This window comes from Microterricola viridarii (genome assembly GCF_900104895.1).
Taxonomy (GTDB): domain Bacteria; phylum Actinomycetota; class Actinomycetes; order Actinomycetales; family Microbacteriaceae; genus Microterricola; species Microterricola viridarii.
Genome location: NZ_LT629742.1, coordinates 3,398,361 through 3,512,615 on the forward strand (window position 1 = coordinate 3,398,361; position 114,255 = coordinate 3,512,615).

Below are 114,255 nucleotides of genomic sequence, written 5' to 3' on the forward strand. Positions count from 1 at the left end.
GAGCTGAGCTGGCTGGCCTTCAACCAGCGGGTGCTCGAACTGGCCGAGGACCCGGCGACGCCGGTGCTGGAGCGCACCAACTTCCTGGCCATCTTCGCCAGCAACCTCGACGAGTTCTTCATGGTGCGGGTGGCCGGCCTGAAGCGCCGCATCCTCACCGGGCTCGCCCTGCCGAGCAACATCGGCCGCGCCCCGCACGACGTGCTCGACGACATCTCGCGGCGCGCCCACGAGCTGCAGGAACGCCACGCCGCCGTCTACCAGAGCCTGGTCAGCCCGGCGCTGGCGGATGCCGGCATCGACATCGTGCGTTGGGAGGCGCTGGACGCCGCCGAGCAGGAGCGCCTGGACGACTACTTCTCGCGGCAAATCTTCCCCGTGCTGATGCCGCTGGCCGTCGACCCGGCCCACCCGTTCCCCTACATCTCCGGGCTCTCGCTCAACCTCTCGGTGCGCGTGCGCAACACCCGCACCGGCCGGCAGGAGTTCGCCCGCCTCAAGGTGCCGCAGATGCTGCCCCGCTTCCTCGAGATCACCTCGGAGGATCCGACCCGTCAGCGTTTCATCACGCTCGAGGACCTGATCGCCAACCACCTCGGCGACCTGTTCCCCGGCATGGAGATCGTCGCCCACCACGTCTTCCGCGTCACCCGCAACGAAGACGTCGTCGTCGACGAGGACGAGACAGAGAACCTGATCCAGGCGCTCGAGAAGGAGCTGCTGCGGCGTCGCTTCGGCCCGCCCATCCGACTCGAGGTCACCGACGACATGGATGACGTCACGCTCGGCCTGCTCGTGCGCGAGCTGGATGTCAGCGAGCAGGAGGTGTACCGGCTGCCCTCCCCGCTCGACCTCGGCGGGCTGTTCGACCTCGGCCGCATCGACCGCCCCGACCTGCGCTTCCCCAAGCACGTGCCGACGACGAGCGTGCAGCTGCAGCCGATCGAGCCGAATGCGAAACCGGATGTCTTCGCCTCCATCTCCCGCGACGACATCCTCGTGCACCACCCCTACGAGTCCTTCGCCACCAGCGTGCAGGCGTTCATCGAGCAAGCCGCCGCCGACCCGGACGTGCTCGCCATCAAGCAGACGCTCTACCGCACCTCGGGCGACAGCCCGATCGTGGAGGCGCTCATCGATGCCGCCGAGTCCGGCAAGCAGGTGCTGGCCCTGGTCGAGATCATGGCCCGCTTCGACGAGCAGGCCAACATCAGCTGGGCGCGCAAGCTCGAGAAGGCCGGCGTGCACGTCGTCTACGGCCTGGTCGGGCTGAAGACGCACTGCAAGCTGGCCCTCGTCATTCGCCAGGAGAAGGGCGAGCTGCGCCACTACAGCCACATCGGCACCGGCAACTACAACCCGAAGACGAGCCGCATCTACGAGGACCTCGGCCTGTTCACCGCCGACGACCAGGTCGGCAAGGACCTGACCCGGCTGTTCAACGAGTTGAGCGGCTACGCGATCGAGAAGAAGTTCAAGCGCCTGCTCGTCGCGCCGCTGCACCTGCGCAAGGGGCTGCTCAAGCGCATCGACGACGAGACCGCGAACGCCCTGGCCGGGCGGGCAGCCGGCATCCGGATCAAGGTCAACTCGATGGTCGACGAGGCCATCATCGACGCGCTCTACCGGGCCAGCAATGCCGGCGTGCCCGTGGACATCTGGGTGCGCGGCATCTGCAGCCTCAAGCCGGGCGTCGAGGGGATGAGCGCGAACATCCGCGTGCGCTCGATCCTCGGCCGCTACCTCGAGCACTCCCGCATCTTCAGCTTCCTGAACGACGGCGACCCGCAGGTGTACATCGGCAGCGCCGACATGATGCACCGCAACCTCGACCGCCGCGTCGAGGCGCTGGTGCGCCTGGTCGCGCCCGAGCACCTGGCCCAGATCGACGCCCTGTTCGAGCGCGCGTTCAACCCGCGCACCAGCGCGTGGGAGCTCGGCGCCGACGGCGTCTGGATCCGGCACCACCTGGACGATGCGGGGCATCCGCTCGATGACCTGCAGAATAGGTTGATGCAGCAAATCGCCCAGAGGAAGCGCCCAGGGGGCCGCCGGTGACAACCGCCATCTACGCGGCAGGTGCCGTCTGCTGGCGGATCGTCGACGGCAAGGTCATGGTTCTCGTCATTCACCGCACGGTGCATGGCGACGTCACCATCCCCAAGGGCAAGGTCGACCCCGGTGAGACGCTGCCGCAGACCGCCGTGCGCGAGATCCTCGAGGAGACCGGCCTGGCCATCGCGCTCGGCGTCCCCGTCGGCATCGCCAACTACCCGCTCGGCAACGGCCGCGAGAAGATCGTGCACTACTGGGCGGCCGAGGTCAGCGACGAGGCCATCCAGCGCTCCACCTTCGTGCCCAACGGCGAGGTCGCCGCGCTGGAGTGGGTCACCATCAAGCGCGCCCGCGGCTACCTGAGCTACCCGACCGACGTCGAGATCCTCGAGCACTTCGCCGCGCTGGTGGATGCGGGCGTCACCTCGACGTTCGCCATCATCGCGCTCCGCCACGGCAAGGCCGTCGCGCCGTCGGCGTGGGACGGCCCGGATGCCACCCGGCCGCTGACCGAGCGCGGCGTGCAGCAGGCGGCCGGCAACGTGCCGACGCTCGCCGCCTGGCACCCGCGCAAGATCGTCTCGAGCACGGCCACCCGCTGCGTGACCACCGTGACGCCGCTGGCCGTCGCACTCGGCCAGGAGATCCGCCGCACCGAGCTGATCAGCCAGGACGCCTGGGAGGACGGCACCAGCGACGTGCGCGCCGTCGTCGGCAAGCGCGTGCGCGCCCGCAAGACGGCCGTGCTGTGCAGCCACGGCCCGGTGCTGCCCGACATCCTGCGCGAGATCGCGCTGGCCACCGGCACCACGCAGGGCTCCTACCTCTCGGACGCCGCGGCGCTGGAGACCGGCGCCTTCTCGATCGTGCACCTCTCCCGCAGCAACCCCAGCTCCGGCATCATCGCGATCGAGACGCACTCCCCCCGGGTGTAGCCGGCCTCGCCCCCGCTCGCATCAGTCGCTGGCGCCCTCCCCGCTGGTGGCTTCGGTCGCACGCTCCCTCGACCAGCGGGTTTTGCGGCGCTCCCCTCCCGCTGGTCGAGTAGGCCCGCCAGGGCCGTATCGAGACCCTGACTCGGCGTGAAGCTGTGTCTGGTGCGAGGTCTCGATACGCTCGTTCCTCGCTACTCGACCAGCGGGTTCTGCGGAGCCCCTCCCCGCTGGTCGAGTAGGCCCGCCAGCGCCGTATCGAGACCCTGACAGCGCGGGACCGCTCCGCGTGCGAGGTCCCGATACGCTCGTTCCTCGCTACTCGACCAGCGGGTTCTGCGGCTCCCCTCCCGCTGGTCGAGTAGGCCCGCCAGGGCCGTATCGAGACCCTGACCGCGCGGGACCGCTCCGCGTGCGAGGTCTCGATACGCTCGTTCCTCGCTACTCGACCAGCGGGTTTTGCGGCTCCCCTCCCGCTGGTCGAGGAGGCCCGCCAGCGCCGCATCGAGACCCTGACAGCGCGGGACCGTTCCACGTGCGAGGTCTCGATACGCTCGTTCCTCGCTACTCGACCAGCGGGTTGTCGACAGGCGGGGATCGGGCGGGCTTCGGGCGTGCCTGCGAGAACGCCGGGAATCGGCATCCGAATGCGCACATGTCGCCCCGCGTTAACCTCGCGTTCACCGACCGGGGGGATGCTCGTTAACCGAGGAGCTTAGCTTCGACACCAGGCCAGCACCGGCCTGTGTCAAGCATCCGAACCCCCTGAAAGGGACTCACGTGAACATCAAGCGTCTCGGCCGCCCCGCGGTCGTAGCTGTTGCCGCTGCTCTTGTACTTTCCTCGTGCGCCGCGAACGAGGGCACCGCCCCCGCCGGCGACGCCCCCACCGAGACGGCGACCGCCCTCTCCGGCACCCTCAACGCCGCCGGCGCCTCCTCGCAGGGCTCCGCACAGGAGACGTGGACCGCGTCGTTCCAGACCGCGAACCCCGATGTCACCATCAACTACGACCCGACCGGTTCCGGCGCGGGCCGCGAGAGCTTCTTCGCCGGCGGCGCCGCTTTCGCCGGCTCCGACTCCTACCTCAAGGACGAGGAGCTCGCCGGCGAGTTCGCCATGTGCGCCCCCGGCACCACCGCCGTCGACCTCCCGGTGTACATCTCCCCGATCGCCGTGATCTTCAACATTGAGGGCGTCACCGAGCTGAACCTCGACGCGACGACCCTCGCCCAGATCTTCAAGGGCGACATCACCGTCTGGAACGACCCGGCCATCGTCGCCCTGAACCCCGACGCCACGCTGCCGGCCACCAACATCACCGCCGTGCACCGCTCCGACGACTCGGGCACCACCAAGAACTTCGCCGACTACCTCAACCAGGTCGCACCGGACGTCTGGACCGAGAAGCCGGCCGACACTTTCCCGTTCCAGACCGGCGAGGGCGCCCAGGGCACCTCGGGCGTCGTCTCCGCCGTCACCACCGGCGTCGGCACCATCGGCTACGCGGACGCCTCGCGCGCCGGTGACCTCGGCGTCGCCAAGATCAAGGTCGGCGACGAGTTCGTCCAGTACACGGCAGAGGCCGCGGCCGCCGTCGTCGCCGAGTCGCCGATGGTCGAGGGCCGCGCGGCCAACGACCTCGCGATCTCGCTGAACCGCAAGACCACCGACCCGACCCACTACCCGCTGGTTCTGGTGAGCTACGCGATCGTCTGCACCGACTACGCAGACGCCAAGGTGGGCGAGCTCGTCAAGAGCTACGTCGGCTTCATGGCCAGCGATGAGGGCCAGAAGGAGGCCGCAGCCTCCGCCGGTGCCGCCCCGCTCTCCGCGGAGCTGCAGACCAAGGTTGCCGATGTGATCGCCTCGATCAAGTAACACGGGATGCCGCTCGCCCGGCCGTCTCGGCAGTCATGCCGAAGCGGCCGGGCACACGGCTTCCCTCCCCCGCAGCACAGTCACACCGAACTCCGAAGAAGAGGGATCCAGTCCGCATGACGACAGCCGTCGCCCCGCCGATCAAGGCCAAACAGCGCCCAGGCGACCGCATCTTCTCCACCGCCACCGTGGTGGCTGGAAGCCTGATCCTTGTCGTGCTCGCCGCTGTGGCGATCTTCCTCGTCGCCCAGTCGCTCCCGGCCTTCACCGCCGACGAGTCCGCGTTCAAGGGCGGCATCACCAACTTCTGGGACTACGTCTGGCCGCTGGCATTCGGCACCGTCTGGGCCGCCGCCCTCGCCCTGATCATGGCCGTGCCCGTCGCGATCGGCATCGCGCTGTTCATCTCGCACTACGCTCCGCGGAAGCTCGCGCAGTCGCTCGGCTACGTCGTCGACCTGCTGGCCGCCGTGCCCTCCGTCGTCTTCGGCCTCTGGGGCATCACCGTGCTCGCCCCGGCCCTGCAGCCGCTCTACTCCCAGCTGGTCGAGTGGTTCGGCTGGTTCCCCCTCTTCGCCGGCCCGGTCTCCGGCACCGGCCGCACCATCCTCACCGTCGCCGTGGTGCTCGCGGTCATGATCCTGCCGATCATGACCGCGCTCTGCCGCGAGGTGTTCCTGCAGACGCCGCGCCTGCACGAGGAGGCTGCCCTGGCCCTCGGCGCGACCCGCTGGGAAATGATCACCATGGCCGTGCTGCCCTTCGGCCGCCCCGGCATCATCTCGGCCGCGATGCTCGGCCTCGGCCGCGCGCTCGGCGAGACGATGGCCGTCGCCATGGTGCTCTCGCCGGCATCCGTGATCAGCTTCGCCCTGCTGCAGTCGCAGAACCCCTCCACGATCGCCGCCAACATCGCCCTGAACTTCCCTGAGGCGCACGGCGTGGGCGTGAACGTCCTGATCGCGACCGGCCTGATCCTGTTCCTCATCACGCTGGCCGTCAACATGGTGGCCCGCTTCGTGATCAACCGCCGCAAGGCCTTCTCGGGAGCGAACTGATGAGCACCACCCTCACCGCGGCCCCCATCACGAACTCGCTCACCGCGGGCATGCTGCCCCGGCGCGCCAGCCTCTGGCTGTTGCTGACCAGCTTCGCCGTGACCGGCGCCTTCTTCGGCGTGCTCTTCGCCGCCGGCATCACCAACGACTTCAACATCGTCGGCACCGTCTTCTTCGGCGTGCTGCTGTTCTGCCTGCTGATCTGGAGCGTCTCGCGCGCCGTCGAGGGCTCCCGCAAGGCGAAGGACCGCCTCGTCACGGCGCTCGTCGCGCTCGCTTTCACGATCGCCCTGCTGCCGCTGATCTCGGTGACGTTCACCACCATCGTCAACGGCCTCCCCCGCTTCGACATCGACTTCTTCACCCAATCGATGCGCAACGTGGTCGGCCCGGGCGGCGGCGCGCTGCACGCCATCGTCGGCACCCTGCTCATCACCGGGGCGGCCGCCCTCATCTCGGTGCCGATCGGCCTGCTCACCGCGATCTACCTCGTCGAGTACGGCCGCGGCAGCCTGGCCCGCGGCATCACCTTCTTCGTCGACGTGATGACCGGCATCCCCTCGATCGTCGCCGGCCTGTTCGCGTTCGCGCTGTTCGCGCTGATCACCAACGACCCCGGCATCCGCTTCGGCATCGGCGGCGCCGTCGCCCTCAGCGTGCTCATGATCCCGGTGGTGGTGCGCTCGAGCGAGGAGATGCTCAAGCTGGTGCCGAACGAGCTGCGCGAGGCGGCCTTCGCCCTCGGCGTGCCGAAGTGGCTCACCGTTCTGAAGGTCGTGCTGCCGACATCCATCGCCGGAATCATCACCGGCATCATGCTCTCCATCGCCCGCGTGATCGGCGAGACGGCCCCGCTGCTCATCATCGCCGGCTTCACCTCGAGCATGAACTACGACCTGTTCAGCGAGCGCATGATGACCCTGCCCGTGTTCGTGTACACGCAGTACATGAACCAGGGCTCCGACATGCAGGCCTACATCGACAGGGCCTGGGCCGGCGCTCTCACGCTGATCCTCATCGTCGCCCTGCTCAACATCATCGCCAGACTCATCGCCAAGTTCTTCACGCCGAAGATCGCGCGCTAGCCCCTCGAAGGAATCAATGTCCAAGCGCATCGAAGTCAACGACCTCAACGTCTACTACAGCAAGTTCCTCGCCGTCGAAGACGTCACCCTCACCATCGAGCCGCGCACCGTGACGGCGTTCATCGGGCCCTCCGGATGCGGCAAGTCCACCTTCCTGCGCACGCTGAACCGCATGCATGAGGTCATCCCCGGCGCCCGCGTCGAGGGCGAGGTGCTCATCGACGGCAACAACCTCTACGGCCCCGGCGTCGACCCCGTGCTGGTGCGCCGCCAGGTCGGCATGGTGTTCCAGCGTCCCAACCCGTTCCCGACGATGTCGATCGGCGACAACGTTCTGGCCGGCGTCAAGCTCAACAACACCCGGATGAGCAAGAGCGACTCCGACGACCTGATCGAGCGCTCGCTGCGCGGCGCCAACCTGTGGAACGAGGTCAAGGACCGTCTGAACCAGCCCGGATCCGGCCTCTCCGGCGGCCAGCAGCAGCGCCTCTGCATCGCCCGCGCCATCGCCGTCCAGCCCGACGTGCTGCTGATGGACGAGCCCTGCTCCGCCCTCGACCCGATCTCGACGCTCGCCATCGAGGACCTGATCGAAGAGCTCAAGAACGAGTACACGATCGTGATCGTGACCCACAACATGCAGCAGGCCTCGCGCGTCTCCGACCGCACCGCCTTCTTCAACATCGCCGGCACCGGCAAGCCGGGCAAGCTCATCGAGTACAACGACACGACGACGATCTTCTCGAACCCGAGCGTGCAGGCGACCGAGGACTACGTCTCCGGCCGCTTCGGTTGATCGTCCCCGCCTGATCCGCCGCGCTAGTCCCGCGGAGAGAGCAGGTACTCGGTGAAGAGCTCCGTGAGCGGGGCGTCCACCGGCATCTGCACGCCGTCGAGCTCGATGACGGCCACGGCCAGGCGCACGCTGGAGACCAGCCAGACGGCATCCGCCGTGCGCAGCTCCTCGATGCTGATGTCGCGGTAGCTCACGGCGTGCCCGTGGCGCTCCAGGTAGTTGAACAGGCTGCGCTGGGTCGTGCCGTGCAGGATCGCGCCGCTCGGGGCGGGCGTCGAGAACACGTCGCCGTGCCGGATGATGACGGATGACGTCGGGCCCTCCATCACGTATCCGTCGCTGGTGACGAAGATGGTGTCGTCGGCTCCGCGCCGGTGCGCCTCGCGCAGGGCGGCCATGTTCACGGCGTAACTGAGTGTCTTGGCGCCGAGCAACAGCCAGGGGGCGCGCTCCGCGACGCCGCGGTCGTAGCCGCGGTCCAGGGTGATGGCGCGCACGCCGCTCTGCCGCACCGGGCTGAAGTCGCTCGCCGCGCTGGCGTGGAGCCAGGCGGTCGGGCTCGGGCCGTGCTCGACGCCGCGGCTGAGCACCAGCTTGATCGCCAGCTCGCCCTGGCTGGGGATGCGGGCGACCGCCTGCGAGATGGCGGCGGACCACTGCGCCAGGTTCGGCGCGGGCAGGTCGCAGATCTCGGCCGAGCGGGCGAGCCTGGCCAGGTGCGGCTGCACCTCCTGCGCGTGGCCGTTGACCACCGACAGCGTCTCGAAGACGCCGTCGCCACGTTGCGTGCTGAGCTCGCTGACCCGCAGGGCGGGCTCGGAGGCTTCCACCTCCGTGAAGGTCTCGGTGAACCAGCTCCCGTCATCCGGGGCGTCGGCGGGCAGCGGCGTAATCAGGAGCGTGTAGGGCAACGACATGCTCCGATGCTACGCCGCCCGATCGCCCCGCGGCAGTCGCACTCTGCGGATTGGGGCCTAGCTCGCGATCTGCACGATGGGGGCGCTGGTCGGCTCGGTCGACCCGCCGGCCGGTTCGACCGTCACGCCGACGACGTCGCCAGCGCTCATCTGCCCCTCGAGCACGTGCCAGGTGGTGCCGCTGCTGCTCGCCTCGAAGGTGCCGGCCGAGACCGGGCCCTCCGCCCCGATGTACCAGAGCTGGTAGGTCTGGTCCTGCGGCAGCGGGGCCAGCCCGTCGGCCAGGAGCGCGGACCGGCCGAGCTCCCCGGACCAGACCAGGGTCGCCGTTCCCCCGCCCGCGACCTCCGCGGCCGCGCGCTGGGCGTCTGGGGCGGCGGCGATGTCGGCCAGCTGCTCGGCCTGGGTCTGCCCGGTCGAGGGCGTGGAGTCCTGGAGCTGCCCGATGGCCAGACCGCCGAAGAAGAATGCAGCGGCTGCGGTCACGGCCACGAGCACGCCGACGGGGCGCCGCCAGCGTGCGGCCGCCCGGCGCTCGGCTGGGCCGGCGTGGCTCGGCTGGCTCGGTTCGCTCGGTTCGCTCGGTTCGCTCGGTTCGCTCGGCTTCTCTGCCGTGGGGGCGGCGGGCGCCGCCGGCACGGCGAGTGTCGGGGTGGCCGCCGTTGCGGCATCCGCGCCCTCCTCGAGCCGGGGCAGCTGCGGGGTCAGCGCGATGCGCGCCATCAGATCCGCGCGCAGCGACGCGGGCGGCTGCACCGGCGTTGCGGCGAGGCCGAGCTCGGTCGCCGTCTCGGCGAACTCCGCGGGTGCGGGCGCCGCGGCATCCGGCTGCGGCTCGTCGAAGGCGTGCAGGGCCTCGGATGCCGCCCGGCTCAGTTCGTCGTCTCGATCGCTCATGACGCCACCCCCAGTTCTTCTCTCAGGCGGATCATGCCGTCGCGCAGCCGCGTCTTCACCGTTCCGATCGGCACCTCGAGGTAGCTCGCGAGCTCGCTGTGGGAGAGCCCGCCGTAGTAGGCCAGGCTCAGCGCCTCACGCTGCAGCTCGGTCAATCGGGTCATCGCCCTCGCCACCCTCTCATGCTCGATCGTGATCTCTACTCTCTCTGCAACGTCGTCGTAGTCCACGGTGATGTCACGGCGGCCGATGCGCTGGTCGCGGTCGCGGCCCGCCTGCGACGCCCGGATGCGGTCGACCGCGCGGCGGTGTGCCATCGTCATCATCCACGACATGGCCCCGCCGCGGCTGGCGTCGAAGCGCGGCGCCGTCTGCCAGATCTCCAGGTACACCTCTTGGGTGACCTCCTCCGACTGCGCGTGGTCGACGAGCAGCCTGCGCACCAGGCCGAAGATGCGCGCGGCGGTGAGGTCGTAGAGCTCACCGAAGGCGAGCTGGTCGCCGTCGGCGACCCGCTCCAGGACTGCGGTCAGTTCAGCGTTCGCGGGAGAACTCTGTGACACGGGGATTTCGCTCACGACACCTAGCATGTCAGCAGCCCTCCCTTGTCACACTCAGGGTTCGGCGCGGCGGGCAGATCGGATTGCCGCGCAGGCTGGGAGAATGCGGGGCGCCGCCGTAGGGCGCAGGATCGCGCGTGTCGGTGGGAGGCGCCGGGGACGAATATGGCCGGGCCGCAGAACGCCTCTCGGCGCGAGGCCGCTCGTGGCGGCTAATTTTGGAGCCCGGGGTTACTGCGGCCCGACCGACATCTATTGTAATCGAGATCGCTGGGCGCGGTTTCCGCCGCGTTCGCGTCAGTCCAGCGAGTCGGAGCGCCAGAGCCGCGCGCAGGCGGTGAGCTCCGCCGCCATCTCCGTGAAGCGCAGCCCCCGGCGGGTCAGCTCGCTGGCCCGGTCGGGCTCTGCGGCATCCGCGTCGTCGGCCAGGCTGGTCGCCCCGGCCGACATGACCCGGCAGAACGCGGCGGCCCGGTCGAGGGCGACGGCGAAGTCGCCGGTGTAGATGCCGCGGAGGATGGCGTCGGCGAGCACGATGATCTCGTCTGGGCCGGTCGGGTGGGCGGCGCCGGCGATAACGGGGTCGATCGTGCGGGCGACCTCGACCCCGCGCTGGAACAGGAAACTCGTGCCGGTCGGGTCCTGGCGGATCAGCATCCGGAGCAGGTAGATGCGCCAGAGTGCGCCGGGCAGGCTGCGCGGTGTCGCGCGCGACCACAGCTCGGCGACCGCGTCGATGCCGTTCTCGTCGGTGTACGCGACGAGGCGCTCCACGACTCCGGGGTCGGGATCGGCCCGCACCCGCGACAGCAGCGCGTGCGCGGTCTCGTGGGCCACGCGGCTGATCGCGGCCGGGTCCTCCCCGCCCTGGAACGCCTCGAAGATGCGGTTGGGAAACTTCGTGGGCTTGTGGATGTGCTCGGCCATGTCGTCTCCTCACGATTCCGGGCTGCGCGCCGACCGGATCGGGCGGCGCGCGTGCGACACCAACGTTACGCGCGAAAACTCTGCGCGTTCAGCCTGTACATTGGTACGTGCCCCTATAGCTCAGTTGGTTAGAGCAACAGACTTTTAATCTGTGGGTCCAGGGTTCGAGTCCCTGTGGGGGCACCATATCTGGTTTCCGAGTCGCGAGGCCGAATCGATCGGCCGCCCTCGACGGGGCCCGCTTCGAGGCCCGCTTCAGGCCTGGCTCTGGGCGCTCCCGTCTCTGCGTCTCGCTGCGCCCGGGTCGCGGGGTCCGCGGCGGGCTCCCTGCTCGCCGAGCGGCGGGCAGGGAGCCGGCCGGCAGTGGCTAGCCGCGCGGCAGTGTGACGGCGCCAGAGCGCACGGCCGCGACGGTGCCGCCGTCGACGAGCAGGTCGGTGCCGGAGATGAAGGAGGCATCCGCGCTGAGCAGGAACGCCGCGGCGTTCGCGATGTCGTTCGGCGTGCCGAGCCGGCCGGTGGCCGAGCCCTCCACCATGGCGCGCATCGAGGCGCCGGACTCGCCGGCGAGCTCCTGCTGGCCCATCGGGGTGGAGATGACGCCGGGGCTGATCGTGTTGACGCGGGCCCCGCGCTTGCCCCAGGCGAGGCTCGCCGTCTGCACGCGCAGCTGGTTGCCGCGCTTGGCGATGCTGTACGCGGCGCCCGCGTTCGGCAGCGCGCCGTCGGCGAGGAACGGCAGCGAGAGCAGCTGGTCGCTGGGGGTGGATGCCAGCGCGGCCTCCAACTCGGCCGGGAACTGGCCCGCGGCGAAGCTGCCGGCCATGCTGGCGATGTAGACGCCGGCGCCGCCCGGCGCGATCACGCGGGCGAACTCGTCGAGGCTGAACGCGAAGCCGGCGAGGTCGACGCGGAGCACGGCATCCGTCGGCGCCTGCACGGGCGAGAGCCCGGCGGTGTGCACGACCAGGCGCACCGGGCCGAGCGCGGCCGCCGCATCCGCGAGCGCCGTGACGGAGGCGTGCGAGGAGACGTCGACGACCTGGGTGGCCACGTCGAAGCCATCGCCGCGCAGCCCGGCTGCGACGCGTTCCAGCAACTCCGCGTTGAAATCGGCCAGCAACACGGTGTTGCCCGCCCCCACGCGACGGGCGATCGCCTCGCCCATTCCGCCGACGCCGATGACCGCCAGGACGCTGTTCGACATGCTGCACCTTCCCATATTCGAGACAATTTGTCTCATTATGGGGCGAGCCTATACCTCCTCGCTACGCTGAGTAAATGTCTGAGCCACTCCCCCGCGGCCGCCCCCGCAGCGAGCAGTCTCGTCGCGCCACCCTCGAGGCCACGCGTGAGCTGCTGCACACCGTCGGGTACGACCGGCTGACGATTGAGGCGATCGCCAGCGCGGCCGGGGTGAGCCGCCAGACGGTGTACCGCTGGTGGCGCGCCAAGTCGGCCATCGTCGCCGAGGCGGTGCTCGACGGCGTGATCATACTGCCCGGCGCGGATGCCGCGGGCGGATCCATCCCCGGCATCCTGAACGCGATGGGCGCTTCCCTGGGCTCAGCAGAGAACGCGGGGCTGATCAGGGCCCTCGCGGCCGCCGCGGCGGACGACCCCGCCGCCTCCCACGCGTTGTACGAGAGGATGACGGGGCCCACGCATGCCGCCCTGGCCCGCTCCATCGCCGAGGGGGTGGCGCGCGGGGCACTCCGTGCCGACATCGATGCCGAGGTCGCGGCCGACGCCCTCATCGGGGCGGTGCTCTACCGCGTGCTCACCCGGCAGGACTCCCCGCCCGGCTACGGCGACGACCTGGCCGCCACCGTGCTCGGAGCCCCGCCCGCCTAGGGCTGGCCCGGCGCCCCCTCGAGCTCCGGGTCGACGAGCTTGGCATCCTGCGCCGGGAAGACGACCTTCTGGATGATGATCATGCCGGATGCCGCGACGGGGATGGCCACGAGGGCACCGAGCACGCCGCCGATGGTGCCGCCGGCCACCGCCGCGATCACGACGATCGAGCCGGGCACGTCCACCGCCTTGTTCATGATGCGCGGGCTGAGCACATACGCCTCGACCTGCATGTAGATCAGGTAGTAGATCGCCGCGACCAGCGCCGTCAGGGGCGAGGCGAGCAGGCAGATCAGCGAGATCAGGATGGCCCCGATCAGGGTTCCCACCATCGGGATCAGCGAGCCGATGAAGGCGATCAACGCCAACAAGGCAGGCAGCGGGGCGCCGATGATGCTCAAGAAGATGAGGCTCAGCACGCCGTTGATGAGGGCGAGGCTGAACTGGCCGATGACATAGCGGCCGACTGCGCCGGAGACATCGTTGGTGATCTCGGTGAAGCCCTCGCGCTGGTAGGCCGGCACGAAGCGGGCGGCCAGCTTCTTCATCGACGGCAGCGCGGCGAGGAAGTACAGCGTGAGGATCAACACGATCACGACGCCGGTGACGCCCCCGGCGACCCCGGCGCCCACTGCCACGATCCCGCCGCCGATCGAGGCGAGGTTGGCGGGGTCCTGCAGGAAGTGCAGTGCGCTGTTGAGGGCCTCCTCCACCGTCGAGCCGAACTGCGCCTGGATGTCTTGGTACCAGCCGGCGGCGGTCAGGTCCTTGATCATGCGCGGGAGGTCTTTGATCAGGTTGGTGCCCTGCTCGACGAGCACCGGCACGATCGCCACGACGATGCCCGCGAAGGCGAGCAGGACGACGCCCACCACGATCGCGATGGCGCCGGGCCGCGGCAACTTGCGCTCGAGCAGGGAGACGACCGGGTCGAGTCCGAGCGCGAGGAAGAGGGCAAGGCCGATGTACACCAGCACGGTGGAGAGCTGGCCGATCACGGCACCGATGAGCAGCGCGAGCAGCACGCCGAGGGTGCCGACGAGGCCGATCATGAACGGTCTGATCCGCGGCGGCGCCACAACCACCCCGCGGGCAGGCCTGGCGCTGCGCACGGCGGCGGCCTCGGTGACGGTGCGTTTGCGCATCTTGGTCCTCCTCTGCCGGGCGCTCCGTGTGGTGTGCCCGCCCCTCATCCTTGCACCGTCACAGAGGTTTCAGCACGAATAGGCTTGCCCCATGACTGCTCTTCCTGCCGTGCGCGGCGCCCACCTCGTCGGATCGATCAACCAGCCCACCGCGGCTGCCACCCTGCGCATCGTCGCGGAGAACCTCGGCACCGACGCCGCCCGCATCCCCGACGGCGAGGTCGGCGAGCGCTTCCACTGGATCCTGTTCCAGGGCGCGGCATTCGACGCCGTCGCCGGCCTGGAGCGCCTGCCGATCGATCCGATCATCATCGCCGGCTTCGACGTGCGGCCGTTCCGCCTCGATGGCACTGTGCCGGCGGCCGAGCTGGAGTTCGGCCCCCTCGGCTACGCGGATGCCGCGATCGCCGGGTTCGGCGAGTTCCTGGCCCTCCGCGACGCCGGCGTGATCGCGCCGGGCACCCGCTTCCAGGTGAGCCTGCCGAGCCCGCTCGCCCCGCACACCACCTTCGTTGCGCAGGACGACAAGCCGGCCGTGTACCCGGCGTACGCCGCCGCGATGGAGCGGGAGATCGCCGCCATCGCCGCCGCGATCCCGGCCGAGGACCTGGCGATCCAGATCGACATGGCCACCGAGTTCAGCTTCGTCGAGCAGATCAGCATCGGCGGCAAGCAGCCGGTGACCTGGTTCACGGCCACCCCGGGCGACACCTCGACCGCGGAGATCTTCGCGGCCGTCGGCGCGATGGCCGCTGCGGCCGCCAACCAGGTACCGGAGGGCGTCGAGTTCGGCTTCCACCTCTGCTACGGCGACATCGCCGAGAAGCACTTCGTCGAGCCGGCCGACGCCGGCAACCTCGTTGCCATGGCGAATGTCCTCGCGGCCGCCGTGACGCGCCCCATCAACTGGCTGCACCTGCCCGTGCCGATCGAGCGCGACGACGCCGCCTACTTCGCGCCGCTGACCGGGCTGGCGCTGCACCCCGAGACCAAATTGTTCCTCGGCCTGGTGCACCACGAGGACGGCGTCGAGGGCGCCCAGCGCCGCATCGCCACGGCACAGCCGGCACTCGCGGCCGCCGGGCTCAGTGAGTTCGGCATCGGCACCGAGTGCGGTTTCGGCCGCGGCCCGACCGACCGCACCGCTCCCCTGCTGCAGCTGCACCGCGAGATCATCGCCGCTTCCCACGCCGGCTGAGGGGGCCTGCGGCCAAAGCCCACACCCCGTTGGTCGAGGAGCGATGAACGAGCGTATTGAGACCATGCCGCCTGGCCTCGATGCGGCCCTGGCGGGCCTACTCGACCAACGGTGAGGATTTCGACGGGCTCAACCAGCGGGCTAGCCGCCGAGCAGGGCGTGCACGCCCGTCGCGACCGCGTAGATGGTGACGCCGGCGAGCGCGCCGACCACGGTGCCGTTGATCCGGATGAACTGCAGGTCGCGGCCGACCATGAGCTCGATCTTCTCGGTCGTCTCGGCGGCGTCCCAGCGCTCGACGGTCTCGGTGATCACCCCGGCGATGTCGTGCCGGTAGCCCTGCACCAGGTGGGCCGCGGCATCCGCCACCCAGTCGTTGACCTTGACGGCGAGCCCCGGGTCGGCGAGCAGGCGCGTGCCCACCTCGATCACCGCGGATTCCAGCCCGCGGCGCAGCTCGCTCTCCGGCTCGGCGAGAGAGGCGCCCACGCTCGCCTTGAGCGAGTCCCAGGCCTCGCCCGCGAACTCGCGCAGCCGCGGGCTGTCCAGCAGCTCGGCTTTGACCGCCTCGACCTTGGCGATCAGCCCGGGGTCGTGCTGCAGGCCCGCGGCGAGCTCGGCCAGGTAGTCGTCGATGGCCAGGCGCAGTGGATGCCGCGGGTCGGCCCGCATGGCCCGTGCCAGCCCGAGCGCCTCCCGGTACGCCTTGTCGTCGACGAGGCGGTCGACGAAACCGGGCAGCCAGCGCGGCAGGCGCTCGGAGACGGCGCTGCCGAATGCCTCGGGGTGCACGATCAGCCAGTCCTCCGCCTTGGCGAGCAGGGCGTCGATGGCGGTGCGCTGCTGGCCGGCCGCGACGAGCTGCGCGCCGACCCGGCCGAGCGCTGGCGCCCACTCCGGTTCGAACAGATGCCGTCTGGCGAGCTTCTCGAGCAGGTCTTTGACGTCGTCGTCGCTCAACAGCCTGAGCAGGCCCTGCGCGCCGACGGCGACCTCCCGGCCCAGCCGCTGCGCGTTGGCCGGCGCCGCCAGCCAGCCGCCGAGCCGACCGGCGACGTCGACGCTCTCCAGCTTGCCGCGCACGACCTCCTCCGAGAGGAAGTTGGTCTCGACGAACTCGCCGAGCGTTGCCCCGATCTCGTCCTTGCGGTTCGGGATGATCGCCGTGTGCGGGATGCGCAGCCCGAGCGGGTAGCGGAACAGCGCGGTCACGGCGAACCAGTCGGCGATCGCGCCGACCATGGCCCCCTCGGAGGCGGCGCGCACGTAGCCGAGCCACGGGTACTGGTCCTGCAGCGCGAAGGAGATGGTGAACACCACCGCCGCGGCGAGCAACAGGCTGGTGGCCAGCCGCTTCATGCTGCGGAGGGCGCTGGCGCGTGCGGCATCCGCCGGGGAGAGCTCTCTCGGCGCGGCGGGCGCGCCCCTGCGCCGTGTGCGTTCGCCCAGTGTCATGCCGACTCCTCCCGCTGCCGGGCGCCGCACGACGAAGTCGCTCCGGCCGCCCCGCTTCGACGCTAATGCAGCAGCGGGGGTTTCCGCGCCTCGGCCGCCGCACGATCCACGGCCGGCGGCCGGCCGAGACCGCCTAGAAGCCGGAGTGCCGGATGCCCCACTGGGAGACCCATTCCGCGCCGGGTGCGACGTGGACGAGACCGGCGCCGGTGTTGTAGGCGTTGGCCGGGCCCGTCATCGGCTCGATGGCGATCGCCGTGACGGTTGCGCCCGTGCCGTCGGCGGCCGCGCCGCGGGCCGGGAAGTTGCGGCTCACGTAGACCTGGACGAACGTGTAGTTCTCGTCTCCCCAGACGGCGACGGTGCGCCCGTCCGGTGCGGTGAGAGTGTGGACGGCCTCGCCGTCGACGACGTGCGCGTCGCCCCAGGCGTCGTCCAGCTGCAGGTCGCCGACCCGGCGGCTGAGCGGGCTGCCCGCCCGCAGGTCGAAGGCGGTGCCGTCCACGGCGGTGCTGCCGACGGGGTTCAGCCGGGCGTCGACGTCGATGTGCGTGTCCGCGTTGACGGTGAGCACGAGCTCCTCGGTGGGCACGTCGCCGATCATCGGGTACGGGTGGGTGCCGATGGTGACGGGCGCGTCGCCGCTGCCGATGTTGCGCACCGTGTGCGTGGCGGTCAGGCCGCCGTCGCCGAGCTCGTAGCGCACCGTCGTGTCGAGGTGGAAGGGGTAGCCGAGCTGCGGGAACACGTGGGCGCCGAGGGTGACGGACGACTCGCTCTGCTCGATGACGCGGTAGGCGGTGAAGCGCAGCAGGCCGTGGATGGCGTTGTTGAGGGCGACCTCGGTGATGGCCAGCTGGTGGGAGGTTCCCGCCGCGTCGACCCAGACGCCGTCCGGGATCCGGTTGCCCCACGGCATCAGCACCACACCGGCGCAGGAGGGCGGCGGAATCTCGGCGTCGAAGCCCTGCACGAGGTCGACGCCGTCGATGCTGAGCTCGCGGATGCCGGCACCGAGCTCGGTGATGACGGCGCGCAGCGTGCCGGACGGGGTCTGGTGCGCGAGCTCGAACTGCTCGCCGGTGGGGAAGGTCATGGATGCCAGCCTAGGAGTCGGAGGGGAGGAGGATGCGCACGCCGGCGTGCTCGAGGGCCGCGGAGAGCTCGTCGCCGAGGGCGGCGGGCGCCGCGGCATCCGTCACCAGTGTGTCGAAGGCCGCAAGCGGCGCCACCGTGCCGAGGTGCGCCCGGCCGAGCTTGGAGGAGTCGGCGACGATCACGGCGCGGGCGGCGGAGGCGACCATGCGCGCCTTGACGGCGGCCTCCGGCAGGTTGATGTTGCTGACGCCGTGCACCGCGTCGACGCCGTTGCAGCCGATGAAGGCGATGTCGGCGTGCACCTGGCCGAGCACGAGGTCGGCCAGCGGGTCGACGAGTGAGTGCTGCAGCGGGCGCAGGGCGCCGCCGGTGACGATCACGGTGAAGCGCGGGATCTCGCTCTCCAGCTCGAGCGCGATGCTCAGGCCGTTGGTGACGATCACGAGCTCGGAGAGGTCGCGCCGGGCCTTCAGCGCCCGGGCGACGGCCAGGGTGGTGGTGCCGACGTCCAGCAGCACGCTCTGCCCGCTCTGCACGAGGGAGGCGGCGAGCGCCCCGATCTGCTGCTTGGGCTGCACGGACTCGGCGAGCGCCACCTCGAAGGCGCGCTCCCTCTGCGCCTGCCCCACCGGCACCGCCCCGCCGTGCACCCGCTCGGCCTGGCCGGTCTCGACGAGGGCGTCCAGGTCGGTGCGCGCCGTCACCCCGCTCACCCCGAAGCTCTCGGCCAACTCGGCCACCCGCACGAAGCCGCGCTCGAGCAGCATCGCGGCGATCTGCTCGCGGCGCTGCCAGGCCGGCAGTGCGTCTCTGGCATCATTCGTCATCTGCCCATCATGGCCCCGCCGCCTGCGTTTTACAATGCGAAAGGGCATTGCTTTCACAAACGCAAACCGACTACGCTGGCCCTGCCATGACTGACACCACACCGGATGCCGCCGCGCCCGTGCGCGAGCCGCGCATCGCCCGCCAGAGCCACCTCCTCGCCGACGGCCGCGAGCTGATCTACTTCGACGACGCCGACACCCAGCTCGACCCGGAGCGCGCGCCCGACCTCCGCGAGCTGCCTCCGCGCCCCGCGAACGCCACCATGCGGCAGGACCCACTGACCGGCGAGTGGGTGTCGATCGCCGCGGCGAGGCAGAACCGCGTCGTCTTGCCGCCGGCGCACCTTGACCCGCTCTCCCCGCAGTCCCCCGGCAACCCGTCCGAGATCCCCAGCCGCTACGACGTAGCCGTGTTCGAGAACAAGTCGCCCTCGTTCGGGCCACTGCTGGCCGACTCCGACGACCCGGGCATGGACGCCCCGCGCTCGCTGGCCGACCTGGCGTCCGTCGGCCTCGGCCGCAGCCGCACCTCGGTTGGCCGCTGCGAGGTCGTCTGCTTCAGCCCGGAGCACGAGGGCTCCTTCGGCACCCAGACGGTCTCGCGCGCCCGCACCGTGATCGAGGCCTGGGCCGACCGCACCGCCGCCCTCTCGGCGATGCCGGGCGTGCAGCAGGTGTTCCCGTTCGAGAACCGCGGCGAGGCCATCGGCGTCACGCTCGGCCACCCGCACGGCCAGATCTACTCCTACCCGTACGTGACCCCGCGCACCGAGCGACTGCTCGACGCGGTCTCGCGCTACGAGCCGGCGGAGGGCGGCCGCGGCCTGTTCGCCGACATCCTCGCCTTCGAGCAGGCCGGTGAGCGCATGCTGCTGCAGGGCGAGCATTGGAGCGCCTTCGTGCCGTTCGCCGCGCGCTGGCCCGTCGAGGTGCACATGCTGCCGCACCGCCACGTGCCCGACTTCGCCGCGACCAGCCTGGCCGAGCGCGACGAGCTCGCCGTGCTCTACCTGCTGCTGCTGCGCGGCATCGACGCGCTCTACGAGACGCCGACGCCGTACATCGCCGCCTGGCACCAGGCCCCCGTCGGGGTCGGCCGCAACGACATCCGGCTCATGCTCCAGCTCACCAGCCCGCGCCGGGCCGCCGACAAGCTGAAGTTCCTGGCCGGCTCCGAGGCCGCGATGGGCGCGTGGATCGGCGACGTCGCCCCCGAGACCGCCGCGGCGAGCATCCGCGCCGCCATTGCCAGGGCGGATGCCGCCACCCCCGTCCTCCCCACCCCCGCAACCAAAGGATTCCCCGCATGACCGAGCTGCGCAGCAGTGTGACCACCGGCTTCACCTCCCGCTTCGGCCGCGAGGCGCACGGCCTCTGGTCTGCCCCCGGCCGGGTGAACCTGATCGGCGAGCACACCGACTACAACGAGGGCTACGTCTTCCCGTTCGCGATCAACCGGCGCACCCTGATCGGCCTCGCCCCGCGCGAGGACGCCGTGCTGCGGGTCGCCTCCTCACACGCGCCGGACGCCGTCGAGATCCGACTCGACGAGCTCACCCCGGACGCGCTGCACGGCTGGTCGGCCTACCCGCTCGGCGTGGCGTGGGCCCTCGGCCAGTTCGGCGCACCCCTGGCCGAGCTGCACGGTGCGGACATCTACATCGAGTCCGACGTGCCGATCGGCGCCGGGCTCTCCTCCTCGGCCGCGATCGAGTGCGCGGTGGCCGCCGCCCTCAACGACGTCTGGGGCCTCGGGCTGGACCGCCGCACCCTCGCCCGGGTCGGCCAGCTCGCCGAGAACCGCGCCGTCGGCGCCCCCACCGGCATCATGGACCAGTCCGCGTCGCTGCTCGGCGAGGCCGACGCCGGCGTGTTCCTCGACTGCCGCAGCCTCGAGGCCGAGGTGATCCCGCTCGGCTTCGACGCGGCCGGCCTCGAGCTGCTCATCATCGACACCCGGGTCAGCCACTCGCACGCCACCGGCGGTTACGCCTCCCGCCGCGCCTCCTGCGAGGCCGGGGCAGCGGCGATGGGCGTGAGCGCGCTGCGCGACCTGCACCCGGGCGACCTGCCCCGCGCCGAGCAGCTGCTCGACGAGGAGACGTTCCGCCGGGTGCGTCACGTCGTCACCGAGGACCAGCGCGTGCTCGACACCGTGCGCACCCTGCGCGAGGAGGGGCCGCGGGCCATCGGCGCGCTGCTGGACGCCTCGCACGCCTCGATGCGCGACGACTTCGAGATCAGCTGCCCGGAGCTCGACCTCGCCGTCGACACCGCCCGCGGCGCCGGTGCGATCGGCGCCCGGATGACCGGCGGCGGATTCGGCGGGGCGGCCATCGCCCTGGTGCCCCGCGAGCTGGTCGCTCCGATCTCCGCGGCCGTGCTGGGCGCCTTCGCGGATGCCGGCTACGCCACACCCACGCTGTTCACCGTCCGGGCCGCGGCCGGGGCCGCCCGCGAGCTCTAGCGCTCAGGCCGCGCGGGCAGACCGCGGCGGCGAACCCGGGCAGAAAAAGGGGAAGCCCCGGAGGTCACACGCTCAGCGTCCATTCCAAGCGTGCCCTCCGGGGCCCAAAGCCACTGGGGAGTGGCCGTTATGGGGCGGGCCGAGAATCTCGGCCCGCCCAGTCCTTCAGGTCTATGGCATACGGAGCCCTAGTCCTTCAGGTGGTATCGGAGGCTGGCGAGCTCCGCCTGGAGGGCGGCGGGCACCTTGCCGTTGAACTGCTCGAAGTACTCCTCGGTGAGGTCGCACTCGGCGCGCCACGACTTCTTGTCGACGGCGAAGAGCTGGCGCACGGCATCCGCGTCCAGGTCGAGCCCGTCCAGGTTCAGCTCGCCCTCGGCGGGGATGACACCGACCGCGGTGTTCTCGCCGGCGTGCGTGCCCTCGATGCGGCCGACGATCCACTCCAGGACTCGGGCGTTCTCGCCGAAGCCCGGCCAGAGGAAGCTGCCGTCGTCGCCCTTGCGGAACCAGTTGACCTGGAAGATCTCCGGCGCCTGCGTGCCGAGGGTGCGCCCCATCTTCACCCAGTGCGCCCAGTAGTCGGCCATGTTGTAGCCGCAGAACGGAAGCATCGCGAACGGGTCGCGGCGCAGCTCGCCGACGGTGCCCTCAGCCGCGGCCGTCTTCTCAGAGGAGATGGTCGCGCCCATGAACACGCCGTGCTTCCAGCTGCGCGCCTGCGCCACGAGCGGCACGTTGGTCGCGCGGCGTCCGCCGAAGAGGATCGCGTCGATGGGCACGCCGTCGACGTCCTCCCAGTCCTCGGCGATCGTCGGGCACTGCGCGGCCGAGACGGTGAAGCGGGAGTTCGGGTGCGCCGCCGGGCGGCCGGAGTCCGGCGTCCAGGGGTTGCCCTCCCAGTCGGTGAGGTGAGCCGGCGGGGTGTCCGTCAGCCCCTCCCACCACACGTCGCCGTCCTCGCGCAGCGCCACGTTCGTGAAGATCGTGTTGCCCCACAGGGTGTCAACGGCGGTCTGGTTGGTGCTGGTGCCGGTGCCGGGCGCGACGCCGAAGAAGCCCGCCTCCGGGTTGATCGCCCAGAGCCGGCCGTCGGTGCCCGGACGCAGCCAGGCGATGTCGTCGCCGATGGTCTCGACCTTCCAGCCGGGGATCGTCGGGCGCAGCATGGCGAGGTTCGTCTTGCCGCAGGCCGAGGGGAACGCGGCGGCCACGTGGTAGGACTTGCCCTCCGGCGAGGTGATCTTGATCAGCAGCATGTGCTCGGCCAACCAGCCCTCGTCGCGGGCCATCACCGAGGCGATGCGCAGCGCGAAGCACTTCTTGGCCAGCAGCGCGTTGCCGCCGTAGCCGGAGCCGAACGACCACACCTCTCGGGTGTCGGGGAACTGCACGATGTACTTGGTGTCATTGCACGGCCAGGCCAGGTCCTCGCGGGGCTGGCCGTCCTCGTCGACGAGGGAGTAGCCGACGGAGTGCACCGTGCGCACCCAGGCCTCGCCGCCCTCGATCATCCGGTACACCCGGTCGCCCATGCGGGTCATGATGCCCATGTTCAGCACGACGTAGGGCGAGTCGGTGATCTCGACGCCGAGCTGCGAGATCGGGCCACCGAGCGGGCCCATCGAGAACGGCACGACGTACATGGTGCGGCCGCGCATGCTGCCGGTGAACACCTCGCGCAGCTCTGCGCGCATCTGCTTGGGGTCGCGCCAGTTGTTGGTGGGTCCCGCGTCTTCTTCGTAGGTGGAGCAGATGAAGGTGCGGTCCTCGACCCGGGCGACGTCCTTCGGGTCGGTGCGGGCGAGGTAGCTGTTCGGGCGCCACTCCGGGTTCAACCGGATCAGCTTGCCCTCGGCGACGAGGAGCTTGGTGAGGTGGTCGGCCTCCGCGATCGACCCGTCGCACCAGACGATTTCCGCCGGCTGGGTGATCGCGGCAATCTCCTTGACCCAGGCCTGCAGGGCCGGGTCAGTCGTTCCTCGGTTGGCCGGGCGCGCCGAAGAGCCGGTTCCCACTGAGATCTCTGAGATTGTCATTGCGCTGCCTTCTCTGCTCGTCGTGCTCTGCTCGTCGTTGTGCAGCTCATCCCCGTCGTGCGGTGACTCGCCAGGCGATGTGTGACGCGGTTCCGGATGCCGGCCGGCAGCCGATTCCGGGTAATCTCGCCCTGTCATTCAAGAATGCGCCCCTTTTTGAGAGCCGGGGCGCCCAGAATGGGATTAAGAAATGCACTTCTTTACGTATTCTTAAGTCATGAAGGAAAGAAACTCCGACCTGGAGACGCTCGGCCACCGCATCCGGCACTTCCGCGGCCAGCGCGGCCTCACCCTGGACCAGCTGGGCGAGCGACTCAACCTGGCCGGCAGCCAGCTCTCGCTGATCGAGAACGGCAAGCGCGAGGCCCGGGTCGGCACACTGCAGGCGATCGCGTCCGCCCTCGACATCGACCTGGCCACGTTGCTCTCCGGGGAGGCCCCGAACGCGCGCGCCGCGCTGGAGATCGAGCTCGCCCGCGCCCAGAAGAGCCCGCTGTACGCGGCGCTCGGCCTGCCGCAGGTGAAGCCGACCCGGGGCATGAGCGCCGAGTCGCTCGAGGCCATGGTCGGCCTGCACCGGGAGCTGGCGCGCCGGGCATCCGAGGCCATCGCCACCCCGGAGGAGGCGCGCCGCGCCAACACCGAGCTGCGCGAGCGCATGCGTGCGCGCAACAACTACATGCCAGAGATCGAGGCCCTCGCCGAGGAGCGGGTGCGCGCCTCCGGCCACGTGTCCGGCGCCCTCACCCACCGCGAGGTGAGCGTGATGGCCGAGCAGCTCGGCTTCAGCCTGCTCTACGTGAACGACCTGCCGAGCTCCACCCGCTCGGTGACCGACCTCGCCAACGGCCGCATCTACCTGCCGCCGGCGTCGATCCCCGGCGGGCACGGGCTCCGCTCGATGGCGCTGCAGGCGATGGCGCACCGCCTGCTCGGGCACGAGCGGCCGGCCAGCTACGCCGAGTTCCTCTGGCAGCGGCTCGAGATCAACTACTACGCGGCCTGCTGCCTGATGCCGCGCGAGGCATCCGTCGCCTTCCTGCAGACCGCCAAGAAGGAGCGCCGCCTGGCCATCGAGGACTTCCGCGATGCCTTCGGCGTCACCCACGAGGCCGCGGCGCTGCGCTTCACCAACCTCGCCACCGAGCACCTGGACATGCGACTGCACTTCCTGCGCGTGAACGGCGACGGCGCCCTGCAGAAGGGCTACGAGAACGACGACCTGCCGCTGCCGACCGACGTCACGGGCTCGATCGAAGGCCAGTTCGTCTGCAAGCAGTGGAGCGCGCGCAGCGCCTTCACGCACACCAACCGCACCACCGAGTTCTACCAGTACACCGACACCCCGGCCGGCACGTTCTGGTGCGCCACCCAGACCGGCAACGCCCAGTCCCCCTCCGGCCGCGCCGGCGAGTTCTCGATCAGCGTCGGCGTGCCGTTCGCGCAGGCGAAGTGGTTCCGCGGCCGCGAGACGACGAACCGGGCCGAGTCGCGCTGCCCCGACGAGTCCTGCTGCCGCCGGGCACCGAGCGGCCTCGCCTCGCGCTGGAGCGGGCAGGCCTGGCCGAGCGCACGGCTGCACGCCCATGTGCTCTCGCCGCTGCCGTCTGGCACCTTCCCCGGCGTCGACGACGCCGAGGTATACGAGTTCCTCGAGAGCCACCAACGCGAGGCTTAGCCTCGCGAAAGGCGGCAGCCCCACCAAGGAAATCTAGAAACCGCCACCGATCGGCGCGCCACGAACTCACTCTTGCCATACTGTGCGACGCACACTATCGTGTGAGGCATGGATATGGATGACGCCAAGGCTCAACATGTGCAGGAGCTGCGCCGCGGCACCGTGGTGCTGGCCTGCCTCGTGCGCCTGGCGACGCCCGACTACGGCTACGCGCTGCTCGAGACGTTGAATGCGCGCGGTTTCGCCGTTGACGCCGGCACGCTGTACCCGCTGCTGCGCCGCCTCGAGAAGCAGGGGCTGCTCAGCAGCGCCTGGAACACCGAGGAGGCCCGGCCCCGCAAGTTCTACACGACCAGCGCGCTCGGCCACCAGCTAGCCGCACAGCTCACCGCAGAATGGGGCGCCATTGACCGCTCCCTGCGCGCCCTGAAAGAAGGAGAGTGATCATGAGCACGCCCTCGACCGGAACACTGAGCGAGCGATACATCTGGGCGGCCAGCCGCGGCATCCCCGAGAAGCAGCGCGCAGAGCTCGAACCCGAGTTCCGCGAGCTCATCGCCGACAGCATCGAAGCGCAGCGGGCGAACGGCCTGAGCGAGCGCGACGCCGAGCACGCTGCCCTCGTCGAGCTCGGCGACCCGGCACGCCTCGCCGCGCGCTACACCGATCGGCCGCTGCACCTCATCGGGCCGCGTTACTACCTTGACTGGTTACGCCTGCTGAAACTCCTGCTCGCCATCGTCGTGCCGATCGCGGCCGCGGCGGCGGGGGTCGCCCGGCTGATCGCCGGCGGTGATGTCGGCGACGTGGTCGCGGCGGTGGCGACGACGGCCATCGGTGTCGGCGTGCACCTCTGTTTCTGGGTGACGCTCGTCTTCGTCCTGATCGAGCGGCAGGGCGCCAACCGTTCCCGGCCGCTGCTCGAGTGGACGCCCGACATGCTGCCCCAGCTGCCGAGCGGCAACCGACGCTCGCTCGGCGAGCTGGTGCCCACCCTCGTGTTCCTCGCCGTGTTCGCCGCCTGGATCGTCTGGCAGCAGTTCAACTCCTTCTTCACGGATGCCGCGGGTGACCCGATCCCGCTGCTCTCCCCCGCGCTGTGGTCGAGCTGGCTGCCGTACTTCCTCGCCCTGATCGTCCTGGAGATGGGCTTCGCACTCTGGCTCTACCTGCGCGGCCGGTGGACGCTGACGCTGGCCCTGGTCAACCTGCTCCTCAACCTCGCCTTCACCGTGCCGGCGCTGTGGTTGCTGTTGACCGGGCAGCTCGTCAACCCGGCCTTCGAGGCGGCCGTGCCGGTGGACGGCTCCAACGTCGCCGCGGTGTCCGGCGCCGTCTACCCGATCATCGCGATCGCCCTCGTCGGCTTCGCGCTCTGGGATGCCGTCGACGGTTTCATCCGGGCGTGGCGGGCGCGGGAATAGCCGCGGGCCGCCCGCGTTGCACCGGACATGCCATTACAGGGAGAGTACGCGCCGAGCACCTCAGAGTGGGCGCGCAAGCAGGCCGAAGAGTACGAGCGCACGGGCGGCAGCGACGCCAACCTGCTGCGCAACAAGCCGATCATCGTGCTGACCACCAAGGGTGCGAAGACCGGGGCGCTGCGCAAGACCGCTCTGATGCGGGTGGAGCACGACGGCCGCTACGCCGTCGTCGCCTCCAAGGGCGGTGCGCCGGATCACCCTGCCTGGTACTTCAACATGGTGGCCGAGCCCCACGTCGAGCTGCAGGACGGCGATGTGAGGCGCGACTACCTCGCCCGCGAGCTGGCTGGCGCCGAGCGCGAGGAGTGGTGGGCGCGCGCCGTCGAGGCCTGGCCCGACTACGCGAACTACCAGCTGAAGACCGAGCGGGTCATCCCGGTGTTCCTGTTGGAGCCGGTCGCGCACTAGCGCAACACCGTGCGCTGGGCCCCGCCCCGCGCGGCGCCTAGCGCGGCTGCATCCTGATCGCCCCGTCCAGCCGGATCGTCTCGCCGTTGAGCATCGGGTTCTCGACGATGTGACAGACCAGGGCGGCGTACTCGGCCGGGTCGCCGAGGCGCGAGGGGTGCGGCACCTGAGCGCCCAGCGAGGCGCGCACCTCCTCCGGCAGCTGGCGCAGCATCGGGGTGTCGAAGGTGCCGGGCGCGATTGTCATCACCCGGATCAGGGACTGCGCGAACTCGCGGGCCAGCGGCAGCGTCATCGCGGCGACCGCCCCCTTGGAGGCAGAGTAGGCGGCCTGCCCGATCTGGCCGTCGAATGCCGCGACGGAGGCCGTGTTCACGATCACGCCGCGTTCCGGCGTCGGCCCGGTCGGCTCGGTCGCCTGGATGGCGGCCGCGGCGAGGCGCACGACGTTGAAGGTGCCGATCAGGTTGACCCGGATGACGCGCTCGAACTCGTCCAGCGGCAGCGGGCCGTCGCGGCCCACCGTGCGCGCGCCCGCAGCGATGCCCGCGCAGTTCACCACGATGCGGAGCGGGCCCTGGCCCGTTGCCGCGTCGACGGCGGCCTGCACGTCGGCCGCGCTCGTCACGTCGCCGGCGACGAATCGCGCCCGCCCGCCGAGCGCCCGGACGATCTCCTCCCCCGGCGCACCGGGCAGGTCGAACAGCACGACGCTCGCGCCGGCGTCATGGAGCGCGGTGACCGTGGCCAGCCCGAGGCCGGAGGCGCCGCCGGTGACGAGCGCCGTGGATCCGTGAATCAGCATTGCTACAGCCTTTCGATGATGGTTGCGTTGGCCATTCCGCCGCCCTCGCACATGACTTGCAGGCCGAAGCGGTCGCCGGCCGCCTCGAGGCGGTTGACCAGGGTGGTGAGCAGCCGCGTCCCGCTGGAGCCGAGGGCGTGCCCGAGCGCGATGGCGCCGCCGTTCGCGTTCAGCCTGGACTCGTCGGCGCCGGATTCGGCCAGCCAGAGCAGCGGAACCGGGGCGAAGGCCTCGTTCACCTCGTAGGCGTCGATCTCGCCAATGGAGAGCCCGGAGCGCCGGAGGACCTTGTGCGTCGCCTCGACGACGCCGGTGAGCATGAGCAGCGGGTCGCTGCCGGTGACGGCGAAGCTGTGGAACCGCGCTCGCGGCGTGAGCCCCAGTTGAGCCGCCCGCCCGGCGCTCATGATGAGCGCGGCGGATGCGCCGTCCGTCAGCGGTGAGGAGTTGCCCGGCGTGATCTGCCAGGCGATCTCGGGAAACCGCTCCGCCAGCGCCGCACTGTAAAAGGAGGGCGGGAGGCCGCTCAGGCCGGCCTCGGTGGTGCCGGGCCGAATCGTCTCGTCGCGGAGCGAGCCGACGCCGGGCACCGCGACGATCTCCCGGTCGAGGGCACCGGATGCCGCGGCGAGCGCGGCCTTGCCATGCGAGCCGGCGGAGTAGCGGTCGAGCATCTCGCGGTTCATGCCCCAGCGGGCGGCGATGAGCTCGGCGGCGACGCCCTGGTTGACGAGGCCGTCGGGGTAGCGCGCCCGCAGCCGGGGGCCGAGCACGTCGGCGCCGGCGGTGGAGCTGCCGAGCGGGACGCGGCTCATCGATTCGACGCCGCAGGCGATGACGATGTCCGCGGCGCCGGCGAGAACCGCCTGGGCGGCGAAGCTCGCGGCCTGTTGGCTGGACCCGCACTGCCGGTCGATCGTGGCGGCCGGCACCGAGACAGGGAAGCCGGCGGCCAACACCGCCTGCCTCGTCACGTTGCTGCTCTGCTCGCCGACCTGGCCGACGCAGCCTCCCAGCACATCGTCGATCTCGACCGGGTCGAGCCCGTTGCGCTGCACGAGCGCCTGGAGCACGCCGGCGAGCAGGTCGACGGGGTGCACGGCAGAGAGCAGGCCGCCGGCCTTGCCGCGCCCGCTCGGGGTGCGCACGACATCGACGATAACGGCGTCTCTGCTGTTCATGCGCTCAGCCTACGCCGCGCGCTGCGCCAGAAGGCGGAGGGCGGGTGCCGGATCCCGCCTAGCCGAGCGCCCACATGGCGACCGCGCTGGCGGCGGCCACGTTCAACGAGTCGATGCCGTGTTTCATGGGAATCTGCACCACGGTGTCGGATGCCGCGAGCGCCGCCTCGGTCAGCCCGCTCCCCTCCGCTCCCAGCACGAGGGCCAGGCGCTCGTGCTGGGAGCCGTCGAAGTCGCGCAGGCTGACGGCGTCCGGGGTCAGCGCGAGCGCGGCCACGTGGAAGCCGTGCGCGTCCAGCAGGGCCCGGGTGCTCGGCCAGTCCCCCGCGCGTGTCCACGGCACCTGCAGCACGGTTCCCATCGACACCCGGATGGCGCGGCGGTAGAACGGGTCGGTGCAGCTCGGCGTGACCAGCACGGCGTCGGCGCCGATCGCGCCGGCCGAGCGGAAGATGGCGCCCAAGTTGGTCGGGTCGGCCACATTCTCGACGATGACGATGCGGCGGGCGCCCGCGAGCAGCGCGCCGGGGTCTGGCAGGGCGGGCCGGTTCATCGCGGCGATGACACCGCGGTGCAGCACGTAGCCGGTCAGCTCGGCCAGGAGCTCGCCGTCGCCGGAGAAGATGGGCACGTCGTCGCCGACGAGGGCCGCGGCCTCCTCCGCCGTTCCGCCGAGGGCCAGCACCGATCTCGGGGTGTGTCCGGAGCGCAGCGCGCGCTCCAGCACCAGGGCGGACTCGGCGATGTAGATGCCGTGCTCGGCCGACCGCGCCTTCTTCAGCGCGACGTCCGTCTGATGCGAGTAGTCGCGCAGCAGGGGGTGGCTGAGTTCGGTGATCAGGGTTACGGGCACCCGTCTACCCTACGGCGATGCGTGCGGGCGGCGGGGGCACGCAGCGCGCTACGCAGCGCGGCCGGCCGCCCCGCGGGCTGCCGGCCGCTCTGCGCGAGAGGCTCAGGAGTGCGGGATGAGCGTGTACTTCGTCGAGAGGTACTCCTGGATCCCCTCGAGGCCTCCCTCGCGGCCGAGGCCGGACTGCTTCACCCCGCCGAAGGGGGCGGCGGCATTCGAGACGACGCCGACGTTCAGCCCCATCATGCCCGTCTCCAGACGGTCGATCATGCGCTGGCCGCGGGCCAGGTCCTGGGTGAAGACGTAGCTGACCAGCCCGTACTCGGTGTCGTTGGCGAGCCGCACGGCGTCGTCCTCGTCGGTGAACGGCGTGATCGCCAGCACCGGCCCGAAGATCTCCTCGCGCAGGATGTCGCTGCCGGGGCGCACCCCGCTGATGACGGTCGGGCGGTAGAAGGATCCGTCGCCGGCGATGGCCTCGCCGCCGGTCAGCAGCGTCGCCCCGCGGCCGAGCGCATCCTGCACCAGCTCGTCGGCCTTGGCGACGGCCTTGTCGTTGATGAGTGGGCCGATCACGATGCCGTCCTCCGTGCCCCGGCCGATCGGGAAGGCGTTGACGCGCTCCGTCACCCGGCGGGCGAACTCGTCGGCGACGGACTCGTGCACGATGAAGCGGTTGGCCGCCGTGCAGGCCTGCCCGATGTTGCGGAACTTGGCGATGATCGCGCCCTCGACGGCCTTGTCCAGGTCTGCATCCTCGAACACCACGAACGGGGCGTTGCCGCCGAGCTCCATCGAGGTGCGCAGCACGCCCTCGGCGGACTGGCGGATGAGGGCCTGGCCGACGCCGGTCGAGCCGGTGAAGCTGAGCTTGCGCAGCCGCGGGTCGGCGATGATCGGGTCGGAGACGGCGCCGGAGGTGGAGGTGGTGATGACGTTGACGACGCCGGCCGGGAGCCCGGCCTCCTCGAGCAGCTGCGCGAAGAGCAGGGTCGTCAGCGGGGTGAGGGCGGCGGGCTTGATCACGACGGTGCAGCCGGCGGCCAGCGCCGGGGCGATCTTGCGGGTGGCCATGGCCAGCGGGAAGTTCCACGGGGTGATCAGGAAGCAGGGTCCGACCGGGCGTTGGGAGACGACCATCGTGCCGGTCCCCTCCGGGTTGGAGCCGTAGCGGCCGCTGATGCGCACCGCCTCCTCGCTGAACCAGCGCAGGAACTCGCCGCCGTAGTTGACCTCGCCGAGGGCCTCCGCCAGCGGCTTGCCCATCTCGAGCGTCATCAGCAGCGCGAATTCGTTCTTGCGCTCCTGCAGCAGGTCGAAGGCGCGGCGCAGGATCTCGCCGCGCGCACGCGGGGCGGTCGCCGCCCAACTGTCGGCCGCGGCGACGGCGGCATCCATCGCGGCGGCGCCGTCTGCGACCGAGGCGTCGGCGATGGTCTTGATCACGGCCCCGGTCGCGGGGTCCTGCACGTGGATCGCACGCCCGGAGGTGGAGTCGACCCACTTGCCCCCGATGAACAGCTGGTTCGGGGTGCGCCCCAGCAGTGCGCTCTCGCGGGCTGCAGGCTCGACTACGGTCTTCTCACTCATTCGGTGGCTCCTTCGCCGTTGGTGTCTCTTTGAGGATAATTTCGGATACCGGGATTGGCGACCCTCAGGCCAGCATCCCGAGCCCCATCAGCAGCATGCCGAGGCTCATCGCCGGGTGGTGCAGGGTGGCGATGCGGATGCCGCGCGCAGCCGCGGCCTGCCGCCGGCAGAGGTGCAGCGCCAGCGCGGTGTGCGCGGCGGCCACGATCACGGTGCCGACCGCGAGCACGGCGGCGAACGGGGCGGCTTCGGCGCCCAGGTGCAGGTGCGCCGCCAGCTGGCTGCCCGCAGCGGGCGGCCGCTGCGCGGCCGCGGCCATCGCGAGCCACATCGCCGCCATGATCAGCCCGCTGCCGGCGGTCATCGCCGAGTCCAGCCGGTGCCGCCGGTCCAGCAGCCCGAGGAGAGCGGCCGCGAGCAGCAGCGCTGCCCAGCCGAGGGGCGATCCCGTCGCGCCGGGTCCGATGCCCGGCAGCAGCGTCGGCAGCACCATCGCGACGGTGGAGGCGGCCATCAGCCCGCCGGGGAGCGGGCTCGCCCCGAGGCGCGGGCGCCGCATCCGTGCCGCCCCGGCAGTGCCGAGGCCCACCACGGTGAACAGCACGGCGCCGCCGAGGCAGATCACAGCGAGCATGGTCCCCCCACTTCGGATCGCGCCGACCGCCTGGGGCGCGAATGGCCAGCGCTCCGGAGAGCACTGGCCATTCGCACGCGGTCAACAGACGCTTTTCGACTGACGACTACTTGATGCCGTAGATCTGGCCGACCGACTGTTCTGCCTCGTGGTCCGGTCCGAGCGGGATGCCGGTGCGGTCGCGCAGCAGCAGCGTCGCGATGAAGGCGAGCACGATCATGCCGGCGATGTAGAACGACACCGACGTGGACGATCCCGTGGTCTGCACCAGCCAGGTGCTGATCAGCGGCGCGAATGCCCCGCCCATGATCGCGCCGAGTGCGTAGGTGATTGACACGCCGGAGTAGCGGATGGACGCGGGGAACAGCTCGGTGAAGTACGCGGCCTGCTGGCCATAGGTCAGGCCGTTTCCGATCGTGAACAGCGCAAGGCCGAGGAAGAGCAGCCAGACGTTGCCGGTGTTCACGAGGGGGAAGAGCAGGAACACCGTGGAGAGGAACGCGATCCAGCCGATGATGTAGGTCTTGCGCCGTCCGATCTTGTCGGAGAGGTTGCCGGCGAACCAGGTTGCGAGCAGCCAGACCACCGCCGACCCCGTCACGGCCAGCAGCACCGGGGTGCGCTCCATGCCGACCAGGCCGCCGTCTTCGACGGGCAGCGTCGCGTAACCCTGCAGGTATCCGCCCGTGGTCATGTACCCGGCTGCATTGTTGCCGGCGAAGGTGAGGGCGGCGAGGATGACGAGCAACCAGTGCTTGCGGAACAGCGCGAGGATCGGGGTCTTCGTCTGCTCCTTGCGCGCGGCGATCTCGGTGAAGACGGGGCTCTCCTCGACAGCGCGGCGCACCACGATGCCGACGACGATCAGCACGAAGCTGAGCAGGAACGGAATACGCCACCCCCACTCGAGGAACGCGTCGCCCGGGGAGATCACGCCGGTCATCAGGGCCAGCATGCCCGAAGCCAGCAGCAGGCCGAGCGGTACGCCGATCTGCGGGAAGGCGCCCATCCGGCCGCGCTGGCCGTCGGGTGCGTGCTCGACGGCCATCAGCACGGCGCCGCCCCACTCACCGCCGGTAGAGAGGCCCTGCAGGATGCGCAGCAGGATGAGGGCGACGGGGGCTGCGACGCCGATCTGCTCGTAGGTCGGCAGCAAGCCGATCAGCACGGTGGCAGATCCCATCAGGATCAAGGTGATCGAGAGCATGGCCTTGCGGCCGATCTTGTCGCCGAAGTGGCCGGCCAGGAACGCTCCCAACGGGCGGAACAGGAAGCTGACACCCACCGAGGCGAAGGAGAGCAGGATGGCAATCTGCGGACCGGCCGGCTGGAAGAACAGCTGGGCGAAGATCAGCCCGGCGGCGCTCGCGTAGAGGAAGAAGTCGTACCACTCGATCGTGGTGCCAATGACGGTGGCGAATGCCACCCGCCGCAGCTCCCGCTGCCTCGTGGCCGGTCGCTCGGACAATACAGCTGACACGTGAAGACTCCCTCGTCTGAATGTTGTGGGTGTGAAGTGATGCCGTGGGCCGGGCCGGCGCTGCTGTGCGCCTGGCGATGCCCGTGACGGGTCCTTCAATGAATCAGAGGATATCATATACAATTTGAGATACGGCGCGTCTCGCCCCCTTCCCGCTCGGGGACCGGCTGATAGGCTCCGTGTCACGGACCCGTCCACAGTGCAGTAGCGAAGCCCGAGAACCCCCGAGGTGGTGCCCCCGTTGTCGAGTGAACTCCCCTCCGCGCCCGGCCTCCCAGCCAGCCGCCACAGCGAGGCCTCCTCGCGCGTGACGACCACCGTCGCCCGCGACTTCAGCGACTTCCGCACGGCGGTCTCCGAGTCCTTCGTGCCGCTGCACGTCACGAGCGCGCGGCCGGAGCCGTTCCGCGGCAGCATCCGCTCGACCGACGTCGACGACATCCACGTGAGCGAGGTGAGCGCCAGCCAGCACACGGTTGAGCGCACCCCCGAGCTCATCGCGCGCGGCGACCGGCACTACTTCAAGCTCAGCCTGCAGCTGGCCGGCAACGGGCTCCTGATCCAGGACAACCGCGAGGCGGTGCTGCAGCCCGGCGACGTCGCCGTGTACGACACCAACCGGCCGTACTCGCTCGTCTTCGACGACGACTTCCGCACCATGGTCGTCATGTTCCCGAAGCACCTCATCGACCTGCCCGTCGATGTGGTCGGGCAGCTCACCGCGGTGCGGATGCCCGGCTCCGAGGGTGTCGGCCGCATGATCGTGCCGTTCCTCTCCCAGCTGGTCGGCAACCTCGACCAGCTCGGCGGGGCGACGGGCACCAGGCTCGTGCACAGTGCGCTCGACCTCGTCACCACGATGTTCTCCAGCCAGCTCGACCTCGAGCGCAGCGCCGTGCACCCGCACCAGGCGCTGATGCAGCGCGTGCGGGCCTACATCGACGCGAACCTCGCCTCGACCGACCTCGGCCCCGGGCAGATCGCCGCGGCCCACTACATCTCGACCAGGCACCTGCATGGGCTCTTCCAGGAGGAGGGCACCACGGTCTCCACCTGGATCCGCACCCGGCGTCTGGAGCGCTGCCGGCGGGAGCTCGTGGACCCGGTCCACACGCACCGCCCCGTTGCGGCCATCGCCGCCCGCTGGGGGTTCGTGGATGCCGCGCACTTCAGCCGCGTGTTCAAGGCCGCCTACGGCGTCGCGCCGAGCGAGCTGCGGGCCAGGGCGACGACGGCTTAGGGCGCCGCCGCGTTAAAGAGAGAAAGCCACCCACATCGCTTTCACGAAGGTGGATGGCTTTCTTTCACGTTAAGTCCGGCGGTGTCCTACTCTCCCACAGGGTCCCCCCTGCAGTACCATCGGCGCTGAGAGTCTTAGCTTCCGGGTTCGGAATGTGACCGGGCGTTTCCCTCTCGCTATGGCCACCGGAACAGCTCATAGTGTTGATAGGTCTAAGTATATGCCCTGTTCAGCGGCGCAATTGACACAGCCGAACAGTCGGCGCGTTAACGCAAGAAAGCCACCCCGTGGGGTGGCTTCCTTGGTGTTGCTAAGTTAAGTCCGGCGGTGTCCTACTCTCCCACAGGGTCCCCCCTGCAGTACCATCGGCGCTGAGAGTCTTAGCTTCCGGGTTCGGAATGTGACCGGGCGTTTCCCTCTCGCTATGGCCGCCGAAACAACTGGTGATGGGCACCCTTCCGGGGCCGTCAAGTCATTCCAACAATCAACACGTGTTCAATTGTTGTGCCGCGCGTCCTGGGACGCGGGGCGTTGTTCTCGACCGTACATCGAGAACCACATAGTGGACGCAAGCTTCTCACGGACTCTCACCGTGCCGCACACACCAGCCTTACAACGGTGTGTGTGTAGTGTTTTTCAAGATATCGGCTTATTAGTACTGGTCAGCTCCACGAGTCTTTAGTCCTCGCTTCCACATCCAGCCTATCAACCCAGTCGTCTACTGGGAGCCTCTCCCCTAAAAGGGATGGAAATCTCATCTCGAGGCCGGCTTCCCGCTTAGATGCTTTCAGCGGTTATCCATTCCGAACGTAGCTAATCAGCGGTGCTCCTGGCGGAACAACTGACACACCAGAGGTTCGTCCAACCCGGTCCTCTCGTACTAGGGTCAGATCCTCTCAAATTTCCTGCGCGCGCAGCGGATAGGGACCGAACTGTCTCACGACGTTCTAAACCCAGCTCGCGTACCGCTTTAATGGGCGAACAGCCCAACCCTTGGGACCTACTCCAGCCCCAGGATGCGACGAGCCGACATCGAGGTGCCAAACCATGCCGTCGATATGGACTCTTGGGCAAGATCAGCCTGTTATCCCCGAGGTACCTTTTATCCGTTGAGCGACAGCGCTTCCACAAGCCACTGCCGGATCACTAGTCCCGACTTTCGTCCCTGCTCGACTTGTCAGTCTCACAGTCAAGCTCCCTTGTGCACTTACACTCGACACCTGATTGCCAACCAGGTTGAGGGAACCTTTGGGCGCCTCCGTTACATTTTAGGAGGCAACCGCCCCAGTTAAACTACCCACCAGGCACTGTCCCTGAACCGGATCACGGTTCGAAGTTAGATGTCCAATATGACCAGAGTGGTATTTCAACAATGACTCCACCCGAACTAGCGTCCGAGCTTCACAGTCTCCCACCTATCCTACACAAGTCACACCGAACACCAATACCAAGCTGTAGTAAAGGTCACGGGGTCTTTCCGTCCTGCTGCGCGTAACGAGCATCTTTACTCGTAGTGCAATTTCGCCGAGTTCGCGGTTGAGACAGCTGGGAAGTCGTTACGCCATTCGTGCAGGTCGGAACTTACCCGACAAGGAATTTCGCTACCTTAGGATGGTTATAGTTACCACCGCCGTTTACTGGGGCTTAAATTCTCAGCTTCGCCTTGCGGCTAACCGTTCCTCTTAACCTTCCAGCACCGGGCAGGCGTCAGTCCGTATACATCGTCTTGCGACTTAGCACGGACCTGTGTTTTTAGTAAACAGTCGCTTCCCACTGGTCTCTGCGGCCGTCAAAAGCTCCAGGAGTAAATCCCTTCACCCATCAGGCCCCCCTTCTCCCGAAGTTACGGGGGCATTTTGCCGAGTTCCTTAACCACGATTCTCTCGATCTCCTTAGTATTCTCTACCTGACCACCTGAGTCGGTTTGGGGTACGGGCACATTGAACCTCGCGTCGATGCTTTTCTTGGCAGCATAGGATCACCGATTTCGACTTACGTCTACCCATCGAGTCTCAGCCTTATATGAGAGACGGATTTGCCTATCTCTCGGCCTACATTCTTAGACCGGGTCAACCATCGCCCGGCTCGGCTACCTTCCTGCGTCACACCTGTTAATACGCTAACCGCACCAGCATAGGGTCGTGTGCTAGGCCCACACGCATCACCCCGAAGGGATCCGTCACGGGGATTCAGACACTTAGCATCACTGGATTAGCTTGGGCGGTTCTTCTGCGGTACGGGAATATCTACCCGTTGTCCATCGACTACGCCTGTCGGCCTCGCCTTAGGTCCCGACTTACCCAGGGAAGATTAGCTTGACCCTGGAAACCTTGGTCTTCCGGAGGACGGGTTTCTCACCCGTCTTTCGCTACTCATGCCTGCATTCTCACTCGTGTGGCCTCCACGGCTGGTTTACACCGCCGCTTCACTGGCCACACGACGCTCTCCTACCCATCAATACGGCTGGACCACGAAGGCCTACCAAAAATATCAATGCCACAACTTCGGTGGCGTGCTTGAGCCCCGTTACATTGTCGGCGCGGAATCACTTGACCAGTGAGCTATTACGCACTCTTTCAAGGGTGGCTGCTTCTAAGCCAACCTCCTGGTTGTCTGTGCAACTCCACATCCTTTCCCACTTAGCACGCGCTTTGGGACCTTAGTTGGTGGTCTGGGTTGTTTCCCTCTCGACAATGAAGCTTATCCCCCACTGTCTCACTGCTGCGCTCTCACTTACCGGCATTCGGAGTTTGGCTAACGTCAGTAACCTTGTAGGGCCCATCGGCTATCCAGTAGCTCTACCTCCGGCAAGAAACACGCAACGCTGCACCTAAATGCATTTCGGAGAGAACCAGCTATCACGAAGTTTGATTGGCCTTTCACCCCTATCCACAGCTCATCCCCTCAGTTTTCAACCTAAGTGGGTTCGGTCCTCCACGCGCTCTTACACGCGCTTCAACCTGGCCATGGATAGATCACTTCGCTTCGGGTCTAGGACCAGCGACTCATTCGCCCTATTAAGACTCGCTTTCGCTACGCATTCCCCTCACGGGTTAAGCTCGCCACTGATCACTAACTCGCAGGCTCATTCTTCAAAAGGCACGCTGTCACCAGAATCAGACTGGCTCCAACGGTTTGTAAGCAAACGGTTTCAGGTACTATTTCACTCCCCTCCCGGGGTACTTTTCACCTTTCCCTCACGGTACTTGTTCACTATCGGTCATGTAGGAGTATTTAGGCTTATCAGGTGGTCCTGACAGATTCACACGGGATTTCTCGGGCCCCGTGCTACTTGGGATACTCTTCGCGCCATTGGAACATTTCGACTACCGGGCTGGCACCGTCTGTGGCCAGGCTTTCAAACCTGTTCGTCTATATTCCTTTGTAACGCTCACTGTTCGGCAGAAGCAGCAGAAAAGTCCCGCAACCCCGACCATGCAACGCCTGCCGGCTATCACACATGATCGGTTTAGCCTCTTCCGGGTTCGCTCGCCACTACTAACGGAATCACTGTTGTTTTCTCTTCCTGTGGGTACTGAGATGTTTCACTTCCCCACGTTCCCTCTACCCGCCCTATATATTCAGGCGGGAGTCACCGGGTCACCCAAAGGGCCCGGCGGGGTTTCCCCATTCGGAAATCCTCGGATCAGGGTTCGTTTATCAACTCCCCGAGGCTTATCGCAGATTACTACGTCCTTCTTCGGCTCTACATGCCAAGGCATTCACCGTTTGCTCTTAGAATCTTGAAATCACATGAGTTTGAATCGATCTTTCGTTCAGAAAAATTGACCAATGATTAGTCGAACAACAAGCAAAGCCTGTTGTCCTAAAAATCTTTGTGATTGACACCGAAGTGTCAATCTAAGATGCTCGCGTCCACTGTGTAGTTCTCAAAGTACGGGCGGTACTCCCCCAACACCCGCCGGCTTGCGCCTGTGCCGGTGTCGGCCGAAGTCCAGAAGGTCGTCCACGTCCAAACGTGACCCGGTCCTTCAGGACCCAACAGCGTGCTCCAACAACCCTCCACCCCCCGACTCGTTCCTTCCACCGAAGTGGCGTACTGGAACCAGGGAATCTGATGTTGTTGCAATGTCAATGTTCCACCCATGAGCGCCACCGGGAAACATGTGTTCCCGTAACGGCTGGCAGTGTCTGATCGCCCTGTATACAGAGGCGGACTGCACGTGCTCCTTAGAAAGGAGGTGATCCAGCCGCACCTTCCGGTACGGCTACCTTGTTACGACTTAGTCCTAATCACCGATCCCACCTTCGACAGCTCCCTCCCACAAGGGGTTGGGCCACCGGCTTCGGGTGTTACCGACTTTCATGACTTGACGGGCGGTGTGTACAAGGCCCGGGAACGTATTCACCGCAGCGTTGCTGATCTGCGATTACTAGCGACTCCGACTTCATGAGGTCGAGTTGCAGACCTCAATCCGAACTGAGACCGGCTTTTTGGGATTCGCTCCACCTTGCGGTATCGCAGCCCTTTGTACCGGCCATTGTAGCATGCGTGAAGCCCAAGACATAAGGGGCATGATGATTTGACGTCATCCCCACCTTCCTCCGAGTTGACCCCGGCAGTATCCCATGAGTTCCCACCATTACGTGCTGGCAACATAGGACGAGGGTTGCGCTCGTTGCGGGACTTAACCCAACATCTCACGACACGAGCTGACGACAACCATGCACCACCTGTTTACGAGTGTCCAAAGAGTTGACCATTTCTGGCCCGTTCTCGTATATGTCAAGTCTTGGTAAGGTTCTTCGCGTTGCATCGAATTAATCCGCATGCTCCGCCGCTTGTGCGGGCCCCCGTCAATTCCTTTGAGTTTTAGCCTTGCGGCCGTACTCCCCAGGCGGGGAACTTAATGCGTTAGCTGCGACACGGAGACCGTGGAATGGCCCCCACATCTAGTTCCCAACGTTTACGGCATGGACTACCAGGGTATCTAATCCTGTTCGCTCCCCATGCTTTCGCTCCTCAGCGTCAGTTACGGCCCAGAGATCTGCCTTCGCCATCGGTGTTCCTCCTGATATCTGCGCATTCCACCGCTACACCAGGAATTCCAATCTCCCCTACCGCACTCTAGTCTGCCCGTACCCACTGCAGGCTGGGGGTTGAGCCCCCAGATTTCACAGCAGACGCGACAAACCGCCTACGAGCTCTTTACGCCCAATAATTCCGGACAACGCTTGCACCCTACGTATTACCGCGGCTGCTGGCACGTAGTTAGCCGGTGCTTTTTCTGCAGGTACCGTCACTTTCGCTTCTTCCCTACTAAAAGAGGTTTACAACCCGAAGGCCGTCATCCCTCACGCGGCGTTGCTGCATCAGGCTTTCGCCCATTGTGCAATATTCCCCACTGCTGCCTCCCGTAGGAGTCTGGGCCGTGTCTCAGTCCCAGTGTGGCCGGTCACCCTCTCAGGCCGGCTACCCGTCGTCGCCTTGGTGAGCCATTACCTCACCAACTAGCTGATAGGCCGCGAGTCCATCCTTGACCGAAATTCTTTCCACCCCCAGGAGATGCCTCCGAGGGTCGTATCCGGTATTAGACGTCGTTTCCAACGCTTATCCCAGAGTCAAGGGCAGGTTACTCACGTGTTACTCACCCGTTCGCCACTAATCCACCAGGTGCAAGCACCCGGCTTCATCGTTCGACTTGCATGTGTTAAGCACGCCGCCAGCGTTCGTCCTGAGCCAGGATCAAACTCTCCGTAAATGTTTATACGACTAACCAGCAAGCTGGCGTCACATTTTGCGCTTCGAAACCGCCGGAAAAAGGCGGACATCTCAGCAAGTTTGAAACTGACAGAACAAATCATTACTGACTTGCTTTGTTGTTTAAATGTTTTCCAAAGGAATCCCGATCACCGAGGTGATCCGGGTTTTTTGGCATTTGACATTGTGCACGCTGTTGAGTTCTCAAGGATCGGATGCACCCGGATTCTCCCGCTTTCTCGCGGGTGTCGCTCCGAGGCAACTTGTCTAACTTACCAGACCCCCGCTGCCCCGCAAAACCGGGCGAATCAGACACTCCGGGCAGGAAAACCTGCGAAGTGAGGACTCGAACCCGAGACGGGGAGTTGGAGAGGCAAGAAGCAATCTTAGGCATGAAACCGGTCAAACGCAAATGCGCAGACACACGATGTTTGGCTGAGATGCTGTGCCGCGGTGAGCGGAGAAGCTGTTTCGCTTCCCGCCGTTGCGGCGACAAGAGACAACAATACGGCCGCCCCGACAGGCGCGCAAAGCGGGCCACCCTCCGGGCGTGTCGACGGCTTCGGCGGGCTGCTCCCCCGGCCCCGCAGGCCACAACGCCAGTGGCCCCCGGCCCGAACGCGCGTTCGGGCCAGGGGCCATTGGGCACTCGGTACTAGGCGTCCCCGAGCTGAGCGTCACCGGCATCCGCCCCATGCCCGATGCGGGCATAGACCTCTGGACGACGGCGCTTGATGACGTACGCCCAGACGATGCCGATGACCCCGGGCAGGATCGCGATGGCCGGCAGCAGGAAGGTCGTCGCGTTCGACTCCGGCTGGCCGAGCAGCACGTCGAAGTTGCTGAGGATCAGCAGGAGGATCGCGGCCAGCGCCACGGCCGAGACGATTGGCGCAACGAGCCTGCTGCCGACGCCGACGCCGCGGGCGTCCTTGCGGAAGAACCCGATCACCGCCAGCGAGACCACCGCCATGAGCAGCACCAGGCCGAGGGCGCCCGTGTTGGTGAGCCAGGTGAAGAGGGTGATGACGGGGTATGGCCCGGATTCCGGGTTCCAGCCGGCCTCGCCGACGGCGAAGGCGATCACGACGATGACGGCGATGACGCTCTGGGCGAGCGAGCCGACCCAGGGGGCCCCGGTGCTCTGGCGCACGGCGGCGAGCTTGGCGGGCAGCACGCCCTCGCGGGCCAGGGAGAAGAAGTACCGGGCGACGGCGTTGTGGAAGCTGACCAGCGCGGCGAAGATGCTCGTGATGAACAGCACCGACATGATGTCGACCCAGATGACGCCGAGGTTCTCGGCGACGAAGCCGAAGAACAGCGGCGGGCCGGCCTCCTCGCCGGAGATGCCGGCGGGGTCGGTGATCTTGTCGACGCCGATGCCGAGGGCGAGTGCCCAGGCGGAGAGCGCGTAGAAGACGCCGATCACGGCGACGGCGAGGAAGGTGGCGCGCGGGATGGTGCGGCGCGGGTCCTTCGACTCCTCGCCGTAGATGGCGGCCTGCTCAAAGCCCATGAACGCGGCGATGCCGAAGGCGAAGACGGCTCCGACGCCGGGAACGAACAGAGCAGCCGGGCTCATCGGCTCGGTGGAGAAGCCGGCGGCGGGGTTGGTGAACGCGACCACGTCGAAGACGATCACGACGAGGAACTCGAGCGCGACGAGCACGCCGAGCACCTTGGCCGAGAGGTCAACCCGGTTCACGCCCATGATGCCGACGATGACGATGCCGACGAGCACGCCCACCCACCACGGGATGTCGAGTCCCGTCTTCTCGCCGATGAGCATCGATACCTGGAAGCCGAACATGCCCCAGATGCCCAGTTGCATCATGTTGTAGGCGACGAGCGCCACGAGCGAGGCGCCGACGCCGGTCGGGCGGCCGATTCCCTGGGCGACGTAGGCGTAGAAGGCGCCCGCATTGTTGATGAAGCGGCTCATCGCCGCGTAGCCGATCGCGAAGATGGCGAGCGCCGCCGCCAAGATCAGGAAGCCGAGCGGGACGCCGGCGACATGGGTCACCGAGAAGGTCGAGGTCACGCCGCCGGCGATCACGGTGAGCGGGGCCGAGGCGGCAACGATGAGGAAGGCAACGGCGAGGACGCCGAGCTTGCGGCGTTCCGGCGCCGGCGCCCCTGCTCGCGCAGGGCTGGCTTGGGCCGTCGAGGGTGAGCTGCTCACGGAATCTCCTTTGATTCGACTGGTGGCCGGTGCCGGCCACTCTCCGTGCGGGTATGCCACTCAGTGTGGCCGCCGTCCCCGCCGGCCACTGTGTTGTGCGCGCACGCCACTTGACTGGGCGGGCACAAGCGCGCCGGCTGCGCGCTCAGCGTCAAGTCGCTCACGCTCGCAGACAAGTCGGGGGCGGCGGGGCGGTCGATACTGGAGGCAGGTAGCTACCGCAGCGCCGCCCATCCTGGCCTGCACCCTGTAAGGAACTGCAATGACGCACACCCCCGACACCCTCCACTCCCACGCGGCCGCGACGAGCGAGCCCGCCGCGGTGCGGCACCCGCTCGACCCGCTCACGGCGGAGGAGCTCAGCGCCGGTCGCGCCATCCTGGTGGCGGCCGGCCTGCTCGGCGAGACCGTCCGGTGCGCCCAGGTGCTGCCCGTCGAGCCGGACAAGGAGGCCGTTGCCGGCTTCCGCACGGGCGATGCGATCGAGCGCCGGGTGCACTACGTGCTGCTCGACATCGCCACCGGCGTCGCCTCCGAGGCCGTCGTCTCGATCACCGGCAACGCCGTCGTCGAACAGCTCTCCCTCGCCACCGACCAGCCGCCGTACGGCCAGCCGCAGTACCTGTTCGAGGAATACGACCGCGCCGCCGCGATCGCCAAGGCCTCGCCGGAGTGGCGCGCGGCGATGGCCCGCCGCGGCCTCGCCGACCGCATCGAGCTCGCCTTCTGCGCACCGCTGGCCCCCGGATTCTTCGGCCGCGACGACGAGGTGGGGCGCCGCGTCATCCGCTCGCTCACCTTCCTGCGCGACTTCGAGGAGGACAGCCCGTGGGCGCACCCCGTCGAGGGCCTGATCGTGCACATCGACCTCACGACCGGCGGTGTCATCCGGGTCGAGGATGACGGTGACGTGCCGGTGCCGGCCGCCTCCGGCAACTACGGCGTCGACGCGATCGGCCCGGCCCGCACCACGCTGAAGCCGATCGAGATCACCCAGCCGGAGGGCCCGAGCTTCCACGTGGACGGCTCGCACGTGGAGTGGGAGAACTGGAAGTTCCGGGTCGGCTTCAACGCCCGCGAGGGTCTCGTGCTGAACCAGGTCAGCTTCCGCGACGGCGACGAGGACCGTCCCGTGCTGCACCGGGCCAGCGTGCCCGAGATGGTGGTGCCCTACGGCGACACCAGCTCGACCCGGTTCTGGATCAGCTATTTCGACGCCGGCGAGTACCTGCTCGGCAAGAACGCGAACTCGCTGACCCTCGGCTGCGACTGCCTCGGCGTCATCCACTACTTCGACGGCTTCGTCGCCGACGACCACGGCCACCCGGTCAAGATCCCGCAGGTCGTCTGCATGCACGAGGAGGACTACGGGATCCTCTGGAAGCACACCGACCTGCAGGGCAAGAGCGAGGTGCGCCGCAGCCGCCGCCTCGTGGTCAGCTACTTCTCCACCATCGGCAACTACGACTACGGCTTCTTCTGGTATTTCTACCTCGACGGCACGATCCAGGTCGAGGCCAAGGCCACCGGCATCGTGTTCGCCGGTGCCGGCCACCCCGGCGAGGCCAACCCGCACGCACCGGAGATCGCCCCCGGCATCTTCGCGCCCGTGCACCAGCACCTGTTCTGCGCGCGCCTGGACGTCGCCATCGACGGCGAGGACAACGTGCTGCGCGAGATCGACGTCGTCGGCATCCCGATCGGCGAGAAGAACCCGTACGGCAACGCGTTCACCTGGACGTCGACCCCGCTGAGGACAGAGCAGGAGGCACAGCGTCTGGCCGCCCCCGCGGCCGGCCGCGTCTGGGAGGTGGCGAGCGCGCACCGCACCAACCACGTCGGAAAGCCGACCGCCTACCGGCTGCACCCGCAGGGCGGGCCGACGCTGATGGCCCAGCCGGAGTCCACCGTGCACGGCCGCGCCACCTTCGCGACCAAGCACCTCTGGGGCACCGCCTTCGACGCCGCCGAGCGCTTCCCCGCCGGCGACTACCCGAACGCACACCAGGGCGGGGCCGGCCTGCCGGCCTGGACGGCGGCCGACCGCGACCTGGACGGCACCGACATCGTGCTCTGGCACGTCTTCGGCCCGACCCACGTGCCGCGCCCGGAGGACTGGCCGATCATGCCCGTCGACTACTCCGGCTTCATGCTCAAGCCGCACGGATTCCTCGACCGCAACCCGGCAATGGATGTGCCCGACGGCGTGCGGCCAGGCGCCGGGGCGTGCGCCAGCACCGGCGACGCGGAGTGCCGCTGCGCGCACTAGCCCGCACCTCCCGAGCGGGGGCGCCGTCCCGACCGGGCCGGCGCCCCCTCTGCGCTCCGGCTTGTTCCGGCGGACAGGGTGTGGCCGCGGCGAAGTGGTGGTTGAGTAGCGGCATGTCCAACGAAGGCACCCCCGACGCGCCCACCGCCGCCCACCCCACGGAGCACCATAGCGGCGAGCCGCACACCGGCGGCATCGCGCAGAAGCTCAACTGGCTGCGGGCCGGCGTGCTCGGCGCCAACGACGGCATCGTCTCGGTCGCCGCCGTGGTTGTCGGTGTCGCCGGCGCGACGCGCGACCCCGCCGCCATCCTCACCGCCGGAACCGCCGCTCTCATCGGCGGCGCGATTTCGATGGCCCTCGGCGAGTACGTCTGGGTGAGCAGCCAGCGCGACACCGAGCACGCCCTCATCGCCAAGGAGTCTCGGGAGCTCGCCGAGATGCCGGACCAGGAGCTGGCCGAGCTGGCCGCCATTTACCAGGGGAAGGGCCTCTCGCCCGAGACGGCCCGGCAGGTCGCCGTCGAGCTCACCGCGCATGACGCGCTCGGCGCGCACCTCTCGGCCGAGCTGAACATCGACCAGGACGACGTCGTGAGCCCGTGGCATGCCGCCTACGCCTCCGCGATCGCGTTCACCCTCGGCGCGATCCTGCCCATGCTGGCGATCCTGTTGCCGCCGGAGGCCTGGCGGGTTCCGACCACCTTCGTCGCCGTGCTGCTCGCCCTCGCCGCGACCGGCGCCATCGCCGCGCACCTCGGCGGGGCGCCGAAGGGGCGCGCAATGCTGCGGGTCGTGCTCGGCGGCGCCCTCGCCCTCGCGGCCACCTTCGCGATCGGCACGCTGCTGAACACGAGCGGCGTCGTCTAGGGCGCTGAGGCACTCTTCGCGCACAGTCAACCCCTGTGCCGCAGGGGTCAACCGGCCCAGGAAGCCGCGACTTATCGTGGGACTCGAGCCGGCTCCGGCCCGCGGCCGAGGCGCCGCGCCGGGCGCCGTTCCGCCGCCGACCTCCCACCCCGGAAAGGGCACCATGACTGACAACGCCGTCACACTGAATCCCGCAGACACCAGCACCTGGCTGCCGCTGGACGGGCTCGCGCCCGGCTTCGACGCCAACAAGGCGCCGCACACACTCGACCTGGCCGGACGCACGTTCACGGTGGTCGACGAGCGCGGCACCCGCATCCGCCATGTCTTCGCCGAGCACACGGTGGCCTGGGACTACGCGCCGGGGGTCGGCGACGAGACCGCGCCGGCATCCGAGACCGACGACTACGAGGCCTTCCTCGTCGACGACGGGCTCTACTTCGTGCAGTTCCACCACGACTACCTGCCGAACGAGGCCGTCTCGCTCGTGCTCGACCTGCGGTCCGGCCGGGCGCTGGCCGTGATCAGCCTGATCGGCGAGCCGGGCCCCGGCCGCACGGCCGTGCAACAGTTCTTCGTGCCGGGCCTGATCGAGGAGATCCTGACGACCGGCGCGGAGGCGGCTCCGACGACGAGCCTCGTCGGCCGCCGCGTGCAGTGGGTGTACAGCACCGAGCACGCCTACGAGCACGTGTACCTCTCGCCGAGCTGGTACAGCTGGCAGTGCCTGGCCGGCCCGGAGCGCGGCCTCGCCGACACCGACGAGAACACGGTGTGGCAGGTGCGCCCCGGCATCTACATCTTCGCCTGGCGGGAGAAGGTCATCCCCTGCGGCTCGGTGACGATCGCCGACCACCGCGATGCGCGAAACATCCGCTCGCACGGCGTCTTGTTCGGCCTCGACGCGAGTGGCGAGGTGCCCACGCACTTCACATTCGGCGCCTTCGGCCGGCTGCTGTCGACGACCGTGCACCCGGAGCAGTACGACCCGGCCGCCATCGGCACGGCGGTCTGAGAGCCATGACGACCGCAGATCTCATCGTGCTGGACGCCACCGTCTACACGGCCGACCCCGCCCAGCCCTTCGCCGCCGCGTTCGCCGTGGCGGCCGGGCGCCTGCTGACGGTCGGCAGCGAGGCCGATGCGCTGGCCCACCGCGGCGCCGACACGGTGGTGCGCCGTCTGGGCGGGGCCTTCGTGATGCCCGGGCTCGTCGACGTGCACAACCACCATGCCCTGGCCGGCAAGACCGAGCTCTACGAGCTGTCGTTCGCCGCCACCGCCACCCTCCCGCAGATCCTCGACGCGGTGGAGGACTATGCGGTGCGGCTGCCGGCCGACGGCTGGGTGCTGGGCGGAAGCTGGGGCTCCGGCCTGATGGACGTCCTGTCGACGGATTCCGCGCGCGAGCGCCTCGACGCGGCATCCGGCGGCCGCCCGGTCATGCTCAGCGACGACAGCCGGCACAACCGCTGGGTGAACAGCCGGGCGCTGGAGCTGGCCGGCATCACGGCCGCCAGCACGCCCGCCGCCGGCGGCGTGATCATGCGCGACCCGGTCAGCGGCGCCCCGAGCGGCGTGCTGCTCGAGGCGGCGGGCATGCCCGTGGAGGAGGCGCTGGCCCGCACGCACACGCTCACCGCGGCGCAGCACCGCCGGTGCTCGCAGCGCGGCATCGAAATCCTGGCCAGCTATGGCGTGACCGCGTTCCAGGACGCGGCCGCCTCGCTGCCGATTCTGCAGTCGCTCAAGTCGCTCGATGACGCCGGCGAGCTGAACGCCTGGGTGGTGAGCTCGCTCACCGTGAACGACCAGATCTTCGGCTACGACCCGGTCGGCGAGGAGCTGCTGGCGCGCGGCGAGGAGTTCCGCAGCGAGCACCACCGGCCCGACTTCGTCAAGATCTTCCTCGACGGCGTGCCCCCGGCCCGCACGGGGGCGTTCCTCGAGCCGTTCCTGCCGGACGACGAGCACGGCGCCCACTTCTGCGGCACCACGGCGATGGCACCGGAGGAGCTGCTCGACTGGCTGCGCAGCACCGCCGAGCGCGGGCTCTCCGCGAAGATCCACTGCACCGGCGACGCCTCGGCCCGGCTCGTGCTCGACACCGTCGAGCAGCTGCGCACCGAGGGCCACACCGACACGCGCTACCAGATCGCGCACGGCCAGTTCGTGGCCGAGAGCGACCTCGCCCGCTTCGCCGAGCTGGGCGTCGCCGCCGACATCTCGCCGTTCATCTGGTTTCCCGGCGTCATCCCGGATGCCATCGCCAGCGTGCTGCCGGCCGAGCGGGCCGCGCAGATGCAGCCCAACCGCAGCCTGATCGACACCGGCGCCCTCGTGGCCGGCGGCTCGGACTGGCCGGTGAGCGAATCGCCGAACGCGTGGGAGGGAATCCAGGGGCTCGTCACCCGGGCCGACCCGCACGGGGTCTTCCCCGGCACGCTGTGGGCGGAGCAGGCCATCACGCTGGAGGAGGCGATCGCGGCGTTCACGATCAATGCGGCCACGGCGATGGGGCTGGGCGCGGAGACCGGCTCGCTGTCCGCCGGCAAGTCGGCCGACTTTGTACTGCTCGACCGCAACCCGTTCGACACCCCGATCGACACGCTGATCCAGGCGCGGGCGAGGGAAACCTGGTTCGCCGGGCGCCTGGTGTTCGCTCAGGAGGCCCTCTAGACCGGCGGACCGCAGGCCCTCCACCCGTTGCTCTACACTTGTTGACTATCTGTGCGTTCCCAAAACGGGCAGACTGGATGCAATTCAGAGCTAAAGGGGGCCTGCATGCCGAAGGTGATCGACCACGATCAGCGTCGCCGCGACATCATCGAGGTGACCCGCGGGCTCATCATCCAGGGCGGCATCGAGGCGGCCACCATGCGCGAGATCGCCGCAGAGGCCGGGTTCGCCAATGGTGCGCTCAAGCACTACTTCCCGGGCAAGGACGACATCATCCAGGGCACCTACGAGCTCTCGCTCGCCCAGATGAGCGAGGTCGTGCGGTTGGCGGTCGAGGGCAAGCGCGGCCTCGCGGCGCTCCGCGGCATCAGCGAGGCGTCCCTGCCGCTGGATGCCGAGCGCACCACGGCCGCCCGCGTTCTGCTCTCGTTCTGGGAGCGGGCCGCCTCCAACGAGCACCTGCACGAGATCTACGTCGACCACCTCGTCATCTGGCGGCAGGCGCTGGCCCAGTTCATCGCCGAGGGCCGCGCCGACGGCGACATCCTGAGCAAGACCCCCGACGAGCAGCTGATCCAGGAGCTCGTCACAATGAACGTCGGCGCGACCCTGATGAGCGTGATCAACCCGGAGCAGAACACCCCGGCGCTGCAGCAGGCCCAGCTCGACAGCTTCTTCGAGCGGCTCGGGCGGCCGTAGGGGTCCCGACGACCGGCGGGGCGCTCGACCGGCGGCGCTGGGGTCTCGACGGGCCCGACCAGCGGGAAGCCACTCTCCACCGTTGTTGAGGGGGCGCCAGCGGCCGAGGCCGACGCCCGCACCAGGTCGCTGCGCCAGTTGGGCGGGCTCCGCGCCAGCTCAACGGGCGCGGACCCGCCCGAAGTGGCGCGGAAGCCGAGCACGCCGGCGGCTGGGCTTCGGGGGCTGCGCTGTTCGTTCCTCGCGGCGCGGCCCCCTCTAGCCAACGTGCAGATACACACCGCGCTGGGGTCTCGACGGGCCCGACCAGCGGGGGCACCACCGCTGATCGAGCCTGCCGAAACCCCAGCAGCACGCGGGCCCGCCCGCGGTCACTCCGGGCCGGGCTCCCGGAAGGTGAGCGCCCGGGCGGGATTGTCCACCATGATGGCGCGGATGACGTCGTCGCCCACCCCGAGCCGGCCGAGCGCGGGCAGGAAGTGCTCGGAGATGTAGCCGTAGCCCTGCCCGCCGTAGCGTTTCAGCTGCACGCGCTGGCAGACGTCGCCGCCGAGCACGATGCGGTCGGCGTGGCCGTCGTCGACGAGCGCGGCGACACCCCTGGCCACCGCGAGGTCGGTGAACGGCCAGAGGGTGCCCCATGGGCTGCCCGGCGTGCCGAGGAAGTCGAACTCGACGAGGACGCCGCGGGCGAGGAGCCGCCTGGCGAAGGGCAGGTCGTCGCCGAGGGTGCCGGCGTGGCCCATCACGACGTGGCGGAGGTCGACCCCCTCCTCCTCGAGGATGTCGAGCACCCGGAACTTCTCCTCGCCGAAGCCGCCCTGGTGGAAGGTGATCGGGGCGCCGGTGATGCGGGAGGCCCGCCCGCTGGCGCGCACGCTCTTCAGCTCGTTCGGCGTGAGCGGGTTGCCCTCGACGCCGACCTCGCCGATGATGCCGGAGCGGATCGCCGTGCCGTCGACGCCGGCGGCGATGTCGCGCACGATCTCGGCGCTCATCTGCTCGACCGTCTTCTCGTCCATGTCGGCCGGGTGGAAGTTCTTCTCGTACCAGCCGGCGCCCATCACGATCTGCAGGCCGCTGGCCCGGGAGAGCTTGGCGAGCGAGCGGGCGTCGCGGCCGAGCCCGGTGTTGGAGACCTCGACCATGGTGCCGCCGCCGAGCGCGCGGAACTCCCCCACCTCGGCGAGCATCTCGTCGAAGTCGCCGAGCAGGTCGTTGTGCTCGATGATGCGCCCGCGCCGGACGGCGGCGAGGTTCGCGAGGCTGAGCGGCTCGGTCGATTCCGGGGTGCCCCGGCCCGGCCGGGGGTTGTGCGGTGGGCGCCGGATGTCGATGAAGATGTGCTCGTGCATGAGCACCTGGCCGAGGGATTCCGGGGCGACCGGGCCGGTGACGGTGAGCACCTGGCCGGCGATGTTCGGGATGGCGGCGCTCGGGATGGCGGCGTTCACGCGCGCTCCTCCCGGGCCGGCATGGAGAGCCAGCGCTGCGGGTTTGTCTCGGTCAGGGCGGCGAGCAGGCCGTCATCCGCCCCGAGCATCCGCAGGTAGGGCAGGTATTGCTCGAGGACGAAGCCGTAGCCGTTGCCGCCGAAGGCGTTCAGGTCGATCTTGCGCCGCACGCCCTGCGAGATCAGCAGCTGCCCGGCCAGGCCGCGGGCGGCAAGGCCGAGGATGCCGAGCGCGATGTCGTGGTCGCTCACCTCGGTGAGGATCGTGGGGATGTCGCCGAGACGGTCAAACTGCGCGTAGACGCCGCGCGCCAGGACGGCGTCGAGCTCCTCCGGCCGCGCCAGGAGCGCGGCGGCGTCGCCGAGGGCGACCGCGGACGGCTGCACCCCCTCGGCCTCGAGGATGTCGAGCACGGCGAGCGTGTCGGCGATGGTCGCGGAGCGGGTGATGCTGATGGGCGCCCCGGTCTGGCGGGCGGCGGCGGCGACCGCGAGCAGGAGTCTCCGCTCGTCGTCCTGGGCGGGGTCGATCGCGCCGACCCGGCCGATGAGCCCGGCCCGGATGCCGTCGACGCCGACTTCGAGCTCCGCCGCAATCTGGGCGGCGATGCTCGCCGGCGATCGCTCGGCCAACTCCGGGGACCACGCCGGGTGGTGCCACCCGGCCCCCATCACGACGGCGAGACCGGTGGCGTCTGCGATGCGCCGGAGAGCGCCGGGGTTGCGCCCGAGGCCGATACTCGTCTGGTCGACGATGGCCCCGCCGCCGAGCCGGCCGAACTCCCCGACCTCCGCGATGGCCAGCAGCTCGTGGTCCAGGCGCAGGTTGTCGCGGTTCGGGGCGCCGAGGTTGAGCGCGCCCAGCATCTCGATGCCGACCGCGGCCCCGTAGAAGGCGGCCTCGGTGGCGGCCGCCGGGCGCGTGCGGCCCAGCCGGCGCCAGCCGTCATCCGACTCCTCCGGTGTCGCGAAGTTCGCGATGAGGTGTTCGTGGGGCAGGGTGACGCCGAGGGAGTGCGGCGCGCTGGGGCCGCTGACGGTCGAGACGAACATGGTGCTCCTCGGGGTTCTGGGGTGCACCCCGCCGACCGGGCGGGGACTCGGTCGGCGGGGTGCTCGTGCACGCGGAGGGCTAGACCGCCTCGGCCACCAGGATGCGGGGGCTGCCCGGCAGGGCGATCGTCTCGACGGGCTTCCACCCGGTCGCGCCGAGCCATTCGGCCACTGTCGACTCGGGGTAGACGACCGTCCCGTCGATGTTGAAGTACTCGCCGGCGTGCAGGGCGTCGATCTTGCGCTGCACCGGGTTGTCATCCAGGAAGAAGTCGAGCACGACCAGGTGGGCGCCCGGTGCGGCGGCGGCGCGCGCGTTGGCGAAGATCACGCGGTTCTGGGCGTCGTCGAAGCGGTGGATGACGTGGTTGACGAGCACGAGGTCGTGCTCGCCGCCCGGCTGCGCGGTCTCGGTGGCGCCGCCCTCGACGCGCGAGCGCTCGGCGACCCCGGCCGCCTCGACGGCCTGCTGCACCGAGTCGGTGAAGTCGGGGGCGAAGACGAAGCGGGTGTTCAGCTCGGGGTTGGCCTTCATGCCGTTCACGGCGAAGGCGGGGCTGAGACCGCCGAAGTCGAGCGCGTTGCGGTAGCGGGAGAAGTCGAAGTGCGCCGCGAGCTGCTCGGCGTGCAGCTCGTTGTAGGTCATGACGCCGGCCATGAAGCCGCCCCAGCCGGCCTCGTCGAGCTCGAGGGTGCCGGCGGCGCCGCTGTCGACGGTGTCGTCGTAGCGCAACCACTGCTTGTAGCTGACGTCGTTGAGGAAGGCGAGGAACGGCGTGAGGTCGATGCCGTCGCCGCCTGCGGTGAGGTAGGCCGCGGCATCCGGGGTCAGCTCGTAGCGGCCGTCGGTGCGGGTGATGAGGCCCTGCGCGGTCATGCTGTCGGCGAGGATGCGCAGCTGCTGGGCGGGCACGCCGGTCGCGGCGGTGAGCTCGTCGAGCGTGCGGGGGCCGTCGGCGAGGGCGCTGAAGAGGCCGACCCGGCTGGCGGCGAAGAGCTGCTTCGCTCCCATGAAGCCGATCGCGATGTCGAGGATCGCCTCGGGGGTTGCTGTGGTCGTCGGCTGCGTTGCCGTCATGGTGTTCTCCTTCGGAGTGCGGGGCCGGCGTCGTCGCGCAGCCCGCGGCTGGTGCGGTCTCGGGAAACTCTACAAGCGTTGACAATAAACATGCAAGCGCCTCGCGCCCGGCTCGCCCCCAATTTCAACATGCGTAGAATAACCGCAGGCGCGACGATGCGCCCCGAGCGAATGCGAGTGCAACCATGGCCCTTTCCATGCAGACCTTCTCCCCCGCGGGCGGCGAGGTCGCCGCCCAGACTCCCCCGGTGGTCTTCCTCCACGGCTTCGCCTCCTCCGGCACGGCCGACTGGGTGGCCGGCGGATGGCACGAGGCCGCCACCGCCTCCGGGCGCACGGCGGTCGTTGTCGACCTGCCCGGCCACGGCGCCAACGCCTCGGCCGTCGAGGGGGCCGCCGGCACGACCGCGGTGGTGCGCGCGCTCAGCGAGGCCGTGGACGCGGCCATCGCGGCGGCCGGGGCGGAGCAGGCGGATGTCGTCGCCTACTCGCTCGGGGCGCGCCTGGCCTGGGAGCTGCCCGCGGCCAACCCGCGCGTGCGCCGGCTGGTGCTCGGCGGCCTGAGTCCGTTCGACCCGTTCGCCCAGCTGGACACGTCCGCACTGCGCGCCGCGGCCGCCGGCACGGCCGAGCCGGACTCCCCACTGACTGGAATGATGGCGCAGATGGTGTCGGCACCGGGCAACGACCCCGCGGCGCTGATCGCGCTGATCGACGGCCTCGCGAGCGAGCCATTCCTGCCCGGCCGCACGGCCGGCGAGGCCACGCCGTCCGGTGCCCCGCAGCTGCCGACACTGTTCGTGGCCGGCAGCGACGACATGATGACCGGCGGCATCGAGGGCCTCGTCGCGCTGGTGCCGGATGCCGCGCTGCTGCGCGTTCCCGGCGACCACCACGGCGCCCTCGGCTCGGCCGAGTTCCGGGCGGCCGCGCTCGACTTCCTCAGCTGAGCACCGCCGCCGCGGGCGGCCGCTACCAGGTGCCGTCCGCGTTGACGCCGCGGTCGACCCAGAGTCCGGCCGTGGCCGCCCGCACCTCCTCGGCGCCGACCCGGTCCAGCAGCTCGAGCGCGCCGAGGTTGTCCTCGAGCTGCTCCAGCCGCGACACCCCGAACAGCACGTTCGCGGTGGCCGGGTTGGCCAGGCAGAAGGCGATGCCGAGCTGGGTCGGCGTCGCGCCCAGGCCGGCGGCGATGCGCTCGAGCTCGGGGTAGATGGCGACGATCTGTTCGCGGATGCCGCCGACATCCGCCCCGATCTTGCGGGCCGGTGCCAGCTTGCCGGCGAGGATGCCGCCCTCGAAGACGTCGGAGGCCTGCAGTGCGAGGCGGCCGGAGCGAAACAGCTCGCCGTAGTGCGCACCCTCGGCCATCGTGCGCCGCGCGAGGCCGTACTTCAACTGCGCGAAGGTGGGCGGCGTGAGCCCCTCGGCCTCGGCGAAGTCGAGGGCGAGCGTGATGTCGGCCGCCTGCCAGTTGTTGACGCCCCAGCTGTCGAAGCGCCCGGCCGCGATCTCGGCGGCGACATCCGTGACGATCTGCCGCACGTCGATGGTGCTCATGTAGTCGCCGACCACGACGGTGTCGGCCTTCTCGATGCCGATGCGGGAGAGCGAGGTCTCCATCTGGCTGGCGAAGCTGGTCGTCGGGTACTCCCACAGCCAGAGCTTGCCGCAGAGCAGGTAGTCCTTGCGGGCGAGACCGGCGGCCCGCACGGCCTCGCCGAAGATCAGGTCGGTGCGGGCGTTCTCGGCGTGCGGGCCCATGTTGTAGTGGGCGACATCGAAGAACGCGGCTCCGACCTCCGCGGCCCGCCGGATGAGCGCGACAGCGTCGTCGAACTCCATTCGGTCCCAGGTGTTCCAGGAGCCCAGCGCGAAGACGGGCACCTCCGGCCCGGCGGGGCCGAGGCGGCGGGTGGGGACGGTTCCTCTAAAACTCATGGGGTCTCCTCGAAGCATCATCGCTTTATTTTCTACGTTCGTATAATATAACCCCATGCACGCCGCCCGGCGTGAGACGAAGGAGTTTCCACCGTGACCGAATCCCGCACCGTGCTCATCACCGGCGGAGGCGGCGGCATCGGCCGCGGCATCGCCCGGGCCTTTCTCGCCCAGGGCGACCGCGTCGTGCTCGCCGATGTCAATGCGGATGCCGTGGCCGCCGCCGCGTCCGAGATCGGCGCGGCCGCCGTCGCGTTGGACATCACCGACCCGGCCGCCGTCGCCGCCGCGGTCTCGGAGGTCGCCGCCGAGCACGGCCCCATCGACGTGCTCGTCAACAACGCCGGCATCCTCTCGGTGCACGGCGCCATCACCGAGCTCTCCGCCGAGGCCTACGCCTCGATCGTCAACGTGAACATCGTCGGCACCTTCAACGTGACCCAGGCCATCGCGAACCAGATGATCGCCACGGGGACGAGGGGCGCAATCGTCAACATCTCGTCGATCGGCGGCAAACAGCCGACGCCCGGGATGGGCGCCTACGAGTCGAGCAAGGCGGCCGTCGACTCGCTCACCCGCTGGGCGGCGATCGAGCTGGCCGGCCACGGCATCCGCGTGAACGCCGTCGCGCCCGGCCCCGTGCTGACCCCGATGCTGCAGATGGGCATGCCGGAGGGCTCCCCCGCCCGCGCCGCGTGGGAGTCGCGGGTCCCGCTTGCGAAGCTCGCCGCGGTCGAGGACATCGCCCCCGCGGTCGTCTTCCTCGCCGGGCCGGGGGCCGGCCACATCACGGGCGTGAGCCTGCCCGTCGACGGCGGGCAGCTGCTCGCCTGAGCGCCACCCCGGAATGCACGATGGCCCCTGCGGTTCCGCAGGGGCCATCGTCGTCTCGCCGGTCGGACCTCAGCCGACGAGCGCCGCCTCGCGCTCGAACACGACCTCGCCGTCGACGACGGTCAGGTCGACGGCGACGTCGGGCAGCTCGGCCGGCGCAACCGTCAGCGGGTCGGCCGCGAGCACGACGAGGTCGGCGACCTTGCCGGGCTCGAGCGAACCCTTCCACGCCTCGGCGCCGTCTTGCCGGGCCGGGGCGACGGTGTACGCGTGCAGGAGCGCGAGCATCCGCTCTTCCTCCGCCCCGGGCGCCGGCGCGCCCATCCAGGCATCGGCCGCCGCAATGCCTTCGCGCCAGTCCGGCGAGAGCACGGGGGCGTCGGAGCTCAGCGAGAGCGAGACCCCCGCGGCGAGCGCCTCGGCCACCGGCCAGGCATCGGCCGCGGCCTCCTCGCCGAGCACGCCGGCGAGCCAGGGCGCGGTGAGCACGGCGATGCCGGCCTGCACGTTCAGCCCCATGTCGAGCCTCGCCATCGCAGACAGCGTCTCGCGCGCAACGAGGTCGCCGTGGATCACGTAGTGGCGCAACTCGGCCGGCGCCGCCGCCTGCGCGTGGGCCACGGCATCCGCCACCACCTCGATGGAGCGGTCGCCCGTCGCGTGCACGCCGACCTGGAAGCCGGCCAGGTGGGCGGCGCTGATCATCTGCCGCAGGCTCGCCTCACGCTCGGCGATGTCGGCGCCGGCGACGAGCAGGTCACCGGAGCTGCCGTCCGGGTAGCTCCGGTGGGTCCATGCCTGGAGCATCGGCGGGATGCCGTCGGCGAAGATCTTCACCCCGGCGATCCGCAGCCAGTCCGGCTGACCCGTCTCGCGCACCGTGGCGTTCAGCCGGGCGGTGAAGCTGCCGAGCTCGCTCGGGCCGTCGAGCACGCCGAAGAGCATGAGCACGGTGACGCGGGCCGTGAGCGCCCGCTCCGCGGCGAGCGCGCGGTACTCGTCGAGCACCAGCTGGCCGAAGCAGCCCGTCGCACCGGCGTCCTCGCCCGGGCCGAGCCCCGGCTCGGTGTAGCTGGTGATGCCGAGCGACGCCGCCAGCCGGCCGGCCCGGAGGATCGCGGCCCTGGCCTCCCCCGCCGAGGTGATCAGCGGGGCCGCCGGCGCTGCGTCGTGCGGATCGCCCTCGAACGCCACAGCGTCGCCCTGCCCTCCCATCGCGCCGAAGACCGTGTCGGGCCAGAGGGCGCCGAGCCAGCTCCCGTGCAGGTGGGAGTCATTGATGCCGGGGATGACGGCACGGCCGTCGAGCTCGATGACGCGGGTGCCCGCCCCGATGAGCGGCTGCACCTCGGCGTCGCTGCCGACGAGCACGACGCGCCCCCGCCGCACCGCGACCGCCGTGCCCCGCGTTCCTGCGGCATCCAGCGCGAGCACGGCCCCGCCTCGCAACACCAGTTCGGCTGGGCCGTCGGTTTCGTCCCGATTAGATCGCTGCACATCTCCTCCTCGAGAGCTTCGCAATGTAAGTCAACGTATGTAGAATAACCCAAACCGGCGACAGGTTCGACAGCGTTGCGATCCGCGGGCCGCACAAAGGAGCATTCAATGACGATTTCCCTTCCGACATCGACCCGCGCCGCGGTGCTGACTGCACACGGCGAGGATCTCACGCTGCAGGAGATTCCGCTCCCGGGCGAGATCGAGCCGGGCGCCGCCCTCGTGCACATCGCCTGCACGACGCTCTGCGGCACCGACATCGAGATCTGGCAGGGCAGGATGACCTTCCCCGGAATGCTGCCGATGGTGCTCGGCCACGAGATGGTCGGCGAGATCGTCGCGGTCGGACCCGGCACGACAGACGCCCTCGGCCGGGCGCTCGCGGTCGGGGACCGCATCGGCTGGTCGGAGTCGACCTGCGGCCAGTGCTTCGGCTGCACCGTCTTGCGCGAGCCGGTTGCCTGTTCGCAGCGCGGCTACGGCTTCCTGCAGCGCTCCGACGTGCCGCCGTATGCGACGGCCGGCCTCGCCGAGTACGCCTACGTGACGCCGGGTGCCGCCAAGCTCCGGCTGCCCGACGAGGTGAAGGACACCTGGGCGTCGATGGCGGGCTGCGCTGCGAAGACCGTGCTGCGCGCCTTCCAGCGCGCCGGCGGCGTGCGCCCCGGCTCCCGCGTCGTCGTCCAGGGCTCCGGCGCCCTCGGCATCTTCGCGACCGCCGTCGCCCACCTCTCCGGCGCCGGCACCGTCATCACCGTCGGCGCCCCCGCCGACCGGCTGACCGCGGCCCGCCGCTTCGGCGCCGACGCCGTCGTCGACATCGCGGGCGGCTCGGAGGCCACGATCGCCCGGGTTCTGGAGCTCACCGACGGGCAGGGCGCCGACCTCGTGCTCGACTTCGCCGGCGCGCCGAGCGTCGGTCCGGAGGCCATCGCGATGGCCTCCCAGCGCGGCACCGTCGTGGTCGTCGGCTCGACCGGCCCCACCGGCGAGCCGATCACCCTCTCGGCGATCATGGGCAAGGAGCTCTCGGTCATCGGCTCCCTCAACGGCGACATCTCCGACTACTACCGGGCGATCGAGTTCTTCCGCTCCTTCGCCGAGCGGATGCCGTGGGATGAGCTCTTCAGCGACCCCGTCGGCCTCTCCGCCGCCTCCGCCAAGATCGCCGCCATGTCGGCCCTCGGCGAGATCAAGGCCGTCATCGACCCCCGCCTGCCGTAGGCAGCCCGACAAGCGAAAGAAGACCCCATGACCACCACCGTCTCCGCCCCGGCCATCCCGCGCCGCGGCATCGGCCGTTCCGGCCTCGAGGCCTCCGTGCTCTCGCTCGGCTCCTGGCACACCTACGACCGGATGCACTTCGAGGATGCCGTCGAGCTGGTCGCCACCGCCGCCGCCCGCGGCATCAACCTCTTCGACGTCGGCGTCTACGCCTTCCCCGGCGGCCCGCCCGCCTTCACCGACGTGCTGTTCTCGGCCATCGTCCGGGCGGCCGGGATCGCCCGCTCCGACTACCTGCTCTCCGAGAAGCTCTGGCTGGAGGGCTTCGGGCCCGACGGCTTCCGGCCCCAGTTGGAGCGGGCGCTGTTCCGCGTCGGCACCGACTACTCCGACCTCGTGATCCTCGGCGACCTCCGCCGCGACGACCTCGAGCTGCGCGACCTCGTGCTCGACCTCGCCGAGCTGCAGCGTTCCGGCAGCATCCGGGCCTGGGGCGTGAACAACTGGTCGGCCGGCAACATCCAGGCGCTCATCGACATTGCCGCGGCCGAGGGGGTGCCCGGCCCGCAGATCGCGCAGCTGAAATACAGCATGTCCCGCCGCTCGATCCCCGACGGGGCACCATTCGCCCGGCTCTGGGAGCAGGGCATCACGATGCAGGCCTCCGACGTGATGGAGGGCGGCATCCTCGCCGGCAAGGTGAACCCCGGCCGCGAGGTCGGCCGCGACCCCGGCGACATCCGGGCCGCCATCATCGCCTCGGTGCCCGGTGTGATCGCCCTCGCCGAGGAGCTGGAGGCGACGCCCGCCCAACTCGCGGTCGCGTTCACACTCACCCACCCAGCGAACACGACGACGCTGTTCGGCGCGACCCGACTTGCGCAGCTCGAGCAGAACATCGGGGCGATCCAGCTGGTCGAGCGCGTCGGCGCCGCCGAGCTCCGAGCCCGGGTCGCCCCGTTCTGGGCCGACAACGGCATCGTCGACCCCGAGGGCCCGTGAGCGCCGTGACGACGCCGGGCGGCGTCATCCCCGTTCCGTTCGACCCCGAGCTCGCCCCCGTGCTCGAGTACATGGCGGCCTCGCCGCAGCCGCCGCTCTCCTGGGAGACGCTGCCGGCGACCCGGCCGGGGCTGGCCACGATGTTCCCCGGCCCGGTCGAGGCCATCGGCGGCCGCGCCGTCGACACCGAGGAGCGCCTCATCGCCGGCCCGGCCGGCGCTCCCGACATCGAAGTCACCATCTTCCGTCCGCGCGGGCACACGGCGGCGGATGCCGCGCTGCCCGCGCTCGTCAACATCCACGGCGGCGGCATGATCATCGGCCACCGGCACTGGGAGTCCGAGCGCGTCATCCAGCTGGTGCTCGAGCTCGGCGTGATCGCCGTGAACGTCGAGTACCGCCTCGCTCCCGAGCACCCCTTCCCGGCCGGCGTGGAGGACTGCTACGCCGGGGTGCTCTGGACAGCGGAGCACGCCGCCGAGATCGGCGCGGACCCGGAGCGCATCGTGGTGATGGGCGGCAGCGCCGGCGGCGGCTTCTCCGCGGCCGTCGCCCTGCTCGCCCGCGACCGCGGCGGTCCGGCCCTGGCCGGGCAGCTGCTGCTCTGCCCGATGCTGGACAACACGAACACGACCGTGGCCAGCCACCAGTACGACGGCATCGGCACCTGGATGCGCGACGCCAACCTGCTGGCCTGGCGCTGTGTGCTCGGCGAGGAGCTGGCCCTCAGCACCGCGGCCTCACCGTACGCCGCGCCCAGCCGGGCCACCGACCTCAGCGGCCTGCCGCCGGCGTTCATCGAGGCGGGCGCCGCCGAGATGTTCCGCGATGAGGACGTCGACTACGCGACCCGCATCTGGGCGACCGGCGGCAACGCCGAGCTGCACATCTGGGCGGGCGGCTTCCACGGTTTCGACATGTACGCGCCGGAGTCGGAGCTGGCCCGGGCGGCGCTGGACGCCCGGCACTCCTGGCTGCGCCGCATCCTGCAGCTCGGAGGTGAGCGATGAGCGCGCACCCGGTTCCCTACGACCCGGAGCTCGTCGCCGGCCTGGCCGGCTTCCTCGAGCTGGTCGAGCGCATCCCGCTGCGCGCGGACACGGTCCTCGCCAACCGGGAGCACTTCACCACGATCATCCCGCCGATGGCCGCGCAGGTCGGTGAGCTGGCGGTCGACTGGGAGAACCGGGTCATCCCCGGCCCGGCCGGCGCCCCCGACGTCGAGGTCACCGTCGTGCGGCCGCGGCGCGCACCCGGCGCCGCCCCGGCCGAAGCCGCCCCCGGCGTGCTCGGCATCCACGGCGGCGGCCTCGTGCTCGGCACGCGCTTCTTCGGCACCGGCGAGCTCATCGACCTCGCGCTGCGCCACGGCGTCGTCGGCGTTGCGGTCGAGTACCGGCTCGCCCCCGAGCACCCGGGAACAGCCGCCGCGGAGGACTGCTACGCCGCCCTCGAATGGTTCGCGGGCCATGCCGCCGAGCTCGGCGTCGACCCCGAGCGGATCATCGTCTCCGGCGCCAGCGCCGGCGGCGGCCTGTCGGCGGCCGTCGCGCTAATGGCCCGCGACCGCGGCGGCCCCGCTCTGGCCGGGCAGCTGTTGAACTGCCCGATGCTCGACGACCGCAACGAGACCGTGTCGAGCCGGCAGTACGACGGCCTCGGCGCCTGGGACCGCAACAGCAACGACACCGCCTGGAGCGCGGTGCTCGGAGAGCTGCGCCACAGCGACGCCGTCTCGCCCTATGCGGCACCCGCGCGGGCCACCGATCTCGGCGGGCTCCCGCCCGCCTACATCGAGGTCGGCGCCGCCGAGGTGTTCCGCGATGAGGACGTCGACTACGCGCTGCGCATCTGGGCGGCGGGCGGCCAGGCCGAGCTGCACGTCTGGGCCGGCGCCTATCACGGCTTCTCCGGCTTCTCCCCCGACGCCATCGTGTCGCAGGCGGCGCTCGCCGCCCGCGACAGTTGGATCCGGCGCACGCTCGGCCTCTGAGCCGCGCGTGCGGCGGGTCGCCGCCCAACGGATGCCGCCGGCCGGCGGCATCCGCCACCTCCTCCGATTCGGAACCCCATGACCGCCACCGCCCCTGTCCGCACCATGAGCGTGCGTCGCAGCGTGCTCGTGCTCGGCGCCCTCGAAGCCTTCGGGCCGCTCTCGATGGACCTGTACATGCCGACCCTGCCCCAGCTGGCGGCGTCCCTCGACACCAGCGACACCCTCGCCCAGTCGACGATGTCGGTCTGCATGATCGGCCTCGGCCTCGGCCAGCTCCTCGCCGGCCCGCTCAGCGACCGCTTCGGGCGGCGCCGGCCGCTCCTCGTCGGGGTCGCCCTGTTCGCGCTGTTCTCGCTCGCCTGCGTGTTCGCGCCGACGATCGAGGTGCTGCTCGTCGCGCGGCTGCTGCAGGGGCTCGCCGGCTCGGCCGGCATCGTGCTGAGCCTGGCCATCGCGCGCGACATGTACAGCGGGGTCGAGCTCTCGCGCATGCTCTCGCTGCTCGCCCTGGTCGGCGCCTCAGCCCCGATCATCGCGCCGGTGATCGGCGGCCAGCTGGCGCTGTTCATGGACTGGCGCGGCATCTTCGGGGTGTTGGCCGGCATCGGCGTCGCCCTGTTCGTGCTTGCGTTCACCAGCTTGAAGGAGACGCTGCCGCACGGGGCACGGCACGGCGGCGGGTTCGGCACGACGATGCAGCATTTCGGCGCGCTCGCCCGCGACCGGCTGTTCGTCGTGATGCTCATCGTCTCGGCGGCCGGCGGGGTGGCGTTCTTCACCTATCTCTCCATGTCGAGCTTCGTGCTGCAGGGCGAGTTCGGGCTGACCCCGCAGCTGTTCAGCGTGTTCTTCGCCGTCAACGCCCTCGCTAACATGGGCGGCGCGCAGCTCAGCCGGCTCCTCGTGCGCCGGCTGGGCCCCGTGCGGATGTATCTGACCGGGCAGACCGCGACGGCACTCGCCGCCGTGGCGATGCTCATCGTCGTACTCTCCGGAGCCGGCGTCGTCGGCGTGCTCATCGTGCTGGCCGTCTTCCTGTTCAGCTCGGGCGTTGGCGGGCCCAACGGCACGACCCTGGCACTCGGCGGGCATGCCGAGCGGGCCGGAACGGCATCCGCCGTGCTCGGCACCGCCATGTTCGTCGTCGGGCCCATCGTCGCCCCGCTGGCCGCGCTCGGCGGCGCCACGGCGCTGGCCATGTCACTGACGGTGGCGATCTCCGCGGTCATCGCCACGACTCTCGCTCTGACGGTCGTGCGCCCGATGCTGCGGGGCGTCACCGTCGACCACTGACCGTCGCTCCTGGTCACCGTTGAGGAGGCGCCGCTCTCTTCGCGCAACGTCAACTGCTGTGCAGACGCGGTCAATCCCGCCGCGGGACGCCGACCTATCGTGGGTGCAGACCGGACTCATAGTGGAGGATCCATGCACAACTACGACACACTTCTCGCGGCGATCACGCCGCAGGCTGGCCCGGCGCGCGAGGTCCATGATCCCGCAACCGGCGCGCTGATCGGCACCGCCCCGGTGCAGGACGTCGCCGACCTCGAGTCGGCGATCGACCGCGCGGCGGCGGCGCAGCCCGCCTGGGCCGCGCTCGGCGACGAGGAGCGCAGCGCGCTCCTGCACCGGGCGGCCGATGCGATCGAGGCTGCGGCCGAGCCGCTCGCCGAGCTGCTCTCGCGTGAGCAGGGCAAGCCGCTCAACGGCCCGAATGCGCGCTTCGAGGTGTCCGCCTGCGCAGTCTGGCTGCGCACCGCCGCCGACACCCCGCTGCCCGTCGAGGTCATCGTCGACGACGGCGAGAACTACGCCGAGATGCACTACCGGCCGATCGGCGTCGTCGGCGCCATCGCGCCGTGGAACTGGCCGATGATGATCGCCATCTGGCAGATCGCGCCGTCGCTGCGGATGGGCAACACGGTCGTCGCGAAGCCGGCCGAGACCACGACGCTCTCGGGCCTGGCGCTCGTCGCCGTCATGAACCAGGTGCTGCCGGAGGGCGTGCTGAACATCGTGGCCGGCCCCGGCCGCACGGTCGGTGACGCCCTCACGAAGAGCCCCAAGGTCGGCAAGATCATGTTCACCGGCTCGACGGATGTCGGCAAGCGCATCATCGAGGCCAGCGCGAACAACGTGACGAGGCTGACCCTCGAGCTCGGCGGCAACGACGCCGGCATCGTGCTGCCCGACGTGGACGCCGCGGCCATCGCCGCCGACCTGTTCTGGGGCGCATTCATCAACACGGGCCAGACTTGCGCCGCGCTCAAGCGCCTGTACGTGCACGACGACGTCTACGACGAGGTGCTGGAGCACCTCGTCGCCTTCGCGAAGAGCATGCCGATGGGCGTCGGCCTCGACGAGGCAAACGTGCTCGGCCCGGTGCAGAACCGCGGCCAGTACGAGATCGTCGACCGGCTCGTCGAGTCCGCGAAGGCCTCCGGTGCGCGGGTCGTGCTCGGCGGCGACCCTGACCACGACGCGGTCGGCAACTTCTACCCGACGACGATCGTCGCCGACATCGACCCGCACAATGACCTCGTGCTGGAGGAGCAGTTCGGCCCGGCGCTGCCGGTGATCCGCTACACCGACCTGGACGCCGTGGTGGGCCTCGCCAACGAGCTCGAGTTCGGCCTCGGCGCCTCGGTCTGGTCGGCCGACCGGGACGCGGCGCGCCAGATCGCGGCCCGCCTGCAGGCCGGAACGGTGTGGATCAACTCGCACGGCGGGCTGCACCCCATGGTGCCGTTCGGCGGGGCGAAGCAGTCCGGCTACGGCCGCGAGTTCGGCGTGGAGGGCCTCAAGGCCGTCGCGGAGCCGCAGGTGGTCAGCGGCTAGTTGCTCCTCCCCCACAGGTTGAGAGCAGCGTAGCCTGAGGGCATCACACGAGAACCTCCGCCATCGATCGACTCGATCCGCGGAGGTTCTCGTGTCCCGGGCTCCTCATGCCAACGCCGGCCGGCCCACGTCGCCTGGTCCGCTCGTCATCGAAAACGTCCGGGCGAGGCCCCGGCCGCCCATCCATTACGCGAAAAGTGCGCCACCTGCAGAGCGGTGGCGCACTTTTCGCGTAATGGATGCATCGCGTGCAGGCGGCGGCCCGTCGCCCGCGCACGCGACGTCAATGGCCAGAGAACAGCGAGCCCGACACAAGCCGGGGCGCGTTCGCGCGTCCCGGCGACGAGGTGGGGCCGGCTGGATGGAGCGGCCCCGCCTCTGTCTCGGACGGCTGCCTACACGGCCGCGGATTCCTGTCGCAGCTCCAGCCAGGCCTGGCGCCGCTCGGCTTGGCCGGCCGGGTCGGCGATCGGGGACGCCGTCAGCAGGCGGCGGCTGTACGCGTGCTGCGGTTCCCGAGTGATCTGCTCGCCATCACCGGTCTCCACGAGGTTTCCCCGGTACATCACGGCGACCCGGTGGCAGACCCGGCGCACGACACCGAGGTCGTGTGAGACGAAGAGGTAGGACACCCCGGTGTCCCGCTGCAGCTCGATGAGCAGTTCCAGGATCGTCGCCTGGGTCGTCAGGTCGAGCGCGCTCACCGGCTCGTCGCAGATGATCAGCCGCGGGCGCCGCACGAGGGCACGCGCGATCGCGATGCGCTGCCGCTGCCCGCCGGAGAACTCGCTCGGGTACCGCTCGAGCACGTTCCGGGGCAGGCTCACCCGGTCGAGCATCTCGGCCACCAGGGATTTCGCCTCGCGCTTGCCGGTGCCCGCGGTGGCGAGCGGCTCGGCGAGGATGTCCCCGATGGTCATGAGCGGGTCGAGCGAGCCGTACGGGTCTTGGAAGACCACTTGGATGTCGGAGGCGAGTGCACGCCGCTCGCGCCCCTTCGCGTGGGTGATGTCGCGCCCGTCGAAGGAGATCCGACCGCCGGCGACCGGGACGAGGCCGAGAATGGCCTTGCCCAGGGTGGACTTGCCCGACCCCGACTCACCGACCAGTCCGACGCACTCCCCCGCACCGACGGCGAGGGACACCTCGTGCAGCACGCGCGCAGGCTTGCGCCGCGTGCCGTACTCGACGACGAGGTCGTTCACCTCTAGCAGGGGCTTGGTTGTCGCGCTCATGCGCGCACCTCCTTCAGTTCGGCCTCGGTGGCGGCATCCGCCGCGCTGCGGGCTGCGTGGTCTGCAGCGGCGTGCCCGGCAGCGGATGACGCGGCGGCTGCGTGCAGCCGGTCGAGCTCCGACCGGCTCTCTGCTCCGTCCAGCGACGCGGCGATGAGTTCGCGGGTGTACTCGCTCCGCGGCGCGGAGAAGATCTGGGCGGCTTCGCCGATCTCCTCGATCGAGCCGCCCCGCATCACGACGACGCGGTCGCAGATGTCGGCGACGACGCCGAAGTTGTGGGTGACGATGATGAGCGCCATGCGGTACTCCCGCTGCAGCTCGCGCAGCAGTTCGAGAACCTCCGCCTGCACCGTCACGTCGAGCGCGGTCGTCGGCTCGTCGGCGACGAGCACAGACGGTTTGCCCGAGATCGCGCCGGCGATGAGCACTCGCTGGGCCATGCCGCCGGAGAGCTCGTGCGGGTAGGAGCGCATCACCGCGGCCGGATTGGCGATGCCGACGCGCTCAAGCATGGCGAGGGCACGAGCCTTCGCCTCGGTGCGGCTCATCCGGTGCACGCTGCGCAGCGGCTCGGTGAGCTGGTGGCCGATCGTGAATGAGGGGTCGAGGTTCGTCATCGGCTCCTGTGGCACGTAGCCGATCTCGTGGCCGAGCAGGCGCGCACGCTCCGTGCGGCCCAGCGCGGTGACGTTCTGGCCGCCGATCCAGATCGCATCGGCCGTGTAGGAGCCCGACTTCGGCAGGAGGTCGAGCAACGAGAACACGGTCTGGGATTTTCCGGAGCCGGACTCGCCGACGATGCCGAGCACCTCGCCGGGCGCGACGTCGAGGGTGATGCCGTGCACGACCTCGACCGGGCCCCCGGCGGTGGCGTAGGTCACGCGCAGGTTCTCCAGCTGCACCGCCGATTCGACGGCCACGTGCGAGATGGAGCCGGTGGTCGTGGATGTCGCATTCGCCGGCCGCGTCGCGGTCTCGGCCGAGCGCGACCGGCGCCGGCTGCGCGAGAGCACCGGCGTCTTGACGCTGATCACGTCGGCCAGCGTGGAGCCGAGCACGGCGAGCGCGGCGATCGTGATGCCGAGGGCGAGGGAGGGCCAGAGCAGCAGCAGCGGGTCGGTGCGCATCACGCGGAAGCCCTCGTTCATCATCGCGCCCCACCCGGGGGTGGTGCCGCCGCCGATGCCGAGGAACTGGAGCCCGGCCTGCATTCCCATCGCCATGCCGGCGGTCAGCGCCGACTGGATGATGATGGGCGCGTAGACCTGCCGAATGATGTGCCGCCCCATGATGCGGGTGTTGGAGAGACCGGACACCCTGGCCGCGTCGACGTAGGCCTCGTTGCGCACCGAGAGCACGGTGGAGCGGGTGAGCCGGAAGTAGCCGGGCGCCATGAAGACGCCAATCGTGACCATGAGGATGTTGAAGCTGTTGCCGGAGTTCGCGGCGACGATGAGCAGGATGATCATGCCGGGCACGGACTGCAGCGCGTCGCTGACCCAGGTGCTGATGCGGTCGGTGGCGCCGCCGAGGTAGCCGGCGGCGAGGCCGGCGGGCACGCCGAGACCGACGGCGACGACGATCGCCAGCATGGCGCCCCAGAGCGTGATCTGCGTGCCCCAGATGAGGCGGCTGAGCACGTCGCGCCCGGTGGTGTCGCCGCCGAGGGGGTGCTCGGGGCTCGGCAGCGCGCGGCTGAGCGAGAGGTCGACGAAGTTGGGGTCGTGCGGCGCGAGCCACTGCGCAAACACCGCGACGAGAACCACGAGCACGAGCACCCCGAAGGAGATCGCGCCGGCTGGGCGCCGCAGGAGGCGGAGGAAGGCCGAGCCGCGGCGCACGCCGCGGGTGTCGATGTTGTCGGTGAGCGGAGAGGTCATTTCACACGCGCCTTCGGATTGACCCACCCGAGCAGGATGTCGAGCAGGAAGTTGATGATGACGACGAAGATCACGGTGATCACGGTGATGCCGAGCAGCATCGGGATGTCGCCGTTCTGCGACGAGGACTGGGTCAGCGGCCCGATGCCGGGCAGGGCGAAGATCTGCTCGACGATGATCGCGCCGGAGAGCAGGCCCACGAACATGAGCGCGAGGATCGTGAGCGACGCCGGCGCGGAGTTGCGCAGCAGGTGCACCACGATCCGCCAGGGTGGCAGGCCGCGGCTGCGCAGCGTGCGCATGTAGTCCTGGCTGTCGGCCTGGATGATCGCGTTCCGCAGCTGCTCGGCGATCATCACGATCGCGCCGAGCGCGAGGGCGATGGCCGGCAGGGTGATCGACTGCAGCCATCCGGGGATGGACTCGCCCGGCTGGACGTAGCCGACGGCGGGGAACCATTTGAGCTGCACGGCGAAGGTCATCACGAGCACGAGGGCGACCCAGAATCCCGGGAGCGCGAAGAGGATGACGGCGCCGGCCTTGACGACCTTGTCGATCCAGGTGTTGGGGCGGAGGCCGGCGAGCACGCCGAGGGTGCCGCCGAGGATCGCGGAGAGCAGGATCGACACCGTGACCACGGAGAGGGTGACGGGCAGCTTCAACGCGATCTGCTTGCCGACCGGTTGGAAGTTCTTCCAGGAGGTGCCGAAGTCGCCTTGGAGCAGGTTCGTCAGCCACTCGAAGTACTGCACGAGCAGGGGGCGGTCTGTCCCGATCTTCTGGGCGAGGGCTGCCTGCGCCTCGGGGGTGGCCGCGCTGCCGAGCAGGCCGAGGGTGGGGTCTGGGATCGCGGCGTAGGCGAGGAGGAAGGTGGCGGTCGCTACGGCAAACAGCAGGATCGCGCCAGAGACGAGCCGCTTGAGCGTGAAGGTGAGCATCGGATCTCCTGGATCGATTCGGGGTGGAGATGGGTGGGGTGGGGCCGCGCTTGCGCGGCCCCACCCCGTTGTCGCTATCCCGTGAACTCGATCTGTCGGAGGGTCGGGAACATCATCCCGATGACCGGGGTCACCGTGAACTCGGAGGTGGAGATGTAGGTGTTGGTCGACTGGCTCCACACCGAGAAGAAGGCCTGCTCGGTGACCATCGTGTTGAGCTTCTCGATCTCGGCCGTCTGCGCGTCGCCGGGCTCCGCCGAGAACACGGTGTCGACCTGCGCCTGGATCTCCGGGAAGGACTCGAGGCCGGGGTTCGGGTTGTACCACTGCGGCTTCGCGATCTGACGCTCGACGGTGGCGACCGGGTTGCCGTCCATCGCGATGACGGCGACGAACATCGGGTACTCGGGGGCGACCGACATGTACTGCATGAAGTCGGTCTCCTTGAACGTGACGCCGATGCCGAGCTCGCCGAAGTTCTGCTCGATGATGGCCTGCCACGGCTGGAACGGCGGGGCCATCGGCATCGTGATGTCGAAGCCGTCGGCGTAGCCGGCCTCGGCCAGCAGCGCCTTCGCCTTGTCCATGCTCGGCTTGTACGTGCCGTTCAGCGACTCGACGTAGCCGGGGGTGCCCGCGGGGAACACCTGGTTGGTCGCGACGCCGACACCCTGGCCGATCGTGTCGACCATCTCCTGGCCGTTGAACGCGTAGTTCAGGGCCTGGCGCACGCGCACGTCGCCGAGCGGCTTGCCCATCTCGGTGGCGCCGACGCGGTCGCTGAACTGCAGGCCGACCCACATCGACAGGCCGGAGCTCACGTTCCAGTCGTACTGGGGCGCCATGTCCATGCCGGTCTTGTCGCCGTAGATGAGGTTGAACTGGCCGCCCTCCATGCCGTTGAGCATGGCGGTGCCGTCAGAGAGCGGCGTGACCGTCAGCGGGTCGAAGGGGAACTGCTCTGCGGCCCAGTGGTCGGCGACCTTGTCGAAGTGGTACTCCGCACCCGCGACCGAGGAGTCGGACAGCGTGTACGGGCCGGATCCGACGGGCGTCTCGGCCAGCGAGCCGGCGTCGATCGCCTCGGGGGCCATCATGTAGCTGCGGCCGAGACCCATGAAGTAGAGGATCGTGTCGTCGCGCTGCGTGAGGTGGATCGCGATGGTGTCTGCGTCGACCGCCTCGAAGCTCTCCACCTTCTGGAAGGCCTCCTGCGAGCGCACGCCCGCCTTGAGGTAGTCGAGGCTCTTCACGGCGACCGCGGAGTCGAACGCCTCGCCGTTGGAGAACGTCGTGTCGGTGCGGAGGTTCATCGTGATGGTCTTGAAGTCCTCTGACACCTCCCAGTCCGTCGCCAGGGCGGGCTGGGGCTGGCCGTCGCCGTCGATGGTGAGCAGCGGGTCGTAGATGGCCGACAAGTAGGGGCCGTCGAAGCCGATGTCGGCGAGCGCCGGGTCCCACGAAGTGACATCGAGGAAATTGCCGATGCTGAGTTTGGTGGTGGTGGCATCGTCGCCACCGGATTCAGGGTTGGTGCTCGTGCCGCCGCTGCAGGCGGTGAGTACGAGGGCGCTGGCGGTGAGTACCGCAGCGATCGTTGCCTTCTTCATCTCTGTCTTCTCTCGGTTACCGGGGCAGGGGTGTAACAAGGGGAGAGATCGATACCGTGCACAGCTCGACCCACATGTGCGCCGTCGCGCAGCGACCCGGCGGAGTGCAGAGCTTGTCGCCTCGGGATGCGAGGTGGCTTCGTCGACACTCCACTGTGCCGTGCGGGTAATTCTACAGTTGTTGACAAGAAAGACAACTCCGACTTTCTCCGCCCTTCCGGCGGTGAATTTCCGCGACTTTCCCCACCGGCGCGCGGCATCGTATACGATCACTGAGTAGTCATCGACAAGGCAGTCACTGATAAAGGAATGGTGCCCCAGTGTTGGAACCCGCTCAGATCACCGCGATCGCCGACGAGCTCTTCGAGGCCGATCGCACACGCAGCATCGTTCCGCTGCTCACCGCCCGCAATCCCGACATGACCGTCGAGGACGCCTATGCGGTGCAGAGCCTGTGGGCAGCGCGCAAGATCGAGTCCGGCCGGCGCCTCGTCGGCCGCAAGATCGGCCTCACCTCCAAGGTGATGCAGGTCGCCACGGGCATCACCGAGCCCGACTACGGGGTGATCTTCGACGACATGGTCTACGAGAACGGCTCGAGCATTCCGTTCGACAACTTCTCGAACGTGCGCATCGAGATCGAGCTCGCCTTCGTGCTCGCCCGCCCGCTGAGCGGCCCGAACTGCACCATCTTCGACGTGCTCTCGGCCACCGACTACGTGATCCCGGCGTTGGAGATCCTCAACTCGCACATCGAGATGTCCGGCCGCACCATCGTCGACACCATCTCAGACAACGCGGCCATGGGCGCCATGGTGATCGGCGGCAACCCGGTGAAGCCGGATGCCGTTGACCTCCGCTGGGTCGGCGCACTGCTCTACCGCAACCAGACCATCGAGGAATCCGGCGTGGCAGCGGCCGTGCTGAACCACCCCGCCAGCGGGGTGGCCTGGCTCGCCAACAAGCTCTCCCAGCACGGCTCGAGCCTCGCGGCCGGCGACATCGTGCTGGCCGGCTCGTTCACCCGCCCGATGTGGGTGGAGCGCGGCGACACCATCCACGCCGACTACGGACAGCTGGGGGCGATCACGTGTCGCTTCGAGTAGAGAGGCACAGCGAGGGGTATCGCGCCCCGGGCACCGAGCCCACGCTCGCGGACGTGCTCGGATCGGCCGACCGGCCGCAGATCGGCCTCTGGGTGTGCTCCGGCAGCCCGCTCGTCGCCGAGATCTGTGCCGGCAGCGGCGTCGACTGGCTGCTCATCGACGCCGAGCACAGCCCGAACGGGCTGGAGTCCGTGCTCGCCCAGCTGCAGGCCGTTGCCCCGTACCCGGTGGCGCCCCTCGTGCGCGCCCCGATCGGCGACACCGTCATCATCAAGCAGCTGCTCGACCTCGGCGCGAAGAACCTGCTCGTGCCCATGGTCAACACGGCCGAGGAGGCCACGGAGCTGGTGCGCGCCATGCGCTACCCCCCGCTCGGCGTGCGCGGCGTCGGCGCCGCCCTCGCCCGCTCGGCCCGCTGGAACCGGATCGACGGCTACCTGGCCCAGGCGCACGAGCTCGTCTCGCTGTTCGTGCAGATCGAGACGGCATCCGCTGTCGAGAACGTGGCCGCCATCGCCGCCATCGACGGCGTGGATGGCATCTTCGTCGGGCCCTCCGACCTGGCCGCCTCGATGGGCGTGCTGGGCCAGCAGGAGCACCCGGACGTCGTTGCGGCGGTCGAGCGCTGCATCCGCGTCGCGGCCGATCTCGGCAAGCCGGTCGGCGTCAACGCCTTCGCCCCGGCCACCGCCGACCGTTATCTCGCCGCCGGCGCGAACTTCGTCTCGGTCGGCGCGGATGTCGCACTGCTCGCCCGCTCCTCGGAGGCCCTGGCCGCCCGCTACATCCCGGCCGACGGGCAATCCGACGGGGGGCGCGCCAGCTACTAGGTCGCCCTCGCGGCGCGCGCCGCTTCCTGGGTAGACTGATCTACCTAATGACAGACAACGGTGTGGTCTCCGGGCGCGGCCCGGCCGGCGAGCGGGTTCTCGTTGCGGCTTCGCGACTCTTCTACGAGCGCGGCATCACCGCGACGGGCATCGACACGATCACGGCCGCGGCCGGGGTCGCGAAGATGAGCCTGTACAACAACTTCTCCTCGAAGGAGGACCTCGTGCTGGCCTACATCCAGGCCCGCCACGAGGAATGGCTCGAGCTGTACCGGCTGCGTGCCGAGAGCGCGAGAACGCCGGTCGAGCAGGTGCTGGCCGTCTTCGACGCCTACATCGACCATGCCCGCTTCGAGTACGAACGCGGTTTCCGCGGTTGCGGGCTCCTGAACGCGGCGGCGGAGCTGCCTGTCGGCGCGCCCGGTCGCGCCGAGGTCCGCCGGCACAAGGAACAGGTCGAGGCGATCCTCGCGGACCAGCTCGCGCCGCTGGCTCGCGCTTCCGAGGTGCCGACGCTGGCCGAGCACCTGTCGTTCCTGCTGGAGGGATCGATGATCCGGGCCGGGCTGGAGGGCGGAGTCGGCCGCCTCGAGCACGCCCGAGCGCTCGCATCCCGACTTCTCGGCACGCCGTGAGCGGGTCGCGCCGGGTCGGGATCGCGGCCATCACGGGCGCCTCGCTGCTCTGGGGAACGACCGGGACCGCGGCCACGTTCGCCCCGGGCGCTGGGCCGCTCGCCATCGGTGCGGCCGCCCTGGGCATCGGCGGGCTACTGCAGGCGGTGATCGCCGTGCCCGCGCTGCGCGCCGCGGCCCCCGCCCTGCGCGCGAACCGGAGGGCGGTGGTCGTCGGCTCGCTGGCCGTGGCGATCTATCCGCTCGCCTTCTACAGCTCCATGCACCTCTCCGGCGTGGCCATCGGCTCCGTGGTGTCGCTCGCCTCGGCGCCGCTGGCCTCCGGTTTGCTGGAGCGCTTCGTGGATCGACGGCGGCTGAGCCGGTGGTGGATGCTCGCCGCCACGCTCGGCATCCTGGGCAGCCTGCTGCTCTGCCTGTCGAAACTCGACGGCCCCGCCGCGTCGGCGGGCGGGACGGTGGCCGGAATCGGCCTCGGGCTCGTCGCCGGAGCGAGCTACGCGGTGTATTCCTGGGCCGCCCACGGGCTGATGTCCCGCGGGGTGGGTCGGTCGGCATCGATGGGAGCGGTCTTCGGCGGCGGCGGGATCCTGCTGTTGCCCGTGCTCGTCGCCACCGGCGCCCCGCTCATCGCATCGCCGCAGGCGTTCGCGGTCGCCGGCTATATGGCGCTGATCCCGATGTTCCTCGGCTACGTCCTCTTCGGCCTGGGGCTGGCCCGGGTGTCTGCGAGCACGGCGACGACGGTGACGCTCACAGAGCCGGCCGTCGCGACCGTGCTCGCGGTGCTCATCGTCGGCGAGCAGCTGACGAGCGTGGGCTGGGCCGGCCTGGCGGTCATCGCGGGCGTCCTCGTCATCCTCGCCGCGGCACCCGCCACGAGCGCCAGGGCGCGGGGCGGCGCCGGCGGGCTGGAGCCGGCATCCGGTGCCCTGTCGGCCCCCGGCATGTTCTAGACTGGTCGCGTCAGACGGCCCGGCCGTCGTGTTCTCAAAAGGGACACTGAGCGAAGATGCGCAACGCGGTGCATTCCTCGTGAGACATATACGGACTTCGAAAACCCGCAATATGACTCAAGGAACATCATGACCGCTCTGTCGACCGCCGACGCCGTTTCCTCTTCGAGCCCGGCCGCCGCGCCCACGCCCGCCCCCACCGTTTCCGCGCGCATCGCCCAGGCCCTCGCCCCGCACGCCACCGAGGTGTTCGGCGTGATGGGCAATGGCAACGCCTACTTCATCGACGCGCTCGGCCGCGCCGGGCTGCGCTTCACCGCCGTGCGGCACGAGACGGCCAGTGTGGCCGCCGCCGACGCCCACTATCGCGCCAGCGGCCGCATCGCCATCGCCACCACGACCTACGGCGCCGGCTTCACCAACGCGGCCACCTCGCTGGCCGAGGCCGCGCAGGCCCGCATCCCGCTCGTGCTCGTCGTCGGCGACGCCCCCGGCACGGGCCCCCGCCCCTGGGACATCGACCAGGCCGGCTTCGCCGCCGCACTCGGCGCGGAGACGATCGTCGTCACCGCGGCGAATGCCGCCGAGCAGACCACCCGCGCCCTCGAGCGCGCCATCGCCGGCCGCGCGCCCGTCGTGCTCGCCATCCCCTACGACCTCTCCTCGAAGCCGGCCACCGACACGGCGGCGCTCCGCCCCCTCGCCCTGCCGGCGCCGCTGCGCGCCGACACGCTCGACACCAACGCCGCCGCCGCAGCCCTGGCCGCCGCGCAGCGCCCGTTCATCTTGGCCGGCCGCGGTGCCTGGCTCGCCGGCGCCGGCGAGGACCTCAGCCGCCTCGCCGATCTGACCGGCGCCGTGACGGCGAGCACCGCCCTCGGCCGCGGCCTCTTCGCCCGCGCCGAGTACGACCTCGGCGTCACCGGCGGCTTCGGCCAGGAGGAGGCGATGCGCCTCGTCGGCACCGCCGACGTCGTGCTCGTCGTCGGCGCCGGGCTCAACCAGTTCACGATGCAGTTCGGCGCCCTGATCACGCCGGGCACCACCGTCATCCGCATCGACGACGAGGAGCGCGCCCACCCCATCGTCACCCAGTTCGTGCGCGGCGACGCGAAGCTGAGCGTCGAGGCCATCGCGACGCGCATCGCGTGGCTGGGCGCCGAGCCCTCCGGGTGGCGCGAATCGGTCGCCGGGCTCGCCGACGGCAGCCTGCGCGCTCGACCGGCCGGCCAGGTCGAGCTGCCGGATGGGCTGCTCGACCCACGCCAGGTGGCCACCCGCCTGGCCGGTCTGCTGCCGGAGGACCGCGTCGTCGTCTCCGACGGCGGCCACTTCATCGGCTGGGCGAACATGTACTGGCCGGTCGCCAGCCCGAACCGAATGCTGATGGTCGGCACCGCGTTCCAGACCATCGGCCTCGGCTTCCCGAGCGCGGTCGGCGCCGCCCGCGCGCTGCCGGACTCCACCCTCGTCGTCACGACCGGCGACGGCGGCGGCCTGATGGCCCTCGCCGACCTCGACTCCGTGATCCGCACGGCAGACCGTGCCATCATCGTCGTCTGGAACGACGCCGTCTACGGCGCCGAGGTGCACCTCTACGGCCGGCTCGGCCTCGGCCAGGAGGCCATGCGCATCGAGCAGGCAGACTTCGCCGCTCTCGGGCGCGCACTCGGGGCGCGCGGCAGCGTCATCCGCTCGCTCGGCGACCTCGCCGAGTTCGAGCAGTGGCTCGCGGAGGACGGCAGGGGCACGTTCGTGCTGGACTGCCGGGTCTCCAGCAGCATCGTGGCGCCGTATCAAGAAGAGGTCTACGCGTTCAACACCCGCGCGCGTTGAGCGCCCGCGCGGCTGAGCGCTCCCGCAGCGCTCAGCCGCCCAGCCGGATGGCCACGATTCCCGTCACCGCGATCACGGTCGCCGCCAACCGCCAGGTGCTGAATCGCTCACGAAACACGACGTAGCCGATCACGCCTGCGGCGAGCACACCGGTTTCACGCAGGGCGGAGACGACCGCGAGCGGCGCCATCGACTGAGCCCAGACCACGATCGTGTACGCGACGAGGGAGAGCACGCCGCCGACGGCGCCCAGCGGCGCGTGCCGGCGCATGCCGCGGAGCATCTCGGAGCGATCCCGCGCGAGCAGGAAGCAGACCAGCGGGAGCGTCACCCCCTGCAGCAGGAACAACCACGCCGCATAGCCGAGCGGGTCTCCCGCGATCCGCACCCCCATGCCGTCGATCACCGAGTAGGCGGTGATTGTGACGCCGACGGCGACGGCCATCAGCGTTCCCGCGGTGGCGGTGCGCCCCCTCGGCGACCACGACAACGCGAACAGCGACACGGCCACAACCGCGACACCGCCGAACTGCGCCGCCGTCATCTGCTCGCCGAGCAGCGTCGTGGAGATCAGCGTCACGCCGAGCACGGCGATTCCGCGGGTCAGCGGGTAGGTCTTGCCGAACTCCGACTTCGCATATGCCGCCGTCAGCAGCACCAGGTAGAGCGTCTGCACGGCCGCGGAGACGAGGATGTACGGCCAGGCGGCCGCGGGCGGGAACGGCAGGAGCACACAGCCGACCGCCCCGACGACGAGGTAGACCAGGCCGATCAGGGCCGACGAGACGAGGCGGGCCGGGATCGCCTTGGCGATCGCGTTCCAGCTGCCGTGCAGCACCGCTGCGCCGAGCACGGCGAGGAGGACGCCCCCGCTCACAAGGCGCGCACCGGGACCCCCGCCGAGAGGCCGAAGCTGGCTGAGCTGGTCATCGTCATGCACTCCCTCGCGAATGTTTGCGTTATCAAGGCAGTGTACGCGCAGTTCATGTTTACGCAAACAAAGCGGCGGCCGAGGAGGCGCGGGCACCCCACTGAGGTCGGGCTTGTATTCGCCGCCAGATCGTATATCATTTGGAATAGCAAATGAAGACGAGGATGTCCATGAACGCAGATCTCAGCACCCAGGCGGCCGACGCCACCCCCGCCCACACCGCAGAACCCGGCACGCCGGGCGCTCCCGGCAAGATCATCGCGGTGCACCTGAACTACCCGTCGCGCGCCGCCCAGCGCGGCCGCACGCCGGCCAAGCCCTCCTACTTCCTCAAGCCGTCGAGCTCGGTCGCCGCCACCGGCGGCACCCTCGAGCGTCCGGCCGGCGCCGAGCTGCTCGCCTTCGAGGGCGAGGTCGCCCTCATCATCGGCCGGCCGACCCGCCGGGTCTCCCCCGCCGAGGGCTGGGCCGCCGTCTCCGGCGTCACCGCCGCCAACGACTTCGGCATCTACGACCTGCGCACCGCAGACAAGGGCTCGAACCTCCGCTCCAAGGGCGGCGACGGCTTCACGCCGCTCGGCCCGCGCGTCATCCCCGCCGCCGGGCTCGACCCGGCCGCCCTGCGGGTGCGCACCTGGGTCAACGGCGAGCTGGTGCAGAACGACACCACCGCAGACCTGCTCTTCCCGTTCGGCCAGCTCGTCGCCGACCTCTCGCAGCTGCTCACCCTCGAGCCCGGCGACGTGATCCTCACCGGCACCCCGGCCGGCTCCTCCGTCGTGCTGCCCGGCGACGTCGTCGAGGTCGAGGTCGACGCCCCGGACGCCGCGGGCGCCCCGAGCAGCGGCCGCCTCGTCACGACGATCACCGCCGGCACCGAGCCGTTCGGCGACTTCGGCAGCAAGCCGGCCGTCGACGACCTGCAGCGCATCGAGGCCTGGGGCAGCGAGGACGAGCACGCCGCCGCGGTGGCCGCCGGCCGCGCCAGCGCGCTCGAGGGCGCGCAGGCCGCGCAGCCGGCATCCGTGCTCACCGAGGAGATCAAGGAGCAGATCGCGGGCGTCGCGGTCGCCACCCTCTCTGTGGCACTGCGGAAGCGCGGCTACCACGACATCTTCATCGACGGCGTCTTCTCCAACCACCCCGGCGCCCGCATGATCGGCACCGCCAAGACGCTGCGCTTCATCCCGTTCCGGCCCGACCTCTTCGCCAGCCACGCCGGCGGCTTCAACGCCCAGAAGGTGGCGTTCGACACGGTCAACCCGGGCGAGGTGCTCGTGGTCGAGGCCCGCGGCCAGCGCGGCACCGGGACCGTCGGCGATGTGCTCGCTCTCCGCGCCCAGGTGCGCGGCGCGGCCGGCATCGTCACCGATGGCGGCGTGCGCGACTTCGACGCCGTCGCCCAGTTCGACATCCCCGTGTTCTCGCAGGGCGCCCACCCCAGCGTGCTCGGCCGCAAGCACGTGCCCTGGGAGGTGGACGCGACCATCGCCTGCGGCGGCGCGGCCGTGCAGCCCGGCGACATCATCGTCGGCGACGGCGACGGCGTGATCGTGATCCCGCCGCAGCTGCTGGCCGAGGTCGTCGCGGAGGCCGCCGAGCAGGAGCGCCAGGACGCCTACGTGGCCGAGCAGGTCGCGGCCGGCGAATCGGTGGACGGCCTGTTCCCGATGAATGCGGCCTGGAAGGCCCGCTACAGCGAATGGCTGGCCCAGCAGTGAACGCCCCCGACCCCACGCTGAGCAAGGCGCAGCGCTCCTACCGCTACATCCGCGAGCGCATCAACGACGGCCGCTACGTGCCCGGATTCCGGCTGGTGCTCGGCCAGATCGCCAAGGAGCTCGACGTCAGCGTCGTGCCGGTGCGCGAGGCCATCCGCCTGCTCGAGGCCGAGGGCCTCGTCACCTTCGAGCGCAACATCGGCGCGCAGGTGGCGATGATCAAGGAGACTGAGTACCTGCACACCATGCAGACGCTCAGCATCGTCGAGGGCGCGGCCACCGCGATGTCGGCGCCGCACATCACCGCCGACCACATCGCGCGCGCCAGGGCGATCAACCAGCGCATGATCGACTGCCTCGGCGACTTCGACCCGCACAGCTTCACCGCGCTCAACCTCGAGTTCCACTCCGTCCTGTTCGAGGAGTGCCCCAACCCGCACATCCTCGACCTGGTGCACCGCGGCTGGAACCGGATGAACGTGCTGCGCGACTCCAGCTTCAGCTTCGTCCCCGGACGCGCCCGCGCCTCGGTCGAGGAGCACGAGGAGCTGCTGCGCCTCCTCGAGGCGGATGCCCCGGCGCTCGAGATCGAGTTGGCTGCACGCGCGCACCGCACCCGCACCCTCGACGCCATGCTCGCTTACCAAGCCGAGCACAAACGCGCAGCCCCGGTCGGGGAGCTCGACGCGCCGGTCGCCTAGCCGCGGCATCCGCCCCCGCCAGCGGGGGCACCCCAGACAGCATCGCCAGCCCAGCCCGCACCGTGGCCAGACCACGGCCTCAGCAATGGAGTTATGAGAACCATGAGTCACTACATCCCCGAGAACCTGCCCAGCAAGATCCAGCACTTCATCGACGGCCAGTTCGTCGACTCGATCGGCGGCGAGACGTTCGACGTGCTCGACCCCGTGTCGAACGAGAGCTACGTGCAGGCCGCGGCCGGCCAGAAGGCCGACATCGACCTCGCCGTCGCCGCAGCCCAGCGGGCGTTCAAGACCGGCCCGTGGCCGCGCATGCTGCCGCGCCAGCGATCCCGCGTGCTGCACAAGATCGCCGACCTCATCGAGGCCCGCGACCAGCGCCTCGCCGAGCTGGAGACCTTTGACACCGGTCTGCCGATCACGCAGGCGCTCGGCCAGGCCAACCGCGCCGCCGAGAACTTCCGCTTCTTCGCCGACCTGATCGTGGCCCAGCGCGACGACACCTACAAGGTGCCCGGCCGCCAGGTGAACTACGTCAACCGCAAGCCGATCGGCGTCGCCGGCCTGATCACCCCGTGGAACACCCCGTTCATGCTGGAGTCGTGGAAGCTCGCCCCCGCGCTGGCCACCGGCAACACCGTCGTGCTCAAGCCGGCCGAGTTCACCCCGCTCTCCGCCTCGCTCTGGGCCGAGATCTTCCGCGAGGCCGGCGTGCCCGACGGCGTCTTCAACCTGGTCAACGGCCTCGGCGAGGAGGCGGGCGACGCGCTCGTCAAGCACCCCGACGTGCCGCTCATCTCGTTCACCGGTGAGAGCCGCACCGGCCAGATCATCTTCGGCAACGCAGCCCCGTTCCTCAAGGGCCTCTCGATGGAGCTCGGCGGCAAGTCCCCGGCCGTCGTGTTCGCGGATGCCGACATCGACGCCGCCCTCGACGCGACCGTGTTCGGCGTCTTCTCGCTGAACGGCGAGCGCTGCACCGCCGGCAGCCGCATCCTGGTCGAGCGCCCGATCTACGACGACTTCGTCGCCCGGTACGCCGAGCGCGCGAAGAACATCGTCGTCGGCGACCCGCACGACCCGAAGACCGAGGTCGGCGCGCTGGTGCACCCCGAGCACTACGACAAGGTGATGAGCTACGTCGAGATCGGCAAGACGGAGGCCCGCCTCGTCGCTGGCGGCGGCCGCCCGGAGGGCCTGGAGACGGGCAACTACGTATCCCCCACGGTGTTCGCCGACGTCGCCCCGGACGCCCGCATCTTCCAGGAGGAGATCTTCGGGCCGGTCGTGGCGATCACCCCGTTCGACACCGATGAGGAAGCCCTCGAGCTGGCGAACAACACCCGCTACGGCCTCGCCGCCTACATCTGGACGAACAACCTCAAGCGCGCCCACAACTTCTCGCAGTCGGTCGAGGCCGGCATGGTCTGGCTCAACTCGAACAATGTGCGCGACCTGCGCACCCCGTTCGGCGGCGTCAAGGCCTCCGGCCTCGGCCACGAGGGCGGCTACCGCTCGATCGACTTCTACACCGACCAGCAGGCCGTGCACATCACGCTCAACGAGGCGCACTCCCCCCGCTTCGGCACCGCGAAGTAACCCTTTTCACAATTTCGGCCCGAGTCCCCACTCAAGGAAGAGAACGCACCACAATGACTGAACCAATCGTCACCACCGACAGCCCGATCGCCGTGCCGGCCAACCGCATCGCGACGCCCACGTCGCCCGCACCCGACATCCTGCGCTGTGCCTACATGGAGCTCATCGTCACGGACCTGGCCGCCTCGCGCGAGTTCTACGTCGATGTGCTCGGTCTGGTCGTCACCGAGGAGGACGACGAGGTCGTCTACCTGCGCAGCTTCGAGGAGTTCATCCACCACAACCTCGTGCTGCGCAAGGGCGATGTCGCCGCTGTGGCCGCGTTCAGCTACCGGGTGCGGAGCCCGCAGGAGCTCGACGCCGCCGTCGCCTTCTACACCGAGCTCGGATGCCGCGTCGAGCGCAACCCGAACGGCTACAACAAGGGCATCGGCGACTCGGTGCGCGTCGAGGACCCGCTCGGCTTCCCGTACGAGTTCTTCTACGACGTCGAGCACGTCGAGCGCCTCGCCTGGGCCTACCACCTGCAGACCCCCGGCTGCCTGGTGCGCCTGGACCACTTCAACCAGGTCACCCCGGACGTCCCCCGCGCCGTCGCCTACATGGAAGACCTCGGCTTCCGCGTGACCGAGGACATCCAGGACGAGGAGGGCACCACCTACGCCGCCTGGATGCGCCGCAAGCCCACCGTGCACGACACCGCCATGACCGGCGGCGACGGCCCGCGCATGCACCACGTCGCATTCGCCACGCACGAGAAGCACAACATCATCGCGATCTGCGACAAGCTCGGCGCCCTGCGCAAGTCCGACTCGATCGAGCGCGGCCCGGGCCGCCACGGCGTCTCGAACGCGTTCTACCTGTACCTGCGCGACCCCGACGGCCACCGCGTCGAGATCTACACGCAGGACTACTACACGGGCGACCCGGACAACCCCGTCGTCACCTGGGACGTGCACGACAACCAGCGCCGCGACTGGTGGGGCAACCCCGTTGTGCCCAGCTGGTACACGGACGCCTCGCTCGTGCTCGACCTCGACGGCCAGGTGCAGCCGCTGGTCGCGCGCACCGACTCCTCCGAGATGGAGGTGACCGTCGGCGCCGACGGCTTCTCGTACACCCGCGAGGGCGACAACGAGAAGGGCTTCAAGCTCGGCAACACGCTCTAAACCGCAACACCCGCGTCAGGCCCGGCCGTTCTCGGCCGGGCCTGACGTCGTTCGGGGCGCTGTCGCAGCCGGCATCCGCCCGCTCGTTGAGCCGCTCGAAACCCCGCTGGTCGAGTAGCGAGGAACGAGCGTGGCGAGACCCCGCACGAGACACAGCGCCCCACGAAAACCCGGTTCTCAACACGGCCCCGACGGGCCCACTCAACCGGCGGGATCTGCACGGCGGTGTTGGCTTCGGTCGCTGGCGCTCCCTCGAGCCAACGTGGTTAGGCACGGCGGTGTTGGCTTCGGTCGCTGGCGCTCCCTCGAGCCAACGTCGGTAGGCACGGCGGTGTTGGCTTCGGTCGCTGGCGCTCCCTCGAGCCAACGTGGTTGGGCACGCAGGTGTTGGCTTCGGTCGCTGGCGCTCCCTCGAGCCAACGTGGGGAGGCACGCAAGCTCGATGGGGCCGCGCCGCGACGAAGGAGCAGCGCAGCCCCCGAAGCCCCCGCGCCGACCCGAAACGGTCGCACCGCTCCCGCCCGTTGCGCCCGCCGAAACCCCGCTGGTCGAGTAGCGAGGAACGAGCGTATCGAGACCCCGCACGAGACACAGCGCTCCGCACGAACCTGGTTCTCAATACGCCCCTGGATGGCCTCCTCGACCGGCGGGATCTGCACGCCGGTGTCGACTTCGGTCGCTGGCGCTCCCTCGAGCCAACGTGGCGATGCGCGCCGGCGGCTACGGGGCGGAGTCGACGATCTCGGCCCCGGCGTGGCCGAGCTCCGCCAGCGCGGCCACGGAACTCGCGGCGGCCACCCCGGCTACGAGGTCCTGCAGCACGCGCACGTGCTGGCCGTGCTCGAGCGCGTCCAGCGCGCTGGCGCGCACGCAGTAGTCGGTGGCGATGCCGACGATGTCGATCTCGGTCACGCCGCGCTCGGTGAGCAGCTGGGAGACGGTCTCCCCGTTCTCGCCGGTGCCCTCGAAGATCGAGTAGGCGGGCTTGCCCTGGCCCTTGCGGATGTGGAAGGTGACGGCCGTCGTGTCGAACGCCGGGTGGTACTCGGCGCCGATCGTGCCGGCCACGCAGTGCACCGGCCAGCTGTCGACGAAGTCCGGGGCGGCATCCGTGGCGAAGTGCCCGCCGTTGTCGTTGGCCTCGTCGTGCCAATCGCGGGAGGCGAAGATCGCGCCGTAGTCGCCCGCGTGTGCGGCGAGCAGGGCGCTGATGCCGGCTGCGACGTCCGCGCCGCCGACCACCCCGAGCGCACCGCCCTCGGTGAAGTCGTTCTGCACGTCAACGATGAAAAGTGCCCGAGTCATGCCCCCATTATCCCCGCCGAACGGGTGAATCGGCCGGGACTACAGGTTGGAGAGCGTGTTTCCGCAGCTGTAGAAGCCGGCGGTGAGCGCGTCGATCGCCGTCTTGGCGCTGTCGCCGACGTCGTCCAGCGCGTAGATGGCGAACGTGAGCGGGGTGCCGTCGGCGGCGTGGATGACGCCGGAGAGCGTGTACCCGGTGTCGATCCAGCCGGTCTTGGCAAACACGGATCCGTCGGCGATCGCGCTGTCCCCGCCGAACCGGTCGCTGTAGGAGAGCGAGCCGCTCTGCCCGGCGACGGGCAGGCCGTCGAAGATCACGCCGAGGTTGCCCTCGCGGGCGTTGATCTTCATGAACAGCTGGGTGAGGTAGCTCGGCGGGATGGCGTTGTCGTCGCTCAGCCCGGAGCCGTCGACGGCCACGATGCCGGTGGTGTCGATGCCGTAGCCGGCGAGGCCGGCGAGCGTTCCGGCCTGGATCGCCTCGAAGCTGTTGCCTGCGCCGGACTCCACGGCAACCAGGCGTGCGAGCATCTCGGCGATCGCGTTGTCCGAGACGATCAGCGTCTGCTGGATCAACGTCGAGACCGGCTGCGACTGCACGGAGCCGAGCACGGCCGCGCCGGCCGGGGCGGTGCCGCGCTCGACGCTGACGCCGCCGAGCTCATCGGCGAAGGCCTCGCCGGCGCGCCCGATCGGGTCCTCGCTGCGGCTGGAGGTGTTGCTGTAGGCGTTGTCACGGTCGCCGTCGACCTGCAGCGCGGTGATCGGGGGCATGTAGCCGTCCCAGAGTTCCTTGCTGTCCCAGCTGGGCTGCCACTCGGCTCCGCCGAACAGCGAGGAGTCCAGCACCAGCTTCGTCAGCGGCGGGTTGGCCGGGTTGGCGTCCCAGGCGGCGCGCACCTGCGCGGCGAGCTCGTCGAGGTGTGCGGCGCCGGCGTAGGCGGACTCGTCACCGCTCGGGGTGCGGCTGAGCGTGATGTCGCCGCCGCCGACGAGCACGACGGAGCCGGGCTCTGCACCCGCGACGACGGTGGTCGTCGCCCGGTAGTCGGGGCCGAGGACGTCGAGCGCCGCGGCCGAGGTGAGCACCTTCATGACGCTGGCTGCGCGGGAGGCGGTGTCGCCACCGCGGTCGTAGAGCACCTCGCCGGTGGCGGCGTTGCGCACCTGGGCCTGAAAGCTGCCGAGACGGGGGTCGCTGGCGAGATCGGCCACCGAGCACAGGCGCACGATGCTCGCGGCCGGTTCCGCGGCCGGCGCCGGCCGGCTCGTTTGCGTGGGGGTGGGCGTCGGGGTGTTGCTCGGGGTCGCCAGTGCGACGGATGCCGTCGCCGGGGCGCCGAACGCGCTGCCGGCCGCGACGGCGATGCCGCCGAACAGCACGAGCGCCAGCGCGCCGGCCGTGATCAGTGTGGCGCGCGGGTGCTTGCGCAGGGTGCCGAGGAAGCCGCCGCGCTCGCGCGTGGCACCGCTGCCCTGGGCGGGAGACGGTGCAGGGCGGGGCTGGTCGGAATCTGGCATCCCGCTATTTTAGGCCGCCAGCCTGAGCGCCCCGTGGGCGCGCTCGCGCCCCGCCAGCGGGCGGCCGCACCCGCGCCTACTCCCCCGGGTAGACGAGGCCGATCTCGGCGCGCACGGCGTCGAGGGTCTCCATGATCTGCACGATCTCCGACAGCGGCAGGCGCGGGTCGTTCAGCTCGCCGCGGGCCACGAGCTCCTCGAGCGCGACGGCCTGGTAGTGCTTGCCGCCGCCGTTTTGCTCGGTCGTGAACTCCTCGATGACGGCGCCTGCGGCATCCACCACCCGGAAGCTCGTCTGGGTGTACCAGACCCCGTCGATATCGATGCGGCCGTTCGTGCCGATGACGCTGGCGCGGTTCGGGCCCTGCACGTCGCTGGCGGAGAGAGTGGTGGCGATCGCCCCGGAGGCGTAGCGGAAGGTGGTGGCGATCTGCGCGTCGGCGCCGGTCGGCCGGAAGCTCGCGGTGGCCTGGATGCTCTCCGGCTGGCCGAACAGGGAGGAGGCGAAGGAGATCGGGTAGATGCCGAGGTCGAGCAGCGCGCCGCCGCCGAGTTCGAGGGCGTTCAGGCGGTGGGCGGGGTCGTCGGAGAGCTTCTGGGTGTGGTCGGCGATGAGGGTGCGCACCTCGCCGATCGTGCCGGCGTCGAGGATCTCGCGGATCCGCTGCATGTGCGGCAGGAAGCGCGTCCACATGGCCTCGAGCACGACGAGGCCCTGCGCCTCGGCCAGGGCCACGACCTCTCGGGCCTCCTCGGCGTTCAGGGCGAACGGCTTCTCGACGAGCACGTGCTTGCCGGCGTTCAGCGCCATGGTGGCGTGCTCGGCGTGGAACGGGTGCGGCGTCGCGATGTAGATGACGTCGACGTCCGGGTCGGCGACGAGCTCCTCGTAGCTGGCGTGCACGTTCGGGATGCCGAACTCGGCGGCGAACTGCGCCGCGCTCTCTGCACGCCGCGAACCGACTGCCTGCACCGTGATCCCGTTCGCAACCAAGTCGGAGGTCACCGCGTGAGCGATGCCACCGGTAGCGAGAATTCCCCAGCGCAGTGATGTCGTCGTTGTGTTCACGCGCCCAGCATAGTGCGGCCCATCGCGCGGCGCGTGGCAACGACCGGGCGCGATCGCTTGGCGGCGCACCCGGAAGCTCGTTCCGGCAGGCGGAACAGGCTTCCGCCTGCTGGCGTTGTCCGCTCCAGGCACCGAATCTAGTCTGGAGATCGGCCCCAAGCGGGGCCAGGAGAGGCTGGGTGCACCACATGATCGTAGGCGTTGTCGGCGCGGGTGCCATGGGGCGCGGAATCGCGCAGGTCTCGGCCGCCGCCGGACACGACGTCGTGCTCTTCGACAGCAACGCGGATGCCGTCACCTCCGGCCTGGACGCGATCTCCGCGAGCCTGGGCCGGGCCGCCGAACGCGGCCGCATCACTGCGGACGCCGCGGCGGCAACGGTGGCGCGCATCTCCGGCGTCGACGCGATCGAGCGGCTTGCCGGTGCCGAGCTGGTGATCGAGGCGATCGTCGAACGGCTCGACGTCAAGCGCTCGGTCTTCGCCCAACTCGAGGCAGTCGTCGGCCCGGACACGATTCTCGCCAGCAACACCTCCTCGCTCTCCATCGCTTCCATCGCAAGCGCGGTGCAGCGGCGGACGCGATTGATCGGCCTGCACTTTTTCAACCCCGTCCCGGCCATGGCGCTTGTGGAGGTGGTCGGCACCCCGTACAGCGCCGACGCCGTGCTCGAGCGCGCCAAGGCCTGGGTCGCCGGGATCGGCAAGACGGCGGTCGTCGTGCGCGACTCCCCCGGGTTCCTGGTGAACCTGGCCGGCCGCGCCTACGCGACCGAGGCGCTCGCCATCCTGCAAGACGGCATCGCCAGCGTCGAGCAGATCGACCGCATCGCCACCGCGAACCTGGGCTTCCCGCTGGGCCCGTTCGAGTTGATGGACCTCACCGGGCTGGACATCAACTACACCGTCACCGCCAACCTGTACGAGCACAACTTCGGTGACCCACGGTTGCGCTCCACCTGGTACCACCGCTACCTCTTCGACGCCGGCCTGCTCGGCCGGAAGACGGGCAGGGGTTTCCACGATTATGCGGGGCCGGACGCCACAGCCGAGCAGCCGGCGCCGACTGCTGTCAGCAGCGTCCGCGCGATCGGCGTCGCCCTGGCCGGCGACAACCGTGAGGCGCTCTCCTCCCTCTGCGCGCGGGCGGGCATCCCGGTGGTCGCGGCAAACGAGGCCGATCTGGTGCTGATCGCGCCCTGGGGATCCGACGCCTCCGCAAGCGCCGCCCGTTTGGGGCTCGACCCTCTGCGCACCGTCGCCCTCGACCTGCTCGTCGCCGAGCCGTCCGTGCACACCGTGATGGTCCCGCCCGGTGTGGACGCCGAGGCGGTCCACGCTCTCGCCGAGCGGCTTCGCGGCATCGGCGGCGTCGAGGTGATCCGGGACTCGCCCGGCTTTATCGCCCAACGGCTGCTGGCCGCCATCGTGAATCTGGCCGCGGACGTCGCCCAGCGCGGCATCGCCTCCCCTGGCGACATCGACACCGCCGTCACCCTCGGCCTTCGCTACCCGCACGGGCCGCTGGAGTGGGCCGACCGCGTCGGCCTCCACACCATCACCGCGATCCTGGCCGGCATGCACGAGACCACGGCCGACCAGCGGTACACGACGAGCGCCTGGTTGCGCCGTCGGGCAAACGCCGGGCTCTCGGCGCTCACCCCAGACTTCTCCTGAACCACCCCGACTCTGCCACCACACCACACCACACCGCACCGCACCGCGCTGCACCAAATGAAAGGGACAGCGATGTCTGCCTACGACTCCTACGAATACCTCCTCACCGACATGGTGGAGGACGGCATCCTGCGCGTGACAATGCACAGTCCCGGGCGGCTGAATGCCGCGCACGCCGGCATGCACACCGAGCTCGCGAAGATCTGGCGTGACATCGACGCTGACCCGGACGTCAATGTCGTCATCCTCACCGGTTCCGACGGTGCGTTCTCGGCCGGCGGCGATCTGGAGCTGGTCAAAGACATGTCGGAGAACTTCGACACACTGACCCGGGTGTGGAAGGAAGCCCGCGACCTCGTCTACGGCGTCATCAACTGCGAGAAGCCGATCATCTCCGCCATGGAGGGCCCCGCCGTCGGTGCCGGGTTGGCCGCCGGGCTGCTCGCCGACATCTCGATCGCCGCCAAGGACGCCCGCATCATTGACGGCCACACCCGCCTCGGCGTCGCCGCCGGCGACCACGCCGCCATCATCTGGCCCTTGCTCTGCGGCATGGCCAAGGCCAAGTATCACCTGATGCTCTGCGAGTCGGTCACCGGCGAGGAGGCGGAGCGAATGGGTCTCGTCTCGCTCTGCGTCGAGCAGGACCAGGTGCAGGAGAAGGCCCTCGAGGTCGCCCGCAAGCTCAACCGCGGGTCCAAGACGGCGCTGCGCTGGACCAAGTACTCCCTGAACAACTGGCTGCGCATGGCCGGCCCCACCTTCGACGCCTCGCTCGCCCTCGAGTTCATGGGCTTCAACGGCCCCGACGTGCGCGAGGGCCGCGCCTCGCTGGTCGAGAAGCGGCGCCCGCAATTCGGTGCGGCAGCTGAGACGCGCTAGGCCATGACGAGCCCCGATGGCGCGCCCGGCGCGCCCGCAACCGAGGACGAGGCGCTCGACCAGGTGCTGGTAGAACGGCCAGCGCCCGGCGTGGTGCTGGTGCGGCTCAACCGGCCCGAGGCGCGCAATGCGCTCTCGATGCCGCTGCGCCGACGACTCGCCGCCGTGTTCTGGGAACTGGAGGAGGACGCCACCGTGCGAGCTGTCGTGCTCACCGGGGCCGGGCGCTCCTTCGCCTCCGGTGCCGACATCAACAGCATGATCGGCGTCTCCGGCGTGGAGATGTACCAGCGGCATACGGAACGTCTGTGGGCCGCCGTCGGCCGCTTCTCGCGCCCTGTCATCGCCGCCCTCAACGGCCACGCGCTCGGCGGCGGGCTCGAGCTCGCGATGAACGCCGACATCATCATCGCTGGGGAGAGCGTCACCCTCGGCCAGCCCGAGGTACGACTCGGCATCCTGCCCGGCGCCGGGGGCACGCAGCGCCTGCTCCGCGCCGTCGGCAAGTTCCACGCAATGCGCCTCTGCCTGACCGGCGAGCTGATCAGCGCCCGCGAAGGCTACGACATCGGACTAGTCTCGCGACTCGTTGCCGACTCGGATGTCGAGGATGCCGCGATCGAGATGGCGACGGGCATCGCAGCCCTGCCCGGCATCGCCGTCGAGCAGATCAAGGAGGTGCTCCAACTGGGCGCCGACGCCTCGCTCGAGACCGCGATGGCGCTGGAGCGCAAAGCCCTGCACATCCTGTTCTCCACCCACGACAAGGAAGAGGGCCTGCGCGCCTTCACCGAGAAGCGGCAGCCGCAGTTCCGCGGGGAGTGACCGGGAGGCGTCCCACGGACGCCCGAGGCGGCGGATCAGTCGGAGAGCTCGTCCGCCGTTTCCCGGAGCATCTCGGAGAGCTCGCCGGCGACGTCGGTCTCGGCGAGCTCGTCAGTACGCGCGATCAGGCTGAGCGCGTACAGCTCGCCTCCAGCGCGGAACGCGGTCGCCACGCCGCCGACATCCGAGTGCCAGCCGCCGAGGCTCACGTATACCGGTTTCTCGGGCTCGGCCAGGCGGCGCTCGAAGTCCTCGACCGGCTGGCCGCGACGCTGCAGGTCGGCGTAGATGGCGTTCGTCACGCGCGAGCGGGTCGGTTCGTGCGTCGCGCGCAGGAACGCGACGCCGGCGGCCGACATCGAGATCGGCAGGCGCCCGCCGACAGCAAGCGGCACGGCACGCGCCTTGCGCGGCCGGCGAATCGCGAGAAAGGACATGTGCAGGTCGTCCCGCACGGCGAGCGCCGCGGTCATCCCGGCCGCATCGCCCAGCCGGTCGACTGCCTGCTGGGCTCGGCCGGCGATGGGCATGTTCGCCAACACCGGGTAGCCGAGCCGGAGGTTTTTCGGCGTGAGCATGTAGGCGCCGGATTCCGGGCTCACCCGCAGGTAGCCGAGCTGCACCAGGCTGTCGGTCAACCGCGAGATCGTCGACGGCGGCAGACCGGTCGCGCGGGACAGCTGGCCGTTGCCCATCGAGCCGCTCGCGCTCGACAGAACCTCGAGGACTCGCAGGCCCCGAGCGAGCGCTTCGATCGGTTGGCCAGCCATTCTGCCATCCTACCGACAGGCCGCCGTGCGGCCGGCGGGCGACCGTTCCGGCAGGCGGAAAGGGCTTCCGGCAAACGGCTTGGAGCGGTGCAAATCCCCCGGATAGTGTGACTGCGGGCTCGTCCCCCTGGCCGTTTCAGCATGGCCGTTCCCCCCACTGTGAACTGGAGTTCTTCTATGTCAACGATGACAAGACAGCGAGTGAAAACGTCGGCTTCGGAGAGGGTCGCCAGCTGGTACGCCCGTTACTTCCCCGACTCACTCATCTTCGCGCTCGTGCTCACCGTGGTCGCCATGGCGCTGGCCCTCATCTTCACGGACTCCGGCCCCGGCGATGTGCTGGACGCCTGGTTCGTCGGCATCCCGATGCTCTTCACGTTCGCCTTCCAACTCGCCTTCACCTATGCGGCCGCGCTCGTGCTCGTGGACACCCCCAAGGTGCAGCAGGGCATCAAGTGGGCCGCCAGCAAGATCACCCGCCCGCAGACCGCCTACATCGCGACCGGCGTGCTCGGCGCGCTGACCTCCTTCATCGGCTGGTACATCGGCCCAGTGGTGACGGCCATCTTCGCCCGGGCCATCGCCAAGGAGATGAAGAACGTCGACTACCGGCTCATCTCGGCCATCGCGTACTCCTCGTTCGTCATCTCCCTGACAGGAATCTCCGGCACCATCCCGCTGTTCGTCGCTTCCGAGGGCCCGCTCACCGAGACCATCGGCGGGCTCATCGGCCTGGAAGACACAACGTTCTCGGTGATGAACCTCGTCTCGGCGGCAGCCATCGTCATCGCGACCACCGTCACCTTCTACTTCATCGCCCGCAACAAGAAGGAGATCGTCTCCTTCGCCGACCTCGCCGTGTCCGGCGGCGTCCCGGCCTCGGCTGAGGCCGGCGGCAGCGAAGGTGAGGGCGACGACTCGCTCGGCGGCAGCAACACCTTCGCCGACCGGGTCAACAAGAGCCGGATCCCGATCCTCACGATCGGCCTGCTCGGCCTCGGCTACCTCGTCTACTTCTTCGCGCAGAACGGCCTGGCCGGCCTCAACCTGAACACGGTGGCCTTCATCGCCCTCGTCATCGGATTCCTCGCGCAGAAGAATGCGGTCGCCTATGCGGCATCCTTCGCCCGCAACCTGGTGTCGACGGGCTCGATCATGCTGCAGTTCCCGATCTACGGCGGCATCGCCTCCATCTTCGCGGCGACCGGTCTGGCCGGCGTCCTGACCGACGGCCTCGTCAGCGTCGCCACCCCGGAGACCTACCTGACGATCACCTTCCTGATCACCGGCGTGCTCAACCTGTTCGTGCCGTCGGCGGGCTCGCAGTTCGTCGCCACCGCGCCATTCCTCATTCCCGGCGGCGAGGCCTTCGGCATCGACAACACACTCACGGTCATGGCCATCACATACGGCGACATCTGGACCAACCTGATCCAGCCGTTCTGGGCCCTGCTCTACTTCCCCATCCTCGCCGTCGGCACCAAGCTGCGCGTGCGCGACTTCATGGGGTACTGCCTGCCCATCCTCATCATCGTCGGAATCATCTGGATCCTGGCGCTGAACTTCCTCCCGCTGCACCTGTAGGGCGCCGCACCCCGCACTACATCGCGCGGCCACACCGCGCCCCGGCTTGACCAGAAATGAGCACTCGAACAATGCGCGAACAGACCCGTCCCCCCTACTACCACGAGAGCATGGACTGGGACCGGCTCACCGCCGAGTACGAGCCGCCGTTCGAGTTCATGACCGGGGCTCGGCTGTGGTCGCCCGAACGCATCGCCGAGGAGCAGCTCCGCCGGCTGCGCGGCGCCGTCGAGCGGGCGGCCAGCGTGCCGTTCTACCGGCGTCTGTGGGCCGAGCACGGCTTCTCGCCCGCAGACATCACCTCGCTCGACGACCTGCGCCGCATGCCGAGCTACACCATCGACGACATCCGCGACAGCATCGAGCGCCAGCCGCCGCTGGGCGACTACCAGGGGGTCGGTTTCGCGGACGCCGCGCACACCCCGCTGCGCATCTACACCTCGGGCGGCACCACCGGCACGCCCAGGCCGACGATCTACACGCAGTGGGACCGCGAGGTCGGGGCGATCCTTTCCGCCCGCACCTTCTACATGCAGGGCATCCGGCCCGGCGACGCCGTGATCAACGCCTGGGCTTACTCCACCCACAACGCGGCCTGGATCATGGACCACGCGCTCTGGCATTGGCTGGGCGCAATCCCCATCACCACGAGCACCGGCAACGTGACGCCGACCGAGAAGCAAATCGAGTTCGCCCAGCTCTACGGCGCGGCGTCCATCACCGCCACCTCGGACTACCTGCTGCACATCGCTGACACCGCTCGCCGCATGGGCCTGGACCCGCGGACGGACTTCGATTTCAAGACGATTCTCTCCTTCGGCGATACCGCCGCCGTCGAGGAGGCCTTCGGTGTGCCCACCTACGACTCCTACGCCTTCCACGAGGTGCAGTACCTCGCCGCGGAGTGTGAGGCGAAGGACGGCCTGCACATCTTCGAGGACGCCTTCATCATCGAGATCGTCGACTTCGAGACGGGCGAGGCGCTGCCCCCGGGGCACAAGGGCAACATCGTCGTCACAGCGCTCTACAAGACCGGCACCTCGCAGTTGCGCTACAACATCCAGGACATCTCGGCCAGCTACGAGCTCAGCCAGTGCTCCTGCGGCAGCTGGCACAAGAAGCTGGACTACTTCCAGGGCCGCAGCGACACTATGGTGAAATTGCGCGGAGTCAACGTCTGGCCCGAGGCCTGCGGCAAGATCGTCGCCGGCCACCCCGGGGTCACCGGCGAGTATTACTGCTACGCGGAGCGCGTCGCCCCAGAGGGCAAGGTCGCCCGCGACGAGATGACGATCATGGTCGAGAAGGCCGACGGCACCGGCGACTCCGCTGTGCTGCGGGCCGAGCTCGCCGCCCTGCTCAAGCAGAAGACGGGCGTCGCCATCGGCGTCGAGCTCGTCGAGCGCGACGGACTGCGCGAGCTCACGGGGCACGGCCACCGGGCCAAGCTCAAACGCTTCGAGGACCGGCGGGAGGCCGGCCGATGAGGGCCCAGGTGCAAGAGCAGCACAGCAGCCCGCTCGTCGCCCGCGATCGGCCCTCCCCGATCGCGGGGCCCGGCGAGGTCGTCCTGCGCGTCGTCGCGGCCGGCCTCAACCACCTCGACCTGTGGTTGCAGCAGGGCGACACCGGCGACGCCCTGAGCCTGCCCCGGGTGCCCGGCAGCGATGTGCTCGGCGACGTCACGGCCGTCGGCGACGGTGTCTCCGACGCGCTCCTCGGCGAGCGAGTCATCCTCTACCCAGGCCGCGCCTGCGGCAGCTGCGCCTTCTGCACCGAGGGCAGCCTCTCCGCCTGCCGGCAATTCGAGATCCTCGGCTACAACTACGACGGCGGCTACGCCCAGGAGATCGCGGTCGCGGCCGACGCCGTCGTGCCCGTCGGCGCGGACGCCTCGCTCGCGTGGGCGGCCGTGCCGGTGTCCTACATCACCGCGTGGAACGCGCTCGTGCGCACGGGCGGCATCGCGCGCGGCGACGTCGTCGCCATCTGGGGCGCCAGCGGCGGTCTCGGCAACGCGGCGCTGCGCATCGCGAGCGCGCTCGGGGCTCGCGTGGTTGCAATCGTCGGCTCGGCGGAGAAAGCGCTCTGGCTCGCGGCCACGGGCTTCGACGGCGACGTGCTGGTGCGCGGGGACGACCTGGTGAAGCGCGTCCGCGCCGTGACTGGGGGGCGCGGCGTCGACCTCGTGCTCGATCATGTGGGCGCGGCCACGTGGAATGACAGCCTGCGCATGCTCTCCGTCCGCGGGCACCTGGCCTTCTGCGGCGTCACGACCGGGCACAGCGTGCAGACCGACCTGCGCCAGGTGTTCGGCAAGCAGCTGACCATCGCCGGCAGCTGGATCGGCGACCCGGCAGACCTGATGGCCGTGGTCGAGTTGCTGCGCGCCCACCCGGACGCGCTGCCGGTCATCCAGAATAGTTTCACCCTCGACAATGCCGTCGCCGCTCAGGAGGCTATCGCCGACTCCGCGGGCAACGGCAAGACGATCCTGCGCTGTGTCGAGGCCAGCACCGTACAAGGAGAAGACAGATGACCGAGGCCTTCCTCGTCGGCGGGGCCCGCACCCCAGTCGGCCGCTACGGCGGCTCCCTGAGCTCGGTCCGCCCCGACGACCTCGCTGCCATCACCATGCGGGCCGCCGTCGAACGGGCCGGCATCGACCCGGCCGACGTCGACGAGGTGATCTTCGGGAATGCGAACGGCGCGGGCGAGGAGAACCGCAACGTCGCCCGGCTGGCTTGGCTGCTCGCCGGCTTCCCCGACACCGTCCCCGGGATCACGGTCAACCGGCTGTGCGCCTCCGGCATGAGCGCCATCACCATGGCGAGTCACATGATCAAGGCGGGTGCGGCCGACCTCGTCGTCGCCGGCGGCGTCGAGTCGATGTCGCGCGCACCGTGGGTGTTGGAGAAGCCAGCTAAGGCCTTCTCTGGCCCCGGCGCGAGCTTCGACACGTCGATCGGCTGGCGCTTCACGAACCCGGCCTTCCTCTCCGGCGAGCTCTCCCGCGACGGCAAGATGGTGTACTCCATGCCTGAGACTGCCGAGGAGGTCGCCCGCGTCTACGGCACCAGCCGGACGGACTGCGACGCCTTTGCAGTGCGCTCGCATGAGCGCGCCCTCGCGGCGATCGCTGCCGGCCACTTCGCAGAGGAGATCGTGCCGGTCAGCGTAGCCCAACGCCGCGGCGCGGCCGTGCTCATCGACACGGACGAGGGTCCGCGCTCCGGCACCAGCCTCGACGTACTCGCGGAACTCCGCCCCGTGGTGCGCGGGGGAACCGTCGTGACCGCGGGCAACGCCTCCACTCTCAACGACGGGGCCTCTGCCATCGTCGTCGCCTCGGAACGCGCGATCGAGCGCTACGGACTCACTCCGCGCGCGCGGATCCTCGATGGCGCCGCCGCCGGCCTCGCGCCCGAGATCATGGGAGTCGGCCCGGTGCCGGCAACCCGCAAGGTGCTCGAGCGCCAGGGGCGCGGCATCGACGAGCTCGCGGCCGTCGAGCTCAACGAGGCCTTCGCCTCGCAGTCGCTGGCCTGCATGCGCGAGCTCGGTCTCGACGCCGAGATCACAAACCGCGACGGCGGCGCGATCGCGCTCGGCCACCCGCTCGGCTCCTCCGGCGCACGCATCGTGATCAGCCTGTTGGGGCGCCTCGAACGCGAGGCCGCCGCGGGCGACCTCGGACTGGCCACGATGTGCGTCGGCGTCGGGCAGGGCACCGCCCTGCTGATCGAGCGGGTGTGAACATGGCCAGCCGCGGCGCCCCGCCATTCTCAACGCTGCGCGTCACAGATCGCGACGACCACCTCGAGGTGCGGCTGCACCGCCCCGCCGTGCGCAACGCCATCGACCAGGCGATGGTCGATGAGCTGCTCCGGGTCTGCGCCGAGCTCGAGGCGCGCCCGCGGATCCTCGTCATCGCTGGCACGCCCGGCGACCCGGCGACGGGTGCCCGCGGCGTCTTCGCCTCCGGGGCCGACATCGCCCAGCTGCGCGAGCGGCGTCGGGACGATGCCCTGGCCGGCATCAACTCCGGCGTCTTCGACCGGATCGCCAAACTGCCGATGCCCGTCATCGCAGTGCTCGACGGGCACGCCCTCGGCGGCGGGGCCGAGCTCGCCTACGCAGCCGACTTCCGCATCGGCACCCCAGAGGTGCGCCTCGGCAACCCGGAGACGGGGCTCGGCATCATGGCGGCGGCCGGGGCGACGTGGCGACTCAAAGAGCTCGTCGGCGAGTCCGTCGCGAAGCAGATCATCCTCGCCGGCCGCGTGCTGAGCGGCGAGGAGTGCCTCGCCGTCGGCCTGCTCAGCGAGCTGCGACCGGCCGCAGAGCTCGTCGCGGCGACATCGGCCCTCGTCGCCCGCATCGCCGCCCAAGACCCGCTCGCGGTGCGGCTGTCCAAGTCGGTGTTCCACACGCCACGCGAGGCACACCCGGTGATCGACACGCTGGCCCAGGCCGTGCTGTTCGAGTCCGAGGCAAAATTCGAGCGGATGCAGGCGTTCCTCGACCGCAAGAGCAAGTGACCGCTCGCAGCGCGGCCCATTCCTGGGACGGATGCCGCAGAAAACGGGTCGGCGAGGCCGGTGTGTACACGAACATCCAAAACGTCAGCTAAGCTTTATTGCTGTGCCATTCACACGAGAAATCGTGCGGTTGCCACGCCGCCTTAGCTCAGTCGGCAGAGCGTCTCACTCGTAATGAGAAGGTCGTGGGTTCGATTCCCACAGGCGGCCCCACCAAGAACGGCCAGGATCCAGATGGATTCTGGCCGTTTTTCTTTTCACCCCTGGCGACACCCGCTCGGATGCGGGGCGGGGCCTAGGAGGCCATCGGCTCCCGCCGGAGCGGGCCCGACCCACCCGGCGCGCTCTCCCGCTCTGGGCCGGCGATCTCCGCCCACACCGCGTCGAGGGAGAGGCCGAGGGCCTGGGCGATCACCGCGACGGTCGGGAAGGCCGGGGCCGCCACGCGGCCGGACTCGATCTTCCGCAGCGTCTCCGGCGAGACCCCGGCCTCGAGCGCGATCTCGAGCATGGAGCGGCTCCCCCTGGCCTGGCGCAGCGCAGCGCCGAGGCGTTTTCCGCGCTCAACGTCCTCGGGCGCATGCGGCAGTCTGACCATGCCTCCAATCCTAGTCCGGGATAATAAGACCGGTATTGTTATTGGATTCTGAAAGGTGCCGCATGATCGAGATCCTCACCCCCGCCGAACTGGTCAGAGCCGGGAGAACCGGTGCGCTCGTTGCCGACATCCTGCAGGCGCTGAAGGCACGCAGCACGGTCGGCACGAATCTCCTGGACATCGACCGGTGGGCGCAGGCGATGATCGTCTCTGCGGGCGCGCAATCCTGCTACGTCGACTACTCGCCCTCGTTCGGCAGCGGGCCGTTCGGCCACTACATCTGCACCGCGGTCAACGACGCCGTCCTGCACGGGCTGCCGCACGACTACGCCCTGGCCGACGGCGACCTGCTGACGCTGGACCTCGCCGTCATCCTGGATGGCGTCGCGGCAGACTCCGCCATCAGCTTCCTCGTCGGGGAGGCGCGGCCCCCGGAGAGCGTCGCGCTGATCGATGCGACCGAGCGCGCACTCCACGCCGGCATCGCCGCGGCGGGCCCCGGTGCGCGCATCGGCGACATCTCCGCCGCCATCGGCGCGGTGCTCACCGCGGCGGGGTACCCCATCAACACCGAGTTCGGTGGGCACGGCATCGGCTCAACGATGCACCAGGATCCGCACGTCTCCAACACCGGCCGCCCCGGCCGCGGGTACAAACTGCGCCCTGGACTGCTCCTCGCCCTCGAACCGTGGGCGATGGTCGACACCGCCGAGCTCATCACGGATGCCGACGGCTGGACGCTCCGGAGCGCGACGGCGTGCCGGACGGCGCACAGTGAGCACACCATCGCGATCACCGGCGACGGGGCCCAGATTCTCACCCTCCCGTCGCAGCCGCACTCGTGATGCCCGGATCGCGCCGGCACCCCCTGCCGGGATCGGGCGCCGGCTCGTAGACTCTGGCCATGACCAGCGATGACGTCTACACCGCGATCCTCTACGGCGACGAGCTCGGGGCCGTGGGGTACGACATCCGCGTGCACTACCTTCCCGGCGACACTCCCCATGAGGAGCTGACGCATGCGGGGTTCACCTACCAGCTCATCGGCAGCACGGAGGGCGCGGACGACTCCTTCGACTACGGCCACCCGGTGCCCGCCGACTAGGCACTCGGCCACGCCCAGCTAGCGGTGAGCGCGCTCCCAGCGCCCCGGCGTACCGTATGGGCGTGAAGGTGCAGGGTCAGGCCGAGCCCTCGGCCGGCGCGGCCGTGGGGCGCCGCGCCCGGGGAGCGTTGCGCCGCGTGCCCGTCTGGGCGTGGCGGCTGCTGATGCGCGCCGTCAGCCCGGGCGAGCGGCGCCGATTCAACGTCGAACCGGTCAGCGGCGTCAGCTACTGGTTCGACATCGACTTCGTCGGCGACGGCATCCGCTCGCACCGGCTCGACGTCATGGCGCCGGCGAACACCGGCGGCCCGGTGAGCCCGCTGCCCGTCTACGTGTACTTCCACGGCGGCGGCTGGACCTCGGGCGACAAGGCGTCGCTCACGAAGTACTGCGCCACCCAGGCGGCCGACGGGGTGGTCGTGGTGAACGTCAACTACCGGATGGCGCCGCACTTCCACCTCGGCCATGTGTTGGAGGATGCCAACGCGGCGCTGGCCTGGGTGAACTCCACCATCGGCGACTTCAACGGCGACGGGCAGCGCTGCGTGCTGGGCGGGGATTCGGCCGGCGGACAGATCGCGGCCCTGATGACCGCGGCCACGTTCCAGCCCGAGCTCGCCGAGCACTACTCCCTCGACCCGGCGCTCCGCCTCCCCCAGCTGCGCGGCCTGGTGCAGCACTGCAGCATCGTCGACTTCTCGGTGTTCTTCGACAAGGGCTTCGTGATGAGCCTGAACTTCATCCGGATGCTGCTGCCGCACGGCGACGGCCGCACGGCGTCCGAGCGGCACCGGCTGCGCGAGGCCGCCCACTACATGTCGCCCATCGAGTGGCTGGACTCCCGCTGCCCGCCCGTGTTCATCACCACCTCGGAGCGCGACTTCTTCTACGCCTCCAACATGAACCTGATCGCCCGGCTGAAGGAGCACGGGGTTCCCGTGGACTCGCTGGTCTATGGCTGGGACAATCCGAATACGGAGCACACCTGGCAGCAGAATTATCGCTACCCGGAGTCACAGGAGGTGTACCGCCGCCTAAGCTCCTTCATAACGACGGTGGCGGCATAGCCAGAGCGTTCCGGGCTCGCCGCCCTGCGATGCGGAGGTGGGCGATGGGCGAGCAGGCGACGGATCCCGCGGCCGCGGCCGACGCCCAGCTGCCCGACATCGACTGGGCGCGGCTGCCGGACGGGGTGCGCGCGAGCACGTTCGCGGCCCCGAGCGGCTCACTCGCCCTGATCTCCTGCGGCGACCCGGACGCCCCACCCGTGCTCCTGGTTCCGGGCGCCACTGGCTCCAAGGAAGACTTCCAGCTGATGCTGCCGGTGCTGGCCGCGGCCGGCTACCACGCGCTGAGCTTCGACCTCGCCGGGCAGTACGAGTCGGCCGCCGCCGGTCCGGAGCACCTCTCGCCGCCGCGCGAGCACTACGACTACGAGCTGTTCGTCGACGACCTGCTCGCCCTGTTGGCGGATGTGGGCCGGGCGGCGCACGTCGTCGGCTACTCCTTCGCCGGCATCGTCGCCGGGCTCGCCTACGCTCGGGAGCCCGCCCGCTTCGCCAGCCTGACCCTGCTCAGCTGCCCGCCCCTGGCCGGGCAGAGCTTTCGCGGCGTCAGCCGGATCGGGCCGGTCACCGGCCTGGCCACCGGCAACATCGGGGCGGCGCTCATGATCTGGGGCATCCGGCGCAACCTGGTGCCCGTGCCGCCCGGCAGGCTGCGCTTCGTCCGGGCTCGCTTCGCCCTCACCCGGCGGCAGTCGGTGAGCGACATCGTGTCGCTGATGAAGCGCACCCCCGACCTCGGCCCGATCCTGCGCGAGGCGCCGCTGCCGAAGCTCGTGGCCGTCGGCGAGCACGACCTCTGGCCGACGGAGCTGCACGCCGAGTTCGCACGCTCCCTGGACGCCGAGCTCGCCGTCTACCCGGCCGGGCACAGCCCGTGCGAGACCTCGCCGCACCAGCTCTGCCGCGACCTGCTGCGCCTGTTCGCCGCGGCCGGGCGCTAGCCGTCCCGGGCTGCTTGCCCGCGCCCACCCGCCTGCCCGTCTGACCGCCGGCCCGCCTGTTACGGCCGGTGGCTGCGCTCCCACTGCTTGCGCTCCCGCAGCCGGCTCCAGGGGCGCTCCCGGCGGAACTCGTGCGCGAGCGTGGTCCACGCCTTGCCGAGCCGCAGCCCGAGGGCCCCCCACGACTCGAACGGGCGGGCGGAGACCGGCATCCGCATGGCGGGGTCCACGCGCACCGACATGTCCGGCCGCACCAGGTAGGAGACGTCGAGGTCGTCGTGGATGCGGGGCTCGTCCCGCACGACCGCCGGGCCGATCCGCTCCCACACGGCGGCGGTCATCGCGTAGTTCGAGCCGAACACCGGTGGGTGCCCGAGCATCGGCCCGACCACGTGGAAGTAGCCGCCCAGGTAGAGCACCCGTCCCGCCCAGCGCACGAGCGCCGTCCCGCCGTAGAAGTCGCCCGGCCCGGTGACGAGCGCGAGGTCGCCGGCGTCGCCGAGCGCCGCCTCCACCCGGGCGAGCCAGTCCGGGCCGGGCCTCGAGTCCGCGTCCAGCCGGGCCAGGATGCCGGCGCGCGCGGCGTCGAAGCCGACCGCCGAGGCGCCGCCGACGCCCGGCGCGGCCCAATAGATGCGCCGCACCCCGGCTGCCGCGCAGACCGCCGCCGTGTCGTCGCTGCTGGCGTTGTCGACGACGATGATCTCATCGGCCGGCCGGGTCTGGGCGGCGAGGCGGGCCAGGCAGACGGCGAGAAGCTGGGCGTCGTTGCGCGCCGGAATGACGACTGCGATCGTGATCGCGGTCGGATGTGCAGGCTGAGGCTCCCCGTCGGTGCCCATCGGCACACAGTACAACAGCGCCGGTCGCCCAGTCACGATTCAGCGTCGGAACGGGCGCGGCGGCATCCGCCCTGTTTGACTGGCCGCATGAACGAGCTCATCGCGCGGCTCTCCTGTGCGGCCCCAGCCACCGAGTGCGCAGACACCCACCCGGGCGCGCTGGGGCAGCTCGACCTGCTCACCGGTTTGTTGCAGCTGGGCGCCCTGGTGGCGATCGCACTCGTGGTCGTGTTCGTGGTTCGCGCGCACGGCGCCGCCTACCGGCGACGGCGCTGAGGCCGCCGCCGGGTTAGCAGCGCGGGTCGGCCCCGGGCACCGTGCCGGCGATGAGGTAGTCGTCGACGGTGTTGGCGATGCAGGAGTTCGACTTGTTATAGGCGGTGTGGCCCTCGCCCTGGTAGGTGACGAGCACGCCGCTGTCGAGCTGGTCGGCCAGGGCCTCGGCCCAGACGTATGGGGTGGCGGGGTCGTTCGTTGTGCCGATCACCATGATCGGCGGGGCGCCCTCGGCGTGAATCGGGCCGCGCTCGCCCTGGAAGGCGTAGGGCCAGTTGGCGCAGCCGATGTCGCCGTAGGACATGTAGGCGCCGATCACGGGGGCGGCCGCCGCGATCTCCGCGGCCTGCTCGCGCATCGAGGCGGGGTCGGCGTTGTAGCTGTAGTCCATGCAGTTGATGGCCATGAACGCCTCGGTGGAGTTGTCCGAGTAACTGCCGTCGGGGTTGCGGCCGTTGTAGCCGTCGGCGAACTGGAACGCCAACTGCGCGTCGCCCTGCATGACGCTCTCGAGCATGTCGCTGAGCATGCCCCACGCGTTGGCGTCGTAGAGCGGGTAGATGATGGCAGTGAGGAGGGCGTTGGAGCCGAGCTCGCGGCCGTCCTCGGCCCGGATCGGGCTGGCGTCGACGGACTGCAGCAGCGCGCCGATCGTGGCCATGCCCTGGTCGACGGTGCCCTCGAACGGGCAGGAGGTGCCCGACAAGCAGTCCTTGAGGTAGGCGCGCAGCGCGTTCTCGAAGCCGACGGCCTGCACCTTGGTCACCTCGAAGTTGCTCGCGGCGGGGTCGAGCGCGCCGTCGAGAACCAGGCGGCCGACCTTGCCGGGGAACAGCTCCGCATAGACGGCGCCGAGGAAGGTGCCGTAGGAGTAGCCCAGGTAGTACAGCTCGCTGTCGCCGAGCACGGCGCGCAGCAGGTCGAGGTCGCGGGCGGCGCTCTCCGTGTCGACGTGCTCGAGCAGCGGCCCGGTCTCGTCGGCGCAGGCCTCGCCGAAGTCGCGGGCCGAGGTGGTCATCTCGGCGATCCAGGCGTCGGTGCCGCGCTTGGTGGTGCTCACGTCGTAGAGGTAGGCGTCCATGCCGGCGGCGTCGTAACAGGTGACCGCGGTGGAGCGGCCGACGCCGCGCGGGTCGAAGCCGACCACGTCGAAGCGCTCCTGCAGGCGCTGGTCTGTGGCGTAGTTGACGGAGTCCTTCACGAAGTCGAAGCCGGAGGCGCCGGGGCCACCGGGGTTCACGAACAGCGAGCCGATCTTGTCACCGCTCGCGTTCTGGCGCACGATGGCCAGCTTGATGCTTCCGGATGCCGGATCTGCCCAGTCCAACGGGGCGTTGACGTCTGCACACTGCATCCCGCCGCCGCAGTTGCTCCACTGCACCGTCTGGCCGTAGAACGGCGCCAGCGAGGCGTCGACGTCCTCGCCGGTCGGCGTGGAGGTGGCGGGCGGCGGCTCGGGCAGGAAAGCGGTGACGCAGCCGGTGAGCGCGAGGGTGACGGCGAGGACACCAGCCAGTGCCGCCCCGAGGCGTCGCGCGCGGCGGCGCGGCGTGGTGGTGGGTGTGGGGCCGGTGGCAGTCGTCAACTGTCTTCGCTTTCTGTCGGCTGCTTCAGGGGGTCGGCTGCGCGCGGTGTCGTGCTCGCGCTAGCCGCGGCGGAACGACACGAGCATCGCCTCGAGCGCCAAGAGCGGGGCGACGTTCGCCTCGATCCGATGCCTGGCGGTGGTGATCGCGTCGAGCGTAACGAGCGTTTCTGCGGGAGTGCTGCGTGTCGCGGCCGCGGCGATCTTGCCCTCGAGCTCGCGGTTGATGACGGCATCCGTGCGGCCGAGCTGCAGCATGATCACGTCTCGGAACAACGAGGAGAGGTCGACCAGGATGCGGTCGATGCCGTCGCGCAGGCTGCGCTTGGCGCGCCGCTTCTGGTCGTCCTCCATCGCCTTGATCTGGCCGCGCAGGGCGGGCGGGATGGCCTGGCCGGGCGCGATGCCGAGCGAGCGCAGCGTGTGCTCGCGCTCCTGGGCGTCGCGCTGCTCGGTGATGGCCTCGGCGTCGGCCCCGGCGATGGCCAGCAGGCGGGCGGCGGCGAGCACCGCGTTGCTGACCGAGCGCACCTCGAGGGCGGTGGTCAGGGTCTCCTGGCGGCGGTCGCGCGCCTCGGCGCTGGTGGCCAGGCGCTGCGCCATGCCGATGTGGCTCTGCGCCTCGCGGGCGGCGCGCTCGGCCAGCTCGGGGCTGATGTCGTTGCGCTTGACGAGCAGCTCGGCGACATCCGCGACCGTCGGCACGCGCAGGCGCACGCTGCGCACGCGGGAACGGATCGTCGGCAGCAGGTCGGCCTCGCTCGGCGCGCAGAGGATCCAGACGGTGCGCTCCGGCGGCTCCTCGAGTTCTTTCAGCAGCACGTTGGAGGCGTGCTCGGCCATGCGGTCGGCGTCCTCGACGATGATGACGCGGTAGCGACCGACCGACGGCGAGTAGTGCGAGCGGCGCACCGTCTCGCGCACGTCGGCGATCTTGATGATGACGCCCTCGGTGGTGAGCACCTGCAGGTCGGGGTGGCTGCGCGCGGTGACCTGCGCCGCCGTTGCCTCGTCGCCATCGGGGTTGCCGCTGAGCAGCGCGGTCGCGAAGGCGAAGGCCAGGTTGGAGCGGCCGGAGCCGGCCGGGCCGGTGATCAGCCAGGAGTGCGTCATCTGGTTCGCCGGGCCGGATGCCGCGGCGCCCGACTCGCTCGCCGCCTGCGCGGCGTCGGCGCGGGCGGCGTCGCCCGCTGACCCCGGCTGGAAGCTCGCCGCGGCGCGGAACAGCGCGATCGCCTCCGCTTGCCCCGTCAGTTCGCTCCACACCGTCACCCCTCAAGGTTACCGGTCGGCCACCGACAGCCGCGCCCGCGCCGCCTGTCGGCTTCTGTCGCACGCTCTCTCGATCCGGCGGAGAACGGGGCGCCGACAAAAACAGGATGAGAGCGGTGCCGCACCCCGTCTCGGGGGCGGCGCCGCTCTCATCCTGTGTTTTCGCCCGTGCCCGCGATGAGGCGGGCGGGGCGTGTGCAGTGCGCTAGCTGTACTGCCCAGCAAGGTTGGTTAACCGGCTGATGGGTGGTTTGCTCCCGATGGCCGTGTGGGGCCTGTGGTGATTGTATTCGTGGAGCCAGACCGGGAGGGCGTTCCGGCGGGTTGACTCGGACGCGTAGAACCGTGAGAATGCCCAGCCGTCGGCGAGGGTGCGGTGGAAGCGTTCGATCTTCCCGTTGGTCTGTGGCCGGTAGGGGCGGGTCTTCTTGGGTGTGATGTTCAACTCGGTGCAGGTGTCGCGCCAGAGGTGGGACTTGTAGGCAGAGCCGTTGTCGGAGAGGACCCGTTCGACCGTGATGCCTCGGGCGGCGAACCAGGACACGGCCCGGCGGAGCACACCCACGGCGGTGACCGCTTGCTCGTCGTCGTGGATCTCGGCGTAGGCGACGCGGGAGTGGTCGTCGATGACGGTGTGCACGAACGCCGTCCCGACCAGCGGCTGCCGGCGCTTGCTCCGGCCCGCGCCAACGGTCGCGGCCCGGTTCTTGCCGCCCTGCTGCTTGCCCAGGTAACGCCAGCCGCCGCCATCGGGGATGTTGCCGAGCTTCTTCACGTCGACGTGGATCATCGCCCCCGGCTTGTCGTGCTCGTAGCGCCGCACGACTTCCCCGGTGCGCTTGTCGACGTGACTCAACCGGTTCAGCCGGCACCGGGTCAACACGGCGTGCACGGTCGACGCGGGCATGCCCACTTTCGCGCCGATCGCGACCGGCCCCAAACGCTTCTTCCACCGCAGATGCACGATCTTCCGCACCAGCCGCTGCGGGGTCCTGTTCGGGTTCCGGTGCGGCCGGGAGGAGCGGTCCTGCATGCCGTCCTCACCCATCGCCGCGTAACGTTCAGCCCACCGCTTGGCGGTCGGCCAGGAGCAGTTGAACTGTCTCGCGGCCTGCGAGATCGGCCAACGGTCGTCCACGATCAGGCGCGCCATGCGCAGCCTTTGGCGTGGAGTCAGCGCAGCGTTAGCGTGGGACATGAGGGCCTCCTGGTCTCGCAGAACTGGTTTCTAAGCAGCTCCACTCTGCAGCAGGAGGTCCTCACTCATTCCCGAAGGACTACAGCGAGTCGTCACACCGATTCAACCAACGTCCCTGGGCAGTACAGCTAGCCGAGCAGTGTGGCGACGCGGGCGCGGATGACGGCGGCGAGCTCCTCGACGGGCAGGGCGGCGTCCACGACGAGGAAGCGCTCCGGCTCGGCCGCAGCCAGCGCGAGGAACGCCTCGCGCACGCGGGCGTGGAAGTCGCCCTTCTCGGCCTCGAGCCGGTCGAAGCGCTTCTGCGCGGCTTCCAGCCGGCCGCGCGCCACCGACTCGTCGAGGTCGAGCAGCACCGTGAGGTCGGGCAGCAGCCCCTCGGTCGCCCAGAGGGAGAGCTGGCGCACTTCCGCGCCGCCGAGCACCCGCCCGGCGCCCTGGTAGGCGACCGAGGAGTCGATGTAGCGGTCCTGGATGACGACCTCGCCGCGGGCGAGCGCGGGGCGCACGGCCGTCTCGATGTGGTGCGCGCGGTCGGCGGCGTAGAGCAGTGCCTCGGCCCGCGGGGCGATGTGGCCGCGGTGGTGCAGCACGATCTCGCGGATCTCGACGCCGACCTCGGTGCCGCCGGGCTCGCGGGTGCGCATGACCGTGCGGCCCTGCTCGCCGAGCCAGCCGGCCAGCAGCGCGGCCTGGGTCGACTTGCCGGAGCCGTCGCCGCCCTCGAGAGTGATGAACACGCCGGATGCCGCGCCGTTCAGCTCGGTGGGGAGGCCGGTCACTCGGCCGCTCCGGCGGCCGCGGCGGCTGCCTTGTTCGCGGCGCGCGTCGCCGCGGCCTTCTTCGCTGCCTCGGAGCGCGCGGCGGAGACGGCAGCCGTGGCCTTCGTGGCGGCCGGCTTCTTGGCAGCCGGCTTCTTCGCAGCCGGCTTCTTGGCGGGGGCCTTCTTGGCCGCCGTCTTCTTGGGCGCCGGGCCCTTGTCGCGCTTGATCTGCAGCAGCTCGACGGCGCGTTCGAAGGTGAGGTCGTCGACCGTCTCGCTCTTCGGGATGGTCGCGTTCGTCGTGCCGTCGGTGACATAGGCGCCGAAGCGGCCGTCCTTCACCTTGATCGGCTTGCCGCTGACCGGGTCGGCCTCGAACTCGCGCAGCGCGCTGGAGGCGGCACGGCCGCCGTACTTCGGCTGGGCGTAGAGCTCGAGCGCACCGGGCAGGTCGATGTCGAAGATCTGGTCCTCGCTGGTGAGCGAGCGGGTGTCGACGCCCTTCTTCAGGTACGGGCCGAATTTGCCGTTCTGGGCGAGGATCTCGGCGCCCGTCTCCGGGTCGATGCCGACGACGCGCGGCAGCGAGAGCAGCTTCAGCGCGGTGTCGAGGTCGATCGTGGCCAGGTCCATCGACTTGAACAGCGAGGCGGTGCGCGGCTTGACCGCCGCGGCCTTCTTCGCGGCCGGCTTCTTCTTGGCCGCGGGCTTCGTGGCGGTGCCGGACGCCGCGGCATCCGTCGCTGCCGCCTCGATGACCTCGCCGGTGGCGGCGTCGGCGACGACCTCGGGGGCCGGGTCGAGCTCGGTCACGTAGGGGCCGAAGCGGCCGTCTTTCGCGACGATCTCCTTGCCGTTCTCGGGGTTGATGCCGATGACGCGGTCGGTGACGACCGGGGCGTCGACGATCTCGCGCGCCTTCGCCGGGGTCAGCTCGTCGGGGGCGAGGTTCAGCGGCAGGTTGACGCGGCGCGGAGTGGCGTCCGGGGCCGCACCCTCCTCGACCACCTCGAGGTAGGGGCCGTACTTGCCGATGCGCAGCGTGATGTCGTCGGTGATCGGCATCGAGTTGATGCTGCGCGCGTCGATCTCGCCCAGGTTGTCGATGACCTGGCGCAGGCCCTTGTGCTTGTCGGAGCCGAAGTAGAAGCTGTTCAGCCAGTCGACGCGGTCGGCCTCGCCGGCGGCGATGTGGTCGAGGTCGCCCTCCATCTCGGCGGTGAAGTCGTACTCGACGAGGTCGCCGAAGTACTCCTCCAGCAGCCGGACCACCGAGAAGGCGATCCAGTTCGGGATGAGGGACTGCCCGCGCGGGGTGACGTAGCCGCGGTCGACGATCGTGGAGATGATCGACGCGAACGTCGACGGGCGGCCGATGCCGAGCTCCTCCAGGCGCTTGACGAGGCTGGCCTCGGTGAAGCGCGGCGGCGGCGTGGTCTCGTGGCCGTTGGCGTCGAGCTCGGCGAAGCTGAGCTGCTGGCCCTCGCTGAGCTGCGGCAGCTTGGACTCGCTCGGCTCGCTCGGGGCGTTGCGCTCCTCGTCGCGGCTCTCCTCGTACGCGTTCAGGAAGCCGCGGAAGGTGATGACGGTTCCGGATGCCGTGAACTCGGCGAGCGCCTTCGAGGCGCGCGGGTTCTCGGACTCGCCGGTCGGGCCGGCCACGATCGTGACGGACGCGGTCTGGCCCTTGGCGTCGGCCATCTGCGAGGCGACGGTGCGCTTCCAGATGAGGTCGTAGAGCTTGAAGTCGTTGCCGCGCAGCGAGCTGGCCAGCGACGCCGGGGTGCGGAAGGTGTCGCCGGAGGGGCGGATGGCCTCGTGCGCCTCCTGTGCGTTCTTGCTCTTGCCGGTGTAGATGCGCGGCTTGTCGGGGATGGTGTCCGCGCCGTAGAGGGCGGTGGCCTGGGTGCGCGCGGCGTTGATCGCCTGCTGCGAGAGCGAGGGCGAGTCGGTGCGCATATAGGTGATGTACCCGTTCTCGTACAGAGACTGGGCGACGCTCATCGTCTGCTTGGCCGAGAAGCGCAGCTTGCGCGCGGCCTCCTGCTGCAGCGTCGAGGTGGTGAACGGTGCGGCCGGCTTGCGCGAGTACGGCTTCGACTCGACCTTGGTGACGGTCAGGTCGACGCCGGGCTGCAGCAGGGCCTCGCGCAGCGCCATCGCGGCGGCCTCGTCGAGCACGGATGCCGTGCTCTTCAGCTGGCCGTTGTCGTCGAAGTCGCGGCCGCTGGCGATGCGCTCGCCGTTCAGGCGGGCGAGGCGGGCGGAGAAGTTCGTGCCGGCGTCCTCTGCCCCGTCGACGGCGGTGCTGAGGATGGCGCTCAGGTCCCAGTAGCCGGCGGCGGTGAAGGCGAGGCGTTCGCGTTCGCGGTCCACGACCAGGCGGGTGGCGGCGGACTGCACGCGTCCGGCGGAGAGGCCGGGGCCGACCTTGCGCCAGAGCACCGGCGAGATCTCGTAGCCGTACAGGCGGTCGAGGATGCGGCGGGTCTCCTGCGCGTCGACGAGTGCGGTGTCGAGTTCGCGGGTGTTGTCCTTGGCCGCGAGGATGGCGTCCTTGGTGATCTCGTGGAAGACCATGCGCTTGACGGGAACCTTGGGCTGGAGCACCTGGAGCAGGTGCCATGCGATGGCCTCGCCCTCGCGGTCCTCATCAGTGGCGAGCAGGAGCTCGTCGGCATCCTTCATCGCCCGCTTGAGCTCGGCGACGGTCTTCTTCTTGGCGTCGGACACCACGTAGTACGGCTCGAAGCCGTTCTCAACGTCGACGGAGAACTTGCCCAGCGAGCCCTTCTTCAACTCGGCCGGGAGGTTCTTGGGCTCGATCAGATCGCGAATGTGGCCCACCGACGCCAAGACCTCGTAGCCGTCGCCCAGGTACTGGGCAATCGACTTCATCTTGTTCGGAGACTCCACGATGACCAGTTTTTTCGTGCCCGGCACCAGGTTCCTCTTGTTTCTATTGAGTACGAGCGGATCGATCGCGCCCCCAGCGCATCCTGCATCGTGTGATCGGCGACCTGTAGGCCTGCCATGGCACACCATACACATACACGTCGAGTGCGTGCCTAATTGAGACATGCTCATGTGGGCGCCGTCAACCCCTCCGCCCGGCGCGCCCTCACCCCTTGCGGTTGCATATAAAGGGAGCACAATGGCGAGCATGGAAACTACTTCGGCACGCAGCTACACCGCGAAACTCATTGACGGGCCGCTCGAGGGCAAGACCATCAGCACTGCCTTCCTCGACTCGGGAGAACCGCAACCGCTGATCGCCATCCCCGCCGAGTCGGGCGGCAAACGATTCTCCTACGCCCGCACCGCCGGGCTCGAGTTCGCCGGCGACTCCAGCGAGCTGCCGACGGCGGTCGAGTACCGCTACCGCGAGACGCTCTTCGATTGAGCTGATCGGCTGAGCCGTTCACGGCGCTCAGTGTGTTCACGGCGTTCATGGCGCTCAGTGTGTTCATGGAGTTCCCGGCGGCCCCGCCCGCGCGGCGGCGCTCAGCGCGAACACCCACCAGCCCAGGCTGACCTCGACGCGCGCGACCGCGCCGCTCAGCTCACACGACGAGAGCGCGCCCCCGTTGGCGGTCGCCGCGGCGGCCGCGGCCGCGCACGGCTCCCCGGGGAACGCCCCCGACGCGACGTCGGCCGCGGCAAGCGCCGCGGCATCCGCCGCGTTCGCCGCGCGCTGGCTGGCCAGGAACGCCCCGGCGACCGGGATCAGCGCTGTGCTCAGCGCGAGCACCGCCCCGACCATGCCCACGGCGAGCACCGCGGCGGCACCGCGCTCACCGCGCGCGGTGGTCACAAGCCACCGGCCAGCGCACAGGAGGATGCCGTCAGGCGCAGGCCGAAGCCGGCGGGGCCGAAGGACGCATCGCTGCTGAGCTCGGCGCAGACGAACTCGCCCCGCCGCTCCAGCCCGAGGCCCGCACCCGGAACCGCGCGCGCCACGAGCGCCAGCACCCGGGCCCCGTCGTCTCCACGGCCGGCCGCCCTGGCGGCGTCCGCCGCGGCATCGCTGAGGCGCAGTTGCTGACCGAGCAGGCTCACCGCACCCAGACAGAGCGCGAGCACCAGGAACAGCGCCGGCATGACGACCGCGAACTCGGCGGTGACACTGCCCCGGCTCCCCGTTGCACGTCGGCCGGGCGCCCTACCCCACGGTGAGCGCATTGCGCACGAGCTCGGTGAGGATGCCGCGCACCTCGTCACCGCGCAGGATCACGATGAGGAGGCCGGCGAACCCCACCGCGGCCATCGTGGCCACGGCGTACTCCGCAGTCGCCGCGCCGCGCTCGCCCGCCACGCGGCGCAGCAGCCGCCGGTGTGGGGAGAGCGGCTCCGGCTCGAGCGATGCGTGCGCCCGGTGCCGCGCGGCTCGGGCGAGCACGAGGCCCCCGGTCGGCGCCGTGGGCGCGTCGTCCCGGAACGGGGCGGCGTGGCGGCCGGAAGCCCCAGCAAGCGTGTCAGTCATGAGTGTCTCCTTTCGCACCCCGACGAAGCGAGGTGCTGCTCTGGGCCCGAGTCCCTCCAGCCTGCGCGCCCGCGGCCGGCTGTGCCGGTCCGGTGCAAATCTGTGCACTACGCCTCAGAACAGCCGGAGTGTGGAGGAGAGGACCGAGAGCAGCAGCGGAAGCACCCCGAGCAGCATGAACGCCGGCAGCACGCAGAGACCGAGCGGGATCATCAGGGACACGCCGAGCCGGGCGGCACGCTGCTGCCCGGCGCTCCGCTCCCGCAGCCGCGCCTGTCGCGCCTCGCTGCGCAGCAGCTCGCCGGCGGGAACACCGGCGCGCCGCGAGAGAGCGAGCACCGCGTCGACCACCGCGAGCTCGATGCCTCCCGCGGCCGGGAGATAGCGCTCGGCCGCGCCCGCGGCGAGCGCCCGCGCCCGCTCGGCCGCCATCCCTCCTGTCATCGCGATGGCGGCGAGCTCCACCGTGAGGCCGAGGCCTCCCGTGTCCCGGGCGGCCCGCCGCACGAGCGATGCACTCCATCTCCCGGCGGCCCAGACGAGGAGCGTCCCGAGCCCGAGGCAGGCCAACCCCGGCGGGGTGAAGAAGAGGGTGTGCACGGTGTCGAAGCCGAGGAGCGCGCCGAAGAGGACGGCGATCACCGGCATCGCCCCGACCAGGCGCGCCGTCGAGCGCGGGCCGGCGAGGGCGACGGCGAGCTCGCGCTCCAGCTGCGCCTGCTCGCGGAACGCCGTCGCCAGCTCGCGCAGGGTCGCCGCCAATGGGGCGCCGGCCTCGCCCGCGACGAACCAGGCCGCGGCCAGCGCCAGCCATGCCCGCTCCGAGCGCAGTTCCCTCCCGGTCCGGCCGGTCCGCCCGGGCCGCGTGGCCGGTTCGCTGCCCGCGGAGGGGGCCGTCCCGGTGCCCCCTTTCGCCGCGACCGCGGCTCGAATCGCCTCCGGAATGCTCCGCCCCTGTGCACCGGCTCGCGCCGCGGCTCGCACCACTGTCGCGGTCAGTGCCGTCATCCGCTCGACTTCGCTCGCCGAGCGGGCGCCGAACCGGGTGTGCACGCGCGCGCTCAAGTGGGTTGCCCGGTGCGCGCGGCTGCCCGCGTGCCCGGGGCGCGGCTCGCCGGCGGCACCCAGACCCTGGCCCGCCTCTGCCGCCTCCTCCGCCAGGTAGCGCCAGGCGGCGTGCGGGCTCACGCCGGCCGCGAGCAACACGGCCAGCCGCTCGGTCACGGCGGCCACGGCCTCAATCGGGGGCTCTGCCGTGCTCATGCGACTCACCCGGCCGGCTGTTGGCGTTCGGGCTCGACCGTCAGCCGGCCGCCAGCGTCGAGCGCGAAGTGGCCGAGCGCCGCCAGCCGACGCGCACCGCCGCGACGCTCCAGGTGCAGCACCAGCCCGATGGCGCTCACCGTCTGCCGGGCGACCGCGTCCGCGCTCATCCCGGCGAGTGCGCCGAGCGCCTCGAGGCGGGCGGGCACATCGGCGAGCGAGTTGGCGTGCAGGGTGCCCGCGCCCCCATCGTGGCCCGTGTTCAGCGCGGCGAGCAGCTCGCGGATCTCGGCGCCGCGGCACTCCCCCACGACGAGCCGGTCGGGGCGCATCCGCAAGGCCTCCCGCAGCAGCGCGTCCAGCCCCAGCCGCCCGGCGCCCTCGAGGTTCGCCTGCCGCGCCTCCAACCCGACGACGTGCGGGTGGCGGATGCGGAGCTCGGCGACATCCTCGATCGTCACGATGCGCTCGACGGGCCGGGCCTCGGCCAGCAGCGCCGAGAGCAGCGTCGTCTTGCCGCTGCCCGCCGCCCCTGTCACCAGGATGTTCTCGTGCTCCTCGACCGCCCGGAACAGCCGCGCGCCGCGCGGGCCGGCGGCGAACGTGCCGTCGTCGGACGTGCCGCCGTCGAACATGCCCAGTCCCGCCAGCTCGGCGAGGCTGAATCCCGCTGATTCCGGGAGCCGGATCGAGAGCAGCGTGCCCGTGCTCGACACGGGAGGGAGCACGGCGTGCACGCGGATGCCGTCGCCGAGGCGCACATCCACGCAGGGCGTAGCCTCATCGACGTGACGGCCGCCGAGGGCCACCAGGTGCACGGCGAGGGCGCGCACCTCGGCCTCGTCCAGGCTCCACGCAGCGACCCGCTGCGCGCCGCCGCCGCGATCCACCCAGAGCCCCGCGTCGCCGTTCACGAAGAGGTCGGTGACGGCCGGGTCTGCGGCGTAGCCGGCCAGCGGCCCGAGCATGGCCGCACTCCGAATGGGCGCCGGAGGAGCCGACGCGGCCTCCGCCGGCACCCCCGGGGGCGGCTGATCCCTCAGGATCGCATCGAAATCGATGCGGCCCGCCGCGGGCGCATGCTCGTGCTCGTGCTCGTGCTCGTGCCCGGCGTCGGCGTCGGCGTCGGTCGCAGCTGCACCAGCGCCCCGCGCGCGCCAGGCGGTGGGAGTATCCCGGCCCGGGCTCGCCCGAGTGGCGGAGCCGGCCGGCACGCCCCTGCCTCCCGGCGGTTCCGCACGCGCCGGTTCCGGGCCGGCCGGCCGTTCCGCCCAGCGGAGAGACGGGGTGGGGATGAAGGGCTCAACTTCGCGAGGAACGTCCACCCGGCGAGGCTACGACGGCCGGGGCGCCGCGACCGGAGAACGCCGCCCGCTGTGCAGAACCGCGCTCCGGCACCACGCTGTGCACAGCTGGCCAACACGGGGCCGAAGCACAGCGGAGGTGCGGCGAAAGTGAAGCGGAGACGGATGCGGAAGCGGGAGCGAGAGCGGGAGCGGGAAACGGGCGCGTGAAACGGTTCCTCGCGGCCCTCGTTTTGTCTCGCGGCCCGCGACATACCGAGGGCCGCGAAACACAACGAGGGCCGCGAGACGAGACGGCATCCGCGGGGCCAGGGGCCGCGAACGCAACGCCGCCGAGTGCCCCGGCGAAGCGGGCTCCAGGCTGCCGAGCAGTCGGGCGGAGCGGCGGGCGAGCAGGCGGGCGACCAAGCGCCGAGCCGACCGCCGGAGCGCCGACATCCGGGCCGCCGGTTAAAAAAAGGGGGCGGCACCTATTGGGGGGAACAGGTGCCGCCTCAGCAGTGCCGGATTGGGGGGAATCGTGGGCACTGCGGTCTCTACTTGCGCAGGACGTATCTCAGTGTACGCGTCCGGGGCGAATTTGCAACACAAATGGGTGCCCCCAGAACATGCGGCACGGGGCGCCTTCTCGCCACCCGAGCGAGACTACCCCGGAATTCCGCCAGAGTCCCGCCCGGTGGCGCAAAGCTCTCAGCCAAGAAACCCTCAGAATATTCACGGCGGCGCGCCCGGGAGCGGCGATTCCCGCGTCCGCCTCGCCGGCGAGGCGGACGCGAACTCGCGCGTCGTTTCACCGACGGAATGCCACCGCCCGGCGTCTCACCGAGCCGCATAACGTTTGCGCATCGGCGAAAAGTGTAATGTCGCACAGGGCAGCTAGTCTGCCGATTGAATGCAGCGGAACGGCTGATTCACCGGAACGACATATCCACCGGCCGCCGGAGCCGGAACGCAAAGGAGCGGGACTCACCAATGAGCGTCCAGATCGACACCAGCCTCGAAGAAATCCGCCGGTTCCGGCCGAGCCCCGAGTTCGCGGCGCAATCCGTCGCCAGCGAATCGCTGTACACCGACGCCAAGGCCGACCGGCTCGGCTTCTGGGCGACGCAGGCCCGCGAGCTGCTGCACTGGAACAAGCCGTTCACGCAGACCCTCGACTGGAGCAACCCGCCCTTCGCGAAGTGGTTCGACGACGGCGAGCTCAACGTCGCCTACAACTGCCTCGACCGCCACGTCGAGGCCGGCAACGGCGACCGCATCGCCCTGCACTTCGAGGGCGAGCCCGGTGACAGCCGCTCCTACAGCTACGCCGAGCTCACCGCCGAGGTCAAGAAGGCCGCGAACCTGCTCACCGCCCTGGGCGTGCGCTCGGGCGACCGCGTCGCCATCTACCTGCCGATGATCCCGGAGGCGGTCATCTCGATGCTGGCCGTTGCCCGCATCGGCGCCGTGCACTCCGTCGTCTTCGGCGGCTTCAGCGCCGACAGCCTGCGCGCCCGCATCGACGATGCCGAGGCGAAGGTCGTCATCACGGCCGACGGCGGATGGCGCAAGGGCAAGGTCTTCCCGCTGAAGAACGCCGTGGACACGGCCCTCGAAGACGGCCTGAGCACCGTCAACCACGTGCTGGTGGTCAAGCGCGGCGAGAACGAGGTGCAGTGGACGGAGGGGCGCGACCTCTGGTGGCACGACGAGCTCGCCGCCGTGGACGCCGACCACGTCGCCAAGGGCTTCCCCGCCGAGCACCCGCTGTTCGTGCTCTACACCTCCGGCACCACCGGCAAGCCCAAGGGCATCCTGCACACCAGCGGCGGCTACCTCACCCAGGCGGCGTTCACCCACAAGAACGTCTTCGACCTGCACCCCGAGCGCGACGTGTACTGGTGCACCGCCGACATCGGCTGGATCACCGGCCACAGCTATGTCGTCTATGGCCCGCTCGCCAACGGCGCCACCCAGGTGATCTACGAGGGCACGCCGGACACCCCGCACCAGGGCCGCTGGTGGGAGATCATCGACAAGTACAAGGTGACCATCCTGTACACCGCGCCCACCGCCATCCGCACCTTCATGAAGCTCGGCCGCCAGATCCCGCAGGCGTTCAGCCTGCGCTCGCTGCGCCTGCTCGGCTCCGTCGGCGAGCCCATCAACCCCGAGGCGTGGATCTGGTACCGCCACGTCATCGGCGGCGGCTCGATCCCCGTCGTCGACACCTGGTGGCAGACCGAGACCGGCGCCATCATGATCTCTGCCCTGCCCGGCCTCACCGACCTCAAGCCCGGCGCCGCGCAGGTTCCGATCCCCGGCATCGAGGTCGAGGTGCTCGACGACGACGGTAACAAGCTCGAGGAGGGC

Annotated in this window: 95 protein-coding genes, 2 tRNA genes and 4 rRNA genes (2 of these 101 running past the window's edge); 54 read left to right on the forward strand and 47 right to left on the reverse strand. The window is 70.0% G+C overall.

From position 1 onward, the window contains the following. The 6 genes from BLT62_RS15640 to pstB all read left to right on the forward strand — a co-directional run. Nucleotides 1-2,058, forward strand: the 3' portion of a protein-coding gene (locus tag BLT62_RS15640) for an RNA degradosome polyphosphate kinase (RefSeq protein WP_083364893.1). The gene continues 114 nt to the left of window position 1, outside the view; 2,058 of the gene's 2,172 nt are visible here — the last part of the coding sequence; its start codon lies off the left edge, out of view; it ends in the stop codon at nucleotides 2,056-2,058. Continuing rightward, entirely contained in the window at nucleotides 2,055-2,990 is a 936-nt protein-coding gene (locus BLT62_RS15645; protein WP_083364894.1) for an NUDIX hydrolase, read from the forward strand. Before BLT62_RS15640 ends, BLT62_RS15645 begins: the two co-directional genes overlap by 4 nt. Before the next feature lie 777 nt (nucleotides 2,991-3,767). Beyond that, entirely contained in the window at nucleotides 3,768-4,868 is a 1,101-nt protein-coding gene (gene pstS, locus BLT62_RS15650) for a phosphate ABC transporter substrate-binding protein PstS (protein WP_083364895.1), read from the forward strand. 116 nt (nucleotides 4,869-4,984) lie between these two features. Further along, nucleotides 4,985-5,926: a phosphate ABC transporter permease subunit PstC gene (gene pstC / locus BLT62_RS15655; protein ID WP_083364896.1), complete on the forward strand. Its 942-nt coding sequence runs from the start codon at nucleotides 4,985-4,987 to the stop codon at nucleotides 5,924-5,926. Beyond that, nucleotides 5,926-7,011 (forward strand): phosphate ABC transporter permease PstA, encoded by a 1,086-nt coding sequence (pstA, locus tag BLT62_RS15660; protein WP_083364897.1) that lies wholly within the window; start codon nucleotides 5,926-5,928, stop codon nucleotides 7,009-7,011. The genes pstC and pstA overlap by 1 nt, the downstream gene beginning before the upstream one ends. Before the next feature lie 16 nt (nucleotides 7,012-7,027). Beyond that, on the forward strand, nucleotides 7,028-7,807 hold the full coding sequence (gene pstB / locus BLT62_RS15665) for a phosphate ABC transporter ATP-binding protein PstB (protein ID WP_083364898.1): 780 nt from the start codon (nucleotides 7,028-7,030) through the stop codon (nucleotides 7,805-7,807). Between the two features lie 23 nt (nucleotides 7,808-7,830). Here the strand turns inward: pstB and BLT62_RS15670 are convergent, their stop codons facing one another. The 4 genes from BLT62_RS15670 to BLT62_RS15685 all read right to left on the reverse strand — a co-directional run bounded on the left by BLT62_RS15670 (nucleotide 7,831) and on the right by BLT62_RS15685 (nucleotide 11,108). Then, nucleotides 7,831-8,724 carry an aminodeoxychorismate lyase gene (locus BLT62_RS15670; protein ID WP_083364899.1) on the reverse strand — a complete coding sequence of 298 codons (894 nt, stop codon included), beginning with the start codon at nucleotides 8,722-8,724 and terminating at the stop codon, nucleotides 7,831-7,833. A gap of 57 nt (nucleotides 8,725-8,781) precedes the next feature. Then, nucleotides 8,782-9,621, reverse strand: a complete 840-nt coding sequence (locus tag BLT62_RS15675; RefSeq protein ID WP_083364900.1) for an anti-sigma factor — start codon at nucleotides 9,619-9,621, stop codon at nucleotides 8,782-8,784. Continuing rightward, nucleotides 9,618-10,211, reverse strand: coding sequence for an ECF RNA polymerase sigma factor SigK (gene sigK / locus BLT62_RS15680; protein ID WP_083364901.1), 594 nt, complete (start codon nucleotides 10,209-10,211; stop codon nucleotides 9,618-9,620). Before sigK ends, BLT62_RS15675 begins: the two co-directional genes overlap by 4 nt. A 267-nt stretch (nucleotides 10,212-10,478) precedes the next feature. Then, nucleotides 10,479-11,108, reverse strand: coding sequence for a DNA-directed RNA polymerase subunit beta (locus BLT62_RS15685; RefSeq protein ID WP_083364902.1), 630 nt, complete (start codon nucleotides 11,106-11,108; stop codon nucleotides 10,479-10,481). A 109-nt stretch (nucleotides 11,109-11,217) separates the two neighbouring features. On the opposite strand from BLT62_RS15685, the gene BLT62_RS15690 reads away from it, so the two are divergent. Further along, nucleotides 11,218-11,294 (forward strand) — tRNA-Lys (locus BLT62_RS15690). A gap of 181 nt (nucleotides 11,295-11,475) precedes the next feature. Here the strand turns inward: BLT62_RS15690 and BLT62_RS15695 are convergent. Continuing rightward, nucleotides 11,476-12,315 carry an SDR family oxidoreductase gene (locus BLT62_RS15695; protein ID WP_083364903.1) on the reverse strand — a complete coding sequence of 280 codons (840 nt, stop codon included), beginning with the start codon at nucleotides 12,313-12,315 and terminating at the stop codon, nucleotides 11,476-11,478. A 74-nt stretch (nucleotides 12,316-12,389) separates the two neighbouring features. Here BLT62_RS15695 and BLT62_RS15700 point away from each other — a divergent pair, with 74 nt between their 5' ends. Further along, a complete protein-coding gene (locus BLT62_RS15700) occupies nucleotides 12,390-12,962 on the forward strand; it encodes a TetR/AcrR family transcriptional regulator (RefSeq protein WP_083364904.1) in 573 nt (190 codons plus the stop codon). Here BLT62_RS15700 and BLT62_RS15705 read toward each other — a convergent pair. Then, on the reverse strand, nucleotides 12,959-14,107 hold the full coding sequence (locus BLT62_RS15705) for an AI-2E family transporter (protein WP_083364905.1): 1,149 nt from the start codon (nucleotides 14,105-14,107) through the stop codon (nucleotides 12,959-12,961). The genes BLT62_RS15700 and BLT62_RS15705 overlap by 4 nt on opposite strands. A gap of 91 nt (nucleotides 14,108-14,198) precedes the next feature. Between BLT62_RS15705 and BLT62_RS15710 the strand changes: the two genes are divergently transcribed. Beyond that, nucleotides 14,199-15,305 carry a hypothetical protein gene (locus tag BLT62_RS15710; protein WP_083364906.1) on the forward strand — a complete coding sequence of 369 codons (1,107 nt, stop codon included), beginning with the start codon at nucleotides 14,199-14,201 and terminating at the stop codon, nucleotides 15,303-15,305. Between the two features lie 141 nt (nucleotides 15,306-15,446). Here BLT62_RS15710 and BLT62_RS15715 read toward each other — a convergent pair whose 3' ends face one another. From BLT62_RS15715 to BLT62_RS15725, 3 genes are all read right to left on the reverse strand, one after another. Continuing rightward, on the reverse strand, nucleotides 15,447-16,760 hold the full coding sequence (locus tag BLT62_RS15715) for a DUF445 domain-containing protein (protein WP_083364907.1): 1,314 nt from the start codon (nucleotides 16,758-16,760) through the stop codon (nucleotides 15,447-15,449). A 133-nt stretch (nucleotides 16,761-16,893) separates the two neighbouring features. Continuing rightward, nucleotides 16,894-17,856 (reverse strand): aldose 1-epimerase family protein, encoded by a 963-nt coding sequence (locus tag BLT62_RS15720; protein ID WP_083364908.1) that lies wholly within the window; start codon nucleotides 17,854-17,856, stop codon nucleotides 16,894-16,896. 10 nt (nucleotides 17,857-17,866) lie between these two features. Beyond that, nucleotides 17,867-18,685: a DeoR/GlpR family DNA-binding transcription regulator gene (locus BLT62_RS15725; RefSeq protein WP_083364909.1), complete on the reverse strand. Its 819-nt coding sequence runs from the start codon at nucleotides 18,683-18,685 to the stop codon at nucleotides 17,867-17,869. An 86-nt stretch (nucleotides 18,686-18,771) separates the two neighbouring features. Between BLT62_RS15725 and galT the strand changes: the two genes are divergently transcribed. Beyond that, the gene (galT, locus tag BLT62_RS15730; RefSeq protein WP_083364910.1) at nucleotides 18,772-19,995 is read left to right on the forward strand and encodes a galactose-1-phosphate uridylyltransferase; all 1,224 of its coding nucleotides are present in this window, start codon (nucleotides 18,772-18,774) and stop codon (nucleotides 19,993-19,995) included. Then, nucleotides 19,992-21,152 carry a galactokinase gene (galK, locus tag BLT62_RS15735; protein WP_083364911.1) on the forward strand — a complete coding sequence of 387 codons (1,161 nt, stop codon included), beginning with the start codon at nucleotides 19,992-19,994 and terminating at the stop codon, nucleotides 21,150-21,152. The genes galT and galK overlap by 4 nt, the downstream gene beginning before the upstream one ends. A gap of 188 nt (nucleotides 21,153-21,340) precedes the next feature. Here galK and BLT62_RS15740 read toward each other — a convergent pair whose 3' ends face one another. Beyond that, the gene (locus BLT62_RS15740; protein ID WP_083364912.1) at nucleotides 21,341-23,191 is read right to left on the reverse strand and encodes a phosphoenolpyruvate carboxykinase (GTP); all 1,851 of its coding nucleotides are present in this window, start codon (nucleotides 23,189-23,191) and stop codon (nucleotides 21,341-21,343) included. Nucleotides 23,192-23,408: 217 nt separating this feature from the next. On the opposite strand from BLT62_RS15740, the gene BLT62_RS15745 reads away from it, so the two are divergent. The 4 genes from BLT62_RS15745 (at nucleotide 23,409) to BLT62_RS15760 (ending at nucleotide 26,761) form a co-directional block, all read left to right on the forward strand. Continuing rightward, on the forward strand, nucleotides 23,409-24,869 hold the full coding sequence (locus BLT62_RS15745; protein ID WP_083364913.1) for a helix-turn-helix domain-containing protein: 1,461 nt from the start codon (nucleotides 23,409-23,411) through the stop codon (nucleotides 24,867-24,869). Between the two features lie 114 nt (nucleotides 24,870-24,983). Then, nucleotides 24,984-25,313 carry a PadR family transcriptional regulator gene (locus BLT62_RS15750; RefSeq protein WP_197675221.1) on the forward strand — a complete coding sequence of 110 codons (330 nt, stop codon included), beginning with the start codon at nucleotides 24,984-24,986 and terminating at the stop codon, nucleotides 25,311-25,313. A gap of 2 nt (nucleotides 25,314-25,315) precedes the next feature. Then, nucleotides 25,316-26,293 (forward strand): permease prefix domain 1-containing protein, encoded by a 978-nt coding sequence (locus tag BLT62_RS15755; RefSeq protein ID WP_156786397.1) that lies wholly within the window; start codon nucleotides 25,316-25,318, stop codon nucleotides 26,291-26,293. Nucleotides 26,294-26,320: 27 nt separating this feature from the next. Next, the gene (locus tag BLT62_RS15760; RefSeq protein ID WP_083364916.1) at nucleotides 26,321-26,761 is read left to right on the forward strand and encodes a nitroreductase family deazaflavin-dependent oxidoreductase; all 441 of its coding nucleotides are present in this window, start codon (nucleotides 26,321-26,323) and stop codon (nucleotides 26,759-26,761) included. A 37-nt stretch (nucleotides 26,762-26,798) separates the two neighbouring features. Here the strand turns inward: BLT62_RS15760 and BLT62_RS15765 are convergent, their stop codons facing one another. The 6 genes from BLT62_RS15765 to BLT62_RS15790 all read right to left on the reverse strand — a co-directional run bounded on the left by BLT62_RS15765 (nucleotide 26,799) and on the right by BLT62_RS15790 (nucleotide 33,304). Continuing rightward, on the reverse strand, nucleotides 26,799-27,566 hold the full coding sequence (locus BLT62_RS15765; RefSeq protein WP_083364917.1) for an SDR family NAD(P)-dependent oxidoreductase: 768 nt from the start codon (nucleotides 27,564-27,566) through the stop codon (nucleotides 26,799-26,801). Nucleotides 27,567-27,568: 2 nt separating this feature from the next. Next, entirely contained in the window at nucleotides 27,569-28,747 is a 1,179-nt protein-coding gene (locus BLT62_RS15770; RefSeq protein WP_083364918.1) for a thiolase family protein, read from the reverse strand. Nucleotides 28,748-28,805: 58 nt separating this feature from the next. After that, nucleotides 28,806-29,600 carry a TrmH family RNA methyltransferase gene (locus BLT62_RS15775; protein ID WP_083364919.1) on the reverse strand — a complete coding sequence of 265 codons (795 nt, stop codon included), beginning with the start codon at nucleotides 29,598-29,600 and terminating at the stop codon, nucleotides 28,806-28,808. 102 nt (nucleotides 29,601-29,702) lie between these two features. Next, the gene (locus BLT62_RS15780; RefSeq protein ID WP_083364920.1) at nucleotides 29,703-31,190 is read right to left on the reverse strand and encodes an NAD-dependent succinate-semialdehyde dehydrogenase; all 1,488 of its coding nucleotides are present in this window, start codon (nucleotides 31,188-31,190) and stop codon (nucleotides 29,703-29,705) included. 64 nt (nucleotides 31,191-31,254) lie between these two features. Next, entirely contained in the window at nucleotides 31,255-31,824 is a 570-nt protein-coding gene (locus BLT62_RS15785) for a hypothetical protein (protein ID WP_083364921.1), read from the reverse strand. Between the two features lie 106 nt (nucleotides 31,825-31,930). Continuing rightward, a complete protein-coding gene (locus tag BLT62_RS15790) occupies nucleotides 31,931-33,304 on the reverse strand; it encodes an MFS transporter (RefSeq protein WP_231919255.1) in 1,374 nt (457 codons plus the stop codon). A gap of 307 nt (nucleotides 33,305-33,611) precedes the next feature. Between BLT62_RS15790 and BLT62_RS15795 the strand changes: the two genes are divergently transcribed. Further along, nucleotides 33,612-34,544, forward strand: a complete 933-nt coding sequence (locus tag BLT62_RS15795) for an AraC-like ligand-binding domain-containing protein (RefSeq protein WP_083364923.1) — start codon at nucleotides 33,612-33,614, stop codon at nucleotides 34,542-34,544. Between the two features lie 73 nt (nucleotides 34,545-34,617). Here the strand turns inward: BLT62_RS15795 and rrf (BLT62_RS15800) are convergent. The 5 genes from rrf (BLT62_RS15800) to BLT62_RS15820 all read right to left on the reverse strand — a co-directional run bounded on the left by rrf (BLT62_RS15800) (nucleotide 34,618) and on the right by BLT62_RS15820 (nucleotide 42,448). After that, nucleotides 34,618-34,734, reverse strand: a 5S ribosomal RNA gene (rrf, locus tag BLT62_RS15800). Nucleotides 34,735-34,863: 129 nt separating this feature from the next. Beyond that, nucleotides 34,864-34,980, reverse strand: a 5S ribosomal RNA gene (rrf, locus tag BLT62_RS15805). Nucleotides 34,981-35,176: 196 nt separating this feature from the next. After that, nucleotides 35,177-38,293, reverse strand: a 23S ribosomal RNA gene (locus tag BLT62_RS15810). Nucleotides 38,294-38,739: 446 nt separating this feature from the next. Beyond that, a 16S ribosomal RNA gene (locus BLT62_RS15815) occupies nucleotides 38,740-40,267 on the reverse strand. Together the 16S, 23S and 5S rRNA genes form the textbook arrangement of a ribosomal RNA operon. Nucleotides 40,268-40,921: 654 nt before the next feature. After that, entirely contained in the window at nucleotides 40,922-42,448 is a 1,527-nt protein-coding gene (locus BLT62_RS15820; RefSeq protein WP_083364924.1) for an APC family permease, read from the reverse strand. Between the two features lie 262 nt (nucleotides 42,449-42,710). Between BLT62_RS15820 and BLT62_RS15825 the strand changes: the two genes are divergently transcribed. The 5 genes from BLT62_RS15825 to BLT62_RS15845 all read left to right on the forward strand — a co-directional run bounded on the left by BLT62_RS15825 (nucleotide 42,711) and on the right by BLT62_RS15845 (nucleotide 48,964). Beyond that, nucleotides 42,711-44,717, forward strand: a complete 2,007-nt coding sequence (locus BLT62_RS15825) for a primary-amine oxidase (RefSeq protein WP_083364925.1) — start codon at nucleotides 42,711-42,713, stop codon at nucleotides 44,715-44,717. Between the two features lie 113 nt (nucleotides 44,718-44,830). Next, a complete protein-coding gene (locus BLT62_RS15830) occupies nucleotides 44,831-45,586 on the forward strand; it encodes a VIT1/CCC1 transporter family protein (RefSeq protein ID WP_083364926.1) in 756 nt (251 codons plus the stop codon). A 163-nt stretch (nucleotides 45,587-45,749) separates the two neighbouring features. Next, nucleotides 45,750-46,601: a MoaF C-terminal domain-containing protein gene (locus BLT62_RS15835; RefSeq protein WP_083364927.1), complete on the forward strand. Its 852-nt coding sequence runs from the start codon at nucleotides 45,750-45,752 to the stop codon at nucleotides 46,599-46,601. 5 nt (nucleotides 46,602-46,606) lie between these two features. Then, entirely contained in the window at nucleotides 46,607-48,265 is a 1,659-nt protein-coding gene (locus BLT62_RS15840; protein ID WP_083364928.1) for an amidohydrolase, read from the forward strand. 105 nt (nucleotides 48,266-48,370) lie between these two features. Next, on the forward strand, nucleotides 48,371-48,964 hold the full coding sequence (locus BLT62_RS15845) for a TetR/AcrR family transcriptional regulator (protein WP_083364929.1): 594 nt from the start codon (nucleotides 48,371-48,373) through the stop codon (nucleotides 48,962-48,964). A 371-nt stretch (nucleotides 48,965-49,335) separates the two neighbouring features. Here the strand turns inward: BLT62_RS15845 and BLT62_RS15850 are convergent, their stop codons facing one another. The 3 genes from BLT62_RS15850 to BLT62_RS15860 all read right to left on the reverse strand — a co-directional run bounded on the left by BLT62_RS15850 (nucleotide 49,336) and on the right by BLT62_RS15860 (nucleotide 52,548). Continuing rightward, nucleotides 49,336-50,418 (reverse strand): phosphotriesterase family protein, encoded by a 1,083-nt coding sequence (locus BLT62_RS15850; RefSeq protein WP_231919256.1) that lies wholly within the window; start codon nucleotides 50,416-50,418, stop codon nucleotides 49,336-49,338. Further along, nucleotides 50,415-51,470 carry a phosphotriesterase family protein gene (locus BLT62_RS15855; RefSeq protein WP_083364930.1) on the reverse strand — a complete coding sequence of 352 codons (1,056 nt, stop codon included), beginning with the start codon at nucleotides 51,468-51,470 and terminating at the stop codon, nucleotides 50,415-50,417. The genes BLT62_RS15850 and BLT62_RS15855 overlap by 4 nt, the downstream gene beginning before the upstream one ends. A gap of 79 nt (nucleotides 51,471-51,549) precedes the next feature. Further along, nucleotides 51,550-52,548 carry a methyltransferase gene (locus BLT62_RS15860; protein WP_083364931.1) on the reverse strand — a complete coding sequence of 333 codons (999 nt, stop codon included), beginning with the start codon at nucleotides 52,546-52,548 and terminating at the stop codon, nucleotides 51,550-51,552. 185 nt (nucleotides 52,549-52,733) lie between these two features. Here BLT62_RS15860 and BLT62_RS15865 point away from each other — a divergent pair, with 185 nt between their 5' ends. Beyond that, complete coding sequence (locus tag BLT62_RS15865) at nucleotides 52,734-53,498, forward strand: alpha/beta fold hydrolase (RefSeq protein ID WP_083364932.1); 765 nt, start codon at nucleotides 52,734-52,736, stop codon at nucleotides 53,496-53,498. A gap of 22 nt (nucleotides 53,499-53,520) precedes the next feature. On the opposite strand, the gene BLT62_RS15870 is transcribed toward BLT62_RS15865, so the two are convergent. Beyond that, complete coding sequence (locus BLT62_RS15870; protein ID WP_083364933.1) at nucleotides 53,521-54,489, reverse strand: aldo/keto reductase; 969 nt, start codon at nucleotides 54,487-54,489, stop codon at nucleotides 53,521-53,523. Between the two features lie 93 nt (nucleotides 54,490-54,582). Between BLT62_RS15870 and BLT62_RS15875 the strand changes: the two genes are divergently transcribed. Then, on the forward strand, nucleotides 54,583-55,323 hold the full coding sequence (locus BLT62_RS15875) for an SDR family NAD(P)-dependent oxidoreductase (protein WP_083364934.1): 741 nt from the start codon (nucleotides 54,583-54,585) through the stop codon (nucleotides 55,321-55,323). 69 nt (nucleotides 55,324-55,392) lie between these two features. Here the strand turns inward: BLT62_RS15875 and BLT62_RS15880 are convergent, their stop codons facing one another. After that, the gene (locus tag BLT62_RS15880; RefSeq protein WP_083364935.1) at nucleotides 55,393-56,820 is read right to left on the reverse strand and encodes an amidohydrolase; all 1,428 of its coding nucleotides are present in this window, start codon (nucleotides 56,818-56,820) and stop codon (nucleotides 55,393-55,395) included. 108 nt (nucleotides 56,821-56,928) lie between these two features. Between BLT62_RS15880 and BLT62_RS15885 the strand changes: the two genes are divergently transcribed. The 6 genes from BLT62_RS15885 to BLT62_RS15910 all read left to right on the forward strand — a co-directional run bounded on the left by BLT62_RS15885 (nucleotide 56,929) and on the right by BLT62_RS15910 (nucleotide 63,880). Further along, nucleotides 56,929-58,044, forward strand: a complete 1,116-nt coding sequence (locus tag BLT62_RS15885; protein WP_083364936.1) for a zinc-binding dehydrogenase — start codon at nucleotides 56,929-56,931, stop codon at nucleotides 58,042-58,044. 27 nt (nucleotides 58,045-58,071) lie between these two features. Next, nucleotides 58,072-59,046, forward strand: a complete 975-nt coding sequence (locus tag BLT62_RS15890; RefSeq protein ID WP_083364937.1) for an aldo/keto reductase — start codon at nucleotides 58,072-58,074, stop codon at nucleotides 59,044-59,046. Beyond that, nucleotides 59,043-60,056 (forward strand): alpha/beta hydrolase, encoded by a 1,014-nt coding sequence (locus tag BLT62_RS15895; protein WP_231919257.1) that lies wholly within the window; start codon nucleotides 59,043-59,045, stop codon nucleotides 60,054-60,056. Before BLT62_RS15890 ends, BLT62_RS15895 begins: the two co-directional genes overlap by 4 nt. Then, a complete protein-coding gene (locus BLT62_RS15900; protein WP_083364938.1) occupies nucleotides 60,053-61,039 on the forward strand; it encodes an alpha/beta hydrolase in 987 nt (328 codons plus the stop codon). The genes BLT62_RS15895 and BLT62_RS15900 overlap by 4 nt, the downstream gene beginning before the upstream one ends. Nucleotides 61,040-61,117: 78 nt before the next feature. Next, nucleotides 61,118-62,335, forward strand: coding sequence for a multidrug effflux MFS transporter (locus BLT62_RS15905; protein WP_231919258.1), 1,218 nt, complete (start codon nucleotides 61,118-61,120; stop codon nucleotides 62,333-62,335). Nucleotides 62,336-62,467: 132 nt separating this feature from the next. Next, a complete protein-coding gene (locus BLT62_RS15910; RefSeq protein WP_083364939.1) occupies nucleotides 62,468-63,880 on the forward strand; it encodes an aldehyde dehydrogenase family protein in 1,413 nt (470 codons plus the stop codon). A gap of 395 nt (nucleotides 63,881-64,275) precedes the next feature. Here the strand turns inward: BLT62_RS15910 and BLT62_RS15915 are convergent, their stop codons facing one another. From BLT62_RS15915 to BLT62_RS15930, 4 genes are all read right to left on the reverse strand, one after another. After that, nucleotides 64,276-65,115: an ABC transporter ATP-binding protein gene (locus tag BLT62_RS15915; protein ID WP_083364940.1), complete on the reverse strand. Its 840-nt coding sequence runs from the start codon at nucleotides 65,113-65,115 to the stop codon at nucleotides 64,276-64,278. Next, nucleotides 65,112-66,998: a dipeptide/oligopeptide/nickel ABC transporter permease/ATP-binding protein gene (locus BLT62_RS15920; protein WP_083364941.1), complete on the reverse strand. Its 1,887-nt coding sequence runs from the start codon at nucleotides 66,996-66,998 to the stop codon at nucleotides 65,112-65,114. Before BLT62_RS15920 ends, BLT62_RS15915 begins: the two co-directional genes overlap by 4 nt. After that, nucleotides 66,995-67,936 carry an ABC transporter permease gene (locus BLT62_RS15925; protein ID WP_083364942.1) on the reverse strand — a complete coding sequence of 314 codons (942 nt, stop codon included), beginning with the start codon at nucleotides 67,934-67,936 and terminating at the stop codon, nucleotides 66,995-66,997. Before BLT62_RS15925 ends, BLT62_RS15920 begins: the two co-directional genes overlap by 4 nt. A gap of 74 nt (nucleotides 67,937-68,010) precedes the next feature. After that, nucleotides 68,011-69,546 carry an ABC transporter substrate-binding protein gene (locus BLT62_RS15930; RefSeq protein ID WP_083364943.1) on the reverse strand — a complete coding sequence of 512 codons (1,536 nt, stop codon included), beginning with the start codon at nucleotides 69,544-69,546 and terminating at the stop codon, nucleotides 68,011-68,013. 320 nt (nucleotides 69,547-69,866) lie between these two features. Here BLT62_RS15930 and hpaH point away from each other — a divergent pair, with 320 nt between their 5' ends. The 5 genes from hpaH to BLT62_RS15955 all read left to right on the forward strand — a co-directional run bounded on the left by hpaH (nucleotide 69,867) and on the right by BLT62_RS15955 (nucleotide 74,909). Further along, nucleotides 69,867-70,652 carry a 2-oxo-hept-4-ene-1,7-dioate hydratase gene (gene hpaH / locus BLT62_RS15935; protein WP_083364944.1) on the forward strand — a complete coding sequence of 262 codons (786 nt, stop codon included), beginning with the start codon at nucleotides 69,867-69,869 and terminating at the stop codon, nucleotides 70,650-70,652. Then, on the forward strand, nucleotides 70,637-71,482 hold the full coding sequence (locus BLT62_RS15940; RefSeq protein ID WP_083364945.1) for an HpcH/HpaI aldolase family protein: 846 nt from the start codon (nucleotides 70,637-70,639) through the stop codon (nucleotides 71,480-71,482). The genes hpaH and BLT62_RS15940 overlap by 16 nt, the downstream gene beginning before the upstream one ends. 47 nt (nucleotides 71,483-71,529) lie before the next feature. Next, a complete protein-coding gene (locus BLT62_RS15945; protein WP_083364946.1) occupies nucleotides 71,530-72,117 on the forward strand; it encodes a TetR/AcrR family transcriptional regulator in 588 nt (195 codons plus the stop codon). Next, nucleotides 72,114-73,073: a DMT family transporter gene (locus BLT62_RS15950; RefSeq protein WP_083364947.1), complete on the forward strand. Its 960-nt coding sequence runs from the start codon at nucleotides 72,114-72,116 to the stop codon at nucleotides 73,071-73,073. Before BLT62_RS15945 ends, BLT62_RS15950 begins: the two co-directional genes overlap by 4 nt. Before the next feature lie 129 nt (nucleotides 73,074-73,202). Further along, nucleotides 73,203-74,909: a thiamine pyrophosphate-binding protein gene (locus BLT62_RS15955; RefSeq protein WP_083364948.1), complete on the forward strand. Its 1,707-nt coding sequence runs from the start codon at nucleotides 73,203-73,205 to the stop codon at nucleotides 74,907-74,909. 31 nt (nucleotides 74,910-74,940) lie between these two features. On the opposite strand, the gene BLT62_RS15960 is transcribed toward BLT62_RS15955, so the two are convergent. Further along, nucleotides 74,941-75,786, reverse strand: a complete 846-nt coding sequence (locus tag BLT62_RS15960; RefSeq protein WP_231919259.1) for a DMT family transporter — start codon at nucleotides 75,784-75,786, stop codon at nucleotides 74,941-74,943. Nucleotides 75,787-76,010: 224 nt separating this feature from the next. Here BLT62_RS15960 and BLT62_RS15965 point away from each other — a divergent pair, with 224 nt between their 5' ends. From BLT62_RS15965 to hpaD, 4 genes are all read left to right on the forward strand, one after another. Next, nucleotides 76,011-77,561 carry a fumarylacetoacetate hydrolase family protein gene (locus BLT62_RS15965; protein WP_083365531.1) on the forward strand — a complete coding sequence of 517 codons (1,551 nt, stop codon included), beginning with the start codon at nucleotides 76,011-76,013 and terminating at the stop codon, nucleotides 77,559-77,561. Beyond that, nucleotides 77,543-78,262: a GntR family transcriptional regulator gene (locus tag BLT62_RS15970; protein WP_083364949.1), complete on the forward strand. Its 720-nt coding sequence runs from the start codon at nucleotides 77,543-77,545 to the stop codon at nucleotides 78,260-78,262. Before BLT62_RS15965 ends, BLT62_RS15970 begins: the two co-directional genes overlap by 19 nt. Nucleotides 78,263-78,364: 102 nt before the next feature. Beyond that, complete coding sequence (gene hpaE, locus BLT62_RS15975) at nucleotides 78,365-79,861, forward strand: 5-carboxymethyl-2-hydroxymuconate semialdehyde dehydrogenase (RefSeq protein ID WP_083364950.1); 1,497 nt, start codon at nucleotides 78,365-78,367, stop codon at nucleotides 79,859-79,861. A 53-nt stretch (nucleotides 79,862-79,914) separates the two neighbouring features. Further along, nucleotides 79,915-81,030, forward strand: coding sequence for a 3,4-dihydroxyphenylacetate 2,3-dioxygenase (gene hpaD / locus BLT62_RS15980; RefSeq protein WP_083364951.1), 1,116 nt, complete (start codon nucleotides 79,915-79,917; stop codon nucleotides 81,028-81,030). A 720-nt stretch (nucleotides 81,031-81,750) separates the two neighbouring features. Here the strand turns inward: hpaD and BLT62_RS15985 are convergent. The 3 genes from BLT62_RS15985 to BLT62_RS15995 all read right to left on the reverse strand — a co-directional run bounded on the left by BLT62_RS15985 (nucleotide 81,751) and on the right by BLT62_RS15995 (nucleotide 84,925). Further along, nucleotides 81,751-82,335, reverse strand: coding sequence for an isochorismatase family protein (locus tag BLT62_RS15985; RefSeq protein ID WP_083364952.1), 585 nt, complete (start codon nucleotides 82,333-82,335; stop codon nucleotides 81,751-81,753). A gap of 39 nt (nucleotides 82,336-82,374) precedes the next feature. Further along, on the reverse strand, nucleotides 82,375-83,856 hold the full coding sequence (locus BLT62_RS15990; protein ID WP_083364953.1) for a D-alanyl-D-alanine carboxypeptidase/D-alanyl-D-alanine-endopeptidase: 1,482 nt from the start codon (nucleotides 83,854-83,856) through the stop codon (nucleotides 82,375-82,377). A 76-nt stretch (nucleotides 83,857-83,932) separates the two neighbouring features. Then, a complete protein-coding gene (locus BLT62_RS15995) occupies nucleotides 83,933-84,925 on the reverse strand; it encodes a Gfo/Idh/MocA family protein (protein WP_083364954.1) in 993 nt (330 codons plus the stop codon). A 188-nt stretch (nucleotides 84,926-85,113) separates the two neighbouring features. On the opposite strand from BLT62_RS15995, the gene BLT62_RS16000 reads away from it, so the two are divergent. From BLT62_RS16000 to BLT62_RS16010, 3 genes are all read left to right on the forward strand, one after another. Beyond that, entirely contained in the window at nucleotides 85,114-86,601 is a 1,488-nt protein-coding gene (locus BLT62_RS16000; RefSeq protein ID WP_172829730.1) for a 3-hydroxyacyl-CoA dehydrogenase, read from the forward strand. A 72-nt stretch (nucleotides 86,602-86,673) separates the two neighbouring features. Beyond that, entirely contained in the window at nucleotides 86,674-87,483 is an 810-nt protein-coding gene (locus BLT62_RS16005; protein ID WP_083364956.1) for an enoyl-CoA hydratase/isomerase family protein, read from the forward strand. A gap of 3 nt (nucleotides 87,484-87,486) precedes the next feature. Beyond that, nucleotides 87,487-88,308 (forward strand): enoyl-CoA hydratase-related protein, encoded by an 822-nt coding sequence (locus tag BLT62_RS16010; RefSeq protein WP_083364957.1) that lies wholly within the window; start codon nucleotides 87,487-87,489, stop codon nucleotides 88,306-88,308. 35 nt (nucleotides 88,309-88,343) lie between these two features. On the opposite strand, the gene BLT62_RS16015 is transcribed toward BLT62_RS16010, so the two are convergent. Further along, complete coding sequence (locus tag BLT62_RS16015; protein ID WP_083364958.1) at nucleotides 88,344-89,078, reverse strand: IclR family transcriptional regulator; 735 nt, start codon at nucleotides 89,076-89,078, stop codon at nucleotides 88,344-88,346. Nucleotides 89,079-89,279: 201 nt separating this feature from the next. Between BLT62_RS16015 and BLT62_RS16020 the strand changes: the two genes are divergently transcribed. The 6 genes from BLT62_RS16020 to BLT62_RS16045 all read left to right on the forward strand — a co-directional run bounded on the left by BLT62_RS16020 (nucleotide 89,280) and on the right by BLT62_RS16045 (nucleotide 95,416). After that, entirely contained in the window at nucleotides 89,280-90,662 is a 1,383-nt protein-coding gene (locus tag BLT62_RS16020; RefSeq protein WP_172829731.1) for a TIGR00366 family protein, read from the forward strand. A gap of 71 nt (nucleotides 90,663-90,733) precedes the next feature. Beyond that, entirely contained in the window at nucleotides 90,734-92,149 is a 1,416-nt protein-coding gene (locus tag BLT62_RS16025; protein ID WP_172829732.1) for a phenylacetate--CoA ligase family protein, read from the forward strand. Nucleotides 92,150-92,157: 8 nt separating this feature from the next. Further along, on the forward strand, nucleotides 92,158-93,201 hold the full coding sequence (locus tag BLT62_RS16030; RefSeq protein ID WP_172829733.1) for a zinc-binding dehydrogenase: 1,044 nt from the start codon (nucleotides 92,158-92,160) through the stop codon (nucleotides 93,199-93,201). Further along, nucleotides 93,198-94,418: an acetyl-CoA C-acyltransferase gene (locus BLT62_RS16035; RefSeq protein ID WP_083364962.1), complete on the forward strand. Its 1,221-nt coding sequence runs from the start codon at nucleotides 93,198-93,200 to the stop codon at nucleotides 94,416-94,418. The genes BLT62_RS16030 and BLT62_RS16035 overlap by 4 nt, the downstream gene beginning before the upstream one ends. A gap of 2 nt (nucleotides 94,419-94,420) precedes the next feature. After that, on the forward strand, nucleotides 94,421-95,203 hold the full coding sequence (locus tag BLT62_RS16040) for an enoyl-CoA hydratase/isomerase family protein (protein WP_083364963.1): 783 nt from the start codon (nucleotides 94,421-94,423) through the stop codon (nucleotides 95,201-95,203). Between the two features lie 137 nt (nucleotides 95,204-95,340). Beyond that, a tRNA-Thr gene (locus tag BLT62_RS16045) sits at nucleotides 95,341-95,416 on the forward strand. A gap of 82 nt (nucleotides 95,417-95,498) precedes the next feature. Here the strand turns inward: BLT62_RS16045 and BLT62_RS16050 are convergent. Next, nucleotides 95,499-95,801, reverse strand: a complete 303-nt coding sequence (locus BLT62_RS16050; protein ID WP_083364964.1) for a helix-turn-helix transcriptional regulator — start codon at nucleotides 95,799-95,801, stop codon at nucleotides 95,499-95,501. 62 nt (nucleotides 95,802-95,863) lie between these two features. Between BLT62_RS16050 and map the strand changes: the two genes are divergently transcribed. The 4 genes from map to BLT62_RS16070 all read left to right on the forward strand — a co-directional run bounded on the left by map (nucleotide 95,864) and on the right by BLT62_RS16070 (nucleotide 98,914). After that, a complete protein-coding gene (gene map, locus BLT62_RS16055; RefSeq protein WP_083364965.1) occupies nucleotides 95,864-96,646 on the forward strand; it encodes a type I methionyl aminopeptidase in 783 nt (260 codons plus the stop codon). A gap of 59 nt (nucleotides 96,647-96,705) precedes the next feature. Next, on the forward strand, nucleotides 96,706-96,906 hold the full coding sequence (locus BLT62_RS16060) for a hypothetical protein (RefSeq protein WP_083364966.1): 201 nt from the start codon (nucleotides 96,706-96,708) through the stop codon (nucleotides 96,904-96,906). A gap of 62 nt (nucleotides 96,907-96,968) precedes the next feature. Further along, nucleotides 96,969-97,973, forward strand: a complete 1,005-nt coding sequence (locus BLT62_RS16065) for an alpha/beta hydrolase (protein WP_231919260.1) — start codon at nucleotides 96,969-96,971, stop codon at nucleotides 97,971-97,973. 44 nt (nucleotides 97,974-98,017) lie between these two features. Beyond that, entirely contained in the window at nucleotides 98,018-98,914 is an 897-nt protein-coding gene (locus BLT62_RS16070) for an alpha/beta fold hydrolase (RefSeq protein ID WP_231919261.1), read from the forward strand. Between the two features lie 59 nt (nucleotides 98,915-98,973). On the opposite strand, the gene BLT62_RS16075 is transcribed toward BLT62_RS16070, so the two are convergent. Further along, complete coding sequence (locus BLT62_RS16075; protein ID WP_083364968.1) at nucleotides 98,974-99,756, reverse strand: glycosyltransferase family 2 protein; 783 nt, start codon at nucleotides 99,754-99,756, stop codon at nucleotides 98,974-98,976. A gap of 87 nt (nucleotides 99,757-99,843) precedes the next feature. On the opposite strand from BLT62_RS16075, the gene BLT62_RS16080 reads away from it, so the two are divergent. Beyond that, a complete protein-coding gene (locus BLT62_RS16080) occupies nucleotides 99,844-100,032 on the forward strand; it encodes a hypothetical protein (protein WP_083364969.1) in 189 nt (62 codons plus the stop codon). A gap of 13 nt (nucleotides 100,033-100,045) precedes the next feature. Here the strand turns inward: BLT62_RS16080 and BLT62_RS16085 are convergent, their stop codons facing one another. The 5 genes from BLT62_RS16085 to topA all read right to left on the reverse strand — a co-directional run bounded on the left by BLT62_RS16085 (nucleotide 100,046) and on the right by topA (nucleotide 107,793). Beyond that, nucleotides 100,046-101,617, reverse strand: coding sequence for an alpha/beta hydrolase (locus BLT62_RS16085; protein ID WP_083364970.1), 1,572 nt, complete (start codon nucleotides 101,615-101,617; stop codon nucleotides 100,046-100,048). A gap of 60 nt (nucleotides 101,618-101,677) precedes the next feature. Continuing rightward, on the reverse strand, nucleotides 101,678-102,889 hold the full coding sequence (locus BLT62_RS16090) for a DNA polymerase III subunit delta' (protein ID WP_083364971.1): 1,212 nt from the start codon (nucleotides 102,887-102,889) through the stop codon (nucleotides 101,678-101,680). Between the two features lie 205 nt (nucleotides 102,890-103,094). Further along, nucleotides 103,095-104,087, reverse strand: coding sequence for an IS481 family transposase (locus BLT62_RS16095; RefSeq protein ID WP_083364972.1), 993 nt, complete (start codon nucleotides 104,085-104,087; stop codon nucleotides 103,095-103,097). A 128-nt stretch (nucleotides 104,088-104,215) separates the two neighbouring features. Continuing rightward, entirely contained in the window at nucleotides 104,216-104,869 is a 654-nt protein-coding gene (tmk, locus tag BLT62_RS16100) for a dTMP kinase (RefSeq protein WP_231919262.1), read from the reverse strand. Further along, the gene (gene topA, locus BLT62_RS16105) at nucleotides 104,866-107,793 is read right to left on the reverse strand and encodes a type I DNA topoisomerase (protein ID WP_083364973.1); all 2,928 of its coding nucleotides are present in this window, start codon (nucleotides 107,791-107,793) and stop codon (nucleotides 104,866-104,868) included. Before topA ends, tmk begins: the two co-directional genes overlap by 4 nt. A 220-nt stretch (nucleotides 107,794-108,013) precedes the next feature. Between topA and BLT62_RS16110 the strand changes: the two genes are divergently transcribed. Then, the gene (locus BLT62_RS16110) at nucleotides 108,014-108,253 is read left to right on the forward strand and encodes a hypothetical protein (protein WP_083365534.1); all 240 of its coding nucleotides are present in this window, start codon (nucleotides 108,014-108,016) and stop codon (nucleotides 108,251-108,253) included. A 63-nt stretch (nucleotides 108,254-108,316) separates the two neighbouring features. Here BLT62_RS16110 and BLT62_RS16115 read toward each other — a convergent pair whose 3' ends face one another. The 5 genes from BLT62_RS16115 to BLT62_RS16135 all read right to left on the reverse strand — a co-directional run bounded on the left by BLT62_RS16115 (nucleotide 108,317) and on the right by BLT62_RS16135 (nucleotide 111,564). After that, the gene (locus BLT62_RS16115) at nucleotides 108,317-108,664 is read right to left on the reverse strand and encodes an Rv3654c family TadE-like protein (RefSeq protein ID WP_231919263.1); all 348 of its coding nucleotides are present in this window, start codon (nucleotides 108,662-108,664) and stop codon (nucleotides 108,317-108,319) included. Then, complete coding sequence (locus tag BLT62_RS16120; RefSeq protein WP_083364974.1) at nucleotides 108,661-109,032, reverse strand: TadE family type IV pilus minor pilin; 372 nt, start codon at nucleotides 109,030-109,032, stop codon at nucleotides 108,661-108,663. The genes BLT62_RS16115 and BLT62_RS16120 overlap by 4 nt, the downstream gene beginning before the upstream one ends. Next, complete coding sequence (locus BLT62_RS18445; protein ID WP_231919451.1) at nucleotides 109,013-109,177, reverse strand: DUF4244 domain-containing protein; 165 nt, start codon at nucleotides 109,175-109,177, stop codon at nucleotides 109,013-109,015. Before BLT62_RS18445 ends, BLT62_RS16120 begins: the two co-directional genes overlap by 20 nt. A 270-nt stretch (nucleotides 109,178-109,447) precedes the next feature. Further along, nucleotides 109,448-110,596, reverse strand: a complete 1,149-nt coding sequence (locus BLT62_RS16130; protein ID WP_083364976.1) for a type II secretion system F family protein — start codon at nucleotides 110,594-110,596, stop codon at nucleotides 109,448-109,450. A 5-nt stretch (nucleotides 110,597-110,601) separates the two neighbouring features. Next, on the reverse strand, nucleotides 110,602-111,564 hold the full coding sequence (locus BLT62_RS16135) for a TadA family conjugal transfer-associated ATPase (protein WP_083364977.1): 963 nt from the start codon (nucleotides 111,562-111,564) through the stop codon (nucleotides 110,602-110,604). Nucleotides 111,565-112,872: 1,308 nt separating this feature from the next. Here BLT62_RS16135 and acs point away from each other — a divergent pair. Beyond that, nucleotides 112,873-114,255, forward strand: partial view of an acetate--CoA ligase gene (gene acs / locus BLT62_RS16140; RefSeq protein ID WP_083364978.1) — the 5' portion only. Its footprint extends 567 nt past the window's final position; the window shows 1,383 of its 1,950 coding nt (coding positions 1-1,383); the start codon lies at nucleotides 112,873-112,875; the stop codon falls past the right edge of the window.

Bases quoted from the DNA above. Each gene is read 5' to 3' on its own strand.
- pstC (WP_083364896.1), top strand. From the start codon at position 4,985: ATGACGACAGCCGTCGCCCCGCCGATCAAGGCCAAACAGCGCCCAGGC.
- pstA (WP_083364897.1), top strand. From the start codon at position 5,926: ATGAGCACCACCCTCACCGCGGCCCCCATCACGAACTCGCTCACCGCG.
- pstB (WP_083364898.1), top strand. From the start codon at position 7,028: ATGTCCAAGCGCATCGAAGTCAACGACCTCAACGTCTACTACAGCAAG.
- BLT62_RS15670 (WP_083364899.1), bottom strand. From the start codon at position 8,724: ATGTCGTTGCCCTACACGCTCCTGATTACGCCGCTGCCCGCCGACGCC.
- BLT62_RS15675 (WP_083364900.1), bottom strand. From the start codon at position 9,621: ATGAGCGATCGAGACGACGAACTGAGCCGGGCGGCATCCGAGGCCCTG.
- sigK (WP_083364901.1), bottom strand. From the start codon at position 10,211: ATGCTAGGTGTCGTGAGCGAAATCCCCGTGTCACAGAGTTCTCCCGCG.
- BLT62_RS15685 (WP_083364902.1), bottom strand. From the start codon at position 11,108: ATGGCCGAGCACATCCACAAGCCCACGAAGTTTCCCAACCGCATCTTC.
- BLT62_RS15695 (WP_083364903.1), bottom strand. From the start codon at position 12,315: ATGTCGAACAGCGTCCTGGCGGTCATCGGCGTCGGCGGAATGGGCGAG.
- BLT62_RS15700 (WP_083364904.1), top strand. From the start codon at position 12,390: ATGTCTGAGCCACTCCCCCGCGGCCGCCCCCGCAGCGAGCAGTCTCGT.
- BLT62_RS15705 (WP_083364905.1), bottom strand. From the start codon at position 14,107: ATGCGCAAACGCACCGTCACCGAGGCCGCCGCCGTGCGCAGCGCCAGG.
- BLT62_RS15710 (WP_083364906.1), top strand. From the start codon at position 14,199: ATGACTGCTCTTCCTGCCGTGCGCGGCGCCCACCTCGTCGGATCGATC.
- BLT62_RS15715 (WP_083364907.1), bottom strand. From the start codon at position 16,760: ATGACACTGGGCGAACGCACACGGCGCAGGGGCGCGCCCGCCGCGCCG.
- BLT62_RS15720 (WP_083364908.1), bottom strand. From the start codon at position 17,856: ATGACCTTCCCCACCGGCGAGCAGTTCGAGCTCGCGCACCAGACCCCG.
- BLT62_RS15725 (WP_083364909.1), bottom strand. From the start codon at position 18,685: ATGACGAATGATGCCAGAGACGCACTGCCGGCCTGGCAGCGCCGCGAG.
- galT (WP_083364910.1), top strand. From the start codon at position 18,772: ATGACTGACACCACACCGGATGCCGCCGCGCCCGTGCGCGAGCCGCGC.
- galK (WP_083364911.1), top strand. From the start codon at position 19,992: ATGACCGAGCTGCGCAGCAGTGTGACCACCGGCTTCACCTCCCGCTTC.
- BLT62_RS15740 (WP_083364912.1), bottom strand. From the start codon at position 23,191: ATGACAATCTCAGAGATCTCAGTGGGAACCGGCTCTTCGGCGCGCCCG.
- BLT62_RS15745 (WP_083364913.1), top strand. From the start codon at position 23,409: ATGAAGGAAAGAAACTCCGACCTGGAGACGCTCGGCCACCGCATCCGG.
- BLT62_RS15750 (WP_197675221.1), top strand. From the start codon at position 24,984: ATGGATGACGCCAAGGCTCAACATGTGCAGGAGCTGCGCCGCGGCACC.
- BLT62_RS15755 (WP_156786397.1), top strand. From the start codon at position 25,316: ATGAGCACGCCCTCGACCGGAACACTGAGCGAGCGATACATCTGGGCG.
- BLT62_RS15760 (WP_083364916.1), top strand. From the start codon at position 26,321: ATGCCATTACAGGGAGAGTACGCGCCGAGCACCTCAGAGTGGGCGCGC.
- BLT62_RS15765 (WP_083364917.1), bottom strand. From the start codon at position 27,566: ATGCTGATTCACGGATCCACGGCGCTCGTCACCGGCGGCGCCTCCGGC.
- BLT62_RS15770 (WP_083364918.1), bottom strand. From the start codon at position 28,747: ATGAACAGCAGAGACGCCGTTATCGTCGATGTCGTGCGCACCCCGAGC.
- BLT62_RS15780 (WP_083364920.1), bottom strand. From the start codon at position 31,190: ATGAGTGAGAAGACCGTAGTCGAGCCTGCAGCCCGCGAGAGCGCACTG.
- BLT62_RS15785 (WP_083364921.1), bottom strand. From the start codon at position 31,824: ATGCTCGCTGTGATCTGCCTCGGCGGCGCCGTGCTGTTCACCGTGGTG.
- BLT62_RS15825 (WP_083364925.1), top strand. From the start codon at position 42,711: ATGACGCACACCCCCGACACCCTCCACTCCCACGCGGCCGCGACGAGC.
- BLT62_RS15830 (WP_083364926.1), top strand. From the start codon at position 44,831: ATGTCCAACGAAGGCACCCCCGACGCGCCCACCGCCGCCCACCCCACG.
- BLT62_RS15835 (WP_083364927.1), top strand. From the start codon at position 45,750: ATGACTGACAACGCCGTCACACTGAATCCCGCAGACACCAGCACCTGG.
- BLT62_RS15840 (WP_083364928.1), top strand. From the start codon at position 46,607: ATGACGACCGCAGATCTCATCGTGCTGGACGCCACCGTCTACACGGCC.
- BLT62_RS15845 (WP_083364929.1), top strand. From the start codon at position 48,371: ATGCCGAAGGTGATCGACCACGATCAGCGTCGCCGCGACATCATCGAG.
- BLT62_RS15855 (WP_083364930.1), bottom strand. From the start codon at position 51,470: ATGTTCGTCTCGACCGTCAGCGGCCCCAGCGCGCCGCACTCCCTCGGC.
- BLT62_RS15860 (WP_083364931.1), bottom strand. From the start codon at position 52,548: ATGACGGCAACGCAGCCGACGACCACAGCAACCCCCGAGGCGATCCTC.
- BLT62_RS15865 (WP_083364932.1), top strand. From the start codon at position 52,734: ATGGCCCTTTCCATGCAGACCTTCTCCCCCGCGGGCGGCGAGGTCGCC.
- BLT62_RS15870 (WP_083364933.1), bottom strand. From the start codon at position 54,489: ATGAGTTTTAGAGGAACCGTCCCCACCCGCCGCCTCGGCCCCGCCGGG.
- BLT62_RS15885 (WP_083364936.1), top strand. From the start codon at position 56,929: ATGACGATTTCCCTTCCGACATCGACCCGCGCCGCGGTGCTGACTGCA.
- BLT62_RS15890 (WP_083364937.1), top strand. From the start codon at position 58,072: ATGACCACCACCGTCTCCGCCCCGGCCATCCCGCGCCGCGGCATCGGC.
- BLT62_RS15900 (WP_083364938.1), top strand. From the start codon at position 60,053: ATGAGCGCGCACCCGGTTCCCTACGACCCGGAGCTCGTCGCCGGCCTG.
- BLT62_RS15905 (WP_231919258.1), top strand. From the start codon at position 61,118: ATGACCGCCACCGCCCCTGTCCGCACCATGAGCGTGCGTCGCAGCGTG.
- BLT62_RS15910 (WP_083364939.1), top strand. From the start codon at position 62,468: ATGCACAACTACGACACACTTCTCGCGGCGATCACGCCGCAGGCTGGC.
- BLT62_RS15915 (WP_083364940.1), bottom strand. From the start codon at position 65,115: ATGAGCGCGACAACCAAGCCCCTGCTAGAGGTGAACGACCTCGTCGTC.
- BLT62_RS15920 (WP_083364941.1), bottom strand. From the start codon at position 66,998: ATGACCTCTCCGCTCACCGACAACATCGACACCCGCGGCGTGCGCCGC.
- BLT62_RS15925 (WP_083364942.1), bottom strand. From the start codon at position 67,936: ATGCTCACCTTCACGCTCAAGCGGCTCGTCTCTGGCGCGATCCTGCTG.
- BLT62_RS15930 (WP_083364943.1), bottom strand. From the start codon at position 69,546: ATGAAGAAGGCAACGATCGCTGCGGTACTCACCGCCAGCGCCCTCGTA.
- BLT62_RS15945 (WP_083364946.1), top strand. From the start codon at position 71,530: ATGACAGACAACGGTGTGGTCTCCGGGCGCGGCCCGGCCGGCGAGCGG.
- BLT62_RS15955 (WP_083364948.1), top strand. From the start codon at position 73,203: ATGACCGCTCTGTCGACCGCCGACGCCGTTTCCTCTTCGAGCCCGGCC.
- BLT62_RS15965 (WP_083365531.1), top strand. From the start codon at position 76,011: ATGAACGCAGATCTCAGCACCCAGGCGGCCGACGCCACCCCCGCCCAC.
- BLT62_RS15970 (WP_083364949.1), top strand. From the start codon at position 77,543: ATGGCTGGCCCAGCAGTGAACGCCCCCGACCCCACGCTGAGCAAGGCG.
- hpaE (WP_083364950.1), top strand. From the start codon at position 78,365: ATGAGTCACTACATCCCCGAGAACCTGCCCAGCAAGATCCAGCACTTC.
- hpaD (WP_083364951.1), top strand. From the start codon at position 79,915: ATGACTGAACCAATCGTCACCACCGACAGCCCGATCGCCGTGCCGGCC.
- BLT62_RS15985 (WP_083364952.1), bottom strand. From the start codon at position 82,335: ATGACTCGGGCACTTTTCATCGTTGACGTGCAGAACGACTTCACCGAG.
- BLT62_RS15990 (WP_083364953.1), bottom strand. From the start codon at position 83,856: ATGCCAGATTCCGACCAGCCCCGCCCTGCACCGTCTCCCGCCCAGGGC.
- BLT62_RS16000 (WP_172829730.1), top strand. From the start codon at position 85,114: ATGATCGTAGGCGTTGTCGGCGCGGGTGCCATGGGGCGCGGAATCGCG.
- BLT62_RS16005 (WP_083364956.1), top strand. From the start codon at position 86,674: ATGTCTGCCTACGACTCCTACGAATACCTCCTCACCGACATGGTGGAG.
- BLT62_RS16010 (WP_083364957.1), top strand. From the start codon at position 87,487: ATGACGAGCCCCGATGGCGCGCCCGGCGCGCCCGCAACCGAGGACGAG.
- BLT62_RS16015 (WP_083364958.1), bottom strand. From the start codon at position 89,078: ATGGCTGGCCAACCGATCGAAGCGCTCGCTCGGGGCCTGCGAGTCCTC.
- BLT62_RS16025 (WP_172829732.1), top strand. From the start codon at position 90,734: ATGCGCGAACAGACCCGTCCCCCCTACTACCACGAGAGCATGGACTGG.
- BLT62_RS16035 (WP_083364962.1), top strand. From the start codon at position 93,198: ATGACCGAGGCCTTCCTCGTCGGCGGGGCCCGCACCCCAGTCGGCCGC.
- BLT62_RS16040 (WP_083364963.1), top strand. From the start codon at position 94,421: ATGGCCAGCCGCGGCGCCCCGCCATTCTCAACGCTGCGCGTCACAGAT.
- BLT62_RS16050 (WP_083364964.1), bottom strand. From the start codon at position 95,801: ATGGTCAGACTGCCGCATGCGCCCGAGGACGTTGAGCGCGGAAAACGC.
- map (WP_083364965.1), top strand. From the start codon at position 95,864: ATGATCGAGATCCTCACCCCCGCCGAACTGGTCAGAGCCGGGAGAACC.
- BLT62_RS16060 (WP_083364966.1), top strand. From the start codon at position 96,706: ATGACCAGCGATGACGTCTACACCGCGATCCTCTACGGCGACGAGCTC.
- BLT62_RS16070 (WP_231919261.1), top strand. From the start codon at position 98,018: ATGGGCGAGCAGGCGACGGATCCCGCGGCCGCGGCCGACGCCCAGCTG.
- BLT62_RS16075 (WP_083364968.1), bottom strand. From the start codon at position 99,756: ATGGGCACCGACGGGGAGCCTCAGCCTGCACATCCGACCGCGATCACG.
- BLT62_RS16080 (WP_083364969.1), top strand. From the start codon at position 99,844: ATGAACGAGCTCATCGCGCGGCTCTCCTGTGCGGCCCCAGCCACCGAG.
- BLT62_RS16095 (WP_083364972.1), bottom strand. From the start codon at position 104,087: ATGTCCCACGCTAACGCTGCGCTGACTCCACGCCAAAGGCTGCGCATG.
- BLT62_RS16110 (WP_083365534.1), top strand. From the start codon at position 108,014: ATGGAAACTACTTCGGCACGCAGCTACACCGCGAAACTCATTGACGGG.
- BLT62_RS16120 (WP_083364974.1), bottom strand. From the start codon at position 109,032: ATGCGCTCACCGTGGGGTAGGGCGCCCGGCCGACGTGCAACGGGGAGC.
- BLT62_RS16130 (WP_083364976.1), bottom strand. From the start codon at position 110,596: ATGAGCACGGCAGAGCCCCCGATTGAGGCCGTGGCCGCCGTGACCGAG.
- BLT62_RS16135 (WP_083364977.1), bottom strand. From the start codon at position 111,564: ATGCTCGGGCCGCTGGCCGGCTACGCCGCAGACCCGGCCGTCACCGAC.